Origin of the sequence: Mycobacterium sp. URHB0044, assembly GCF_000620625.1 — a bacterium.
GTDB lineage: Bacteria > Actinomycetota > Actinomycetes > Mycobacteriales > Mycobacteriaceae > Mycobacterium.
On sequence record NZ_JIAW01000006.1, the window covers coordinates 111,588 to 223,671 of the forward strand.

112 protein-coding genes (1 of these 112 running past the window's edge) are annotated in these 112,084 nt (G+C 66.5%); 51 read left to right on the forward strand and 61 right to left on the reverse strand.

Annotated features, from left to right (window positions below; genetic code table 11):
* Positions 1-5: 5 nt before the first annotated feature.
* The 3 genes from N536_RS0114435 to mca are packed head-to-tail and all read right to left on the reverse strand — an operon-like array spanning position 6 to position 3,128.
* Positions 6-1,994 carry a thioredoxin domain-containing protein gene (locus N536_RS0114435; protein ID WP_029114255.1) on the reverse strand — a complete coding sequence of 663 codons (1,989 nt, stop codon included), beginning with the start codon at positions 1,992-1,994 and terminating at the stop codon, positions 6-8.
* Positions 1,978-2,265, reverse strand: a complete 288-nt coding sequence (locus N536_RS0114440) for a hypothetical protein (RefSeq protein ID WP_029114256.1) — start codon at positions 2,263-2,265, stop codon at positions 1,978-1,980. The genes N536_RS0114435 and N536_RS0114440 overlap by 17 nt, the downstream gene beginning before the upstream one ends.
* A complete protein-coding gene (gene mca, locus N536_RS0114445) occupies positions 2,262-3,128 on the reverse strand; it encodes a mycothiol conjugate amidase Mca (RefSeq protein WP_029114257.1) in 867 nt (288 codons plus the stop codon). Before mca ends, N536_RS0114440 begins: the two co-directional genes overlap by 4 nt.
* A gap of 127 nt (positions 3,129-3,255) precedes the next feature.
* Here mca and N536_RS0114450 point away from each other — a divergent pair, with 127 nt between their 5' ends.
* From N536_RS0114450 to N536_RS0114460, 3 genes are all read left to right on the forward strand, one after another.
* Complete coding sequence (locus N536_RS0114450; RefSeq protein WP_029114258.1) at positions 3,256-3,678, forward strand: DUF4307 domain-containing protein; 423 nt, start codon at positions 3,256-3,258, stop codon at positions 3,676-3,678.
* A gap of 211 nt (positions 3,679-3,889) precedes the next feature.
* The gene (gene greA, locus N536_RS0114455) at positions 3,890-4,378 is read left to right on the forward strand and encodes a transcription elongation factor GreA (RefSeq protein WP_029114259.1); all 489 of its coding nucleotides are present in this window, start codon (positions 3,890-3,892) and stop codon (positions 4,376-4,378) included.
* A gap of 38 nt (positions 4,379-4,416) precedes the next feature.
* A complete protein-coding gene (locus N536_RS0114460) occupies positions 4,417-5,079 on the forward strand; it encodes a GPP34 family phosphoprotein (protein WP_029114260.1) in 663 nt (220 codons plus the stop codon).
* Here N536_RS0114460 and N536_RS0114465 read toward each other — a convergent pair.
* Positions 5,065-6,243, reverse strand: coding sequence for a cystathionine gamma-synthase (locus N536_RS0114465; RefSeq protein ID WP_029114261.1), 1,179 nt, complete (start codon positions 6,241-6,243; stop codon positions 5,065-5,067). The genes N536_RS0114460 and N536_RS0114465 overlap by 15 nt on opposite strands.
* Before the next feature lie 55 nt (positions 6,244-6,298).
* On the opposite strand from N536_RS0114465, the gene N536_RS0114470 reads away from it, so the two are divergent.
* Positions 6,299-7,471: an acyl-CoA dehydrogenase family protein gene (locus tag N536_RS0114470; RefSeq protein WP_029114262.1), complete on the forward strand. Its 1,173-nt coding sequence runs from the start codon at positions 6,299-6,301 to the stop codon at positions 7,469-7,471.
* Here N536_RS0114470 and N536_RS0114475 read toward each other — a convergent pair.
* The 5 genes from N536_RS0114475 to N536_RS0114495 all read right to left on the reverse strand — a co-directional run bounded on the left by N536_RS0114475 (position 7,455) and on the right by N536_RS0114495 (position 12,061).
* Positions 7,455-7,940 carry an RDD family protein gene (locus N536_RS0114475; protein ID WP_081809205.1) on the reverse strand — a complete coding sequence of 162 codons (486 nt, stop codon included), beginning with the start codon at positions 7,938-7,940 and terminating at the stop codon, positions 7,455-7,457. The two genes, N536_RS0114470 and N536_RS0114475, sit on opposite strands and share 17 nt — an antisense overlap.
* Entirely contained in the window at positions 7,937-8,680 is a 744-nt protein-coding gene (locus N536_RS0114480; RefSeq protein ID WP_029114264.1) for an RDD family protein, read from the reverse strand. The genes N536_RS0114475 and N536_RS0114480 overlap by 4 nt, the downstream gene beginning before the upstream one ends.
* A gap of 85 nt (positions 8,681-8,765) precedes the next feature.
* A complete protein-coding gene (locus N536_RS0114485; RefSeq protein ID WP_029114265.1) occupies positions 8,766-9,392 on the reverse strand; it encodes an RDD family protein in 627 nt (208 codons plus the stop codon).
* A 179-nt stretch (positions 9,393-9,571) separates the two neighbouring features.
* Positions 9,572-10,966: a cystathionine beta-synthase gene (locus N536_RS0114490; RefSeq protein WP_029114266.1), complete on the reverse strand. Its 1,395-nt coding sequence runs from the start codon at positions 10,964-10,966 to the stop codon at positions 9,572-9,574.
* A gap of 42 nt (positions 10,967-11,008) precedes the next feature.
* Positions 11,009-12,061, reverse strand: coding sequence for an alpha/beta hydrolase fold domain-containing protein (locus tag N536_RS0114495; RefSeq protein WP_029114267.1), 1,053 nt, complete (start codon positions 12,059-12,061; stop codon positions 11,009-11,011).
* 193 nt (positions 12,062-12,254) lie between these two features.
* On the opposite strand from N536_RS0114495, the gene N536_RS0114500 reads away from it, so the two are divergent.
* Together N536_RS0114500 and N536_RS0114505 are read left to right on the forward strand one after the other, a co-directional pair.
* Entirely contained in the window at positions 12,255-13,226 is a 972-nt protein-coding gene (locus N536_RS0114500) for an SGNH/GDSL hydrolase family protein (RefSeq protein WP_029114268.1), read from the forward strand.
* Positions 13,227-13,271: 45 nt separating this feature from the next.
* The gene (locus N536_RS0114505; RefSeq protein WP_029114269.1) at positions 13,272-14,489 is read left to right on the forward strand and encodes an acetyl-CoA C-acetyltransferase; all 1,218 of its coding nucleotides are present in this window, start codon (positions 13,272-13,274) and stop codon (positions 14,487-14,489) included.
* Between the two features lie 58 nt (positions 14,490-14,547).
* Here the strand turns inward: N536_RS0114505 and N536_RS0114510 are convergent, their stop codons facing one another.
* Positions 14,548-15,405, reverse strand: coding sequence for an endonuclease domain-containing protein (locus tag N536_RS0114510; RefSeq protein ID WP_029114270.1), 858 nt, complete (start codon positions 15,403-15,405; stop codon positions 14,548-14,550).
* Between the two features lie 237 nt (positions 15,406-15,642).
* Entirely contained in the window at positions 15,643-16,497 is an 855-nt protein-coding gene (locus N536_RS0114515) for a Bax inhibitor-1/YccA family protein (protein ID WP_029114271.1), read from the reverse strand.
* A 163-nt stretch (positions 16,498-16,660) separates the two neighbouring features.
* Between N536_RS0114515 and N536_RS0114520 the strand changes: the two genes are divergently transcribed.
* Genes N536_RS0114520 through N536_RS0114530 form a run of 3 tightly spaced genes read left to right on the forward strand, consistent with a single transcriptional unit; the run spans position 16,661 to position 20,201 of the window.
* Positions 16,661-17,698: an enoyl-CoA hydratase/isomerase family protein gene (locus tag N536_RS0114520; RefSeq protein ID WP_029114272.1), complete on the forward strand. Its 1,038-nt coding sequence runs from the start codon at positions 16,661-16,663 to the stop codon at positions 17,696-17,698.
* Between the two features lie 10 nt (positions 17,699-17,708).
* Positions 17,709-18,482, forward strand: a complete 774-nt coding sequence (locus N536_RS0114525) for an enoyl-CoA hydratase (RefSeq protein ID WP_029114273.1) — start codon at positions 17,709-17,711, stop codon at positions 18,480-18,482.
* Positions 18,483-18,509: 27 nt separating this feature from the next.
* Entirely contained in the window at positions 18,510-20,201 is a 1,692-nt protein-coding gene (locus tag N536_RS0114530; protein ID WP_197040146.1) for an alpha/beta-hydrolase family protein, read from the forward strand.
* Here N536_RS0114530 and N536_RS0114535 read toward each other — a convergent pair.
* Together N536_RS0114535 and N536_RS0114540 are read right to left on the reverse strand one after the other, a co-directional pair.
* Positions 20,198-20,581 carry a rhodanese-like domain-containing protein gene (locus N536_RS0114535; RefSeq protein ID WP_029114275.1) on the reverse strand — a complete coding sequence of 128 codons (384 nt, stop codon included), beginning with the start codon at positions 20,579-20,581 and terminating at the stop codon, positions 20,198-20,200. The genes N536_RS0114530 and N536_RS0114535 overlap by 4 nt on opposite strands.
* Positions 20,581-21,132, reverse strand: a complete 552-nt coding sequence (locus N536_RS0114540) for a cysteine dioxygenase (protein ID WP_036436415.1) — start codon at positions 21,130-21,132, stop codon at positions 20,581-20,583. The genes N536_RS0114535 and N536_RS0114540 overlap by 1 nt, the downstream gene beginning before the upstream one ends.
* 114 nt (positions 21,133-21,246) lie before the next feature.
* Here N536_RS0114540 and N536_RS0114545 point away from each other — a divergent pair, with 114 nt between their 5' ends.
* Both N536_RS0114545 and N536_RS38430 read left to right on the forward strand, forming a co-directional pair.
* Complete coding sequence (locus tag N536_RS0114545; RefSeq protein ID WP_029114277.1) at positions 21,247-21,702, forward strand: lipoprotein LpqV; 456 nt, start codon at positions 21,247-21,249, stop codon at positions 21,700-21,702.
* A 139-nt stretch (positions 21,703-21,841) separates the two neighbouring features.
* Positions 21,842-22,066: a hypothetical protein gene (locus N536_RS38430; protein WP_036436417.1), complete on the forward strand. Its 225-nt coding sequence runs from the start codon at positions 21,842-21,844 to the stop codon at positions 22,064-22,066.
* Between the two features lie 4 nt (positions 22,067-22,070).
* Here the strand turns inward: N536_RS38430 and N536_RS0114555 are convergent, their stop codons facing one another.
* On the reverse strand, positions 22,071-22,433 hold the full coding sequence (locus tag N536_RS0114555; protein WP_029114278.1) for a VOC family protein: 363 nt from the start codon (positions 22,431-22,433) through the stop codon (positions 22,071-22,073).
* A gap of 103 nt (positions 22,434-22,536) precedes the next feature.
* Here N536_RS0114555 and N536_RS38435 point away from each other — a divergent pair, with 103 nt between their 5' ends.
* A complete protein-coding gene (locus N536_RS38435) occupies positions 22,537-23,544 on the forward strand; it encodes a patatin-like phospholipase family protein (protein ID WP_155948596.1) in 1,008 nt (335 codons plus the stop codon).
* On the opposite strand, the gene N536_RS0114565 is transcribed toward N536_RS38435, so the two are convergent.
* Complete coding sequence (locus N536_RS0114565) at positions 23,533-24,429, reverse strand: patatin-like phospholipase family protein (RefSeq protein ID WP_051574492.1); 897 nt, start codon at positions 24,427-24,429, stop codon at positions 23,533-23,535. The two genes, N536_RS38435 and N536_RS0114565, sit on opposite strands and share 12 nt — an antisense overlap.
* On the opposite strand from N536_RS0114565, the gene N536_RS0114570 reads away from it, so the two are divergent.
* Genes N536_RS0114570 through N536_RS0114580 form a run of 3 tightly spaced genes read left to right on the forward strand, consistent with a single transcriptional unit; the run spans position 24,428 to position 26,980 of the window.
* Positions 24,428-25,189: an HAD family acid phosphatase gene (locus N536_RS0114570; RefSeq protein WP_231514526.1), complete on the forward strand. Its 762-nt coding sequence runs from the start codon at positions 24,428-24,430 to the stop codon at positions 25,187-25,189. The two genes, N536_RS0114565 and N536_RS0114570, sit on opposite strands and share 2 nt — an antisense overlap.
* Before the next feature lie 19 nt (positions 25,190-25,208).
* Positions 25,209-26,252: a zinc-binding dehydrogenase gene (locus N536_RS0114575; protein WP_029114281.1), complete on the forward strand. Its 1,044-nt coding sequence runs from the start codon at positions 25,209-25,211 to the stop codon at positions 26,250-26,252.
* Positions 26,249-26,980 (forward strand): SDR family NAD(P)-dependent oxidoreductase, encoded by a 732-nt coding sequence (locus N536_RS0114580; protein ID WP_029114282.1) that lies wholly within the window; start codon positions 26,249-26,251, stop codon positions 26,978-26,980. Before N536_RS0114575 ends, N536_RS0114580 begins: the two co-directional genes overlap by 4 nt.
* Here N536_RS0114580 and N536_RS0114585 read toward each other — a convergent pair whose 3' ends face one another.
* Entirely contained in the window at positions 26,981-28,036 is a 1,056-nt protein-coding gene (locus N536_RS0114585; RefSeq protein WP_029114283.1) for a dihydrodipicolinate reductase, read from the reverse strand. It abuts the gene before it with no gap.
* 88 nt (positions 28,037-28,124) lie between these two features.
* Here N536_RS0114585 and N536_RS0114590 point away from each other — a divergent pair, with 88 nt between their 5' ends.
* The 3 genes from N536_RS0114590 (at position 28,125) to N536_RS0114600 (ending at position 32,402) form a co-directional block, all read left to right on the forward strand.
* Positions 28,125-29,270, forward strand: coding sequence for a BTAD domain-containing putative transcriptional regulator (locus N536_RS0114590; RefSeq protein ID WP_036436421.1), 1,146 nt, complete (start codon positions 28,125-28,127; stop codon positions 29,268-29,270).
* A 97-nt stretch (positions 29,271-29,367) separates the two neighbouring features.
* The gene (locus N536_RS0114595) at positions 29,368-31,134 is read left to right on the forward strand and encodes a serine/threonine-protein kinase (protein WP_029114285.1); all 1,767 of its coding nucleotides are present in this window, start codon (positions 29,368-29,370) and stop codon (positions 31,132-31,134) included.
* 68 nt (positions 31,135-31,202) lie between these two features.
* Complete coding sequence (locus N536_RS0114600) at positions 31,203-32,402, forward strand: lipid-transfer protein (protein WP_029114286.1); 1,200 nt, start codon at positions 31,203-31,205, stop codon at positions 32,400-32,402.
* Positions 32,403-32,486: 84 nt separating this feature from the next.
* On the opposite strand, the gene N536_RS0114605 is transcribed toward N536_RS0114600, so the two are convergent.
* The gene (locus N536_RS0114605; protein WP_029114287.1) at positions 32,487-34,121 is read right to left on the reverse strand and encodes a fatty acid--CoA ligase; all 1,635 of its coding nucleotides are present in this window, start codon (positions 34,119-34,121) and stop codon (positions 32,487-32,489) included.
* 190 nt (positions 34,122-34,311) lie between these two features.
* Between N536_RS0114605 and N536_RS0114610 the strand changes: the two genes are divergently transcribed.
* Both N536_RS0114610 and N536_RS0114615 read left to right on the forward strand, forming a co-directional pair.
* Positions 34,312-34,617 carry a hypothetical protein gene (locus N536_RS0114610; protein ID WP_231514527.1) on the forward strand — a complete coding sequence of 102 codons (306 nt, stop codon included), beginning with the start codon at positions 34,312-34,314 and terminating at the stop codon, positions 34,615-34,617.
* An 88-nt stretch (positions 34,618-34,705) separates the two neighbouring features.
* Positions 34,706-35,020, forward strand: a complete 315-nt coding sequence (locus N536_RS0114615; RefSeq protein ID WP_029114289.1) for a hypothetical protein — start codon at positions 34,706-34,708, stop codon at positions 35,018-35,020.
* Between the two features lie 106 nt (positions 35,021-35,126).
* Here N536_RS0114615 and N536_RS0114620 read toward each other — a convergent pair whose 3' ends face one another.
* Positions 35,127-36,497 (reverse strand): cation:dicarboxylate symporter family transporter, encoded by a 1,371-nt coding sequence (locus tag N536_RS0114620; RefSeq protein WP_029114290.1) that lies wholly within the window; start codon positions 36,495-36,497, stop codon positions 35,127-35,129.
* A gap of 110 nt (positions 36,498-36,607) precedes the next feature.
* Between N536_RS0114620 and N536_RS0114625 the strand changes: the two genes are divergently transcribed.
* Both N536_RS0114625 and N536_RS0114630 read left to right on the forward strand, forming a co-directional pair.
* Complete coding sequence (locus N536_RS0114625; RefSeq protein ID WP_029114291.1) at positions 36,608-38,176, forward strand: sensor histidine kinase; 1,569 nt, start codon at positions 36,608-36,610, stop codon at positions 38,174-38,176.
* The gene (locus tag N536_RS0114630; RefSeq protein WP_029114292.1) at positions 38,173-38,871 is read left to right on the forward strand and encodes a response regulator; all 699 of its coding nucleotides are present in this window, start codon (positions 38,173-38,175) and stop codon (positions 38,869-38,871) included. Before N536_RS0114625 ends, N536_RS0114630 begins: the two co-directional genes overlap by 4 nt.
* Positions 38,872-38,929: 58 nt before the next feature.
* On the opposite strand, the gene N536_RS0114635 is transcribed toward N536_RS0114630, so the two are convergent.
* The 3 genes from N536_RS0114635 to N536_RS38440 all read right to left on the reverse strand — a co-directional run bounded on the left by N536_RS0114635 (position 38,930) and on the right by N536_RS38440 (position 41,964).
* Positions 38,930-39,430, reverse strand: a complete 501-nt coding sequence (locus N536_RS0114635; protein WP_155948597.1) for a hypothetical protein — start codon at positions 39,428-39,430, stop codon at positions 38,930-38,932.
* 723 nt (positions 39,431-40,153) lie between these two features.
* Complete coding sequence (locus tag N536_RS0114640) at positions 40,154-41,179, reverse strand: YncE family protein (protein WP_231514528.1); 1,026 nt, start codon at positions 41,177-41,179, stop codon at positions 40,154-40,156.
* Positions 41,180-41,616: 437 nt separating this feature from the next.
* On the reverse strand, positions 41,617-41,964 hold the full coding sequence (locus N536_RS38440) for a hypothetical protein (protein ID WP_036436424.1): 348 nt from the start codon (positions 41,962-41,964) through the stop codon (positions 41,617-41,619).
* A gap of 204 nt (positions 41,965-42,168) precedes the next feature.
* On the opposite strand from N536_RS38440, the gene N536_RS0114650 reads away from it, so the two are divergent.
* The 4 genes from N536_RS0114650 (at position 42,169) to N536_RS0114665 (ending at position 46,324) form a co-directional block, all read left to right on the forward strand.
* Positions 42,169-42,810: a rhomboid-like protein gene (locus N536_RS0114650; protein WP_029114295.1), complete on the forward strand. Its 642-nt coding sequence runs from the start codon at positions 42,169-42,171 to the stop codon at positions 42,808-42,810.
* Between the two features lie 164 nt (positions 42,811-42,974).
* Positions 42,975-44,291 carry a DUF1800 domain-containing protein gene (locus tag N536_RS0114655; protein WP_029114296.1) on the forward strand — a complete coding sequence of 439 codons (1,317 nt, stop codon included), beginning with the start codon at positions 42,975-42,977 and terminating at the stop codon, positions 44,289-44,291.
* A 10-nt stretch (positions 44,292-44,301) separates the two neighbouring features.
* Positions 44,302-45,513 (forward strand): DUF1501 domain-containing protein, encoded by a 1,212-nt coding sequence (locus tag N536_RS0114660; protein WP_029114297.1) that lies wholly within the window; start codon positions 44,302-44,304, stop codon positions 45,511-45,513.
* A 70-nt stretch (positions 45,514-45,583) separates the two neighbouring features.
* Complete coding sequence (locus N536_RS0114665) at positions 45,584-46,324, forward strand: DUF3060 domain-containing protein (RefSeq protein WP_081809227.1); 741 nt, start codon at positions 45,584-45,586, stop codon at positions 46,322-46,324.
* On the opposite strand, the gene N536_RS0114670 is transcribed toward N536_RS0114665, so the two are convergent.
* Positions 46,284-47,243, reverse strand: coding sequence for a DMT family transporter (locus N536_RS0114670; RefSeq protein ID WP_029114299.1), 960 nt, complete (start codon positions 47,241-47,243; stop codon positions 46,284-46,286). The genes N536_RS0114665 and N536_RS0114670 overlap by 41 nt on opposite strands.
* Positions 47,233-48,291 (reverse strand): aminotransferase class I/II-fold pyridoxal phosphate-dependent enzyme, encoded by a 1,059-nt coding sequence (locus N536_RS40745; protein WP_197040140.1) that lies wholly within the window; start codon positions 48,289-48,291, stop codon positions 47,233-47,235. The genes N536_RS0114670 and N536_RS40745 overlap by 11 nt, the downstream gene beginning before the upstream one ends.
* Before the next feature lie 214 nt (positions 48,292-48,505).
* Here N536_RS40745 and N536_RS0114680 point away from each other — a divergent pair, with 214 nt between their 5' ends.
* Positions 48,506-48,844, forward strand: coding sequence for a hypothetical protein (locus N536_RS0114680; protein ID WP_029114301.1), 339 nt, complete (start codon positions 48,506-48,508; stop codon positions 48,842-48,844).
* A gap of 96 nt (positions 48,845-48,940) precedes the next feature.
* Positions 48,941-49,213: a hypothetical protein gene (locus tag N536_RS38450; RefSeq protein ID WP_051574493.1), complete on the forward strand. Its 273-nt coding sequence runs from the start codon at positions 48,941-48,943 to the stop codon at positions 49,211-49,213.
* Positions 49,214-49,220: 7 nt separating this feature from the next.
* Here the strand turns inward: N536_RS38450 and N536_RS0114690 are convergent, their stop codons facing one another.
* Positions 49,221-50,099 carry an N-acetylmuramoyl-L-alanine amidase gene (locus tag N536_RS0114690; protein ID WP_029114302.1) on the reverse strand — a complete coding sequence of 293 codons (879 nt, stop codon included), beginning with the start codon at positions 50,097-50,099 and terminating at the stop codon, positions 49,221-49,223.
* A gap of 267 nt (positions 50,100-50,366) precedes the next feature.
* Here N536_RS0114690 and N536_RS0114695 point away from each other — a divergent pair, with 267 nt between their 5' ends.
* Positions 50,367-50,732 carry a hypothetical protein gene (locus N536_RS0114695; RefSeq protein WP_029114303.1) on the forward strand — a complete coding sequence of 122 codons (366 nt, stop codon included), beginning with the start codon at positions 50,367-50,369 and terminating at the stop codon, positions 50,730-50,732.
* A 26-nt stretch (positions 50,733-50,758) separates the two neighbouring features.
* Here the strand turns inward: N536_RS0114695 and N536_RS0114700 are convergent, their stop codons facing one another.
* Positions 50,759-52,090 (reverse strand): alpha/beta hydrolase-fold protein, encoded by a 1,332-nt coding sequence (locus N536_RS0114700; RefSeq protein WP_029114304.1) that lies wholly within the window; start codon positions 52,088-52,090, stop codon positions 50,759-50,761.
* 278 nt (positions 52,091-52,368) lie between these two features.
* On the opposite strand from N536_RS0114700, the gene N536_RS0114705 reads away from it, so the two are divergent.
* The 6 genes from N536_RS0114705 to N536_RS38460 all read left to right on the forward strand — a co-directional run bounded on the left by N536_RS0114705 (position 52,369) and on the right by N536_RS38460 (position 59,150).
* Positions 52,369-54,270 (forward strand): serine/threonine-protein kinase, encoded by a 1,902-nt coding sequence (locus N536_RS0114705; RefSeq protein WP_029114305.1) that lies wholly within the window; start codon positions 52,369-52,371, stop codon positions 54,268-54,270.
* Between the two features lie 101 nt (positions 54,271-54,371).
* Positions 54,372-56,288 (forward strand): serine/threonine-protein kinase, encoded by a 1,917-nt coding sequence (locus N536_RS0114710; protein WP_029114306.1) that lies wholly within the window; start codon positions 54,372-54,374, stop codon positions 56,286-56,288.
* Positions 56,289-56,402: 114 nt separating this feature from the next.
* Complete coding sequence (locus N536_RS0114715) at positions 56,403-56,627, forward strand: hypothetical protein (protein ID WP_155948598.1); 225 nt, start codon at positions 56,403-56,405, stop codon at positions 56,625-56,627.
* 64 nt (positions 56,628-56,691) lie between these two features.
* Positions 56,692-57,672 (forward strand): alpha/beta hydrolase family protein, encoded by a 981-nt coding sequence (locus N536_RS0114720; protein WP_051574494.1) that lies wholly within the window; start codon positions 56,692-56,694, stop codon positions 57,670-57,672.
* Positions 57,673-57,777: 105 nt separating this feature from the next.
* Complete coding sequence (locus N536_RS38455; RefSeq protein ID WP_231514529.1) at positions 57,778-58,518, forward strand: CDP-alcohol phosphatidyltransferase family protein; 741 nt, start codon at positions 57,778-57,780, stop codon at positions 58,516-58,518.
* On the forward strand, positions 58,515-59,150 hold the full coding sequence (locus tag N536_RS38460; RefSeq protein ID WP_036436428.1) for a 1-acyl-sn-glycerol-3-phosphate acyltransferase: 636 nt from the start codon (positions 58,515-58,517) through the stop codon (positions 59,148-59,150). The genes N536_RS38455 and N536_RS38460 overlap by 4 nt, the downstream gene beginning before the upstream one ends.
* Here N536_RS38460 and N536_RS0114735 read toward each other — a convergent pair.
* The 5 genes from N536_RS0114735 to N536_RS0114755 all read right to left on the reverse strand — a co-directional run bounded on the left by N536_RS0114735 (position 59,147) and on the right by N536_RS0114755 (position 64,445).
* Positions 59,147-61,465: an ATP-binding cassette domain-containing protein gene (locus N536_RS0114735; RefSeq protein WP_029114309.1), complete on the reverse strand. Its 2,319-nt coding sequence runs from the start codon at positions 61,463-61,465 to the stop codon at positions 59,147-59,149. The genes N536_RS38460 and N536_RS0114735 overlap by 4 nt on opposite strands.
* Positions 61,466-61,489: 24 nt before the next feature.
* On the reverse strand, positions 61,490-62,095 hold the full coding sequence (locus N536_RS38465) for a hypothetical protein (protein WP_051574495.1): 606 nt from the start codon (positions 62,093-62,095) through the stop codon (positions 61,490-61,492).
* Positions 62,092-62,997: a phosphatidate cytidylyltransferase gene (locus tag N536_RS0114745; protein WP_036436430.1), complete on the reverse strand. Its 906-nt coding sequence runs from the start codon at positions 62,995-62,997 to the stop codon at positions 62,092-62,094. The genes N536_RS38465 and N536_RS0114745 overlap by 4 nt, the downstream gene beginning before the upstream one ends.
* Before the next feature lie 159 nt (positions 62,998-63,156).
* Positions 63,157-63,525: a DUF732 domain-containing protein gene (locus N536_RS0114750; RefSeq protein WP_029114311.1), complete on the reverse strand. Its 369-nt coding sequence runs from the start codon at positions 63,523-63,525 to the stop codon at positions 63,157-63,159.
* Between the two features lie 113 nt (positions 63,526-63,638).
* Positions 63,639-64,445 (reverse strand): alpha/beta fold hydrolase, encoded by an 807-nt coding sequence (locus N536_RS0114755; RefSeq protein ID WP_036436432.1) that lies wholly within the window; start codon positions 64,443-64,445, stop codon positions 63,639-63,641.
* Between the two features lie 114 nt (positions 64,446-64,559).
* Between N536_RS0114755 and N536_RS0114760 the strand changes: the two genes are divergently transcribed.
* Both N536_RS0114760 and N536_RS38470 read left to right on the forward strand, forming a co-directional pair.
* On the forward strand, positions 64,560-65,135 hold the full coding sequence (locus N536_RS0114760; RefSeq protein WP_029114313.1) for a TetR/AcrR family transcriptional regulator: 576 nt from the start codon (positions 64,560-64,562) through the stop codon (positions 65,133-65,135).
* Positions 65,136-65,259: 124 nt separating this feature from the next.
* Positions 65,260-65,412 (forward strand): hypothetical protein, encoded by a 153-nt coding sequence (locus N536_RS38470; protein WP_155948599.1) that lies wholly within the window; start codon positions 65,260-65,262, stop codon positions 65,410-65,412.
* Positions 65,413-65,417: 5 nt separating this feature from the next.
* On the opposite strand, the gene N536_RS38475 is transcribed toward N536_RS38470, so the two are convergent.
* On the reverse strand, positions 65,418-67,781 hold the full coding sequence (locus N536_RS38475; protein WP_081809208.1) for a molybdopterin-dependent oxidoreductase: 2,364 nt from the start codon (positions 67,779-67,781) through the stop codon (positions 65,418-65,420).
* A gap of 275 nt (positions 67,782-68,056) precedes the next feature.
* Here N536_RS38475 and N536_RS0114775 point away from each other — a divergent pair, with 275 nt between their 5' ends.
* Genes N536_RS0114775 through N536_RS0114785 form a run of 3 tightly spaced genes read left to right on the forward strand, consistent with a single transcriptional unit; the run spans position 68,057 to position 69,915 of the window.
* Positions 68,057-68,686 carry a TetR/AcrR family transcriptional regulator gene (locus tag N536_RS0114775; RefSeq protein ID WP_029114314.1) on the forward strand — a complete coding sequence of 210 codons (630 nt, stop codon included), beginning with the start codon at positions 68,057-68,059 and terminating at the stop codon, positions 68,684-68,686.
* A gap of 39 nt (positions 68,687-68,725) precedes the next feature.
* A complete protein-coding gene (locus tag N536_RS0114780) occupies positions 68,726-69,382 on the forward strand; it encodes an enoyl-CoA hydratase-related protein (protein ID WP_029114315.1) in 657 nt (218 codons plus the stop codon).
* Positions 69,379-69,915 carry a hotdog fold domain-containing protein gene (locus tag N536_RS0114785; RefSeq protein WP_081809209.1) on the forward strand — a complete coding sequence of 179 codons (537 nt, stop codon included), beginning with the start codon at positions 69,379-69,381 and terminating at the stop codon, positions 69,913-69,915. Before N536_RS0114780 ends, N536_RS0114785 begins: the two co-directional genes overlap by 4 nt.
* 38 nt (positions 69,916-69,953) lie before the next feature.
* On the opposite strand, the gene N536_RS38480 is transcribed toward N536_RS0114785, so the two are convergent.
* Positions 69,954-70,880, reverse strand: coding sequence for an AraC family transcriptional regulator (locus N536_RS38480; protein WP_051574497.1), 927 nt, complete (start codon positions 70,878-70,880; stop codon positions 69,954-69,956).
* A 167-nt stretch (positions 70,881-71,047) separates the two neighbouring features.
* On the opposite strand from N536_RS38480, the gene N536_RS0114795 reads away from it, so the two are divergent.
* Together N536_RS0114795 and N536_RS40750 are read left to right on the forward strand one after the other, a co-directional pair.
* On the forward strand, positions 71,048-71,986 hold the full coding sequence (locus N536_RS0114795; RefSeq protein WP_029114317.1) for an NADP-dependent oxidoreductase: 939 nt from the start codon (positions 71,048-71,050) through the stop codon (positions 71,984-71,986).
* A complete protein-coding gene (locus tag N536_RS40750; RefSeq protein ID WP_051574498.1) occupies positions 71,983-72,381 on the forward strand; it encodes an ester cyclase in 399 nt (132 codons plus the stop codon). Before N536_RS0114795 ends, N536_RS40750 begins: the two co-directional genes overlap by 4 nt.
* A 78-nt stretch (positions 72,382-72,459) precedes the next feature.
* On the opposite strand, the gene N536_RS0114805 is transcribed toward N536_RS40750, so the two are convergent.
* The 9 genes from N536_RS0114805 to N536_RS42205 form a co-directional block, all read right to left on the reverse strand.
* A complete protein-coding gene (locus N536_RS0114805; RefSeq protein ID WP_369798423.1) occupies positions 72,460-73,863 on the reverse strand; it encodes an MCE family protein in 1,404 nt (467 codons plus the stop codon).
* Between the two features lie 31 nt (positions 73,864-73,894).
* A complete protein-coding gene (locus tag N536_RS0114810; protein WP_051574499.1) occupies positions 73,895-74,986 on the reverse strand; it encodes a virulence factor Mce family protein in 1,092 nt (363 codons plus the stop codon).
* Positions 74,987-75,030: 44 nt separating this feature from the next.
* Positions 75,031-76,356, reverse strand: a complete 1,326-nt coding sequence (locus tag N536_RS0114815) for an MCE family protein (protein ID WP_036436434.1) — start codon at positions 76,354-76,356, stop codon at positions 75,031-75,033.
* A complete protein-coding gene (locus N536_RS0114820; protein ID WP_029114321.1) occupies positions 76,353-77,690 on the reverse strand; it encodes an MCE family protein in 1,338 nt (445 codons plus the stop codon). The genes N536_RS0114815 and N536_RS0114820 overlap by 4 nt, the downstream gene beginning before the upstream one ends.
* Before the next feature lie 23 nt (positions 77,691-77,713).
* The gene (locus N536_RS0114825) at positions 77,714-78,742 is read right to left on the reverse strand and encodes an MCE family protein (RefSeq protein ID WP_029114322.1); all 1,029 of its coding nucleotides are present in this window, start codon (positions 78,740-78,742) and stop codon (positions 77,714-77,716) included.
* Between the two features lie 43 nt (positions 78,743-78,785).
* A complete protein-coding gene (locus N536_RS38490; RefSeq protein ID WP_051574500.1) occupies positions 78,786-80,249 on the reverse strand; it encodes an MCE family protein in 1,464 nt (487 codons plus the stop codon).
* A gap of 2 nt (positions 80,250-80,251) precedes the next feature.
* Entirely contained in the window at positions 80,252-81,109 is an 858-nt protein-coding gene (locus N536_RS0114835) for an ABC transporter permease (protein ID WP_029114323.1), read from the reverse strand.
* On the reverse strand, positions 81,106-81,816 hold the full coding sequence (locus N536_RS0114840) for an MlaE family ABC transporter permease (protein ID WP_369798426.1): 711 nt from the start codon (positions 81,814-81,816) through the stop codon (positions 81,106-81,108). The genes N536_RS0114835 and N536_RS0114840 overlap by 4 nt, the downstream gene beginning before the upstream one ends.
* Before the next feature lie 588 nt (positions 81,817-82,404).
* On the reverse strand, positions 82,405-82,581 hold the full coding sequence (locus N536_RS42205; RefSeq protein ID WP_155948600.1) for a type II toxin-antitoxin system Phd/YefM family antitoxin: 177 nt from the start codon (positions 82,579-82,581) through the stop codon (positions 82,405-82,407).
* Positions 82,582-82,958: 377 nt separating this feature from the next.
* Here N536_RS42205 and N536_RS0114845 point away from each other — a divergent pair, with 377 nt between their 5' ends.
* Positions 82,959-83,624: a TetR/AcrR family transcriptional regulator gene (locus N536_RS0114845; protein ID WP_036436436.1), complete on the forward strand. Its 666-nt coding sequence runs from the start codon at positions 82,959-82,961 to the stop codon at positions 83,622-83,624.
* A gap of 78 nt (positions 83,625-83,702) precedes the next feature.
* The gene (locus tag N536_RS0114850) at positions 83,703-84,860 is read left to right on the forward strand and encodes an acyl-CoA dehydrogenase family protein (protein ID WP_029114326.1); all 1,158 of its coding nucleotides are present in this window, start codon (positions 83,703-83,705) and stop codon (positions 84,858-84,860) included.
* A gap of 22 nt (positions 84,861-84,882) precedes the next feature.
* On the opposite strand, the gene N536_RS0114855 is transcribed toward N536_RS0114850, so the two are convergent.
* The 3 genes from N536_RS0114855 to N536_RS0114865 are packed head-to-tail and all read right to left on the reverse strand — an operon-like array spanning position 84,883 to position 87,105.
* On the reverse strand, positions 84,883-85,650 hold the full coding sequence (locus N536_RS0114855) for an alpha/beta fold hydrolase (RefSeq protein WP_029114327.1): 768 nt from the start codon (positions 85,648-85,650) through the stop codon (positions 84,883-84,885).
* Positions 85,643-86,887, reverse strand: a complete 1,245-nt coding sequence (locus N536_RS0114860; RefSeq protein WP_029114328.1) for an NAD(P)/FAD-dependent oxidoreductase — start codon at positions 86,885-86,887, stop codon at positions 85,643-85,645. The genes N536_RS0114855 and N536_RS0114860 overlap by 8 nt, the downstream gene beginning before the upstream one ends.
* 26 nt (positions 86,888-86,913) lie before the next feature.
* The gene (locus tag N536_RS0114865) at positions 86,914-87,105 is read right to left on the reverse strand and encodes a ferredoxin (RefSeq protein WP_029114329.1); all 192 of its coding nucleotides are present in this window, start codon (positions 87,103-87,105) and stop codon (positions 86,914-86,916) included.
* A gap of 198 nt (positions 87,106-87,303) precedes the next feature.
* On the opposite strand from N536_RS0114865, the gene N536_RS0114870 reads away from it, so the two are divergent.
* From N536_RS0114870 to N536_RS0114885, 4 genes are all read left to right on the forward strand, one after another.
* On the forward strand, positions 87,304-88,101 hold the full coding sequence (locus N536_RS0114870; RefSeq protein WP_029114330.1) for an SDR family NAD(P)-dependent oxidoreductase: 798 nt from the start codon (positions 87,304-87,306) through the stop codon (positions 88,099-88,101).
* A 22-nt stretch (positions 88,102-88,123) separates the two neighbouring features.
* Complete coding sequence (locus N536_RS38495; protein ID WP_231514530.1) at positions 88,124-88,777, forward strand: TetR/AcrR family transcriptional regulator; 654 nt, start codon at positions 88,124-88,126, stop codon at positions 88,775-88,777.
* A 64-nt stretch (positions 88,778-88,841) separates the two neighbouring features.
* Positions 88,842-89,993 (forward strand): acetyl-CoA C-acetyltransferase, encoded by a 1,152-nt coding sequence (locus N536_RS0114880; protein ID WP_029114331.1) that lies wholly within the window; start codon positions 88,842-88,844, stop codon positions 89,991-89,993.
* Between the two features lie 3 nt (positions 89,994-89,996).
* Positions 89,997-91,151, forward strand: coding sequence for an acyl-CoA dehydrogenase family protein (locus N536_RS0114885; RefSeq protein ID WP_029114332.1), 1,155 nt, complete (start codon positions 89,997-89,999; stop codon positions 91,149-91,151).
* Between the two features lie 10 nt (positions 91,152-91,161).
* Here the strand turns inward: N536_RS0114885 and N536_RS0114890 are convergent, their stop codons facing one another.
* From N536_RS0114890 to N536_RS38500, 15 genes are all read right to left on the reverse strand, one after another.
* Complete coding sequence (locus tag N536_RS0114890) at positions 91,162-91,422, reverse strand: cytochrome C oxidase subunit IV family protein (protein WP_029114333.1); 261 nt, start codon at positions 91,420-91,422, stop codon at positions 91,162-91,164.
* 8 nt (positions 91,423-91,430) lie between these two features.
* The gene (locus N536_RS0114895; RefSeq protein ID WP_051574502.1) at positions 91,431-92,069 is read right to left on the reverse strand and encodes a cytochrome c oxidase subunit 3; all 639 of its coding nucleotides are present in this window, start codon (positions 92,067-92,069) and stop codon (positions 91,431-91,433) included.
* Positions 92,070-92,086: 17 nt separating this feature from the next.
* The gene (locus N536_RS0114900) at positions 92,087-92,797 is read right to left on the reverse strand and encodes a hypothetical protein (RefSeq protein WP_029114335.1); all 711 of its coding nucleotides are present in this window, start codon (positions 92,795-92,797) and stop codon (positions 92,087-92,089) included.
* A gap of 10 nt (positions 92,798-92,807) precedes the next feature.
* A complete protein-coding gene (locus tag N536_RS0114905) occupies positions 92,808-93,671 on the reverse strand; it encodes an SDR family oxidoreductase (RefSeq protein WP_029114336.1) in 864 nt (287 codons plus the stop codon).
* A gap of 54 nt (positions 93,672-93,725) precedes the next feature.
* Positions 93,726-95,063 (reverse strand): aldehyde dehydrogenase family protein, encoded by a 1,338-nt coding sequence (locus tag N536_RS0114910; protein WP_197040147.1) that lies wholly within the window; start codon positions 95,061-95,063, stop codon positions 93,726-93,728.
* Positions 95,064-95,125: 62 nt separating this feature from the next.
* Positions 95,126-95,917 carry a coniferyl-alcohol dehydrogenase gene (locus tag N536_RS0114915; RefSeq protein WP_029114338.1) on the reverse strand — a complete coding sequence of 264 codons (792 nt, stop codon included), beginning with the start codon at positions 95,915-95,917 and terminating at the stop codon, positions 95,126-95,128.
* 8 nt (positions 95,918-95,925) lie between these two features.
* Positions 95,926-97,185, reverse strand: coding sequence for a cytochrome P450 (locus N536_RS0114920; RefSeq protein ID WP_029114339.1), 1,260 nt, complete (start codon positions 97,183-97,185; stop codon positions 95,926-95,928).
* Positions 97,182-98,720, reverse strand: a complete 1,539-nt coding sequence (locus tag N536_RS0114925) for an acyl-CoA synthetase (protein ID WP_029114340.1) — start codon at positions 98,718-98,720, stop codon at positions 97,182-97,184. The genes N536_RS0114920 and N536_RS0114925 overlap by 4 nt, the downstream gene beginning before the upstream one ends.
* 8 nt (positions 98,721-98,728) lie before the next feature.
* On the reverse strand, positions 98,729-99,133 hold the full coding sequence (locus tag N536_RS0114930; protein ID WP_029114341.1) for an SCP2 sterol-binding domain-containing protein: 405 nt from the start codon (positions 99,131-99,133) through the stop codon (positions 98,729-98,731).
* 107 nt (positions 99,134-99,240) lie between these two features.
* Positions 99,241-100,557 (reverse strand): NAD(P)/FAD-dependent oxidoreductase, encoded by a 1,317-nt coding sequence (locus tag N536_RS0114935; RefSeq protein WP_029114342.1) that lies wholly within the window; start codon positions 100,555-100,557, stop codon positions 99,241-99,243.
* Between the two features lie 27 nt (positions 100,558-100,584).
* A complete protein-coding gene (locus N536_RS0114940) occupies positions 100,585-101,745 on the reverse strand; it encodes an acyl-CoA dehydrogenase family protein (RefSeq protein ID WP_029114343.1) in 1,161 nt (386 codons plus the stop codon).
* A 3-nt stretch (positions 101,746-101,748) separates the two neighbouring features.
* Positions 101,749-102,957: an enoyl-CoA hydratase-related protein gene (locus N536_RS0114945; RefSeq protein WP_029114344.1), complete on the reverse strand. Its 1,209-nt coding sequence runs from the start codon at positions 102,955-102,957 to the stop codon at positions 101,749-101,751.
* 1 nt (position 102,958) lies between these two features.
* Complete coding sequence (locus tag N536_RS0114950; protein WP_029114345.1) at positions 102,959-103,411, reverse strand: MaoC/PaaZ C-terminal domain-containing protein; 453 nt, start codon at positions 103,409-103,411, stop codon at positions 102,959-102,961.
* A gap of 37 nt (positions 103,412-103,448) precedes the next feature.
* Positions 103,449-104,426: a hypothetical protein gene (locus N536_RS0114955; RefSeq protein WP_029114346.1), complete on the reverse strand. Its 978-nt coding sequence runs from the start codon at positions 104,424-104,426 to the stop codon at positions 103,449-103,451.
* Positions 104,423-105,484 carry a phosphotransferase family protein gene (locus N536_RS38500; protein WP_036436439.1) on the reverse strand — a complete coding sequence of 354 codons (1,062 nt, stop codon included), beginning with the start codon at positions 105,482-105,484 and terminating at the stop codon, positions 104,423-104,425. Before N536_RS38500 ends, N536_RS0114955 begins: the two co-directional genes overlap by 4 nt.
* 161 nt (positions 105,485-105,645) lie before the next feature.
* Here N536_RS38500 and N536_RS0114965 point away from each other — a divergent pair, with 161 nt between their 5' ends.
* Positions 105,646-106,698, forward strand: a complete 1,053-nt coding sequence (locus tag N536_RS0114965) for an LLM class F420-dependent oxidoreductase (protein WP_029114347.1) — start codon at positions 105,646-105,648, stop codon at positions 106,696-106,698.
* Between the two features lie 9 nt (positions 106,699-106,707).
* Here the strand turns inward: N536_RS0114965 and N536_RS0114970 are convergent, their stop codons facing one another.
* Positions 106,708-108,417, reverse strand: coding sequence for an AMP-binding protein (locus N536_RS0114970; protein ID WP_029114348.1), 1,710 nt, complete (start codon positions 108,415-108,417; stop codon positions 106,708-106,710).
* Positions 108,418-108,421: 4 nt separating this feature from the next.
* On the reverse strand, positions 108,422-110,053 hold the full coding sequence (locus N536_RS0114975; RefSeq protein ID WP_036436440.1) for a class I adenylate-forming enzyme family protein: 1,632 nt from the start codon (positions 110,051-110,053) through the stop codon (positions 108,422-108,424).
* Between the two features lie 210 nt (positions 110,054-110,263).
* On the opposite strand from N536_RS0114975, the gene N536_RS0114980 reads away from it, so the two are divergent.
* Both N536_RS0114980 and N536_RS0114985 read left to right on the forward strand, forming a co-directional pair.
* Positions 110,264-111,340: an oxidoreductase family protein gene (locus N536_RS0114980; RefSeq protein ID WP_029114350.1), complete on the forward strand. Its 1,077-nt coding sequence runs from the start codon at positions 110,264-110,266 to the stop codon at positions 111,338-111,340.
* A 166-nt stretch (positions 111,341-111,506) separates the two neighbouring features.
* A protein-coding gene (locus N536_RS0114985; RefSeq protein ID WP_231514531.1) for an HNH endonuclease signature motif containing protein crosses the window boundary here: on the forward strand, positions 111,507-112,084 show its start. Its footprint extends 1,051 nt past the window's final position; 578 of the gene's 1,629 nt are visible here — the first part of the coding sequence; it begins with the start codon at positions 111,507-111,509; its stop codon lies off the right edge, out of view.

Genomic DNA, 112,084 nt, shown 5'->3' on the forward strand with positions numbered 1-112,084 from the left:
GCACGTTACACGGCAGCACCCAACGCGGATGCGAGTTCCTCCGCGGTCGTGACCGGTAGGTCACACACCCGTCCGCGGCAGACGTAGGCCGCGTCCCTGCCGCCGATTCGGTCCCGTCCCAGCAGCAGCGCCGAGGAGTCGACGGCGCCGCCGACCACCACCGCGCCGCCGGGCGCCAAAGTCCTGGCAGCCGACAACAACTCCGAATCTCCCGCGTCGCAGGCGACGGCGATCTGGATCGGTCCGCGTACGGCCGCTTCGGCGACCGCCAGCCAGTGCCCACCAGACCGCGGCGCCTTGGCGAGGATCGGCGTGGCTGCCGACAATGCCGCGGCAGCGGCCGCCGCGTACCGGTCCGCGAGCGGCGCCGGGGCCAGATGCGCGGCGAGCTGGAGCGCCTCGGTGATCAGCGCCGCCCCGGACGGTGTCGCGCCGTCGATGGGATCGGCCGGACGCACCATCAGCTGCTCGGCGTCGTCGGCGGTATCGAACCACCGGCCGTCGGCGTCGGCGAAGTGCTCCAACGCAACGTTCAGCAGCGCGCTCGCGGTGTCCAGCCACTGCCCGTCTCCGGTGAGCTGGAACAGCGTCAGAAGCGCAGTCGCCAGCGCCCCGTGATCTTCGAGAATGGCAGCGCTGTCACCGACCCGGCCACCAAGGCTAGCCCGTCGCAACCGCCCGTCCACGACGTGCAGGTCGACGACCGCGCGGGCGCACGCCGTTGCGGCGGTGAGCAATTCGGGCTCGTCCAGCGCTACGGAAGCCTCGGCCAACGCGGTGATCGCGAAGCCGTTCCACGCAGTGACCACCTTGTCGTCGCGCCCCGGCTGCGGCCGCGTCGCACGCGCCGCCGACAACGCCGCGCGGACGCGCGCCATCCGCTCGACATCAGCGGGGTCGTCGGGCAACTGCAGCACCGAGCTGCCGTGCTCGAACGTGCCCTCGTCGCTGACCGCGAAAACCGTTGCTGCCCAACGTCCGTCCTCCTCGCCGAGGACGTCGCGCAGCTGATCGGGCGTCCAGACGTACGTCAGGCCCTCCACTCCCGCGGTGTCGGCGTCCAGCGACGAGGTGAACATGCCGTCCGCGCCGAGGTCGTCGATGATGAAACGCGCCGTCTCACGGGTCACCCTGCGCGCCAACGGGTTTCCCGTTCGTCGCGCCCAGTGGGCGTAGACCCGCAGCAGCAATGCATTGTCGTAGAGCATCTTCTCGAAGTGCGGCACCACCCACGACGCGTCGACGCTGTATCTGGCGAAGCCACCGGCCAACTGGTCGTAGATGCCGCCACGCGCCATCGCCGTGCAGGTGCGCTCCACCGCGTCCAACGACGCGCCGGTCCGTTCGTGGTTGCGCAACAACGCCTCCAGAAGTGCCGACGGCGGAAACTTGGGCGCACCGCCGAAGCCGCCGCGGACGACGTCCTCGTCGGCCAGCACGGCCGCAACGGCGTGGTCGCACAGTTCGGGCACCAGGGCCGGGCCGCCGCCGGGCAAGCCGGAGGCCATCGACCGCAGCTCGCCCGCGATCGAGTCGGATGCCTGCTCCACCTCGGCACGGCGATTGCGCCACGTGTCGTCGACAGCGGCGAGCAGTTGCAGAAACCCGGCCTTCGGGTAGTACGTGCCGCAGAAGAACGGACGGCCGTCGGGAGTCAGGAAGCACGTCATGGGCCAGCCGCCCTGACCCGTCAGCGCGACGGTGGCGTTCATGTAGACCGCGTCGAGGTCGGGCCGCTCCTCGCGGTCGACCTTGATGCAGACGAAGGCGGCGTTCATCGCGGCGGCGACCTCGTCGTCTTCGAACGACTCGTGCGCCATGACGTGACACCAGTGGCACGCCGCGTACCCGATCGACAACAGGATCGGGACGTCACGCGACGCCGCCTCCGCGAGTGCGTCGGCGCTCCACTCCCGCCAGTGCACCGGGTTGTCGGCGTGCTGGCGAAGGTAGGGGCTGGTGGCCGCCCCGAGTGCGTTAGCTCCCTGGCTCACGCCGGGGATCTCCGTTGCCGGCCGCCGCGTCGCCGGGCAGGTCCACGGTCCCGTCGTCGACGGCCTGGTCGGGCTCGGGGTGTTCGGGGTCGAACGACTCCGGCAGCTTCTTGAGGTGCCGGTTCATCGACCAGACCAGTAGGAACGTGCAGATCAGCAGGATCACGACGATGACGAGGCCGAACGGACTGGCCTTGCCGAAGTCGGGTCCGGTGTCGCGGGGTGGCTCGTCGGCGAGCAACCCGGCGATGAGCACCAACGTGTCGGTCACGGTCTGATCCCGGCGAAGAGATCGTCCTCGGGCAGCTGGACGGGCACCCGGGAGCGGGCCAATTCGTACTCCTCGGTGGGCCACAGCCGCTGCTGCCATTCGATCGGCGCGGCGAAGAAGTCACCCTTCGGGTCGATCTGCGTGGCGTGCGCGCGCAGGGCGTCGTCGCGCTGCTCGAAGTACTTCGCGCATTCGATCCGCGTGGTGACGCGCTGGGCGAAGACGTCGAGCTCGGGATCCCAGCGCTCGAGCCACTTGTCGAAGGGTCCGTGCATGCCGTGCTTGGCGAATTCGTCCTGGATCAGCTGCATCCGCTTCCGCAGGAACCCGTGGTTGTAGTACAGCTTCGAGACGTTCCACGGTTCGCCCGCGTCGGGGAACAGCCGGTAGTCGCCCGCCGCCTCGTAGGCCGCCACCGACACCTCGTGGCAGCGGATGTGATCGGGATGCGGGTAGCCGCCGTTCTCGTCGTACGTGGTCATCACGTGTGGCTTGAACTCGCGGATCACCCGGACCAGGGCCTCCGTCGGCTGCTCCAGCGGCACCAACGCGAAGCAACCCTCCGGCAGCGGCGGCGGCGGATCCCCCTCGGGCAACCCCGAATCGATGAACCCCAGCCAGTGATGCTCGACGCCCAGGATCTCGGCGGCCTTGGCCATCTCGTCGCGGCGGATCTCGTGAATCCGGCCGTGCACCTCGGGCAGGTCCATCGCCGGATTGAGGATGTCGCCCCGTTCGCCGCCCGTCAGCGACACGACCATCACGCGCGCACCCTCGGCCGAATAGCGGGCCATGGTTGCCGCGCCCTTGCTGGACTCATCGTCCGGGTGGGCGTGCACCGCCATCAAGCGCAGTTCGCTCACTCGTGCCTACCTGCTCGCTTCGTCGTCGGGACTCGTACGGACACGTTCAACAGTTCCGGGTGGTCCTATAGTTCCAGTCCTAGTACTCCGATCCGAATCCAGACCCACCCCGGGGGCCCAACCTCGCATGATCGAGCGTCCCGCCGCCCGCTACGGGCGACAACGGCTGTCGCGGCCGTCCCGTCGTCGACTGGCGATCGGTCTCTTCCTCCTCGTCGTCGTGGTCGGTGTCGTGATCGCGTTCGTCGGTTATCAGCGGCTCGGCACCGGCGACGTCAAGGGCGAGCTGGGCGGCTACCGACTCATCGACGACCGCACCGCGGAGGTAACCATCACGGTTACCCGCAAGGACCCTTCCCGCCCGGTGGTGTGCATCGTGAGGGCCCGCTCCATCGACGGCAGTGAAACCGGTCGACGCGAGGTGCTGGTGCCGCCGTCGTCGCAGGCATCGGTGCAGGTGACGACGATCGTGAAGGCCAGTAAGCGGCCCGTGGTCGGTGACGTCTACGGGTGCGGAACCGACGTTCCTGCCTACCTCGTCAACCCCTGAGCAGCACGCTTTCGGCGTCCACCGGGCGAACACCGCGCAGCAAATAAGCAAAGTTCGGCTGACCTGGCGGTGGTAGCATGGTCGGATACACGGTTCCTGGATGGAGCCGTGTATTGCTGCTTTAACGCGCGGGTATGCGCTTGCGATCGCGGCAAAACGGGGCCTCTCTTAGACCAAGAGCGCGAGACGACGACGACAGGAGCGCGACGACATGACCGACACGCAGGTCACCTGGCTTACCCAGGAAGCACACGACCGGTTGAAGACCGAGCTCGACCAGCTGATCGCCAATCGGCCCATCATCGCCGCGGAGATCAACGACCGTCGCGAAGAGGGCGACCTCCGCGAGAACGGCGGCTACCACGCCGCGCGCGAGGAGCAGGGCCAGCAGGAAGCCCGCATCCGCCAGCTGCAGGAGCTGCTGAACAACGCCAAGGTCGGCGAGGCGCCCACGCAGTCCGGCGTCGCGCTGCCCGGCTCAGTGGTCACGGTCAAGTACGACGACGGCGAGACCGAGACGTTCCTCATCGCCACCCGCCAAGAGGGTGTCAGCGACGGCAAGCTCGAGGTCTTCTCACCGAACTCGCCGCTTGGCGGCGCGCTGATCGGCGCCAAGGAGAAGGAGACCCGCGAGTACACCGTGCCCAGCGGCAACACCGTCAAGGTGACGCTGGTCAAGGCGGAGCCGTACCACTCCTGATTCGCGAGACCCCCATCGGCTGATCTACGGTCCGTTCCATGGCGCAGATCGCCGAGGACCTCTTGCTGCTCCTTCTCGACAACGCGTCGGCGCAACCCGCCCTCGAGCGCGATCGTCGGGAACGGGTGCTTGCCGCCGCGGTACTGCTCGATCTGGCGTACGCATGCCGCATCCGGCCCGCCGTCCCCGGTGACCCCGCGGAAGCGGGCCTGCTGCTGGCACTCGCTGCCGGCGGTCCCACCGATCCCGTCGGCGAGCCGGCCCTTCAGCTGCTCCAGCGCCGCGCGCTGCGACCGGACGTCGCGGTGTCGAAGTTGCGCAAGGGCATCCAGGAGGGTCTGACGCTGCACCTGGAGCGGCAGGGTCAGATCCGTCGGGTTCGACTGCAGTCCAAGCGATTCAGCAAGCCGTACGCGTGGCCGCTGACCAACCGCGAGCGGGTGGGCCAGGCCAGGGCCCAGCTGCTGTCGGCGTTGTTCGATCGGCGGCCACCCACACCGTCGACGGCGGCCATCGTCTCGCTGCTGCACGCGTCGGACGGGCTCGGAGCGCTGCTCAGCCTCAACGACCGCGGCTGGCGCTGGGTGCACGCCAGGGCCACCGAAATCGCCAGCGGCAGCTGGGTGAACGAGTACCCGACCGCGTTGCCGGAGATGAATCTGGCCGTCACCGCGTCGGTCCTGCGGTCAGCCCTTTCGTAGCGCCTGTTCGAGGTCGGCCAGCAGGTCGCCGGATTCCTCGATGCCCACCGAGAGGCGCACCAGGTCGTCGGGCACCTCGAGTTGCGAACCGGCCGTGGAGGCGTGCGTCATCGCACCGGGATGCTCGATGAGCGACTCGACCCCGCCGAGCGACTCGGCGAGGATGAAGATCTCGGTGCGGGCACACAGTTGATGGGCGGCATCGCGACCGCCACGCAACCGCACCGACACCATGCCGCCGAAGCCCGACATCTGACGGGTGGCGACGTCGTGGTTCGGGTGGTTCGGCAGCCCCGGATACAGCACGGTCTCGACGGCGGGATGTCCGTCGAGGAAGTCGGCGACGAGGGCGGCATTCTCGCTGTGCCGCTGCATCCGCAGGACGAGCGTCTTGAGCCCACGCATCGTCAGGTAGGCGTCGAACGGGCCCGGCACCGCGCCGGCGCCGTTCTGCAGGAACGCGAACGCATCGTCGAGTTCTTCGTCGTTGGTCACCAGCGCGCCGCCCACCACGTCGGAGTGGCCGCCGATGTACTTCGTCGTCGAATGCAGCACGATGTCGGCGCCGAGCGCCAGCGGCTGCTGCAAGGCTGGCGAGGCAAAGGTGTTGTCCACCAAGACCTTCGCGCCCGCCGTCGAGGCGATCTGCACGATGCCCGCGATGTCGGCGATGGTCAGCAGCGGGTTGGTGGGGGTCTCGACCCAGATCAGCTTGGTCTTGGACGTCACCGCCGCACGCACGGCGTCGAGGTCGGACTGGGCGGCGGGCGTGTACTCGATACCCCACTTCGTGAAGACCTTGTCGATCAGCCGGAACGTACCGCCGTAGGCGTCGTTGGGAATGACGACGTGGTCGCCGGGCCGCAGCAGCGCCCGCAGGGCGCAGTCGGTCGCGGCCATCCCCGACGCGAACGCACGCCCGTAGTTGCCGCCCTCGACGGCAGCCAAGGACGCCTCGAGCGCGGACCGGGTGGGGTTGCCGGTGCGGGCGTACTCGAACCCGCTGCGCAGCCCGCCGACGCCGTCCTGCGCGAACGTCGAGCTGGCGTAGATCGGCGCGTTGACGGCGCCGGTCGCGGGATCCGGGCGGTAACCGGCGTGGATGGCCCTGGTCGCCGGACCGTACGCGCGGTACGCATCTGCCTTACTACGGTGCTCACTCATCGTCGATCAGGGTAACGGTGTCCGGAGTGGGCCACGCCCGGTGTAGACATTCACCATGGCCGCTTCCACGACGATCGAGAGCCTCCTCGACCTCGACTCGCTGCTGAACACCGAGGACATCGAGCTGCGCACCATGGTTCGGCAGTTCGGCGAACAACGGCTGCGGCCCTTCGTCGCAGAGTGGTTCGAATCCGGTCAGGTGCCGGTGCGCGAACTGGCGGTCGAGATCGGCAAGCTCGGACTGCTCGGCATGCACCTCACCGGCTACGGCTGCGGCGGGTCGACCGCCACCGCCTACGGGCTGGTGTGCCAGGAACTCGAGGCCGTCGACAGCGGCCTGCGCAGCCTGGTGTCCGTGCAGGGATCGCTCGCGATGTTCGCCATCCACCACTGGGGCAGCGAGGAGCAGCGCGAGCAGTGGCTGCCAGGGATGGCCGCGGGCGAGCTGATCGGCTGCTTCGGGCTGACCGAACCCGACTTCGGGTCCAACCCGGGTGGCATGCGGACGACGGCGCGCCGCGACGGCTCGGACTGGGTGCTCAACGGCTCGAAGATGTGGATCACCAACGCTTCGGTGGCCGACGTCGCGATCGTCTGGGCGCGCGCCGAGGAGGGCATCCTGGGGTTCGCGGTTCCGACGTCGACGCCCGGCTTCAGCGCCCGCGAAATGACGCACAAGCTGTCGCTGCGGGCGTCGGTCACCTCCGAGTTCAGCCTCGACGACGTCCGACTGCCCGACGACGCGAAACTGCCAGGCGCCCGCGGCCTGTCGGGCCCGTTGGCGTGTCTGTCGGAAGCCCGCTTCGGCATCGTGTTCGGCGCGGTCGGCGCCGCCCGTGATTGCCTGGAGACCACGCTGGACTACGTCGGCACCCGGCAGGTGTTCGACAAGACGTTGGCCGGCTACCAGCTAACCCAGGCCAAGATCGCCGACATGGCAGTCGAACTGGGCAAGGCCCAGCTCTTGGCGCTGCACCTCGGCAGGCTCAAGGACGAGGGACGGATCCGACCTGAGCAAGTCAGCGTCGGCAAGCTCAACAACGTGCGCGAAGCCATCAAGATCGCGCGGCAGTGCCGAACGCTACTGGGCGCCAACGGAATCACCCTGGAATACCCGGTGATCCGGCACGCCAACAACCTGGAGTCGGTGCTGACCTACGAGGGCACGTCGGAAGTGCACCAGATGGTCATCGGCGAGGCGCTGACGGGCGTCAGCGCGTTCCGCTGACCTCGGCGCGCATGCACACCGTCGAAGCCAGCTTGTCGGCGAACGTCTGATTCTTGGCGTCCCACAACGGCCACAGGTAACCGAGGCCGACGCTGAGCACGTCCGTGATGTGCGCCAGTTGCCGGATCACCGAGCGCCAGAACCCGATCGGCTCACCCGCCGCGACGTCGACCACCCGCAACCCCATGACGGCCTTGCCGACGCTCGATCCCGTCCTGCCCTGCCGGTAGCCGAGATTCCATACGCAGAAGCCGAGGATCGCCAACCACCCGGCGACGAAGGTGATCACGCCGAGTGGGCTGACCACCGAAGCACACTGTGCACCGAGATCGCGGGCCGAGGTGTCGCCGTCGCACATCCTGTTTCTAGTCAGGTACATCAGTGCGACGGCGAGCACCGCGAGCCCCACGATGGGGACCGCGTCGAGCAGCGATGCGGCCACTCGACGCGGCCATGTTGCGTAACTCAATTATTGGTGATCGGTACGCAGACCGTCGTCATGATCTTGTCCGCCAGCGTCTGCCGCTTGGCATCCCACAGCGGGAACAGGTAGCCGATGTAGCAGATGATCGCGTCCACGAAGTGGGCGATCTGCCGGACGATCGACATGCCGAAACCGATGGGCTGCCAGGTCTTCTCGCTGACGACCTTGAACTTCATGATGCCCTTGCCGATGCTCGACCCGGTGGTGCCCTGCTTGTAGCCGTAGTTCCACACCACGTAGGCGAGGGCGGCGATGCTGGCGAGGAACGAGGCGATCATGCCAATCGCCGACGGGCTGGAGGTGCAGTACGCACTGTAGCCGTAATCGGAACTGCCTGAGGTGCAATCGTTTTCGCCGGTGAGCGCGGCAATGAGCTGCCCGATGCCCACGACGACGAAGATCGGCACGGAGTCGATGAGCCACGCCAGCACCCTGGTGAACCACGGCGTATACGACTCGGTCGGCAACGCCGGACCCTGTCCCTGGGGCGGAGGTGGGTAGCCGCCACCCTGCGGAGGTGGCGGGTAGCCACCACCCTGGGGCGGCGGCGGGTAGCCACCGGGCGGAGGGTAGCCACCCGCAGGCGGGTAGCCGCCACCCTGTGGCGGAGGTGGATAGCCGCCGCCACCTTGCGGCGGTGGGTAATTCCCGCCAGGAGGCGGGTAGCCGCCACCTTGCGGAGGCGGCGGATAGTTCCCCGGCGGTGGGGGTGGTTGATCGGTCATTGCGCCTTCTCCTACTGATGTGGTGATTTGGAAAACACGCCGACCCGCGGCATGAAGCCACGGGCCGGCGCTTGGAGCTCGATGTCTACAGCGGCACGCAGACGGTGGTCATGATCTTGTCTGCGAGGGTCTGCCGCTTGGCGTCCCACAGCGGGAACAGGTACCCGATGTAGCAGATGATCGCGTCCACGATGTGGGCGATCTGCCGAACGACCGACATGCCGAAACCGATGGGCTGCCAAGTCTTTTCGCTGACGACTTTGAACTTCATGATCGACTTGCCGATGCTCGACCCGGTGGTGCCCTGGCGGTAGCCGTAGTTCCACACCAGGTAGGCAATACCGATCAGCGCGCAGACCGCGATCGCGGTCACGCCCAGCGTGGAGTTTCCAGTGGCGCAGAAGTCACCGAGGTCGTATTCGGATGTGTCGGTGACGCACACCGTTTCCTGGGTCGCGGCCTCGATGCCGTAGCCGATGCCGAGGACGATTGCGTACGGGATGTAGTCGATGATCCACGCCAACACGCGGGTCAACCACGGCGTGTAGGCCTCCTTGGGCAAGACCGCTCCGGGAGCGCCGGCGGGCGGCGGGTAGCCGCCCCCTTGCGGCGGCGGCGGTGGTGGATAGCCACCCCCTTGCGGCGGTGGCGGATAGCCGCCCGGAGGCGGCGGCGGATAGTTCCCGGGGGGAGGTGGCGGTTGATCGGTCATGGACGCCTTCCAAGGGTCTGCGTTAGCTGGGAACGAGCGGTGTAACCCTACCTGAGAAGTGGCTCCAAAAGACCTGGATAATGCGAAGTTCACCACCCGCGTCGCAGCGCCCGAAGACGCCGGAATCATCGCCGAAGCTGATGGTTTTTGGCGAACGGTCGCCGTGCTCGATGACCCGCTTACCGGCGCGGATTGCCGTCCGACAGGAATCCCAGCAAGTCGTGTCGCGTCAGGACACCTACCGGTTTGCCGTCTTCGACCACCATCACGGCGTCGCATTCGCGCAGCGTCTTGGCAGCCGCCGACACCAGTTCGCCCGCTCCGATCAATGGGAGTGCGGGGCTCATGTGCTGGGAAACGGCGTCGGCCAACTTTGCCCGTCCCTCGAACACGGCGGACAAGAGTTCACGTTCCGATACGCTGCCGGCCACTTCACCGGCCATCACCGGGGGCTCGGCGCCGACGACGGGCATCTGCGAGACGCCGTACTCGCGGAGGATGCCGATGGCGTCGCGCACCGTCTCCTGCGGATGGGTGTGGACCAGGTCGGGCAGCGCTCCGGACTTGCGCCGCAACACGTCTCCGACCGTCGACTGCTCGATCGACCCGTCGAGCCTGCCGCGCAGGAACCCGTACGACGACATCCACGCGTCGTTGAAAACCTTTGAGAGGTAACCACGTCCGCCGTCGGGCAGCAGTACCACCACCAGCGCGTCGGGTCCGGCGCGCTCGGCCACCTTGATCGCGGCGACCGCGGCCATTCCGCAGGACCCGCCGACCAACAGCGCTTCCTCTCGGGCCAGTCGTCTGGTCATGTCGAAGGAATCTGCGTCGGACACCGCGATGATCTCGTCGGGCACGCTCGGGTCGTAGGCCGACGGCCAGAAGTCCTCGCCGACGCCCTCGACCAGGTAGGGCCGCCCGGTTCCACCGGAATACACGGAACCTTCGGGGTCGACGCCGATGACGCGCACCGCCCCGCCGGAAACCTCCTTGAGGTAGCGGCCCGCACCGGTGATCGTCCCGCCGGTCCCCACGCCCGCGACGAAGTGCGTCACCTTGCCGTCGGTATCGGCCCAAATCTCGGGGCCGGTGGTCTCGTAGTGGCTGGCCGGTCCCATCGGATTGGAGTACTGATCGGGCTTCCACGCCCCGTCGATCTCGCTGACCAGCCGGTTGGAGACGCTGTAGTAGCTGTCCGGGTCGTCGGGCGCGACCGCCGTCGGGCAAACCACGACGTCGGCGCCGTACGCGCGCAACACGTTCCGCTTGTCCTCGCTGACCTTGTCGGGGCAGACGAAGATGCACTTGTATCCCCGCTGCTGCGCGACCAGGGCCAACCCGACGCCGGTGTTGCCGGAGGTCGGTTCGACGATGGTGCCGCCGGGTCGCAGCTCGCCGGACGCCTCGGCGGCGTCGATCATCTTGATCGCGATGCGGTCCTTGGCGCTGCCGCCGGGGTTGAGGTATTCGATCTTGGCTGCGACAAGGCCGGCCCCTTCGGGCACAACGGAGTTCAGCCGAACTAGGGGCGTGTTGCCAATGAGCTCACTGAGATGGCCTGCGATCCGCATGGGTCCATCGTGTCAGGCCCGCCGTCGAGGTACCAGGCTGGGCTACCAGGTGGCCTCTCGGATGTAGTCGCCGATCTGCCGCAGTGACCGCGTCGCCTCCTTGACCGCGTGCGCAGCCAGCTGAAACACGTGCATCTGACCGGGCCAGACCCGGACCTCGACCGGTACGCCGGCAGCCGCGAGCATGTGGGCGGCCTTGCGTGCGTCGTTGAGCAGCACCTCTGAGCCCGACACGTGGATGAGCGTGCGGGGCAGGCCGGGCTCGATGTGGTCGAGCGGCTCGTACACCTCCTCCGGCTCACCGTCGACGACGTGGCGCTTGGCGGCCTCTTCCACCAGGTCGACGAGCGCGTGGAACGCCTTCGCGGGGAACATCGCATCCGAATGAACGTTCGGGTGCTGGGCGCGGTGTTCGTTGTCGATCTCGAACAGCGGCGACATCGTCACCACCGCGGCCGGCAGCTCGTCCTCCATCTGCAGCCTCTCGGCCAGCGCGAGGGACAGATATCCGCCGGCCGAGTCGCCGGCCAGCACGATCTGATCGGGCTCATATCCCTTGAGCCGCAACCACTTGTAGGCATCCTGACAGTCGTCGACGGCCTGCCCGATCGAGTGCTTCGGGATCATCCGGTAGTTCACGACGAGCACGGGACTGTCGGCGAACTTCGACAGCGCGGTGACCAGCCTGCCGTGTGAATTGGCTCCGCAGGTGAGGAACGCACCGCCATGCATGTACAGGACGACGCGGCGCTGGCCGTCGGCGGGAAGGACGCCCGCAGCGCGCACCAGCTGGGCGGTGCAGTTCGGCAGCCCGATCGTGGCGCGCACGGCGCCAGGAGCGGGGCGCATGACCCGTGCGGCGAAGTCCACCAGACCCCATGGCCAGGGCAGCCGCGGTGCAAGACTGCCGATGGTGAGAGTTGGCTTGATTGTCAGCATCGCGCCCAGAGCAAACAACCTTCCGGCGACGCTCGGGCCGTCCTCCACCACCTCGACCGGTGCACCGTCACTAACCGGGAACCTACGTGGTTTATGCGTTCTAGCTGCGCTGACACCAGCGCGCGACGCTATCGATACCTTACTCGGTGCCGTCATCGCCACCACTCCTACGCCGTCGTAGTGCCCGGTTCACGTCGGCGCTCAGCCAACTCCGGTAACTTAGCTTGACACGCTACTTAGTTTTCAACAATCACGAATCTGATTTCATACCGGACTTGATACCTCAACGTGACCACCCATCGTTCGTCGCCACGCGGATAACCACGAATCGGCGCCTTAAACTGATCATGTGGGCATTCGGGCACCGCGTCGACGTTCGACGATCGCCTTGGCGGCTGCGGCCGGGCTCGCTTCGACGGGCACGGCCTACGTCGGGGCGCGCAACCTTCTGAGCATCCAGGCCGACCAGGCTCGCCAGGTGATCCCCAAGTCCTGGGAGGTTCCGCCGCGCGCCGACGGTGTCTACACACCAGGTGGCGGCCCGGTCGAAAAGTGGCACCGCGGCGTGCCATTCGACCTGCACCTGATGATCTTCGGCGACTCGACGGCCACCGGCTACGGCTGCGGCGCGGCCGACGAAGTGCCCGGCGTCCTCATCGCCCGCGGCCTGGCCGAGGAGTCCGGCAAACGGATCAGGCTGAGCACGAAGGCCATCGTCGGCGCCACCTCCAAGGGACTGTCGGGCCAGATCGACGCCATGTTCGTCGCCGGTCCCCCGCCGGACGCCGCGGTCGTGATGATCGGGGCCAATGACATCACTGCGGTGAACGGCATCGGGGCGTCCGCACGCCGGCTCGGGACCGCGGTGCGACGGTTGCGCGCCAGCGGCGCCGTCGTCGTCGTCGGGACGTGCCCTGACTTCGGCGTGATCACCGCCATTCCGCAGCCGCTGCGCTTGGTGACCCGCACGCTCGGGTTGCGTCTGGCGCGCGCCCAGGCAGGTGCCGTCCGTGCGGCAGGCGGGGTGCCGGTGCCGTTCTCGGATCTGCTGGCACCGGAGTTCTACAAGGCGCCCGAGGTGCTGTTCTCGTCGGACATGTTCCATCCGTCCGCGGCCGGTTATGCGCTTGCCGCCAAGCAACTCCTGCCCGCGCTGTGTAAGGCGTTGGGCGAGTTGACCAGTGATTCGGATGTGAGCCCTGCGCTGGAGCAGCGGGCATCCGACACCAGCAGTCTGGTAGCCAGGATCGGCGGGGTCAGCCGGCTGTGGCGGCGCACGACGGGAGTACCCGCGCCAATCGTCGCCCGCGCGACGGGCTAGTTTCTCCTTAGATTTCGTATCGCACCTCGACACCAGGGAGCCGTCATGCCCGAAGCCGTCATCGTCTCGACCGCCCGCTCGCCGATCGGCCGCGCCTTCAAGGGTTCGCTGGCATCCATCCGGCCCGACGACCTGGCCACCCAGATGGTGCGGGCGGCGCTGGACAAGGTGCCCTCCCTCGACCCGCATGACATCGACGACCTGATCATGGGCTGCGGCCAGCCGGCAGGCGAGTCGGGCTTCAACATCGGCCGCACCGTCGCCGTGCAGCTCGGCTACGACTTCCTGCCTGGCACGACGGTCAACCGGTACTGCTCGTCGTCGCTGCAGACCACCCGGATGGCGTTCCACGCGATCAAGGCCGGCGAGGGCGACGTGTTCATCTCCGCAGGCGTCGAGACGGTGTCCCGCTTCGGCAAGGGCAACGCCGACTCGTGGCCCGACACCAAGAATCCGCTGTACGACGAGGCAGGCAAGCGTTCGGAGGCAGCCTCGGCCGGCGCCGACGAATGGCACGACCCGCGCAACGACGGCAACATCCCCGACGTCTACATCGCGATGGGCCAGACCGCCGAGAACGTCGTGCTGAAGACCGGCATCAGCCGCGAGGACCAGGACCGCTGGGGCGTGCGGAGCCAGAACCGCGCCGAGGAGGCCATCAAGAACGGCTTCTTCGACCGCGAGATCGTGCCCGTGACGCTGCCCGACGGGACCGTCGTGTCCAAGGACGACGGCCCGCGTGCAGGCACCACCTACGAGGCGATCAGCCAGCTCAAGCCGGTGTTCCGGCCGAACGGCACGGTCACCGCGGGCAACGCGTGTCCGCTCAACGACGGCGCCGCGGCGCTGGTCATCATGAGCGACACCAAGGCCAAGGAGCTCGGCCTGACGCCGTTGGCGCGCATCGTGTCCACGGGTGTGTCGGGGCTGTCGCCGGAGATCATGGGTCTTGGGCCCATCGAGGCGATCAAGAAGGCGCTGGCGAAGGCGGGCAAGCAGATCTCCGACATCGACCTCGTCGAGATCAACGAGGCGTTCGCCGTTCAGGTGATCGGCTCGGCGCGCGAACTCGGCATCGACGAGGACAAGCTGAACGTGTCCGGTGGCGCGATCGCCTTGGGTCATCCGTTCGGCATGACGGGCGCCCGCATCACCGCGACGCTGCTGAACAACCTTGCCACGCATGACAAGACGTTCGGTGTCGAGTCGATGTGCGTCGGCGGCGGCCAGGGCATGGCGATGGTCATCGAGCGCCTGAGCTAGCTCCCTATTTGGCGTTGACTCTGCGTCCATGGCGCAAATTACCGAGTGCGGTGCGCCCTCAGCGCAGAGCCAACGGCGACGTGAGGCTGTCCCAGGCCCGGTGAACGCGGGCGAGGACGGCTGACGGGCGATGGCCGGCCGCGACCCTGATGGTCGTCCAGCCGACGCCCGCGATGTATTCGTTGCGCACGATGTCATAGCCGAGCTGGTCGGCGTGTTGAACGCCGTCGTATTCGACGGCCAACATGATGTCCTCCCAGCCCATGTCCAGGTAGTACAGGGGAAAGCCGTCGGGCCCAAGAACCGGGATCTGCGTCTGTGGGCGAGGGAAGCCATCGGCAATGAGCAACAGGCGCAGCCACGTTTCCTTCGGCGACTCGGCGCCGGAATCGTAGAGGTCGAGAGCAGCCTCGAGCTGGCGTAGTCCTCTGGCTCGCGAATGGTCGGGCACCAGCGCCAGAACGTCATCGGCCTTGAAGCCGGTCTTGTTTCCGAGCGCATCCAGCCGCGCGACTGCTGCGTGCAGTCGCCCCCGCCTGCCGACGTCGAACGCCGTTCGCTCCGGCGTCGTAGCCCTCAACCCCTCGAGCTGCTTCACTTCGGACTCGAGCAAGAGATCGGCGCGGGTGATCACTCCACGCGGCGATCTCGCGTTGCGCCAGATCAATTCGACGGGCGCGGCGTCGTCGACCCACTTCGTGCCGTGGAGTGCCGCCGCCGCGGAACCTGCCACCACCGCTTCGCGCCCTGACCACAGCCACGCGGCGTGCGTGCGCAAACGCAGCGTCGGTCGTAGTCGCTTGTCCAGGTAGACGTTCGGCATGATCGCTCGGTGGTAGCGGCGCAGCTCGTAGCGAGTCAGCTGCCCCGAAGCCAACGCTTCGGAGCCGACGAAGGGGCCGTTGCTCGTGTCCATGAAGCTACGGTCGTGCCGACCGCCGACGTTGAACGACCCACGGGGCGGCGACAGCAAGACGCTGGGGATGAAAGGCGGTCTGTGCACAACCACGCGTTCACTCTGCGATCTGGGCGGAGAAGTGCGAGTGGACGAAGCCGTGGGCGCAGAGTCGACGGCGGCGCGGCGGGGGTCGAACCGGCCCCAAACAAACGAAAGCCCGGCACGACGTGCCGGGCTTTCGGGGAGCAGCTGCTGCTAATCCCTTGAGAAATAACTCAGCAGCTGCAGGATTTCGATGTACAGCCAGACCAGCGTGACGGTCAGGCCAAGGGCAATGCCCCACGCCGCCTTCTCCGGTGCACCGGCGCGGATCATCTGGTCCGCGGAGTCGAAGTCGATCAGGAAGCTGAACGCCGCGATGCCGATGCAGACCAGCGAGAAGATGATCGCCAGCGGGCCGCCGCTGCGCAGGCCCATGCCCTCGCCGCCGCCGACACCGAACATGCCGAGCACCAGGTTGCCGAGCATCAGCACCAGCACGCCGAACATGGCCGCGACCAGCATCCGGGTGAACTTCGGGGTGACGCGGATGGCGCCGGTCTTGTAGACGACGAGCATGCCGACGAACACGCCGATGGTGCCCATGATCGCCTGGCTGATCAACGCGCCGGCGCTGGTGCCGGAGACGTAGAGGTTCGCGATCACGAACGAGAAGGCGCCGAGGAACAGGCCCTCCAGTGCGGCGTAGCTCAACACGATGGCCGGGTTGTCCTGCTTGCGCCCGAAGGTCGCGATCAGCACCAGGACCAGCCCGCCAAGAGCACCGATGAGGGTGAACGGCATCGCCAATGCGACGTTGCCGGACACCAGGAAGTAGGAAACGACGGCGACCGCGGACAGCACGGCCAGCGTGATTCCGGTCTTGGTGACGACGTCATCGATGGTCAGCGGCCGGGAAACCCCGGTCTGCCGCTGGTCGGGGTACTGCGTTACGTATGGGTCGGCTTGTACCTGCTGGGCACCGTAGCCAGCGGCTCCGGTACCAAACTGCGCGTATCCGCCCTGCCCCTTGGGCAGCGAACGGAATACCGGGTTGCTGCTCTCGCGCACCGTCGGATCCTCTCTGAGCTGTGCTTCGCCTGCTGGCGAATACTCCAACAACGATCAGCGTGGCAGACATGGTTCCCGCCGTCGACCGCGAAACTGTGAACTTTCTCAGCAAGACGCTACCTGCCGCGCGGCGCCGGACAGTGACGATCTAGATTGCTAAGCCGTGGCCGAAGAAAACGAGGACATCCTAGTAAGTGTCGAGAACGGCGTCGGCTTGCTGACGCTGAACCGGCCCAAGGCGATCAACTCGCTCACCCATGGCATGGTGACGCGTCTCGCGAAGACCCTGACGGACTGGGCGAGCGACGATTCGGTGCACACCGTGCTGCTGTCGGGCGCGGGCGAACGCGGCCTGTGTGCCGGCGGCGACGTCATCGCGCTCTATCACAGCGCCCGGGCGGATGGCGCCGAAGCGCGGGCGTTCTGGCACGACGAGTACGTCCTGAACGCCGAGATCGCGCGTTACCCCAAGACCTACGTGTCCCTCATGGACGGCATCGTGATGGGCGGCGGTGTGGGCGTCGGCGCGCATGCGAACACGCGCATCGTCACGGACACCACGAAGATGGGCATGCCCGAGGTCGGGATCGGCTTCATCCCCGACGTCGGCGGCACGTACCTCCTGTCCCGGGCGCCTGGCCGGCTCGGCCTGCATGCCGCGCTGACCGGGGCGCCGTTCTCCGGCGCCGACGCCATTGCCATGGGCTTCGCCGACCACTTCCTTCCCCACGACGCCATCGCCGCCTTCAAGAAGTCCTTGCTGACCGACGGCATCGACGCCGCGCTGAGCGCCCACGCGACGGCACCACCCCCCAGTCCCCTTCTCGCCCAACGCGAGTGGATCGACAAGTGTTACGCCGGCGAGACGGTCCCCGACATCCTTGCCGCACTGCGCGGGCATGACGCCGGGCCCGCCAACGACGCCGCCAACCTGATCGCGAGCCGCTCCCCCATCGCGCTGGCCGTCACGCTCGCCTCGGTCAGGCGCGCCGCGGATCTCGGCTCGTTGGAAGACGTTCTGCGGGAAGAGTTCCGGGTGTCGTGCGCCGCGCTTCGCTCGCATGACTTCGTGGAGGGCATCCGCGCGCTGCTGGTCGACAAGGACCGCAATCCCAAGTGGTCGCCACCGTCGTTGGCCGAAGTCACCGCGGCGGATGTCGAGGGATACTTTCAACCCGCCGATCCCGACCTGACGTTCTAGGAGTCTAGAAATGAGCTACGAAACCATCCTGGTCACCCGCGAGGACCGCGTCGCCATCATCACACTGAATCGGCCCAAGGCGCTCAATGCGTTGAACAGCCAGGTGATGGCCGAAGTCACCACGGCTGCAGCGGAATTGGATGCTGATGCGGGGGTTGGCGCCATCATCGTCACCGGCAACGAGAAGGCCTTCGCCGCGGGTGCGGACATCAAGGAGATGGCCGACCTGTCGTTCGCCGACGTGTTCGCCGCGGACTTCTTCGAGCCGTGGTCGCAGTTCGCCGCCACTCGCACGCCCACCATCGCCGCGGTCGCCGGCTACGCGCTCGGCGGCGGATGCGAACTCGCGATGATGTGCGACCTCCTGATCGCCGCCGACACCGCCAAGTTCGGCCAGCCCGAAATCAAGCTCGGCGTCCTGCCCGGGATGGGTGGTTCGCAGCGGCTCACCCGCGCCATCGGCAAGGCCAAGGCGATGGACTTGATCCTGACCGGGCGCACGATCGACGCCGAAGAGGCCGACCGCAGTGGCTTGGTGTCGCGGGTCGTGCCTGCCGACAAACTGCTCGACGAGGCCAAGGCCGTGGCCGCCACCATCGCGGGGATGTCGTTGTCGGCGTCGCGGATGGCCAAGGAAGCCGTCAACCGCGCCTTCGAATCGACCCTCACCGAAGGGCTGCTCTACGAGCGTCGACTCTTCCACTCCGCCTTCGCCACCGAGGACCAGACCGAAGGCATGGCAGCGTTCACCGAGAAGCGCCCGCCGAGGTTCACGCACCGCTAAAGTGCGTTCGTGACCGACACGGGCGCGTTGACGCAGGCCGAGGAGCCCGCTGCAACCAAAGCGGAAAAGGCACCCGCCAAGCCCGCCTGGTGGGTTCGGCACTACACGTTCTTCGGTACCGCGCTCGGGCTGGTGTTCATCTGGCTTTCGATGACGCCGTCGCTGTTGCCGCGCGAGCCGGTGTTCCAGGGGCTGGTGAGCGGTGCGGCAGGCGCAATCGGTTACGGCCTCGGCGTGTTCGGCGTCTGGCTGGTGCGCTACATGCGGTCCGCCGACAGCAGTCCCGCCGCGCCACGTCGAGCGTGGTTGGGCCTCATCGTGGTCGGCGTCATCGGCCAGGTGCTGGCCATCGTCTGGTTCCACGTGTGGCAGGACGACGTCCGCGACTACATGGGCGTGGCGCGCCTCGGCTTCTGGGATCATCCCCTGACCGCGGCGCTGTCCATCGTCGTGTTGTTCGCCTTCGTCGAAATCGGCCAATTGGTAGGCAGATTGGTGCGTTTCCTGGTCCGCCAGCTGGATCGCTTTGCGCCGCCGCGGGTTTCAGCCGTGGTGGTGGTCGGCCTTCTCATCGCGCTCACCATCGCGCTGCTCAACGGCATCGTGGTGCGCTTCGCAATGACGGCGCTCAACAACACCTTCGAGTCGGTCAACGACGAGACCGACCCCGACAATCCCGCGCCCACCACGCCGTTGCGGTCGGGCGGCCCGCAGTCCCTGGTCACCTGGGAGTCGTTGGGCCATCAGGGTCGCGTCTTCATGACCGGCGGACCGACGGTCGACGAGCTCTCTAACTTCAACGGCGCCAAGGCCATCGAGCCGATCCGCGCCTACGCCGGACTGAACTCCGCCGACGGCATCAAGGCCACCGCCGCGCTCGCCGCCCTCGAGCTGCAACGCACCGGCGGACTGAACCGCGCGGTCGTCGCCGTCGCCACCACCACGGGTACCGGCTGGATCAACGAAGCAGAGGCGTCCGCACTCGAGTACATGTACAACGGCGACACCGCGATCGTGTCCATGCAGTATTCGTTCCTACCGAGTTGGCTGTCGTTCCTGGTGGACAAGGAGAACGCGCGGCAGGCCGGGCAGGCGTTGTTCGAGGCCGTCGACGAGCTGATCCGCGCGATGCCCGAGAACCAGCGCCCGAAGTTGGTCGTGTTCGGCGAGAGCCTCGGCTCGTTCGGCGGGGAGGCGCCGTTCCTGGCGCTCAACAACCTCATCGCGCGGACCGACGGCGCGTTGTTCTCCGGCCCCACGTTCAACAACACCATCTGGACCGACCTGACCCGCACCCGCGACGCCGGCTCACCGGAGTGGCTGCCCATCTACGACAAGGGCGAGAACGCCCGCTTCGCGGCGAAGGCCGAAAACCTCGGCAGGCCCGCGGACACGTGGTGGACCCCGCGGGTGGTGTATCTGCAGCACGCGTCCGACCCCATCGCATGGTGGAACCCCGATCTGCTGTTCGCCAAGCCGGATTGGTTGCGCGAGCCGCGGGGCTACGACGTCTCGCCCCGGATGGAGTGGATTCCCATCGTGACGTTCCTGCAGGTGTCGGCGGACATGGCCGTCGCCGTCGACGTGCCGGACGGGCACGGGCACGTCTACGTGCGCGACGTTGCCAACGCATGGGCCGCGATCCTGCAGCCGCCGGGCTGGACGCCGGCCAAGACCGAGAAGCTGCGGGGGATGCTGCGCTCGGACGAGAACAGCTAGTTGAGCGCTGCCAGTACGCCTTCTGCCTTGAGCGCCTGGTAGCCGCCGATCACGTCGGTGGCCCGGTGCAGGCCGAGGTCGACCAGTGCCGCGGCCGCGAGGCTGGACGTATAGCCCTCGGAGCACAGCACGATCCACTCGACGTCGTCGCCGACCGCCTGCGGCAGCCTGGCGTCACTGGTGGGGTCGCAGCGCCACTCGAGCACGTTGCGTTCGATGACGAGCGCCGCCGCGACGTCACCTTCAAGCGCCCGTTGCGCTGCCGGCCGGATGTCGACGAGCAGCGCGCCGCGCTCCAATGCGCCCGGCACGTCGCGCGCCTCGATCCGCGACAACTTACTGCGCGCGGCCTCCAGTACGGCGTCGATGCGGCTGGCCACTAGTCACCCTCCGGCTTGTCGGTCAGCTCGGTGCGGTCGCGACGCAGCGTGTTCCGGTGGGTCACTTCGTAATACGACATCGCCGTCAGCGGCGGCGAGTATGCGTGCACGCTCAGGGTCGGAGCCGCTCGGCCGGCGACATCGGCTCCTGCCCCGACGACGTGCGTCGGCTCCGGCGCCCAGACCACGTCGTGCACCCAGCCGAGTGGGAATCCCGCCTGATCGCCCGCGACAAGGCGTCGGCGCCGTAGCCGGTCGCCATCCCAGCGTGTCTCGGCCAGCGAGCCGGACACCACGGTCAGCGCGCCGAGGGATCCGCCGTGGTCGTGCAGTTCGGTGGACCGGTCGGGCACCCAGCTGATCAGCCAGACGTCGAGTTCGTCGTCGCCGTGGAGACGGGTGAACCACCGCTCGTCGACGGGTGCACCCCCGGCAGGCAACAGATGGTCGTAGTGGCCGGACAGCACGTCGTCGGCGGCGCGGTCGGTGGTGTGCAGCAGATCGGCCAGTCGTAGGCGGGTGGGCGCGATCGACGGGGAGGCAAGTGCCATGGTGATTGGACTTCCAGGAGAGACAGACGGACAGGGGGCGGGCTTCAAGCCCGACAACACTCCTGTTGGGTGGTCCGCTCAATCACGTTGGCGAGTGTTGCATAGATTGGCCGCATGCGCAGCGACCCCCTCCGCGCCGTCATCGCCGCGGCGGCGACCTGTTCCGCGCTCCTCGCCGGGTGTTCGTCGGGGTCGGACGGCGGCAATTCGCCGCCGTCCAAGTCGGCCTCCGAGGCCTCGTCGGCGCCTGCCACGTCGACGTCGTTGCAGACTCACACCGCCGATCCGGGAGCCGTGGGCGTCTCTCCAGGTGGCGTCACTACGGCGGTCGGCGCACCCGCGGAGTCGACCGAGGACGAGTACTTCCAGGCCTGTCACGCGGCAAAGGTGTGGATGACGGAACAGGGCGGCGATCAGAAGGCGCTGTTCGAGCCGTACCTGGCGAGCTTGCAGAAGTCGGACACACCGGGACCGGGCACGTTCAACACGCCCTGGTCGCAGCTTCCGCCGAGCCGCCAGTCGGCCGTCATCGTCGCGGCAGAGGCCGCCGCCGACGACCTCTGCGGCTGACCGTTCGCCGGTTTAAATCACGTCGGCCGAAAAGCCCGGGCGGTCATGGGCCGCCAGGCATTTAGCGCATCTACACGTTGTGGCGCCCATCACAAAAATAGGTACAATGTGTTCCTTGTCACTGCTGAAGGGATGACCAATGCGCGGATCTCACGACGACCGGGTCGGGCAGCGCCAGCCGGCGCTTCCGCGCGCTGCCGGTGGATCGATCAACGGCCACCGGATGCTGCTGGGCATCGTCCTTCTGCTCATCGCCATCGCCTCGATCACCGGTGTCTTCGTGGCGCTTTCGAGCGGGCAATGGCAGGTGGCATTGATCATCGGCCTGCTGTCGGCCGCGTTCTTCGCCCGCGTCGGCTGCTAGCCGCTCACACGCCCCACACCAGACAAAAGGTGTGGCCCGCCGGGTCGCGGTACACCCGGAAGTGGTCTTCGCCGACGGCGTCCGTCACCCGGGTTGCACCCAGCGCCAACACCTTTCGCTCCGCTTCCTCGACGTCGTCGACCGCGACGTCGAGATGGAACTGCTGCGATCCGCGCGGATCGGGAAACTTCGGCGGTTCGTGCTCCGGGGAGGATTGGAAGGCCAGCCTTCTGCCATTCGGATCCACGAGAACCACCCAGGTCTCGTCCTCGGCCTCCGTGGTGCCACCCACCACCTGGGCGTAGAAGTCAGCGAGCTTGCCCGGATCCCGGCAATCGATCACCACCGAGCGAAGTGTTCCGATCATGTTCTTCGGGATTGCCCCGTCCGCGCGGATCTAAGCGCGAAGATCGAGACCGGCATCCACCACGTGCAGTCGACCTGAGGGCCTCCGGGGGACAATGCTTGCCATGCGGGTCGCATTGTCACTCGGTAGTGGAGGGGCTCGCGGGTACGCGCACATCGGCGTGATCAACGAGTTGCGCGACCGCGGCCACGAGATCGTGGGCATCGCCGGCTCGTCGATGGGCGCGTTGGTGGGCGGGTTGCAGGCCGCGGGCAAGCTCGACGAGTACGCCGTGTGGGCGAGCTCGCTGACTCAGCGCGCGGTGCTGCGGCTGCTCGACCCGTCGCTCACCTCGGCAGGGGTGTTGCGGGCCGAGAAGATCCTCGACGCCGTCCGCGAGATCCTCGGCGAGGCCGTCATCGAGGACCTGCCGATCCCCTACACGGCCGTGAGCACGGATCTCATTGCGGGCAAGTCGGTGTGGCTGCAGCGCGGACCGGTGGATGAGGCCATCCGTGCTTCCATCGCCATACCCGGGGTGATCAAGCCGCACGTGCTCGACGGCCGCCTGCTCGCCGACGGTGGCATCCTCGACCCACTGCCGATGGCGCCGATCGCCGCGGTGAACGCCGACCTGACGATCGCAGTGAGCCTCGGCGGCGCCGACCCCAACCGAACCGGACCGGAATCGCACCCCGACCCCGGGCCGACGGCCGAGTTGCTCAACCGGATGTGGCGCAGCACAACGGCTTTGCTCGACACGTCCACCGCACGAACGTTCCTCGACACGCCTGCCGCAAGGACGGTCCTGAGCCGGTTCACCAATGACGGTGTGGAGACCGACGACCACGACGACGACACCGAGTTGTCGGTGCCGAGGCTCGGCAGCTTCGAGGTGATGAACCGCACCATCGACATCGCGCAGGCAGCCCTGATGCGGCACACCCTCGCGGCGTATCCGCCCGACCTGCTCATCGAGGTGCCCCGCACTGCGTGCCGGAGCCTGGAGTTCCATCGCGCCGACGAGGTCATCGAAATCGGCCAGGAACTCGCCGCCACGGCGCTCGACGCGCTCGGCACGGTCTCGGCGTCGGATGCTGGCCCTGCCGAACTGTCGGGATCAGAGGCCTAGGAACGACGCAACGCGACGGGCCTCGCGGCGACCCTGTCGACGCCCGGCGTGCGCCGACGGAATTCGGCAGGCCGGGTCGAGTGGATTGCGGCCGAACGCGGCCAGTGCGTCGTCGTCGGCGAACAGCGCGAGCGTCTGCCCCGGAAATTCGGCGATCTCGGTCGCGGTGCCGCCACCGAACGGCGACGGCACGTTCTCGCCCGACGGCACCAGCACGACGACGGCGTCGCAGTCACCGGCCGCGACCATGTTCACCGAACTGCCGACGCCGCCATCGATGAAGCGGCGATCGCCGATCGTGACGGGAGGCCAGGCGCCGGGCACCGCGCAGCTGGCCGCCACCGCGTCGACGAGGTCCACGCCGGAGTCGCCGTCGAGGATCACCAGTTCGCCGCTAGTGGCGTCGATCGCCGTGATCCGCAGCGTCCGCGGCGGCCACTGGTGCGACGGCAGGCGGTGCGCGATCACGGCGTGGCGTACCGGCTCTGCGACGGTGTCGGCGGCCAGCGCGATTTCGCCGATGCGCTGCAGCTTCTCCTCCTTGGTGGTGCCGGGGGTCGTCATCGCGGTGACGAACAGCTCGGTGATGTCGTCGATGTCGACGCCCGAGTCGATCTCGTACGACTCCGCGGCGACCTGCCGGCCGAACAGCTCCTCGAGGTTCGTGCCGCTGCCGAGCTGAGCCGCCACCGTGGAACCCGCGGACGTGCCGAGATGTACGTCGGAGTCCAGCAGCGCCTGTGCCGCCTGCGGCACCTCGTCGGCGATGCCGCAGAGGATGCCGGTCTCCCAGGCGATGCCCGCCAACCCGCCACCGGCCAGGACCAGTCCACGTCTCGTCACGAAAGCCGAGTGTGCCAGGCGGCGCCGGTAGGGTGCAGCCATGCTCGGGCATCGGTTGCGCGGACGCATGTTCGACTGCCGCAGCGCGCTCGCGTCGGTGGCCGTCGCGGTCCTGCTCATCGCGGGCGCGCCTGCGGCTGCCGCGGAGCCGCCTGAGCCGCCGGCACCGATCGTCCCGGCGCCGGTCCAGCCGGCGAACATCGGCGACCTGAAGACCGAGGCCACCGGCTACTACGAGAGCGGCGCCTACCTGACCGACCTGCAACTGGCGACGGCGCCCGCGGTGTCGTGGATCGACGAGGAGGCACCGCGGGCGGAGCGCCCCGCGGTGGTTTTCGACATCGACGAGACCGCACTGTCCAACTGGGAAGCCATCCAGGCCAACGACTTCGGCCGGGTCATCGACGGACCGTGCGATCGACTGCCGCAGGGGCCGTGCGGCTGGCAATCGTGGGATCTGGCGGCGCGCTCCACCGTCATCGGGCCGACGTTGGACGTCTTCAACACGGCGCGGGACCGCGGCGCCGCGATCTTCTTCATCACCGGTCGACCGGAGTCGCAGCGCGCCGCCACCGAGCGCAACCTGGCCGCCGCCGGCTACTCCGGATATAGCCGGCTGATCATGGAACCCGTTGGGGCGCACTACGCTTCGGCCGCAGACTTCAAGGCGCCGCAGCGGGCGGCCATCGAGCAGCAGGGTTACACCATCATCGCCAACCTTGGCGATCAGCCGTCGGACCTCGACGGCGGCTTCGCCGAGCGCACGTACCTGCTGCCCAACCCGTTCTACCGAATCCCGTGACCGCGACCAAGGGAGCGACATGACCGACACGATGCGAGCGCAGCGGTTCTACGCAGACTCGAAAACCATTGCCGTTGAAGATGTCCCGATTCCGGTCCCCGGTCCAGGTGAAGTTCTGGTCAAGGTGGCGTTCTGCGGCATCTGCCACTCCGACCTGAGCCTGATCAACGGCACCTTCCCTGCCCAGTTGCCGGTGGTGACCCAGGGCCACGAGGCGTCGGGCACCATCGCCGAGCTCGGGCCCGGCGTGACCGGTTGGGCCAAGGGCGACCGGGTGGTGGTGGCCGCGGGCCGGCCTTGCATGGAGTGCGTCAACTGCCGCCGCGGCGACATGTCGAACTGCCTGCGCATCCGGCTGATGGCATTCGCCTACGACGGGGCGTGGGCGGAGTACACGGTGGCCCAGGCCTTCGGCCTGACCAGGGTTCCTGACGACGTGCCGTTGGAGCAGGCAGCCATCCTGGCCGATGCGGTGTCCACGCCGTTCGGTGCGGTGGTCCGCACCGCCGAGGTTGGCATCGGCGAGTCGGTGGGCGTGTGGGGCGTCGGCGGCGTCGGCACCCACATCGTGCAACTGGCCCGCCTCGTCGGCGCCGCCCCCATCATCGCCGTCGACATCAAGCCCGCGGTGCTCGACCGCGCCAAGGCTCTCGGCGCGGACTACGCGTTCGACGCGCGCGACGACACATTGCAAGACCAGATCAAGGAGATCACCGGCGGCCGCGGGCTCGACGTCGCGTTCGACGCCGTGGGGCTCAAGTCGACGTTCGAGCAGGCGCTGAACAACCTGACCGTCGGCGGGCGTCTCGTCGGCGTCGGCATGAGCGCCGACGCGCCCACCATCGGTCCCACCTCGATGTTCAACCTGTTCAAGCGTCAGGTGCTCGGGCACCTCGGGTATCAGAACGCGGACATCGCCACGTTGGCGCAGCTGGTCGCGCGTGGACGCCTCGACCTGTCCCGGTCCATCAGCGGCGTCGTGTCGCTCGAGGACGTCGCCCTCGGCATCGAGAGACTCGAGAAACAGGACGGCGATCCGATCCGGATCCTGGTGCAGCCGTGAGGGGTCGCGTCGCTTTGCTCACCGGCGCCTCCGGCGGCATCGGCAAGGCCATGGGCCGACGATTGGCCGACGAGGGCGTCGACGTGTGCCTGGCCTACGGTCGCCACGGCGACGACGCCGAGGAGGTGGCCGACTACGCCCGCGGGCTGGGCCGGCGAGCCGTCACCGTGGCATCCGACATGTCCGATCCGCAGGCTCCTGCCGACCTCGTCGCGCATGCCGCCCGTGAACTCGGTGATGTCGACGTGCTCGTCGCCAACGCGGGCACCGCCGACATAAGGGGTTGGGAGAACATCGATCTCGCGTCGTGGAACGCCACTCTGGCGGTGAATCTGACCGCACCGTTCCTGTTGGCTCAGCAGGTGCTTCCTGGAATGGTGCAGCGGAAGTTCGGCCGGATTCTGTTCATCTCGTCGGTAGCCGCGCTCAACGGCGGCGTGGTCGGCGCGCACTACGCCGCCAGCAAGGCGGGCCTGCACGGCCTGATGCATCACCTCGCGCCGCGAGTCGCGGCCGACGGCGTCACGGTCAACTCGCTGGCGCCGGCATTGGTCGGCGGCACCAAGATGTTTCCCGCCGACGTGGAGACCGGCACACCGCCGGTGCCCATCCCGGTGGGCCGGGTGGGACGACCCGACGAGATCGCGGACATGGCGATCACCATGCTGCGCAACGGTTATCTGACCAACAAGGTGATCACGGTCGACGGCGGCCTGGTGCCTCGCTAGTCAACGAAGGTGCGGCGCCGCCTTCCCGCTGATTAGCGGAAGATCGAGGTAGGTGACGATGCCGGGTGGTGCGGCACACACTGCGGGGATGGAGTTCACGCAGTGCGCGGCGGTGGCGACGATGCCATTGTTGGACTCCAGGCCTTCCTCCACGCTGTCGGGTTGGAAGCCCTTGATGGTGACGGTGAAGTCCGGGTTGCCCTTGACCTCCATCTCGTAGCGCTCGCCGGCGGGTCCGAAAGTCGGAGCGGGATCGAGGTTTTCCTGCCCCATGAACCAGTTCACGGTGATGCGTACGACGACGTCGCCGCCAACGAGGGCCTCCCAGTGGAACTTCCGGCCTGCCACCTGCCCGGGCTCGATGACGCCCATCGGCGTATCGATGGGCGCGGTGGCCACCGCGACCTCCTGGGTGGCCCGGATCTTGGGGTCGGCGTTGAACCCGATCTTGTCGACGCACATCTGAGCGGCCTGCATGAAACCGCCGTCGAGCAGCTTCTGCATCGGCCCGGTCAGTGCCTTCTCGGGGGTGTCGCCGAAGCCCATCACGTAGCGCAGCACGTCGGGGGCGTCGTAGGTGCGTAGGTCGGAGAACTCTTCTGCCCGAACGAATGTCACCCCGGTGGCCATGATGGAGAACAGCAGTGGAAACTTCTCGCTGATGCCGCCGGGGGCGATGCCGGTGCCGTGCAGTGTGACGTTGCCGTCCAGGGCGGCCGCCCGCAGCGGCGCGGCCTCCTTCTCCCGGGGATAGAACCAGCCGACGGGCGTCACCACGTTCTTGCCCGACCGCAGCAGCGCCGTCACCTCGTCCGGGTTGGGCAACAACGGCGCGTAGATCACGGCGTCGGCGTCCAACGCCAGGATCGCCTCCACGTCGTTGGTGGCGGTGACGCCAAGCGCGCCGGTCCCGATGAGGTCGCCGACGTCCTTGCCACTCTTGGCCTCCGAGTGCACCCAGCAGCCGGCCAGCTCGAGGTCGGGATGTTCGAGCACGCCCTTGATCGCGGCGATGCCGACCCCGCCCGTCGCCCACTGCACGACCCGCAGCGCCATCCCGTCTCCTCCCGAACAAGCGGAAAACTAGAACACGTTCTACTCAGATCTACACCACGCACCCCCCGAGGGCGGCACAATCACGGTGATGAGCCTCGACTTCGGCGTTCTCGGGCCGCTGCAGTGCACCGCCGACGGTGCACCGTTGCCGTTGGGCACGCCCAAGCAACGGGCGGTCCTGGCGATGCTGGTCATGAGCCGCAACCGTCCGGTGAGCAGCGAATCGCTGGTCAATGCGGCCTGGGAGGACTTCCCGCCACCGGAGCCCAAGGCCAGCCTGCATGCCTACATCTCGAACCTGCGCAAGCTGGTGGCCGGTGCCGGGCTCGACCCGAAGACGGTGCTGGCCAGTGCGCCGCCGGGCTACCGGCTGACGGTCGCCGACGCCGACTGCGACATCGGCCGCTTCGTCGCGCACAAGACCGCGGGCGTGCAAGCGGCAGCCGCGGGCCAGTTCGAGCAGGCCAGCACCCACCTGCAGGACGCGCTGGCACAGTGGCGCGGCCCCGTCCTCGACGACCTGCGCGACTTCCAGTTCGTCGACCCCTTCGCCACCGCGTTGGTCGAGGACAAGCTGGTGGCCCACACCGCCTACGCAGAGGCCGAGATCGCTTGCAACCGCGGCCATGCGGTCATCGGCGAGCTGGAGACACTGGTCGGCGAACATCCCTACCGCGAGCCACTGTGGACGCAACTCATGACCGCGTACTACCTGTCCGAGCGGCAATCCGACGCGCTGGACGCCTACCAGCGGCTCAAGTCGACGCTGGCCGACGACCTCGGCATCGACCCTGGACCGTCGGTACGGGCCCTGCACCAGCGGATCCTGCGGCAGGAACCGCTGAACGCCAAGAAGGCCGCCCAGACCACGGCCGTGCACAAGAGCAGCATCATCGACCTGCGCACCGCGGTGGGCACCCAGACCGCGACGGCCACGCTGCGCGCCGTACGCGGGCCGTTCCAGGGAAGCAACCATCCGTTGCTCGGCGCCGCGACCAGAATCGGTCGGCTCTCCGACAACGAGGTCGTGCTGGACGACGGCAGTGTCAGCCGCCACCACGCGGTGATCATCGATACCGGCACCAGTTACGTGATCTCGGACCTCCGCTCGGCCAACGGCGTCCACGTGGGCGGCCAGCGAATTCGCGGCACCGCGACGCTGGCCGACGGTGACCTGGTCCGCATCTGCGACCACGAGTTCGTGTTCGAGATCCGCAGGCCTCCCCCGCCGTGACGGCACGTTTTGCTCATTGCCGCTCAGCCACGCATTAGGGTGCTAGCTGGCACGCCAGGCAGGTGCCGATTCGCGGTGGTTCGAGGAGAGACGGCACATGAGCGAGCCAACGTCGCGCGAAGGCACCCAGTTCGGGCCCTACCGCCTGCTGCGGCTGATCGGCAAGGGCGGGATGGGCGAGGTCTACGAGGCCCAGGACACCGTCAAGGATCGCATCGTCGCGCTGAAACTGCTGCCGGAAGGCGTGTCTCACGATCCGGTCTTCCGCAAGCGGCTGCAACGCGAGGCCCATTCAGCGGGGCGGCTGCAGGAACCGCACGTCGTCCCGATCCACGACTACGGCGAGATCGACGGTGTGCTCTACGTCGACATGCGCATGATCAACGGTTCCGATCTGCGCAAGATCCTGAAGAACTTCGGGCCGATGACGCCGGCGCGCGCAGTGGCCATCGTCCGCCAGATCGCCTCTGCGCTCGACGCCGCGCACGAGGGCGGCGTCATGCACCGCGACGTCAAGCCGGAGAACATTCTGGTCAACCGTGACGACTTCGCGTACTTGGTGGACTTCGGCATCGCGAACGCCGCCAGTGACGAGAAGTTGACCGAATTGGGCACGGCCGTAGGCACTTACGCCTACATGGCTCCGGAGCGGTTCTCGGGCGATGCGGTGACCTACCGTGCCGACATCTACGCGCTGGCATGCGTGCTGCACGAGTGCCTGACGGGATCGCAGCCCTACTCCGGCGACAGCGTCAGCGTGGTCATCACCGCACACTTGATGCAGCCGATCCCCCGGCCGAGCGTCGAGCGCCCCGGCATTCCGGCCGCGTTCGACGAGGTGATCGCCAGGGGTATGGCGAAGAAACCGGAGGAGCGCTACGCCTCCGCCGGCGACCTGGCCATGGCCGCCACCGAGGCGCTGACCGCACGCGACCAGGATCAAGCGGAAACCATCCTGCAGCGGGGCGAGGCGGCAACCATGCCGGGCGTGCCAATGAACTCGGCGGCGACCATGGCGGCACCACAACCCCTAGGCGCCACCCCAACCCCACCGCCGATGCCCTACGGCGCCACCCCGCCTCCCGGTGGCACGCCGCCACCGGTTCCCTACGGGGCGACCCCACCGCCGTACGGCGCCGCCCCGCCGCAGCAGTACGGGTTCACCGGGCCTCCTGCGCCGCCGACCGGACCTACGGGCGGCTCGTCGTGGCCGCCACCGCCGGGCGCGAAGCCGCCAGGCAACAAGGGACCGTTGATCGCCATTGCGGCGGTGGGCGGCGTGATCCTGCTGGTGCTCGCGTCCATCGGCATCTATCTGGTCGTCAAACCCGGCGAGAACAAAGCGGGCCCGACGATGCCCACCGCGTCCACCACCAAGTCCACGGAGCGTTCGTCGACGTCGCGCACCAGAGCGCCGACCACGACGCGGGCGGACAACCCGGATTCGTTCGACGCCAAGCTGATGGCCCTGATCCCACCCGGATACCCGACCAGCGTGTGCGAGCCTGCCAGCCCACCGTCGACGGGCGCGCTGGCCACCATCGACTGCGCCAAGTCCGCGCAGCCGGGTGGGCCTGAGGCAGCGCGGTACTCGTTGTTCGCCGACAAGGACCAGCTGACGCTGCACTTCACCGAGTCGATCAACGAGAACGATGAGCTGTTCCGCTGCCCTGGCGCGGACTTCGATTCGCCGACCGACTGGAACTACAAGGCGGCGCCCGACGCGGTCGCCGGGCAGGTCGCGTGCGGCACGTACGAAGGCAACGCCGACGTCATGTGGACTCAGTACGACGAGCTTCTGCTGGCCGACGTACAGAGCACCAACATCGACGAGCTGCACGCCTGGTGGTTGAACTACAGCTGACCGCCCTGTGCGAAAGATCAGGGTCGCGCTATGTTCGATGAAACCGCAACGCAGCGAGGGGATCGGCCATGTCCACCGCAAAGAACAGAGTCTTCGTCGTCGGGGTCGGAATGACCAAGTTCGAGAAGCCGGGCAGCCGCGAGGGTTGGGACTATCCCGACATGGCGCGGGAGTCGGGCACCAAGGCGCTCGAGGACGCGGGCATCGCCTACACCGAGGTGCAGCAGGGTTACGTCGGCTTCTGCTCCGGCGATTCGACGTCCGGCCAGCGCGCGCTGTACGAGCTTGGCATGACCGGCATTCCGATCGTCAACGTCAACAACAACTGCTCCACCGGGTCGACGGCGCTGTATCTGGCCGCGCAGTCCATCCGCGGCGGACTGGCCGACTGCGTCATCGCGCTGGGCTTCGAGAAGATGCAGCCGGGCTCGCTGGGCGGTGGAGCAGATGACCGCGAGTCGCCGCTGGGCCGCCACGTCAAGGCGCTCGCCGAGATCGACGAGTTCGGCTTCCCTGTGGCGCCGTGGATGTTCGGCGCCGCCGGTCGCGAGCACATGAAGAAGTACGGGACGACGGCCGAGCATTTCGCGAAGATCGGTTTCAAGAACCACAAACACTCGGTGAACAACCCGTACGCGCAGTTCCAGGACGAGTACAGCCTCGACGACATCCTGGCCTCCCGGATGATCTCCGATCCGCTGACCAAGCTGCAGTGCTCGCCCACCTCGGACGGATCGGGTGCGGCGATCGTGGTCAGCGAGGAGTACGTGGACCGGCACGGATTGGCCGGGCAGGCCGTCGAGATCGTCGGCCAATCGATGACCACCGACTTCGCCAGCACCTTCGACGGCAGCGCCGCCAACATCATCGGCTTTGACATGAACGTCCAAGCCGCGCAACAAGTTTACGACCAGTCGGGTCTCGGGCCGGAGGACTTCCAGGTCATCGAACTGCACGACTGCTTCTCGGCCAACGAGTTGCTGCTCTACGAAGCCCTCGGCCTGTGCGGCGAGGGCGAGGCGCCCAAGTTGATCGACAACGGTGACACCACCTACGGCGGTCGCTGGGTGGTCAACCCGTCCGGTGGCCTGATCTCCAAGGGACATCCCTTGGGCGCCACCGGGTTGGCGCAGTGCGCCGAGCTCACGTGGCAGCTGCGCGGGACCGCCGACAAGCGTCAAGTCGACGGTGTGACTGCCGCCCTGCAGCACAACATCGGCCTCGGCGGCGCGGCCGTCGTGACGGCATACCAGCGCGCCGAGCGCTAACGTCACCTCCCACCGCCTCGAAACTGCTGTCAGATCGCGAATTTTCGTGAAATCGCGATCTCACAGCAGTCTCGGCGAAGGTGTTCAGTCGCGGTATTCGATGACCTCGTAGGCGCCGTCGGCGTGCCGCGCGCGGATGGTCTTCTTGTCGTACTTGCCGACGCTCGTCCGAGGTACCGCTTCGACGAACGTCCACCGCTCGGGCAGCCACCAACGAACCACCTTGTCCGCCAAGAACTCCCGCAGTTCTTGAGCGGTGGCCTCGGCACCCTCCTCGAGGACGACGGCCGCAAGGGGGCGTTCCTGCCAGCGCTCGTCGGGTACGGCGACGACGGCAGCCTCCAGCACCGCGGGGTGGGCGATGAGGTGGTTCTCCAGTTCGACTGAGGAGATCCATTCGCCGCCCGACTTGATCACGTCCTTCGCACGGTCGGTCAGCGTCACGTAGCCGAGCGGGTCGACGCGGCCGACGTCGCCGGTGCGAAGCCAGCCGTTGTCGAACTTCGACTGATCGTGCCCGCGGTAGTACGCGCCGGTGATCCACGGGCCGCGCACCTCGATTTCGCCGACGGCCTTGCCGTCGCACGGCAGCGGATCGCCGTCCTCGCCGACGATGCGGAGGTCGACGCCGCAGACCACCTTGCCCTGGGTGATGCGCTGCGCCCAGTGCTCGTCCTCCGAGACGCCCGTCCGCGGCCACGCCAAGGTGGCCAACGGCGACGTCTCGGTCATCCCCCAGCCCTGAATGATCTTCACGCCGAAGTCCTTCTGGAACTTCTGCATCATCGACAGCGGCACTGCCGAACCGCCGCAGGTGACCAGGCGCAGGGACGAGATGTCGCGACCCGGCGCCTTGTCCAGACAGTGCATCACGTCGTTCCAGATGGTCGGAACGGCACACGACACGGTCGGGCGCTGCGTCTCGATGAGGTCGATCAACGACGGGGCGTCCATGTAGCGGTCCGGCAGCACGAGGTCGGCACCGGCCATCAGCGCCGCGTACGGCATCCCCCACGCGTTGGCATGGAACATCGGCACGATCGCCAACGCGGTGTCGTTGATGCCGAGGCCCATTCCGTTGGCCGAGCACACCATGGTCGAATGCAGATAACTCGAACGATGGCTGTAGACAACGCCTTTCGGATTCCCGGTGGTACCGCTGGTGTAGCACATCGCGGCCCCGGACGTCTCGTCGAGTTCGGGCCAGTCGAACTCCGGGGATTGCTCGGCCAGCAGCTCGTCATAGCGCAGCACCGTCTTGCCGGAGGCCGTCAGCGCACCGAGGTCGCCCTCGCCGACGACGATGACTGTCTGCACCGTCTCCAATAGCGGCAACACCGGGGCGAGCTGCGCGCTCAGCGACACGTCGGCGATCACCACCTGGTCCTCGGCCTCGTTGGCGATGTAGGCGATCTGCTCGGGTGAGAGCCGGATGTTCAAGGTGTGCAGCACCGCCCCCATCGATGGCGCGGCGAGGTACGCCGCAAGGTGTTCGGCGTTGTTCCACATGAACGTGCCGACCCGCTGGTCGCCGGTGATGCCGAGCCCCCGCAGCGCGTTGGCCAGCCGGGCCACCTGCTCGCCGAGTTCGCGGTAGGTGATGGTGCGATAGCGGCCACCGCCCATCGCGGTGGTGACGGTGCGATCGCCGTTCACGCGCACCGCGTGACGCAGGATCGTGGTGATCGTCAACGGGACGTCTTGCATCGTGCTGCGCATGTCGAATCGCCTCTGCTTCGCCGTTGCTGTCGTTGGCGCGATGCTAGCGCCGGGCGACGGTGATATCGGCGATTCGCTCCAAGCGGCGAGCGCTGCAACGAATCGACCACCTGCGGCGATGTAGTAGGGGAAGCATCAAACCTTGACAGACAGGGGGCGCATCGTGCGTCCATCATTGATTTTTGCCACATTGGCCACTTCCGTCGCAGCCGCATGCGCGGTGGTGGTCGCGCCCGCCGGCATCGCCAGTGCCGAGCAGAGCGCACGCGAGACCATCGGCCAACTGGAAGCCGAGGGCTACGACGTCAACGTCGACCGCGTCGGCAGCGGCACCCTTGACCAGTGCGTGGTGACCAGCGTGCGGAACCCTCAGACCCAGACCCGCACCATCCGGGACTACTACGGCCCGCGGGACGAGAACGGCAACCGCAAGTACCGCATCATCGAGATCGTCACCGGCCGGACAATCTCGGTATCGCTGGACTGCAGTCGCTGACTGTCCGACCTACCGCGCGGAAGCAATCGAGTTCCCTCGGCGATGTAACTAGGGAATGATCGACTGCAACAGGACAGGAGGTGCGATCGTGCGTACCAAGTGGGCATACCCCGCAGCGATCGGTGGCGCATGCGTGGCCATGATCGCCTCGGCCGCATCGGCATCCGCGGAGACGGCGCAGGAAGTGATCAACGACCTTCAGTCCAAGGGATATACGGTCACGATCGACAAGATCGGGACCGCGCCGATCTCGGACTGCACCGTCACCAGCGTGCGCAACCCGCAGAACGTGACACAGCTGGTCCCCTACGTCGGCCCCGGGCTCGGCGGCAGCGACAACCGGCTCTTGGTGCCTGCGACCGTCAGCCAGACCATTTCGGTGTCGCTGAACTGCTCGCCCTAACGTTCTGGCGGACAACGCCTTTCGGCTCACCAGCTCGATGAGCTAGGTCGGCACGAAGAAGGGCCCGGCCGGTGGGGACTCCGGCCGGGCCCTTCGATTTCGCACCCTATGCCGGCGCAGGGATCTTCCCCTGCGCAGGCTCTTCGGCGCGTGGCTCGTCGTCCGCGTCCAGCATGGTCAGCTCGTCGAACGGATCGTTACCGCTCAACACCGCGTCGACCTTGGTGCGGTCCATGGTGTGGGTCCACGATCCGACCAGCATCGTCGCGACGGCGTTGCCGGAGAAGTTGGTCACCGCACGGGCTTCCGACATGAACCGGTCGATGCCGACGATGATGCCGACGCCGTCGAGCAGGTCGGGACGGTGGGCCTGCAGCCCGCCCGCCAGGGTGGCCAGTCCGGCACCGCTGACGCCCGCCGCCCCCTTGGACGCGACGATCATGAAGATCAGCAGCGAGATCTGCTCGCCGATCGCCAGTGGCTTGCCCATCGCGTCGGCGACGAACAGCGACGCCATGGTCAGGTAGATCGCCGTGCCATCCAGGTTGAACGAGTAGCCGGTCGGGACCACCACGCCCACGGTCGTCTTCTCGACACCGAGATGCTCCATCTTGGCGATCAGCCGGGGCAGTGCCGACTCGGACGACGAGGTCGCGAAGATCAGCAGGTACTCGCGGGCCAGGTAGCGGACGAGGCGGAAGATCGAAACCCCGGCCACCGCCCGCAGCAGGACGCCCAAGACCCCGAAGACGAACAGGATGCAGGTGACGTAGAAGCCGAGCATCAGCGTCAGCAGTTGGGTGACCGCGCTCCAGCCGGTCTGCCCGACGACGTTGGCGATCGCGCCGAACGCGCCGATCGGCGCCAGCCACAGGATCATGGCGAGCACCTTGAACACCAGCTTCTGCAGGTGCTCGATGCCGCGCAGGACCGGCTCGGCGGAACTGCCGAGCGTCTGGACGGCGAATCCGACGAGCAGCGCGATGAACAGCGCTTGCAGCACGTTGCCCTCGGTCAGCGACGAGAAGAACGACGTCGGAATGATGCCTTCGATGAAGTCCATCAATCCGCCGGCCTCGTGCGCCTTCTCGGCAAGGGCGCTGCCCTTGTCGGACGTCGCGGCCAGGTTGAGTCCGGTTCCCGGGCTCAGCAGGTTGCCGACGACGAGGCCGATCGCGAGGGCGACGGTCGACATCACCAGGAAGTAGACGAACGCCAGTCCGCCGACCTTTCCGACGGTGGCGGCCTTCCGTACCTTGCCGATGCCGAGCACGATGGTGCAGAAGATGACCGGGACGATCATCATCTTGATCAGGCTGACGAACATGGTGCCCAGGACGCCGACGCTCTTGCCGACCTCCGGGGCGAGCAGTCCGACGACGACGCCGGCGACGACGGCGACGATGACTGCGAGGTATAGCCAATGGGTACGGTCACGCTTGGTGGGCGGGGCCGGTGGGTCCGGTTGGGTGGTCATGGCTGCTTCCTTCGGCTCGGCACGAAAAGTGGTCTGCAAGGATGGTGTTCCCCCAAGTGATCCAGGTCACGCTTTAGTTCATTACGTTCACGAGGTCGTCCGGAGGTGCGATGCGCAGCTGGACGCCGCCATGGCCGCGCTCGCTGGCCGGACAGGCCATCGCCCTGCAGATCGTGGTCATCGCGGTGGTGGTCATGGCGGGCAGCGCGCTGGCCCTCGTCGATGCCCGGCGGGACGGTGAAGCGGCCGCGCGTCAACAGGTGGTGAGCATCGCGACGGCGCTGGCCGATGCGCCATCGACCGCGTCGGCCATCGAATCGGGCCGGGCCACCGAGATATTGCAACCGATGACCGAGGCGGTGCGCACCAACACCAACATCGCGTTCATCACGATCATGTCGCCCGACGGGATCCGCTTCACCCACACCGATCCGCGCCAGATCGGTGGCCACTACCTCGGCACCATCGCGCCTGCACTGCGCGGCGAGACGTTCACCGAGGTGTACACCGGCACGCTTGGTCCCTCGGTGCGGGCGATCGCTCCGGTGCACAACGCGTCCGGGCGGGTGGTGGGGTTGGTGTCGGCGGGCATCACGCAGCAGACGCTGGCGCAGCGTTGGCGGGACCAGTGGCGCATCATCGCGGTGGTAAGCCTTGCGGCACTGGTGGTTTCGCTCGTCGGGGTGTGGGCGATCCGTCGTCGCTTGCTCCGTCAGACGCACGGGCTGCGCCCCGACGAGTTGCGCGTGATGTACGAACACCACGACGCGATCCTGCATTCGGTGTCCGAGGGGCTCGTCGTGCTGGATCGTGGCCGCGTCGTGCTCGTCAACGACGAGGCCCGTCGACTGCTCGCACTGCCGCCCGGCGAGGTGACCGAGGCGGACCTGCCCGGCTTCCTGCGTACGTACGACCCCGGGGTGCGCGACGAAGTACACGTCACCGCCGACCGTGTGTTGGTGGTGAACCGCTCGCGGGTGCTGGATTCCCCCCACTCGGAGGTCGTGACGATCCGTGACCGCACCGAACTGCAAGGGGCCCTCGGCGAACTCAGCTCGCTGCAGGTGCTCACCGATTCGCTGCGCTCGCAGGCCCACGAGGCAGCCAACAAGCTGCACACCGTCATCACGATGGTCGAGATGGGCCGCTCGGAGGACGCCGTGAAGTTCGCGACCGACGAGTTGGCCCTGTCGCAACGACTCGTGGACCGGTTGTCCGACGACGTCGCCGAACCGGCGCTGGTGGCGCTGCTGCTCGGCAAGACCGCCCAGGCCGACGAACGCGGCATCGCGTTGACCATCACCGAGGACACGCACCTGGCCGCGGACACCAAGAACGTTCCCCTGACGGCCCAGGAGATGGTCACGGTGCTCGGCAATCTGGTGGACAACGCGATGGACGCGTGCGACCGCGAGGATCCGTGGATCGAGGTGACCGTCAGCCAGGACGACCGGGAACTGTTGATCCGGGTGGCCGACAGCGGAGTGGGGATGGACGCCGAGACGTTCGAGAAGTCGATGCAGCGGGGCTATTCCACCAAGTCAACTGGTGACGGCGAGCAGCACGGGCTTGGCCTGGCGTTGGTGGCGCAGGTGGTCAAGCGGCACGAGGGCACGCTGACCGCCGACGTCACCTACGGCTCCGTGGTCACCGTGACGGTCCCCGGGGCGGCGCGGTGAGCCCGCCGATCTCCGTGCTCATCGTCGAGGACGACGTGTTGATCGCCGAGGCGCACCGCACGTATTTGGAACGGCTGGAAGGCTTTTCGGCTTCAGCGGTGGCGCACACCGCCCGCGACGCCATGCATGCCGCGTCGGCGGCGGCCGCGTCGGGAACACCGATCCAGCTGGTGCTCCTCGACCTCGGGTTGCCCGATGCAAGCGGCATCAGCCTCGCCTCGGCGCTGGCCGGGCTACGGCCGGCTCCGGACATCATCGCGATCACTTCGGAGCGGGATCTGGAGATGGTGCGCGCCGCCGTCGCCCACGGTGCCCTGGCTTATCTGCTGAAGCCGTTCACGTTCGCGGCGTTCCAGGATCGGTTGGAACGCTATCGGCGGTACCGCGTGGCCCTGCCCGCCGGCGTCGACGCGGCCAGTCAGGCGGAGGTCGACCGCGCGCTCGCCGAGTTGCGCTCGGCCGCCGACAAGTCCGTTGCGCCCAAGGGTGCTGCGCCGCAGACCAACGACGACATCGCCCGCGCGGTGCGCGACAACGCCGACGGGTTGACCGCCGACGAGGTGGCCAAGCAGGTGGGCGTCTCCCGGGTCACGGCGTGGCGCTATCTGGAACGGCTCGCCGACGACGGCACGGTCACCCGACGGACCGACTACGGCAAGGCCGGCAGGCCCAAGACCCGCTACCAGTGGCGCTGACAACGAAACGGCGGCTGCGCAGATACCCGCGCAGCCGCCGTTTTCGTAGGTGTGGCGTCTAGCCCCTGTTGAACAGGTTGCCGATGCCGTTGAGCAGGCCGAAGCCAGCGGTGCCCAGCTGACCCAACGCGTTGTTGCCCGCGGTGCCCAACTGGACCTGGCCGTTCTGAATCGCCGTACCGGTCTGCGAAATCGCGTTGGTTCCGGCGGTGCCGACCTGGACCTGGCCGTTCTGGATCGCGGTGCCGGTCTGCGAGATCGCGTTGGTTCCGGCGGTGCCGACCTGGACCTGCGCGTTCTGAATGGCGGTGCCGACCTGGGTGAGGAAGTTGGTTCCGGCATCGCCGACCGATGACTGAGCGGCTCCGACCCTCGCTGTGGTCGTGGCGGACTTCGGGGTCGCCTTGTTACCGGTCTGGGTGACGACGTTGTGTTGATTTTCGGCCGCAGCCGTACCCGCACTGGCGAGGGCCATACCGCTTGCGATAGCTGCGGCACCGCCAACCATTCCCACCGTGGTGACGAGCTTGCGTACTGCGGATTGGTTCTGTGTGCTCACGGGGCTGTCTCCTTCAGCAACGAAACTAACGACCGCATTTAAGTTACCGCTGGGGGTTCTAGTCAAACCTTTCCGAGAAAACATTCCCTTGGTCTTTTATCGGCTCTCCGCCGGCGCGACTTTGCAGCTACGCGGCGTTGGCAATTCGGTCAACTACTGAATCGGCAGAGCCCGAGCGGCCGGCGGTGTGGCCGTGAGGCTGCCAGGAGACATACGGCCACCACACAGGGTTTCGTCAACGTCAATTACGCTGGCATGGCGGCTCATCCACCTCTCACCAGGCGGTATGGGCAGAGGGCTGCACAGGGGTCGGTCACGTCCCCGTGCGGGGATGCGGATCGCCAACGCAGGGCCGGCTTCCGTGCCATGGTCCGAGGCCCAACAATTTTGCTGGTCGGGCCCTGTGCTCGAACCATTCCACGCCTCGGGACGCAACCGCACTCACGCCAATCAAGATTGCTGGCACGAGCAACTAGCAAATGGCTGGCGCGCACTTCTTCATGATCGGCGCAGACGCCGTCGGGGCGCGCGCCATTGGCTACTGCGGTGAATGCCTCGCCGAATGTCCGGAAAACCGAAGTTGCTGGCGCCACCCAACGCACAGCGACATGCGATCGCCGCTACGTGGAGTTCCTTTGCGAGTGCAAGTTCAGCCCTCGGACAGGCGTCCAGAACGGCGTGAACTCAACGAAGCGTCGCCAGACCACAAAAGGCCTGTAGCGCTTAGACGCCCGCGGGCTCGAGCTCGCGGATCTCGACGCTGGTGAGCGGGTTGGCGGCGACCATCGGCGCATACAACATCGCGGCGGGCGCGGGCACCGAGTACGCCGTGACGCCACCGGCGCAGTCGGCAACGTAGAGCCGGTCGACGCCCACGGCGACGCAGGACGGCCGGGCGCCCACCGAAATGGTGTCGATGACGGCCAACGTCTCGGTGCTCAGGACCACGACCTGGTCGTAGTCGACGACGTACGCGCGCATGCCGTCCACGGAGAGCGCCAGTTGCATCGGCGCGGTGGCGACCGCCGCACTGGCCATGATCCGGTTCGCCACCAGGTCGACGACGTGCAGCACGCCGCGGTCGTTGATGTCGGAGGTCAGCACGTAGGCGGTGCTGTCCATGCCGATCTGGAGTCCTCGGATGGAGGCACCCAACTCCAGTGAGCGGCGCACCCGCCCGGTCTCGAGGTCGACGACGATGAGTCGGCTGCTTCGCGCATCCGACACCCCCGCGTAGAGCCGGCGACCGGAGGGGTCGACGCTGAGGGCGTCGATGTTCGCGTCCTCGCCCTTGGCGAGGTAGATGGTGCCGACCCGTTCCGCGGTGGTATCGATCACGGAGACGTCGACGCCGCCGTCGCCCGCGCGACCGGCGTAGATGCGCTTGCCGTCGGGGCTGGCTGCCATCGCGCTGACGTTGAAGGACAGTGGGTACGACGCGACGACGGCGCTGGTGCGCACGTCGATGACGGCGACCGCGTCGTAGTTGGCCGAGGCCACGCCGACATGGGCACGGCCAACCGCAGCGACGACGGCAGACGGCTCGCGGGCGGGAACCACGCCGGTCACGGCCAGGTTCCTGGCGTTGAGCATGACGACGTTGTGGTCGCCGTAGGTGGTGACCACCAGCGTGTCGCCATCGGCTGAGATGTCGGCGATGGGGCCGCGACCTACCGTCGCAGCACCCAGCAGGGTGGCGTTCGCGTTTTCCACCGTCACGCTGCGTGCGCGCGCGAATGTATTAGCCATGTTCCTGGGCACCTCCACCGGGGCAATGGCCCGGCACTAGTTCGATGTGTTCGGCGCCCGATGGGGCGCAGTCCCGGTCGAGTCTAGCGACGGAAAATCGGCTCCGAGGGTGGCTTGGAGACGGTTTCCGTTGGGACTGCGGCAACCTCTCAGACACCGCTTATAAAACTCTTCGTTATGCATCCGTTATCTTCGCTGAGCAACGCTAGAATCGCGTTGCACCAGCACTTTCATCGCGAAGGCAAGCGCGATCAGTTATCCGAAACGCACCCCGCAAAGGGTCCGCCCTTACCTTTCCATTCGAAAGTGAGTGCTAAATCACAGGGCGACACGACAGCAAACTTCAAGCTCCTTGCGTCGAAATTGACGCTAGTGACTGCTGTGGCTCCCGTGGCCGCTGTGGCCTGACGCCGCAACCGCGGTCGCGGCCATCGACTTCAGGCGTTGGGCCCTCGGTCACCCGAGGCCGCCGGCTCTGCGGCGAGCAACCCCGTCGGCAGGCCGAGGCGCACCCGTCCACGCACCCGCTCCGCTGCCCGGCCGAACGGAGCCAGCCAAGACGCGCGTCGCTGGTTCTGCGACGTGGGTAGTGGCGGCAATGGGGCAAGGGCCCGCTCGGTGGGCCCGGGGGGAGCCAGCGAGTTCACCTCCGAATACACCTCCCCGCAGGCGTGGCAATGCACCTCGTAGCGCACCACGTCGAGTTCGCCCTCGATGAACGCGTACTTCGCGACCGCGACACAACGAGGACACCGGGCTGAGCCACGCTCCACCACCACGCCCATGCGACCAACTCTCTCTTTCGTTCCGGCGTCATGGATCGACCCGCCGGCCCTTGAGTACCCAATCGCGGCCCGGTAAACATCCTCACCGACCACGAGGTCAATGGTGGAACCAGTGCGGCCGTTCACGCGGCGAACGAAGTATCCCGATATCCGATCGGGGCCGAATCGACACCAGGCAGGGCGCAGAACGGGAATCCTCGCGGCATGAATCGTCTGCGAGTGACGGCTGTGCGCGCGGTGCGTGACGCGCCGCTGACCACGCTCTGGCTGATCGTTCTCTTCGCCACCACGCGGATCCAACGGTCGGCGTCGGCGCGGCAGCGGCGCCGGCTGCTGCACAGGCACTCGACGAACCTGCGTCACCTCGACAGCGAGCCCGCGCGGGTGTTGACGTCGAGCCTGCTGTGGCTGGATGGCCGCCGGTGGTGGCCGTACGTGCCTGCGTACCGGGCGGTCCTGGCATCGGCGGAACGGCGGTTGGGTTCGTGGCGGTGGCTGTTGGTCGGGCTCGCCGCTCACGCCGTCGGGACGTACGTCGGTCAGGCCCATCTTCGGCGCGCCATCAAGTCGGCCAGCGCACCGCGTCGACTCGTCGATGCGCGTGACGTCGGCGTGAGTTACTTCCTGCTCGGCATCCTCGGCACGTTGTCGGGTTACGTCGTGCGCCCATGGCGATCCCGCTTCCAGGCAGCCCTCGTCGCCGGATTGGCGGGCAATGCGCTGGTCAGGCCGACTCACACCGAGGTGGGTCACCTGACCGCCCTTCTCGTCGGGCTGTCGTGTGCGCCCTTCGTGCCGAACCGCGACGAAGCGCCATGGCCCGGTTGGCCCGACGGCACCGGCTAGAGCCAGCAGCTATCGGCCGTAAAGCGCACGACGAGTTGCCGAGGGTGCTGACCAGTGCCTCGCCTGTCGTCAACGTGCGGGAGGCCGGGCGCTAGGCTTAGGTCCGGAATGGCGCTGTCTGGGGGGACACGCCTACGCGTGGGGAAAGGGTGGATTGACGGCCCGTGTCTGGACAATCGCCGCGGTGGCAGGCCACCGCCCGTCTGCTTCGGCGGACCGGTTTCGGCGCCACGGGCCCCCAGATCGACGCGGTCGCCAACCAGGACTGGTCGGCGTACCTCGACACCGTCCTGGCGCTGGATCCCGACCGCGATCCGGGCGCACTCGCAACCCCACGGCCAACTCCGGTGACACCCCCGATGCCGTCCAGCAACCTCCGCGCCGCCCAAATCGAAGCGATCACCCACGAACTCGCCCAACAGATGCACGAGATGACGGCATGGTGGGTGCGACGGATGGCGGCCGTCCAGGAACCCATCCATGAGAAGCTAACCCTGTTGTGGCACAACCACTTCGCAACGTCGGCGCAGAAGGTCCCCGTCGCCGAGTGGATGGGGCTGCAGAACCAGCGGCTCCGCACGCTCAAACTCGGCGACTTCCGGACCCTCGCCCTGACGATGCTCAGCGACGCCGCAATGCTGTATTGGCTCGACGGGGTCAGCAACAGTGCGAAGAGCGCCAACGAGAACCTGTCGCGCGAATTCATGGAGCTCTTCACACTCGGCCACGCCAACGGCTACTCCGAACTCGACGTGCGTGAGGGCGCGAGGGCCCTCACCGGCTGGGGCATCGGACGCGGCGGTCAAACGGCGATGGCGTGGGACCAGCACGACTCGAACGTGAAGACGGTCCTCGGCGTCACGGGCAACCTCGACCACACCGCCTTCTGCGACGCCGTGCTGAGTCAGCCCCAATCCGCGGCGTTCGTTGCTGGAAAGCTGTGGCGGCAACTTGCGTCCGACGAGCCGCCGTCCGCGGCGGCGCTGGGCCGGTTCACCGCTGCGTACGGTCCGGGCAGGGACCTGAAGGCGCTGACGAAGGCCATCCTGCTGGATCCCGAGTTCACCGCGCGTGCCGGCACCGTCGTGTGCGCCCCCATCGAGTGGACGGTCGGCGTCATCCGGGCCCTCAAAGTGCCGCTCGACGACCAACACCTGGTCGACGCGATCCTGGTGGCGCTGACCGTGATGCGGCAGCGACCCTTCTATCCGCCCGACGTCGACGGTTGGCCATACGGGCGGGCGTGGCTCTCCACGACCAGCACCACCGCCCGCGTGTGGGCGGCCGACAAGTTCTCGACGTTGGGTGACCTGTCGACCGTCGCGGACGCCGCCAAGGGTGACCGCATCGACGCCACCGGCTATCTCATCGGCATCGGCGCGTGGACCGACCGCACCGCGGCCGCGCTCAAGGAATTGGTCGACGACCCACAACGACTCGTCGCAGCCGCCGTCAACTCCCCCGAATACCTGACGGTGTAGGGGATTCGACATGGCAGAGTTCAACCGCCGCAAGTTCCTGATCGCCGGAGCCGGCGTCGGGGCGGCCGGATTGCTGTCCGGCGTCGTCGCGGTCACCCTGCCCGACATGCTGGACGCGGCGCGTGACCGGCCATTGCCGGAAGACGCCGGCATCCTCGTCATCGTCACGCTCTACGGCGGCAACGACGGCATCAACACCGTCATCCCCTACACCAACAACGCCTACCACGACTCCCGGCCGGACCTGGCCTACGCGGAACACGAGGTCCTGCCGCTCGACGGGCAACTCGCGCTGAACCCCGCACTCAAGGGGCTGGCCGGGATGTGGAAGAACCGTCGGCTGGCCATCGTGCGGGGAGTCGGTTACCCGAAGCCCGATCGCAGCCACTTCCGTTCGATGGACATCTGGCAGACCGCCTCCCCGAAGGATCCGGTGTCGACCGGTTGGATCGGCCGGTGGCTGGACGCCGGCGGTGACGATCCGTTGCGCGCACTGAACATCGGTGCGGTACTGCCACTCATGTCGATCGGCGAAAAGCAGGTCGCCTCAGCGCTTTCCGAGAACATCCCGCGCATTCCCGGCGGGGTTGCGACGACACTTGCCGCGTTGAGCGAAGACGATCCGCATGACACGGCCGCCATGTCCGCGGTCCGCGACACGTATCGCGCGGGCATGATCACCGAGCCGGAATTCGGCAGGGTGGTCAAGGGCATCGACCCCACCGCGGCGTCGAGCGGTCCCGACGAGGATTCCCTGCAGGCGCAGCTCGATCTGGTGGCCCGCTGCGTGCGGGCCGGGGTGCCGACGCGCGTGTACATGGTGTCGCTTGGCGGATTCGACACGCACGCCGACGAGCGCGGTACCCAGGAGGAGCTGCTCAGGGAGCTCGACGAAGCCCTCACCCCGTTCCTCCGCCAGATGCGCACCAACACCCATGGCCGCAACCTCGTCGTGATGGCGTACTCGGAGTTCGGGCGACGCGTCGCGGCCAATGCGTCGCAAGGCACCGACCACGGCGCCGCCGGCCCCGTCTTCATCGCAGGCGGGCCCGTCAAGGGTGGCTTCTACGGCGACGAGCCGAGCCTGACCGACCTGAACGACGGCGACCTGAAGGTCACCACCGACTTCCGCGACATCTATCACGAACTCCTCAGCCACACCCTCGACTCGGATCCCACGCCCTCAATCGGTCCCGGACGTCGCGACCTCGGATTCCTCTGAGCCACGCGGCCGATCGATTCGCGTCGCCCAAGAGATTCCGTGGGCAGCCGCGGTGTGGGAGCATCTGCGCATGAACCCGCAGGACGACCCCGAGGCGCGCATCCGAGATCTCGAGCGTCCACTCACCGACATGGCCCGCACGTCCGAGTTGGGGGCGGGCCAGTACGGCGGTGACTACGTCAACACATCACCGACACCGCCGCCTCCGCCGGGGTATTACGGGCCGCCCACCCAGTTCCAAACCGCCCCATATCAAGCCGCGCCCTATCAAGGCGCGCCGCGGTCATCGGGCGGCTTCGCGTGGTGGTGGTTGGTGGTGGCGGCATTGGCCATCGGCGGAGTGGTCATCGGTGTCGGCATGGTGGTGCTCGACGCGAGCGTCTTCTCCACCGGCGACTCGACGTCGAGCAGTGCACGTGACCGTCCGAAGGTCTCCGGCGGTGGCGGAACGCTGACGAACGCCCCGTCCAGCCGACCCGACGTGCCCATCGTCGTGCCCACCGTCGAGGTGCCCACCGACGAGCCCTCGGTGACCGTGCTGGCACCCGGTGAACCCCTCAACATCGGCGGCATGGGTGAGCACAAGACGGTCGCCTGCAACGAGAGCCTCGTCAGCGTCAGCGGCCTGCAGAACGTCATCACGATCACCGGACACTGCACGAGCCTCTCCGTGTCCGGCATGAACAACGAAGTCGTCATCGACGGCGCCGACGCCATCGCGGCCTCCGGTTTCGACAACCGGATCACCTACCACTCGGGTGACCCCGAAGTCACGACGTCCGGCGGAGGGAACGTCGTCGAACAAGGTTGACCGCCGACGAAAGTGACTCGCCAGCAGGCCTTCTCGCGTCCGATTCTGCTGCGCGCGACCACGCGATCACCATTGCGGCGCCCACGATCGCAAGTCCGCCGCAGGCCTGCCCCAGCGAGACGGGCTCGCCGAGGACGACGGCGGCGAGCACGACGGTGGACACCGCTTCGAGCGTCATGACGACTGCGGTCTGGCTGGCGCCGATGCGTCCCAGTGCGGCGAAGGTCAGACTGAAGGCCACCGCCGTCGCCACACCGTATGCGGCGATCTGCAGGAGATGGCCGGACGGAAACTCGAGGCTGCGCATGACGGTGCCACGCATCCCCGACGAACCGGCGGCGCCGACCGCCACCCAACACGCGGCCGTCATCGGATCGCTTCGCCTGCTGAATTCCTTGCCGACGACGAGATACAGCCCGTACGCGGCGGCGGCCGCCAATGCCAGCACCACTCCCAACGTGGAGATGGACACGTCGCCGCCGGCGACGATCACCAACGCGGTGCCGACCGTTGACAGGACGAGGGCCTGGACCAACGAGCCGGTCAGCCGAATCCTCTTGCGGGACAACTCGATCAGCACGACGATCGCGGGGTAGGCATAGAACAGCATGATGCAGGCACCGGCCGTGCCGTGCTGCATCGACAAGTAGAACAGCGTCGACTCGGCCGCGTATCCGACGGCCCCGAGAAGAACGATGGGCAGCAGTTCTCCCGGCAGCGGCCGGACCGCCACCCCGCGGATCCACAGTCCGGCTGCCAGGACGACGGCGGCGACGGCGAAGCGGGTGGCCAGCGCGGTGGCCGAGTCGACGCCGGCGCCGGCCAGCGCGCGCCCGATCACCGTTGCCACGCCGTAGGCGACCGCACCGGCAGCGGCCAGTCCGACGCCGATGACGCCGGTTCGCGTGTCAGCAGACATCGAACACGTCATCCACCGCGGCGGCGAACCGCATCCGTTCGTCGCCCCGCGGCGCGACGATCCGAATCGCGTCGGGCTCGACACCGTGTGCCGCACCGAGCACCCGAATCCCGATCCCCCTGCGACACAACGCGTCCGCGATCTCACTCGAGCGCTCGCAGAATGCGTACTGGAAGTGCACGTTGGCATTGGCGTGCAGATCCACGCCGTCGATGCCCGCCAGCAGTTCGGCGAGCCAGGCGCTGTCGTCGAGCATCCGGCGGCGGGAGTCGTCGGCCCAGTCCACGTCGCGCATAGCCGCGCAGGCGACCCGCGCGTCGACGCCGGACAGCCCCCAGTTCTCCTGCACGCCGAACAGTCGCTGCAGAAGCCGGGCGTTCGGAGCCCACGCGATTCCGGTCCGCGTCGCGGCGATGCCGTAGAACTTCGTGGTCGACTGCAGCACGACGATGTTCGGCGCATCACAACCGATGACCGAGCGGGCAACGGGATTCGGCGTGAAACCGACGTACGACTCGTCGACCACCAGAACCGAATCCGGGTGCGCGGCCGCGACCGCCACCAGATCGTTCGGATCCAGATGCGTGCCGGTCGGATTGTGCGGATTGGAGATGATCACCACGCCCCCGTCGGCAAGCGCGGCGTCGATCTGCTCGACCGAGGGAATCTGCTCCCCCGCGACGCTGAAGCCCCGCCCCGGGAACGCCTTCAGGTAGTCGGTGTACGCGGGAACCGGAACCCGCACCGTGCGGTGGTCCAGCTCGCGGCCCATCGCCCAAATGAATTCGCTTGCACCGCGTCCGGCGATCATCGCGCCGTACCGAACGCCGGTGGCCCAGCGGTAGACGTCGATCATTTGATCCGCCGCGTCATAGGGATGCAGCACGATGTCCGGCGGCTGAATCGCCCGCAGGGCCGCAACGGCGGCAGGCGCAGGACCGTAGCGGTTGACGCAGGTGCTCAGGTCCATGTCGACCCCGCGGCTGGGGTCGCCGCCCTGGGCTCCGAAGTCGGTCGTGGGTGCGGGTTCGGCAATCAGCGTGGTCATCGGCATTCCTCGGCAGTCGGGGGTGCTTGCATGCCGAGTCAAGACCGATGATCACGTCGCCTCACGCGTAGTTCGCTACCCGCATTTCACTTTCGCGTTACGCAGTCCCCGCCCATGGGACGCCAAATATTCACTTCGCGCCCGCCCGCGATCTCCAGCTGATCTCCACACAACCTCCATGCAACGAGACCCCTGTGAGCTGCACGATTCATGCATGTCAAGAACACCTTCGAAAGCAGCGGCCAGGCGTGCCGCATCGTTCACCCCCGTTGCGGCAGCCGCCGCCACCATCGGACTGCTGGTTCTGCCTGCCGCGCCGGCCAGTGCAGAGTCGGCCATCGTCACCATCGGTCAGCTCGAGGCCTCTGGCTTCGACGTGAAGCTCGACCGCATCGGTAGCGCGCCGCTGAACCAATGCGTGGTCACGAACGTTCGCAACCCCCAGGAGCGCACGGAACTCGTCCGGGTGGACGGCCGCGGCGACCGCGACCGCGTGATCCCGGTCGTCGTCAGCCGGACCATCACGGTCTCTCTGGATTGCTCCCACCGCTAGCGGCAAAGCATCTGTTTCCCCCGGTCGCTTCGCTCGCCCCCCACGGATCGAGACCCCCGTCGCGCGAACATTAAGGATTGATGAGACGATCCAGACATGGATGACGACGCGGGGGCGGCTCAGGCGCGAGCGCTGCTTCGAGAGTTGTACGACCACGTTGCTGCCATCTCCGACAAGCTCGAGGCCGCGGAGCGCGGTGACCATCGCACCTCGGTGCGTGGCGCGGCTCGCGACCGTCGCCATCGGCTGGGGCTGCGCCGGGAACTCTACGAGGCACACCGACTCATCGACGGCCTCCATCGCCGATACCCCGAAACCGTTCCCAGCGGCCGTGGGGTCCGCGGCCGCCCGGTGTTGTCAGCCCGCTGACGGCCGCTTAGTCCGTTTCGGCCAGCGCCAGGGCATCGGGCACGACCCTCAACCGCAGCGCCGCCGCGGTGGCTGGTCCCACGACGCCGTCGACCTTCAGTCCGCGGGTGCGTCGCTGGAATTCCCTGACCGCGGCTTCGGTTGCCGGTCCGAACTGTCCGTCGATCACCAAGTCGCCGGCGTATTGCGGGTACACCGTCTTGAGCTGCCGTTGGAGTTCGGCGACCTGCGGCCCCTGGGAGCCGCGGTACAGCAGGATGCCGGCGTACTGGCCGATCGGGACCGGCGGTCTCGGTGTCGGCGCCGGGTCGGGGACGGTGCCGATGCGGGCCTGGATGTCGCGGCGCAGGACGTCCATGTCGATGGCGCCCGGATCCCACTTCCCTTGGGCGCGGCCGCTGTATTCCTTGTGACCGATCGTGCGGGCGGAGCTTTGTGCGAGGCGACGGTTGATCGCGGCGCAGCAGCGAACGAGCGCGTCGTACTGGGCGTCGGGCCAATTCGTTCGGTGTGGCGCATTCGGGCTGGTGCCGCTGTTGGCGCACTCGATGCCGATCATGTGCCAGTTGCCCATGTTGGTCGGCAGCCACGGATACATGCCGACGCCGGCGTGCCAGGCGACTCCAAGTGCCACGACGGTCACGGTGCCGTCGCGCGCGATGTGCAGCTGCGCCAACGGGCCTGCGAGGTCGGGGCGGCCGGTGGCGATCGAGGCGGCGCTGGCGTTGTCGGATCCGGTGTGATGCACCATCACTCCTCGGATGTCCTTGAAATCCCCGTGACCACGTTCGCGCCAGCCCGGATATTCGACGAGATGAACGCCCTCGGCACGCAGAACGTCCGCCAGCCACACCGGGTCGCCGGTCCATGGTCCGGTCTGCGGCACTTCGACGCTCCTATCGAGTGAGTATGACTTCGAGTGTAGTGCGCCGCTCCGACATTCATCTCCTGCCAGGAGGGCCGTCGTCGCGGTGAGATCATCTGCCTCACACCATGTTTGCTTGCATTCCGGATTTTCGGAAGGTGTGCAGGTGCGCGTGTGTTCGCGCGAGCTGCTTTCGGTCGCCGAAAAAGTGCGGGAATCTGGGCGGCTGGTCACTCCTAGCACGTGAACGTAGCCCATCGGAGGCCGCGACACCCAGAGGAGATACCCATGACCACCAACGACGTCCTGCCCCGGTCCACCCGCTGGCGCCAACTCGTCGGCGCCGGGCTGTTGGCCGCCACGGCCGCCGGCGGACTTGCGGTCGGAACCGCGGCGATCACCAACGCCGACACCAAGACTCAGACCGAGGCGTACCGGGACTGCGTTACGCGTGCCACCCCCGACACCCAGATCGTGTGTTGCATCGCGTCGGGCGGACAGGTCAGCACCTGGCCCGACGGTAGCTACATGGGTTGCGTGACGCGAAACGTCGAATCGAACCCTCCCCCGCGGTCGAACCCATCCGGTTCCACCCCGAAGCCAGGAACGGTGGTCAACCGCGCACCAACCGGCGCGTCTCTGGCCTCGCCGTAACCCGTTGCGGGTGCCCGGTGTTCGGGCTAGCTGTGCCGTAGCCGGGCGATGATGCCGTCGAGGTCGCGCACGAACATGTTGGGCCGGAAGATGTGGCCGCCGGGCTCCTCGTGCGCCTCGTGTGGGATGCCTGCGGTGGTGAGGCGTTGGCGAAACTCCCGCTGGCCGGCAAGCACCTGGGTCTCCTGCACACTGTCGAACCAGTTGACCGGGTCCGGACTGGTGCCTGCCACCAGGAAGATCCGCTTGTTCCGGTAGCTCTCGATGCGCTCGACGGGGTTGTCGGAACTGACCCTGAACTCATCCCACGGCACGCCGTAGACCGTGGCGCCGCCCAATTCCACGACGGCCGAACTCAAGTTCGCCCAATGCACGACGAGGCCGCCGTCGCGTCGCAGACTTGCCGGACCGGAATGGCTGCTCACCGACGCGAAGTGGCCGTAGTACTTCGCCGCGTACTTCAGCGCGCCGAACCCGCCCATCGAAAACCCGGACACCGCACGGCCGTCGTACTCGGCGAACGTCCGGAAGTTCGCCTCGATCCAGGGGATCAGCTGGGCGATGTGGAAGGTCTCCCAATTCCGCGGGCCGACGAACGATCCGACGGGATTGGAGTACCAGCCCGCCTGACCACCATCTGGCATGACGACGATGATCGGCTTGCCGGCGGTCAGTTGTCGGATGCCGAGAAAGTCGAACTGGCGGAAGTCCGCGGCACCGCCGTGCAACATGTAGAGGACGGGATAGGTGCGTCCGCTGGTGCGGTAGTCGTCGGGAAGCAGGACGTTGACGCCGGGGTTCCAGCCGATGGCGCTGGTCTGAAATCGGTAGTACCACAGGCGAGGATCGTTCTCGTTGCGGTCGACGATGGTCAGCCCGAACCCGTCGCTGCGACCGAGGTATGCGACGAGTTCTTGCCCGGGGTTGATGGCGGCGGGATCCGTGATGCCGTTGACGGCGGCGAGCTGTGGATAGAGCGAGGCGTCGCCATAGAAGCGCGACGCCACCGCCGACAGCGTGTCTCCCGCGACGACGGTGTATCGGGTGGCGTCCGGAATGATCAGACGCTGGCCCGCATGGATGGTGTTGGGATCGGAAATTCCATTGGCCGCGGCGATCAGGCGATCGAGTTCGGCGCCGCCCTGGAAGCGCAATGCCAACGCAGACAGCGTGTCCCCCGCGGCAACCGTGTATCGGGTGAAGTCGGGAAGTATCAACCGTTGACCGACGTCGATGTCCCCCGGATCGGCGATGCCGCTGGCCGTGGCGATCAGCCGATACAGTTCCGCATCACCGTAGAAGCGCAATGCCAATTGCCACAGCGTTTCCCCCGCGACGACCGTATGTGTTCTGACCATTCGTTCACCCCTTCGGTTGCGATTGCCCGATCTCCATCTTGCGCGCAGACGCGTGAGTGGTGGCGGGCTGCCACTGAACCGGACGGTCAGGTAGAGATGGCCGGAAGTCGTTGCCATCCTTGGCAGATCGCGGAGCCTCACTGAAGCACCGGTGTGCTCGTCGGCGTGGAATCGAGCGTAGTACTCGGCCCCGACTTCGTGGGTGGGGTCCGATCAACTCCCAGGCGGATGCCCAGTTTGTCCACCTACGCGACGGCTGGCTGGTCTATGGTGAGCCGGTGGACGGGACGCCGTTCGGTCGTTACCAGCTGATCGACCTGCTTGGCCGCGGCGGGATGGGCGAGGTGTGGCGCGCCCACGACACCACCATCGATCGCGTAGTGGCGCTGAAGATGCTGCTGCCCCATTACGCACGGGACCCCGACTTCGAGAAGCGGTTCCGCCGCGAAGCCCGCGCCGCGGCAGGGCTGAGCGACCCCCATGTCGTACCGATCTATGACGTCGGCGAAATCGAGGGTCGCCTCTTCGTCACCATGCGCCTGATCAACGGCGTCGACCTTCAAACGCTGTTGAACAATGGCCCACTCGAACCGCACCGCGCGGTGCGCATCATCGAGCAGATCGCGGGGGCGCTGCACAACGCCCACCAGGCGGGTCTGGTGCACCGCGACGTCAAACCGTCCAACATCCTGCTCACCCCCGACGACTTCGCCTACCTCATCGACTTCGGCATCGCCCGCGCCGCAGGCGACACCGCGTTGACGTCGGCCAACACCACCATCGGAACGTGGGCCTACATGGCCCCCGAACGCTTCAGCACCGGGGAGGTCCAACCCAGCTCCGACGTCTACGCCCTGGCGTGCGTGCTCTACCAGTGCCTGACCGGCCATCCCCCGTTTCCCGGTGAGGCACTGGAGCAGGTCGCGGTGGGCCACATGGTCACCCCACCGCCCAAACCATCCGACGAACACGACACGGTCCCCACCGCGATGGACGACGTGATCGCCACCGGCCTTGCCAAGAAACCCAACGAGCGCTACCCGAACGCCATCGAGATGGCCGCCGCCGCACGACGGGCCATCACCGGCCAAACGAGCGAGATCCCGCCGGCCGCACCGGTTCCGCCGTACCCGGCATACGCCCAACCATGGGAATCCAGCGGCGAGTCGCCCACTGCACCCGCACGCTTTGGTGCGCCGCCACCCGCGGGAAGCCGCCGTCGCCGCGTACTTTTTGGGGCGCTGGCCGGCGTCGTGCTGCTGATCGCAGGTGGCGTCGTCGCCGCCGTGACGCTCACCCGGGACGACGATCCCGCCGTTGCCGAGCCACCTAGTGCATTGCCCACGACGCGCAATCCCGGTCCTCCGCCGAACACCGGGCCCTTCACCGGGGTCTATCGGGCCAACTTCGGCCCGATCACCCACCTCAACGACGTTCCAGGCCCGGATACGACGAAGCCAACCGACACGTACGCCGTCCGCTCGGCGTGCCGGCCCACGGGCTGTGTGGCGACCGCGTCACGCCTCAGCGGTTCGACCGCATTTGCCTCGCCGATGGTGTTCGACGAGATCGGTGGGAGCTGGTTGGTGGTGGGTATCGGCTCCGTTGAGTGCCAGAGCGATCCGGCCGCCGAAAGCTGGCAGGTGCTCACGCTTCAGCCGCGTCCCGACGGCACCCTCAGCGGTGCGTACACCGCCACCACCAGCAACGACTGCGTGAGCAAACGCACCGTAACCTTCACCCGCACGGGAGACGTCGACGTCGAGAGCCTGCCCGACCCGGTCGCCCTGCCACCACGCGTGGTGTCGCCGGCCGAGGCGCTGCACGGCAGCTACCACCAGACGCGAACCTTCCCCACGATGGGGCAACGACAGCAGACGGACTTTCAAGTGCGGACGGACTGTCTGCGTACCGGCGACCGGTGCATGAGCTTCTTTCACGGTGCTGCGGGTGAGGTGGAACCGCTGGTCTTCGGGGACGGTATCTGGACCACGAATACCGAGCACGACAATGCGTGCCGGGGCGGCACGATGCACGTGAAGAAGAGCGGGCAGTATCCGCTGCCTCAGCCACTGCAGAATCCGATCACGCTGCTCACCGGACACGGCCGACAGGATCAGACGCAACCATGTGCGACGTCGGTCGAGTTCGACGAAACATTCACGCGCACCGGAGATTAGCGCTCAACAAGGGAGGGAGCGCAGCCGACACTGGACAGGTTGAACTGCGGCAACAACCCCATCACGCCCACAGACGGTGCCGTGGTCGTTATCGTGAGCCGGTGGAGGGGACGCCTTTTGGCCGCTACCAGCTGATCGAGCTGCTGGGTCGCGGTGGTATGGGCGAGGTGTGGCGTGCCCATGACACGTCCATCGGCCGGACCGTCGCGCTGAAGATGCTGCTTCCACACTTCTCCCAGGACCCCGAGTTCGAGCAGCGGTTCCGCCGCGAAGCCCGCGCCGCGGCACGCCTCGACGATCCCCACGTCGTGCCGATCTATGACGTCGGGGAGATCGACGGCCGCCTGTTCGTCACCATGCAGCTGATCGACGGCCAGGAACTGCAAACCGTGTTGGACGCCGGGGCGTTGGACGTCGAGCGCGCGGTGCACGTCATCGAGCAGATCGCGTCGGCGTTGCACAGCGCCCATCGGGTGGGCCTGGTGCACCGCGACGTCAAACCGTCCAACATCCTGCTCGCCGCCAACGACTTCGCTTACCTCATCGACTTCGGCATCGCCCGCGCCGCCGGTGACACCGCGTTGACGTCGGCCAGCACCACCATCGGAACGTGGGCCTACATGGCGCCCGAGCGCTTCAACGCCGGGGAGATTCAGCCGAGTTCGGACGTCTACGCGTTGGCCTGTGTGCTGTATCAGTGCCTGACTGGCGAACTGCCGTTCCCGGGCAGCACGTTCGAACAGGTCGCGGTTGGACACATGGTCACCCCACCGCCGAAACCGTCCGAGGAGAACGCCGCGGTCCCCACCGCGATGGACGAGGTGATCGCCACCGGACTTGCCAAGAAACCCAGTGAGCGCTATCCCAGCACCGTCGAGTTGGCCGCCGCCGCACGACGCGCCGTCACCGAGCCCAGCCGCCAAATGCCTTCGCCATCAACCGATCCCGCCCACACCCAGCCGTGGCATTCCAGCAGCGAGTCACCCACCGCGCCCGCGCGCCTTGGCGCGATCCCACCGCCGCAGGCAAGGAAGCCGCCGGGACGGCGTCGCGGTGTCGTGCTCGGCGCCCTAGTGGGTGTCGTCCTGTTGATCGCCGCCGGCGTCGTTGCGGCCGTTACTCTCGGGGGCGACGACGAGCGGGGCGCTGCCGCGCCGTCCGCTGTTGCGCCGCCCACTAGCGCTGGCCCGGAACCCAATACGGGCCCCTTCACCGGTGTCTATCGCGCCGACTTCGGCGCAGCCACCGCACTCAACGGCGCGCAGGTGCCCGGTACGTCACCGTCGACCGGCACGTACGCGGTGCGCTCGGTGTGCGACTCCGGCGGGTGCGTGGCGACCGCGTCGAAGATGAAGGGCGAAGAGGCCTTCGCAGCGACGATGGTGTTCGACGAGGTGGGCGAACAATGGTTGTCCGTCGTCGTCGCTCCCGGACAGTGCAAGGGCGCGCAGACCGAGACCTGGCAGGTGTTCAGGGTGCAACCGCGTCCCGACGGCGGTCTGACCGGTGAATACACCAGGACCACCGGCGACCAGTGCGCGGAGAAGCGGACCGTGACTTTCACCCGCACCGGCGATCTCGACCTCGACGCCGATTTCTACACCCCGGCGGATCCGGCCGGCCTCCCACCGCGGGTGGTGTCGCCCGCCGAAGCGCTGCGCGGCCGCTATCACGTCACGCGAACGTTCACGATGAAGGGCCTCCCGGTACTGCAGGCGGACGCACCCGTCGTCACCGACTGCTTGCGCACCGGAGATCGGTGCATGAGCTACTTCGCCATCTCGGCGGGCGACCTCCCCCTGGTATTCGACGGCGGGAAGTGGGCGTGGACCGACCGCACGGAAGGCCCATGCCCGAACGGCGATCTGTCGACGCTGAAGGCCGACGCCCAATTCCCGCTGCCGCAGCCCCCGCAGAATCCGATCGCGCAGCTCAGCGGGCGCGGCACGTGGGTGCAGACCGGGAGCTGCGCGATCGACTTGCAGTTCGACGAAACCTTTACGCGCACGGGCGATTAACGCGCGATGCCTGGTTTGCGCAAACCGGCCACCCGTGTTCGCCAAGAATGTGCCAAGAAGTTCGCTGCAACCTTCCCGTGAGCGGCCGCTACGGCTGCAATGGAAGGAAGCGAAATGACCACGAGCATGAAGCTGACAGGCAAGACCCTCCTTGCGGGCGGATTCGCGCTGGCCGCATTGGGCTTGGCGTCGGGCACCGCCCAAGCCTTCAATCCGCAGCCGGAACCACCCACCAAGCCGAGCTCGGTCATCGGCAACCCGGTGCAGGAGCGATCGATCATCGCCGTCCATCCGCAGCAGGAGCGGCCTCCCCAGATCTCGATTCAAGGTGGCCCATGACGACACGCGCGCCGAACGAGCCGTAGAGGTTGCCGGAAAGTGATCTTGAACCCATAATCAGCCGGTGATCCGATCGGCGCGTGGCGCGCGCGTTCTCGTCGTTGCCCTCGTGACCGCCCTTCCGTTGCTGTCGATCCCGGTCGCGGTCGCGGACCCGCCGCAAGGCGCGCACATCACCGGCATCGAGCACGTCAACGACCGGTGGGACAAGGTCTCGGTGTACTCCCCGGCGATGGACAAGGTCGTTGTCAACGACGTCCTCAAGGCGCCCAAGTCCGGTGCGCCGGTGTTCTACCTGTTGCCCGGAATCGACGGTGGCGACAACCTCGACCCGGGCGGGGACTTCGCACCGGGCACCAAGAGCTGGTTCGGGTTCACCGATCTGCAGGGCTTCTTCGGGAACAAGAACGTCAACGTCGTCTCACCACTCGGTGGCCAGTTCAGCTGGTACACCGACTGGGTCAACGACCGCAGCAAGCAGTACCAGACCTACATGACGCGGGAGCTGCCGCCGCTGATCAACGCGCAGTACAAGACCAATGGCCGCAACGCCGTCGCCGGGCTGTCCAGCACGGGCGGCACCGCCGTCGACTACGCCATTCAGGCGCCGGGTCTGTACAAGGCCGTCGGCTCCTACAGCGGGTTCCTGACCCCGGCCTCGGGCGCGCAGAACATCTCGCTCACCCTCGGCAGCGGTGGCGCAAACGCAGCCGACATGTGGGGTCCGCCAGGCGACCCGTTGTGGGCGGCGCACGATCCGACGCTGAACGTCGCAAGACTCAAGGGCGTCGCCGTCTACGCCGCAGCCTCGGGCGGTGGGCAGGGCGCCGTGGACAAGCTGCCGCCCGGCGCGAACAACTTCACCGGCGGGTTCATCGAGGGCATCGTCGCCGACAGTACGAGGCAGTTCGCCGATGCGGCGGCGGCCGCCGGGGTGCCGGTCACCTACGTCGTCCGACCCGAGGGCTCGCACTCGTGGGGCCTGTTCGAGTCGGAGATGCAGGAGTCCTGGAACACCACCATCGGGCGCGCGCTCGGCGTGTAGCCGACGGGGCCTGAGCACCCCGAGTTCTCCCAAGAATCCGCCAAGCGGTTCGGCGCAATCTTTCGTCACCGGCCAATCAGGGCCGCAGAGCGAAAGGAGCCGATCATGAAAACGAACGTCGCGATTCGCGAGTCTTCACTTCCGACAACGCAGGCGCGGGCGCGGCAGATGACCGGCCTCTACGCCCTGAAGCCGTGGTTCACCGGCCGGTTGACGCCGATCGTCGACGCCGCCGTGGCACACCGGATCTCGCCCGACGTGTTCACCGCCGCCGGAGTCGTGGCAGCAGCCGCGGCCGGTGTCGCCATCGCGTTCGGGTACTGGCCGCTGGCGATTCTCTTCCTCGTCCTGCGACTGGCCGGCGCCAACCTCGACGGCGCGGTTGCCCGTGCCCGCGGCGTGAGCCGGCCGTGGGGGTTCGTCGTCAACGAGATCGGTGACCGCTCCTCGGACCTGCTGGCCTTCGCCGGTCTGGCCGTGTGGGCGGCCAAGCAGAGCGGCCCGGGACTGCACTGGCTGTCCTGGCCCGTGCTGCAAGTCCTGCTGGCCGCGCTCGCCGCGACGCTGCCCACGTTCGCATCGCTGGCCGCCGCGGCGGCCGGTGCGACGCGACGCAACGGTGGCCCGCTCGGCAAGACCGAACGTTGCCTCTTCGTCGCGCTGGCGACCGCAATTCCGGTCATCATGCCGCTGCTGTTGATGCAGATCGTCAACGGCTCGCTGATCACCACCGTGCTGCGCCTCCGTGCCGCCCGGCGCGAGTTGGCCGCCCATCAGGAGCCGCAACCCGACGCGACGGTCGTGCAGTTGGCCGACACCCTGCCCTTGCGGGCGGTGGCGGCATGATCACCAACCGAATCTCGAGCGTGCTGCGGCACTGGATGTGGCGGATCGTCTCCGCCGTGTCGGGCGGGCTCACCGTGACCGGACAGTGGAACGTCAAGGGCGGCTGCATCGTCGTGGCCAACCACTCCTCCCACGCCGACACCGCGGTGCTACTGGCCGCACTTCCGCCGGCGGCCAAGCCCGTGTTCGTCGCGGCCGCCGACTACTGGTTCGACGTGCCGGTGCGCCGCTTCATCGCCAGCTCGCTGGCCGGCGTACTGCCGGTGCGACGGACCGGCGGCGGCAACTTCGAAGCGATGCTCGCCGCGGCCCGTCCCGCGCTGGAGGCCGGACGCACCGTCGTCATCTACCCGGAAGGGACCCGCTCGACCGACGGCAACCTCGCGGAATTCCGTTCCGGCGCCCTGCGGTTGGCCCGGGAATGCGGTGTGCCGGTCGTCCCGATCGCGTTGACCGGAACAGCCGACGTGCTGCCCAAGGGCGGTCGCTGGTCTCCCGCCCCGATGCAGGTCCGCATCGGCGCACCCATCGACGCGAACGACGTCTCGGCGCCGCAGCTGCGGGAGCAGGTCGTGGCTCTGAAGGAAGGCCTCCGCCGGGCCGCCGTCGACCGGTACGCGCTCGCGGCTTAGTGACTTTGGATGCGGAGCTTCCACCGCACGAAGCCGGCGTAGAACACCGAGAGGACGGCGAGCATGACGATGTCGAAGAGCCACGCCGAGGAGGTGTGCCGCCAATGCGAATCCTTGGCGATCACCCGGACCGTATTGGTCAGATCGGCGGTCGACGCCGTGGCCGCCAAGCCCCACCGCGCCGGGGTGAGCCAGGAGATCGGGTCGAGAGCCCGGTCGGTCACGGGAATCATGCCGCCGGCGAGCACGATTTGCACCACGAGCGCCACCACCGTCAGCGGAAGGACTTGATTGCCGTTGTGCGCCAACGCCGATAGCAAGAGGCCGACGACGGCAGACGCCACACACGTCGCCGCGATGCCAATGAACAGTTCGACGGTCGGGCTGCCCAGCGTCGTCGCGCCGCCCGGCGCACCCTTGCCGATCGTCACGATGCCGACCAGGACGGCCGACTGCACCACCGCGATCGCGCCGAACACCGCGATCTTGGCCGCGAGGTACGCCGAGGCCGACAGCCCCACTGCTTGCTCGCGACGGAAGATGGCGCGCTCGTTCACCAAGGCACGAACGGTCAGCGCGGTCCCCATGAAGAACGCACCGAAGTTCATCAAGACCAGGATCTGCTTCGCCTCGTTCGGCGCCGGACCATCGAAGACGGTCTTTCCGAAACCGGCGTCGCCGGCAACGGTGAGCGGCAGGAGGCCGACGAGGAACGGCAACACGATCAGGAACCAAAAGTAACCGCGGTCGGCGACGAGCAGCCGCAGCTGTCGACGCGCAAGGGTCGAGAACTGGCGCCAAAGGTTGGCCCGCACAGCGGTTTCCGATGTGGCGAGCTGCTCGGGGATGCGCTCGGTCGGCGGCTCGTCGACGCGGCCCGCGCGCTCGAGGAATCGCCGCCGGGCCGCATCGGGATCCGCGGTGACGTCGGTGAAGATGTCGGCCCAGTCGGCGGTGCCCATCGCCGGTGCGAGCTCGCCGGGCGGTCCGCAGAAGGCGGTCTTGCCGCCCGGGCCGAGCAACAGCACCTGGTCGCAGACGTCCAGATAGGCCAGCGAATGGGTCACGACCACCACGACGCGGCCCGCGTCGGCGAGCTGGCGCAGCATCCTCATCACCAACTGGTCCAGCGCCGGGTCCAGTCCGGTCGTTGGCTCGTCGAGCACCAGAAGCGAAGGACCGGTCAACAACTCCAGCGCGACCGACGCCCGCTTGCGCTGCCCACCGGACAACTTGTCGATGCGGGTGTCGGCGTGCGGCGTCAACTCGAGTTCCTCGAGTGCCTGCGCGACGGCGCGCCGCCGGTCGTCCTCGGTGGTGTCTGGCGGCATTCGCAGTTCCGCCGCGTAGCCCAGTGCCTGGTTGGTCGTCAGCTGACGGTGCACGACGTCGTCCTGGGGAACCATGCCGATTCGCGTGCGCATCGACGCGTATTCGGCGTGGACGTCGTGCGCTTCGAACAGCACCGCGCCGCTGTCCGGCCGCGTGCCGCCCGTGAGCACCTTCACCAAGGTGGACTTGCCCGAACCCGACGGTCCGATCACCGCGGTCAGCGTGGCCGGTTTGGCGGAGAACGAAACACGGTCCAGCAGAGTGCGATTGCCGTCGATGGTCAGGCTGACGTCGCACACGTCGAGCCCGCCGGCCTTGTCGGCAGATTCGACGCGACGGACGAGATTGCCGTCTTCGAAGACGAAGTCGACGTTGCCGATCGTCACGACGTCGTCCGCCTTCAGCGCCGCGTCCTTGACCCGGTGGCCGTTGACGAAGGTGCCGTTGGCGCTGTCGGCGTCCAGGATTCGCATCCCTTCCGGCGTCGGCGTCAACGTCGCGTGGTGGCCCGAGGCCAGCACGTCGGGGATGACGACGTCGTTGTCGGATGCGCGGCCGATGGAGGTCGATCCCGGCGGCACTAGCCAGGAGGCGCGCCGCACCGTCGTGGCGACAGTCGACGGGTCAGTCGGGCTATCGGTCTCCTTCATCCGCGTCGTCGGCTGATCGTCCGGTGCCTGGGCGAGTTCGAATGTCAGCCGCGGCCCGTCGGGGTCGCCGACGTGGATGGTCACCTCGTCGCGAATGTCCACGGACTGCACCCGCCGCTGTCCGACGAACATCCCATTGAAGCTTTGATTGTCGATCGCCACCCAACCCCCGTCGAGGCAACGCAACAGCACGTGGGCCCGGGACACCCCGGGATGTGCGAGACGCACGTCGGCTCGGACGTCGCGCCCGATCACCACGTCGCGACCCGGCGCGAATGCGCGCTGCCAACTACCGGAGTGAACGGTGATCGTGGGCGGCAGTGGCCGGCTCATCTGGACAACCTCTCTGCGTCTCTGCTACGACCACGCGGCAATCACCGCAGAGATCCCGATGGTGAAGACGACGGCCGCGACGATGAGGTAGATGCCGTAGAGCCGTCGTAGCCAGCGATGCAACAGCTTTGACAGCACCCAGACCACCAGCCCGACCATCGAGATCCGCAGTCCACGCTCCAGCAGCGTCCACCCGGCCAGGTGCCACAGGTCGATGCCGTGTTCACCGGCGGCGCGCGCGTACACCTTGACGGGGATCCCCGACAGCGCTTGATGCATGATCGCGCTCGGTCCGGCGGCCAGTTGGTCGAAGGCGGTAGCCGCCATCCGCGTAGTCGTCAGCGGCGCGGGCAACAGAACGTCGCGGGATGCCAGCCACGCGTTGGTGAGCACGCCGAGCACGGAGCCGGCGATCACCGCTGCGGTCCATGGCATCACCCTGCGCGGGAAGGCGGCGGCGAAGAGTATCAACGCCATCTCGGCGACGATGAACCAGCTCAGCGCCTCTGCGTAACCCCATGCGAACGCGAGCGCCAGGCCCCACGGACTGGCGACCAGTCGGGCGATCGCCGACCAGACCCGCAGATTGATTGTCTCAGAACCGGATTCGAGCGCCGTTTGGTCCGTCATCCGAGGAGGTACGCCAGCGGAAGGACGAGCAGCAGCGAGTCGATTCGGTCGAGCAGACCGCCGAACCCGGGCAACCAGTCGCCGGCGTCCTTGACTTGGGCTTGCCGTTTCACCATCGACTCGACCAGGTCGCCGAACACACCGCCGAACGCGACCGCGACGAGCAGGCCGATGGAGATCGTGCCGAGCACCGTGAGGACGAGGAACGCACCGATGAAGGCGCCGACCAACCCGCCGACGGTCTTGTTCGGGCTCAACGGCGACAGCGGGCGGCGCGCAAACCCGAAGCGGCGCAACCCCTTTCCACCGCACCAGGCGGCGACGTCGGTCGCAGCGGCGGCGAAACACACCAGATAGGCGTTCTCCCACAACATCACCAGGTGCGCCAAGGCCCAGCAGATCCACACCGAACCGAATGCGGTGAACGTGGTGCGCCTGCCACCGTGTTCGACGTCGCCGCCGAACACCGCGGGTAGCGCACAGGCCAGCACGACGATCGGCGCGAGGGCCAACAACGACGGGTGCCGCCAGGCCGCGAGCGGATAGAGCACGGCCAGCGCGAGCAGCAGACCGGTATCGACTTTGGTGAGTTTGACCAGCCGCGCGTACTCCATGACCGCGACGATGGCCAGGACCGCGGCCAACACCGCGGTCGGGCCGCGGCCTATCCAGATCGGGACGCCGACGACCGGCGCGATCATCAGCCAGGTGGTCCACTTGCTGATCAGCTCGCGCTTGCGCGACACGAGCACCGCGATCCCGCCGATGACCAGAATCGCCACGGTGACCCACATGTAGAACACGGCCCGGGTGTACAGGTGCACGTGCAGCGGACCCAGGTCGAAGTTGAGCCCCATCCGGCGATCGAGGTGCAGGAACCACAGGTACTGGTCGACGAGCATCAACGTGCGAACCGCACTTCACGGACGCCAGCCGGTACCTCGGTCAAGCGGCAGCGGCCCACCGGCGACCCGTCCACACAACCTCCCGGCAGACTGCGACTCAGCACACGATAAACGGTGCCGGCAAATTCAGGAGCCGAAAGCGAAGGTCGAGCTGGGTTAGCCCACCGGTGGCTGGTATCCCCCAGCGGAGCTTCGCAGTTGAGCGATCTGGGCGGGACAGAGGATGCCGACCGCATAGGAGACGACGTAGTTCGCCGCCTGCTCGTCATTGGGGAAGACGTCGTTCTTCACGTCGCCCATGACCTGGGCATAGTTCTCACCTGCGCCGACCTTGTCGCAGATCCCGAAGCCGTAGCCGATCGCGTCGTTGTTCGGGAAGTCGAAGTGCCGACGCACCATCACGTTGTAGGTGTACTCGATTTCGGGGCCAGGAACGGCGGACGCGGGTGGCGCCAACGTCGACGCGACTGCACCCAAGGCGCAGGCGATGGCCGTCCCGGCGGTGGCTGACTTCCAGCGCTTCATGGCAACAGGCCCTTTCTCCGGGCGATGCACGCGTCCGCCACCGATGGTTCGGGCAATCCTGTGCCTCCAGCACTGCAGGTGTCAAGGGAGGTGCAGGCCGAGCCGCCGTGCAATCATTGCAACCTTTCGCTGGCGGCGGCCAAGAACGGCGTCGCGATCGCGAGGAATCCGTCGGGGTCCGAGGCAAACGGCACGTGGCCCGTTGGCAGCACTTCCAGCCGTGAGCCTGGGATCGCGGACGCGGTGGCGTGTCCCAATCGCATGGGGATCGCGGTGTCCTTCGAGCCCCAGACAATTAAGCACGGCGCGGTGATGCGATCGGCCCGGGGACGAAGGTTGTGTTCCGGCGAGGCGAAACTGCGCCACATGGCCGCGGTGAGGACGACACCGTCGCGGGTCTTCGCACGGGCCACCGCGCGATCCTGAACGAGGTGGTCGGCGTCGCTGATCGCCTTCATGTAGCTACGGATGAACCGCGGCAGCACTCGTTTCATCAACCACGGCATGCCCATTGCGCGGGCGTAGAGGTTGCTGACCGGGCTGGCGATGAAACCACCCGAGTTGACCAACACCAGCCGAGAAACCCTGTGGGGGTCGGTGATCGCCAACCGTGCCGCCGCGAAGCCGCCGACGGAGTTGCCGATGAATGCCGCGGGGGGCAGATCGAGTCCGGCGACCACGTCGACGAGAACGTCGGCGAAGGAGGCCGCCGTCGGCCGATAGTCCGGCGTCGGGGCCGGCGAGTCACCGTGGCCGGGCCAGTCGACTGCGATCACCCGGTGGTCGCGAGCAAGGCTCGGCGCTATCGCGTCGAAGTCGTGGCGGTCGTGCAGCGTCGCATGGAGCAGGACCACGACGGGCCCCTCTCCGGTATCGCTGTAGGCAACCTTCCCCACCCGCGTCTGCACCATGGCGACCATCGAACACCCCTTCATTGACTGACCAGTCGGTCGACGATAGCATCGAGGCGCCCCCACCTCAAGGAGTCCGATGACGTCCGAAGCAGGACGCACCGCCGCCGCTAGAGTCGCGCCATGACCTCGACGCCGCCCGCCACCCCGACCACGGGTCGGCGCAAGGAAGCCAAGGCCAAGACGCGAGAAGCGATCATCGACGCCGGCATGCAGCTCGCCGAACGCACCGGCCTCACCGGGTTGAGCGTTGATCTCATCGTCAAACAGGCCGGCGTGGCAAAGGGCACGTTCTTCCACCACTTCGGCGACCGCGCCTCGTATCTCCTTGCGCTGCACCGGGAATTCCATGAACGTCTGGCCACCCAGATGCAGGCCGCCACCGTCGACATGCCGCCTGGCCGCAACAGGCTAATCGTCGGCGCGAACGCTTGCCTCGATGGTTGCCTGCGCGACCGCGGTGTGCGCGCGCTGCTGCTGGAAGCGCGCGCGGAACCGGCGGTCACCGACGAAATCAGACATCGGAACCATGCCAACGCCGAGCTGTGCCGTCCCGACTTCGCCGCTCTCCCCCGCCCCCACCCCTACGAGAGCGCGCAGTTGTGGGTCGGCATGGTCGCCGAAGCCGCGCTCATCGAACACCAGGCGGCGACGGCACTTCCCGGGATCCGGAAAGCCCTCGAGCAGTTCGTGAATTGACCTGCAGCGCAGGTAAACGAGGTCTGCGCCGGACTCCAAGATCGACTTCTTTGCGCCGGCCGCCGGCGACGGCACGCTCTACCTGGAGTGGATGTGGAGCGGATCCTTCGAAGGCGCCCTGCGTTTGCCTGACGGTGCCCTCATTCCATCCAATGGCCAACGCTTCGAGGTCCCTGGCGTCGCATCCTGCCGCCACGACGCCGACGGCAAGCTGATGAGTCATCGGGACTTCTGGGACGCCGGGCAGATGATCGCCCAACTGCGCGCGACCGTTTAACTTCGTCAGAGACCGGTCCAAGTGGGGCGCTCCGCTTGCATACGTGCTCGGACCTCTGATCCGTTGTACGAGGACGAGGGGTGGGCTTCGCCGTCACCCGTGGAGACATTGATCGGTTCGATGCGTGCTGGGACGTTCTTGTGCCAGGGGGTGGCGGCGACGGGGTCTCGGCGGCGGGCGTCGGTGAGCTGGTTGAGCGCTACGCCGTTGATGGGTGAACCGTCACCGGCCACGTCGAGTCCGAACCCGTTGGGAAGCGCAGCATGACCGGTTTGCATACGGTCGTCGATCTCGACCGCGGCTAGTGAACTGCCACGATTGGTAGTCACCCTGGTCATCGATCCGTCTGTCAGACCCATGGTTTCGGCATCAGCCCGGCTGATCCGTAGTGCACCGCTTTTGTCCTTCAGGCGCCAGGCGTCGTCGTGGAAGATGGTGTTGGCGGTGAAGAGGCGCCGCTGCCCCGCGACGAGGATGAACGGGAACTCTGCGCTGGTCTGCACCGCCGATGCGGGGTCGAGTGCGGTGAGAATGTCGATCAGTTCGGGGATGATCAGCGGAAACCTGTTGTCGTCGTGGGTCACATAGCCCCAGGCGTCGTCGTAGGAGTCTTCGGTGAACACGACCCCGGACTTCCCGTCGAGGATGGCGTCGAAGAGCGCGTCGCCGTTGGCGTGTCCGGCGCGTTTGATGGCCTCGGGGTAGCTGCGGGCGGTGCGTTGGGCCAATGCCCACAACACGGCGGCTGCGCGGGCGTCGCCAGGCAGCGTCGCGCCCAGTGTCTCGTAGAGCAGGTAGGGCGCCATCGCCAGCGTGGCGGCGCCGTTGATGGCGGCCATCGCGGAGAAGGTCCATCGGAACGGTGTGCGGCCGAGTTTGGCCGCGGCACGCAGGACTTTCACCTTGGCGCGGCTCACGGCCCCGAGTTCGCGGACCAGACGTGCGTAGATCTCGGGTTCGGGAAGCGTGCCGGGCAGCGGCTTCAGGACCGGGGCGCGCAGGTGGAAGGTGTTGTGCGGGAAGTGGAAGTTGAAGAAGGTGGCTTCGTACTTCTCGTACTGGGATGCCGCGGGCAGCACGTAATCGGCCAGTCGCCCGGTCTCGGTCAGGGTGACGTCGATGACCACGACGAACTCGAGCTTAGCCAGAGCTTTGCGGAAGGCCTTGGAGTCGGCCAGGGAGTGTGCCGGATTCGATGAGTCGATCAGCATCGCCCGGAACCGGTCGGGATGGTCGGTAAGGATCTCTTCGGCGATGACGTTGCACGGCACCAGCCCGGCAGGCATGCGCGCCTTGGTGACTGGGGTGGTGCGCATCCGGGTCGAGTAATGCCCCAAGGGGAACATCCACGAATGGGGCTGCATCGCACCTGGTTTGGCGAAATTTCCGGTGAGAATCCAGATCAGCTTGTTGAGGTAGGAGATCAGGGTGCTGTTGGGGCCTTGCTGCACCCCGAGGTCCTCATAGGTTGAGACGCTCGACGCGGCCGCGATCCGGCGCGTGACCTCCCGGATCAGGTCTTCGGAGACGTTGCACACCGCGGCGTGTTCGGTGACGTCGACGCGGTGCAGGTGAGCGCGCAGGGCGTCGTAGCCGCTGGTGTGTTCGGCGATGAATGCGTGATCGACTAGATCTTCTTGGACCAGGACCCCCAGGATCGCGGAGAGGCACCATGCGTCGGTCCCGGGTCGCACCTGCAGGTGGTAGTCAGCGAGGTCGGCGGTTTCGGTGCGGATCGGGTCGATGACGACCATGCTGCGCCCGGGATCCTTGCTGATGTCCTTGAGCACGGTGCGGGCGCGGGCCACGCCGTGGCTTTGGAAGGGGTTCTTGCCGATGAACACGGACACTTCGGCGTCTTCGAAGTCGCCCTGGGTGTGGCCGCCGGTGAAGTGCGCGTCCACCCAGGCTTCCCCCGTCTTCTCCTGGGCCAGCGGACTGGAGCGGTAGCGTGACCCAAGCGCGCGCAGCAGCGGCCCGCTGTGGGCGCCGCCGAGGTGGTTGCCCTGCCCGCCGCCGCCGTAGAAGAAGATCTTGTCCCCACCATGGTTGTCGCGGATTGCGGCGAAGCGAGCGGCGATGTCGGTGATCGCGGTGTCCCAGTCCACCGGGGTCAGCGTGCCGTCGGGTTCGCACCGCAGCGGACTGGTCAGCCGTTGGCTGCCGTTCTGGTAGTGGTCGAGCCGTAACGCCTTGTTGCAGGTGTATCCGTGAGTGGAGACGTGGTCCTTGTCGCCGCGGATCTTGAGGAAGCGTCGGTCGTCGTCGGTGGTGAGGATCTGCACGCCGCAGTTGTTCTCGCACAGGATGCAGGCACTCTTGTGCCATGTCCCAGAGTCTGTAGCGGGACCGGTGTCGGCTGCGACCATGATCGTGTCTCCTCGCGGGTTTGAGCTGCTGTTTGGCGTGCTGCCGTGTATCGAGGTCACTCAGGGCTGCGCCCTCAACGCGAGAGCGCGAAATGTCTCTGCCGTGGGTGGCCGCCCGGCCGTGCCGAACATATCAGAGCGAATGCTCCAGAACAAATATGGAGCAACCGCTCCGAAACCGGCAACTTTCATTCGCCGTTGCCTAGCTGATTATTTCGTGGAATCCATACGCATCCCTGTTTGTTATAGAGCGATCGCTCTGCTATTCTCTGGTCATGCCTCGCCCTCGTGTGCACGACCTCGATCGGGCGCTCGACGCCGCCGAAGAACTGGCGGTCGGCGCCGGGTCTGCCGCGGTGACGATTCGCGCTCTCTCGGATGCGACGTCGATGTCCAATGGCGCGCTCTATCACGCGTTCGGGTCACGGGCTGGCCTGCTAGGCCGCGCATGGGTCCGCGCCGCAGAACGCTTCTTGCAGCTGCAACGCGATGCCGTCGACTACGCCCTGGAGAGTGGCAACCATGCCGTCGACGAAGCCACGGCCGTGGAGGCCGTCGTCGCAGCAGCCTTGTGCCCAGCCGTCTTTCACGATCAGAGCCCGACCTCGGCGCAATTCCTGCTTACCGTCTCGCGGGCAGAGTTGCTGCGCTCGGGAGAGGTGCCCGAGGACGTCGCCAAGGACCTTCGCCACCTCGACAAGGCACTTGCCTCAATCTTCGTGCAGCTCTCGCGCAGCCTGTGGGACCGCAAGGACAAAGCGGCCGTCGCGGTCATCCGCGACTGCGTCGTTGGGCTTCCCACTGCACTGCTGCTGCGCGGCAACCGCACCGCCGACCCTGCCGCACGCGAACGGCTGGCCGCAGCCGTACGGGCCGTCCTGTCCATCCCGCCGGCCGGCAACTAAACCCCCGCACCATCAAACACGACCCGAAAGGACCGATCGATGCCCTCCACACTGGAGTACCGGGACAAGATCGCCGTACTGACCCTCGGCGACGACGAGAACCGCTTCTCACCAGAGCAGTTGGACACCCTCGACGCGCAACTCGACGACGTCACCAGCAACGCTCACGCTCTGATCACCACTGGGCTGGGCAAGTTCTACTCCAACGGGTTGGACCTGGACTGGCTTGGGGCTAACAGCGACCGCCTCGGCTGGTACGTCGACCGCGTGCAGAGCTTGCTCAATCGGGTCCTGACCTTCCCACTGCCCACGGTGGCCGCGGTCAACGGGCACGCGTTCGGCGCGGGCTCGATGCTCGCGATCGCCCACGACTACCGCATCATGCGCGATGACCGCGGCTACTTCTGCTTCCCCGAAGTCGACATCCACATCCCCTTCACCCCCGGGATGGCCGCACTCATCCAAGCCAAACTGCCCCCGCAGACCGCCGTCAAGGCGATGACCACCGGGCACCGCTACACCGGCCCCGAGGCCCTCACCGCGGCCCTGGTCGACGACACCGCCCCCGAGTCGGGCGTCGTCGACGCCGCGGTGGCCCGGCTCGAACCCATCCTCGGCAAGGACCCCGGCACCCTCGGTGCGATCAAGACCACCATGTACGCCGCCGTCACCGAAGCATTGACGATCCCCCGATGACGACCCAAGCACTCGACCAGAACGCAGGTCCGACCATCACCGATAAACCGACCCGCAGCGCCAACCTGCGACTATGGGACACGCTGCAGCGCTTACCCTTCGGGGATCGGCTCTTCAGCCAGGCCCTGTGCTGGAAGGCACCGTACTTCCGTAGCGTCCACCCACGGATCGTGCAACTGCAGCCGGGGTTATGCCGCGTGGAGGCGCCCAACCGGCGCAGTGTGCACAACCATCTGGGCAGCTTCCACGCCATCGCCTCCTGCAACATGGCCGAACTGGCCGCCGGCATGATGACCGACGCCACCATCCCGCCCACCCACCGCTGGATACCGGTCGGGATGACCGTGGAATACAAGGCCAAGGCCACCACAGCGGTAACCTCGACCGCACGGCTGGACCCACTCCCCGAATTCGGCGACGCACCAGCAGAACTCGTCGTCCCGGTCGACGTGTGCGACGCTTCCGGCGAGGTGTTCGTCACCGCACGCATCACCATGCACGTCTCACCCAAACCGGTGCGCAAGACCGACTGACCCCGCGCTCTCGGACGAGGGCGCGCGAATGTGAAGAGCTACGCGGCTCTCGAGCCGTTGACTTGCCGTCGGCGCCACACTCCCGGTGCAACCTGCTCGGTCCTGCGGAAGGCGCGACTCAGCGCGGTGTCGCTCTCGTATCCGACCGCGAGGGCGACTTCGAGAATCGACATGCCGGAGTCGCGTAGCAGCGTCTTTGCGCGGTACACACGCCACCGAGTGAGGTAGGCCAATGGGCTGTCACCCGTGACTGACTTGAACAAGGCGGCGAAGCTCGACCTCGACATCAGTGACAACCGTGCGAGTTCGGCAACCGTCCACGGATGCGCGAGGTCCTGATGCATGGCAGTCAGCGCCGACGTCAGCTGCGGAACCCGCAGCGCCGCAATCCAACCCACATGGATCTCGGAACTCGACTCGCACCACGCTCGAAGGACCTGGAGGAACAGAATGTCGGCCAATCGCCCCCGCATTGCCCCGCCACCCAATGAGTTGGCGGACTCGAGCGACAGGATCTGGAGCGTCGCTCGAATCGAAGACCCGGCCTGCTCGTCGAGCCCGATCCGCATGACCGGCGGCAACAACCCCATCAACAGCTCGGAGGCGTCGACGTCCAAGCCGAATCGACCGGTGTGCATCTCCGTTACTGCGCCACCACCGCTCAACGACGCTTGTTGCCGGTCGTCGAACGACAATCCGTTGCAGTCGACGGGCTCGGTCGAGAGATCGTCTTGAAGCACCACGTCGACGCCGGCCTGCACGATGACGCAGTCACCGGCGACCAGCGTCATGGGCTCGGGCAAGGCGTCCGACGTGAAGACACACTCACCGCTGGTCACCACGATCAACCGGGGCGACGGGGTCGCGGCGGAGGAGAACGCCCACGGGCTGGTACCTCGAATGCTCGCGTACCACGATTCCTCGATCGTCATCCGCCCGAGCATCTCGTCCAACACTTCCGCCATGGTGCGACCAACTATTTTAACGCCCGTTCTATTCCGGCCCGCCGTTTGGACGATCGGCGCGATTTCTCGGACGACGGGCGTTGGCATGCACTTCCTGCGGCTCCTAGCTTCGAGTCGTGGGCACGTCTCGAACCCACTCCACCAACGACAAAGGAGCACGAAAACCCATGCGCGCAGCCATCTATCGATCCGTCGGTGGACCAGAAGTCATAGAAGTAGTCGACCTGGACATCCCCGAACCAGGCCTGGACGAGGTGCGCATCAAGGTGCACGCCTCGGCGATGAGTCTCGCCGACGTCGGCGCGTGGAGCGGCGTCTTCCCGGCTCCTGCCGCCGGCTCCCACTACGGAATCGGCTGGGACATCGCAGGAGTGATCGACGCCCGAGGTGGCGGAGGGACTCCCAATCTCTGGACCGTGGGCGACCCGATCATCGCCATCACTCAGGGAGCCGTCGGCCGTGCGCGAGCGCACGGTGAGTACGCCATCGTCCCCACCAACGCGTTGGCGCCCGCGCCCGTAGGCGTCGACCCAGTCCTGGCATCGACGATCCCGCTGAACGGCTTGACTGCAGCACAATCTGTGGAACTGGCTGCGGTACGTCCCGGGCAGACCGTGGTGGTCGCCGGCGCTGCGGGTGGCGTCGGATCCATTGTGACGAAGCTGGCGAAGCTTCGGGGCGCGCATGTCATCGGGCTCGACCGCGGCGGGCACGAGGACTACGTGCTCGGCACTGCCGGCGCCGACGCATTCATCGCGGCCAGCGACAGCCCCGCCGCAGCCATCAGGGCCCGTTATGCCGATGGTGTGGATACGCTGATCAACCTGACGCCCCAGGGCCCAGACATGATCGCCGCGATCAAGGACGGCGGAAAGTTCGTCACGACGCGCTGGGACATGCTGCCAACGGTTGAACGCCAGATCAGCGTTCGCGCAACCCTCATCGCCCCAGACGCCGCGATGCTGACCACACTCTCGGACCTCGCCGCCGCAGGCGAGCTGCCGCTGCGGGTAGGAGCAACCTTCCCGCTAGAGCAAGCAGCGCAGGCGTACACGGAGTTCATCACCAACCCCGTCCTCGGGCGCTACGTTCTGACGACCCGATGAACGCCAAAACGGTCATCCAGGATTTCTGGGCCAGTTACAGCACGGGCGCCATCGAAGAAACGTGGTCGCGTTACATCGCTGACGAGGTCGTCCTGCATCCGCCCGCCGGGGTCGAACTCACCCGTGAATCGTGGAAGGCATTCGAGCGGGACTTCGTAGCATCCTTCGACAGCGTGGTCGTCGAGGTGCACGACCAGGTCAGCGAGGGCTCCAAAGTCGCGTCGCGCTGGACCCTTACGGCCGTCAACCAGAAAGCCGAGTTCATGGGTGTCCCGCCAACGGGAAGGTCCGCCACGACGACTGCGATGACCATCGACGTCGTCGATGGCAGCAAGATCGTCGAGCATTGGTCAGAGGTCGCCCTCGCGGCATTTCTCGGTCAGCTATCGGCGTGAAGGTACCCTGCGGGCCACGCGGTGACGTGCTCCTTGACTCGCGGCTCAAGGCAGTGGATCCGTTCCCCGGTCGCTGGATTAGCCTCCCCGCGGTGGCAGCAGCATGTCCTGCCACGTCCCGTGAGCTCCGTGGGCCAGATTGGATTGCGTATACATCCGCCCATCGGGACCGACGTAATCGCCCGTGGCGGGGTCGTATTCGGCTACCGCAATCGGAGGCGGCGCAACAGGCGGCGTGCCGGGCGGCAACTGCGGGATGGCCTGCCCCGACAGTGTGGCGTTGGGGTCGCCCTTCCAGTTGTAGCCGTCGTTGAGCGGCACGTAGTTCTCGTCGCTCTCGCACATCGCCGCCGTGGGGGCACGCTTGCCCGGTTTGGTTTCACACGGGATGTTGCGGGCACCGCGGACGTTGAACGGCGAGTCCTGCGGAACGCGGCAGTACAGGTTGCCCGCTGGTCGCGGTGGGTAGTCGACGTCCGTGGGTACCCGCTGTTGTTGCGGCGGTAGGAATCCGGTGAGGCATGCGGGCGGCAGGTTCAAGTTGAGGTTGAACGACAGGTAGCCGCCCTTGTACGCCTGTTTGGTGTTTCTGTTGGCGAGGCCGGCGCCCTGCAGGATCGACATGCCCTGCGGTAAGAGCACGAGGATCTGCTCCAGGTCGTTGTTGTAGGTGATGCCGACGTCATCGAGGCCCACCAGATTGTGCAACAGGATCGGCAGCGACGGTTGGAGGCGATCGAGCAAGGCACGGGTGGCGTCGGCGGCGCCGGGGCCGTCGGTCAACACCTTCGACACGGCGGGATCTTGGTGCTGCAATTGTCCGGTGACCGTGGCGATGTTGGCCGCCCACGCGGCGATGGAGCCCGAGGTATTGGTTTGGGAGTCCAGCACCGGTTGGGATTGATCGGTCAGGGTGATCAACGAGTCCAGGTTCTTGCGTGCGTCGATGGCCAATGCGGTTGTGCCCTTGACCAATCGGGCCAGCTCCGGTCCGAGTCCGCCGACGGCGGTATACCCCTCGTCGATGACGGTCTTGAGGTTGTCGTGCGGAATCGCCTGCAGGCCCCGGTTGGTGGCGTCGAGCAGCGAGTTGATGTCAGGCGGAATGGATGCTCGATCGACGGAGATGACATCGCCGTCCTTGAGTACCGGGCCATTTCCGCTTCGGGGCCGCAACGCGACGAACTGTTCCCCGACCGCGGTTTGGCTGTGCACTTCGGCGTCGAGGTCGGCGGGAATGGCCACACCGGATTTCAGCGACAGGACCGCGTCGACGCCAGTGTCGGTCAATGCGACGCTTTCGATGCGGCCGACTTCGGTTCCCCGGTAGGTCACGTTGCCGCTGGAGTACAGACCTCCGGCTGCAGGCAGGTGCAGCGTGACCCGGTAATGCCCAACTCCGAATAGATAATTGGGCAGCCCCATGTAGTGGAAGGCCATCACGGAGACGGCGATCAGAGTACCGGCGGTGAAGACCGCCATCTGTGCAACGACGCGCCTGGGCAGATACACGTCAGGGCCCCTGATCGACTTTGTAGGGAACGACCAACGGGTTCACCGCGGTGTAGGGACTGGGTAGCTGCCCGATGGTGCGGCCCCACTGCAATTCCAGCTCGGTGAGATCCCCTTCGAACCGGGTGCCGGTGAAGAACGACGAATCCAACCGACTCAACGTCAAGTCGATGACCGCGGTGAGGTTGGCGTAGTCACCGCGGATCCATTTCGTCAGCGTCTCCTTCGGGAACGGGTACGTGGGCAGCACGCTCAGCGCGCGGGTCAACGCCGGCCCGGCGTCGGCCAACGACTTCAGCACCGGCGCGACGTCGGTGAGTTCGGTTACCAGTGCACTCTTGGTCTGGTTGATCGAGTCAGCGGCCAGCGCTGAGAACTGACCGAGTTGGGTCACGGCGTCGGCGATGGTGTCGCGTTGGTCGTTGAGCACCGCGAGCGCATCGGGGATGGTCTTGAGCGCCTTGTCGACGACGGGTTTCTGCTCGGCGATTTGGCCGACGAGGCTGTTGAGACTCTCGGCGGCGGCGATGATGTCGCCCTTTTGATCGTTGAGGTACCCGACGTAGGTGTCGAGTTGTCCGATGAGGCTGCGCAAGTCGTCGGCGCGGCCGGCGAACGCCGTACTGAAGGCTTCGGTGATGTCCTGGATCTGGCCCACTCCCCCACCGTTGAGGACGAGGGAGATCGCCGCCAGCGTCTGTTCGGTGCTCGGGAAGACTCCCGCGTTGGACAGCGGAATCAGTGATCCGTCGTGCAATTTGCCTTCCGGAGGGGCATCCGTCGGGGGTGCGAGTTCGACGTGCAGGGAACCGAACAGGCTGGTCTGTCCAAGTTTTACCGTCGCGTTGGCCGGCAGGTCGACGTCACCGTCGAGCGACATGGTCAGCAGCGCGTGCCACCCCTGCATGTCGACCTTCGTCACGTTGCCAATGGTGACGTCACCCACGCGGACGCGCGAATTGGGTTGCAAGTTGGTGACATTGGGCAACTCGGCCTGGACGGTGAACGAGCCCGGACCGCCACCCGCGGTCCCCGGTAGCGGCAATGAGTTCAATCCGTGCCAGTCGCAGCCTGACGATCCCGCCAGTGCCATCGTGATGGCGATACCAGCGACTGTCCTGCCTAGTAGCTGAATCCTCACTGGCCACCTCCGGACGGCACCATCAACCCGGTCAAGCCGGCGGACGGATCCGTCGGCGCGGATTGCGTAGGTGCCTCCGCGGCCAGCGGCGCATCGGTTGGTGTTTGTGCCTCGGCCACCGGAGGGGTCGCGGGGTTCGGCGGTTGCGGCGGAACGTAGTCCGGGCGCATCCAGTCCTCGCTGTAGGTGAGTTCGTTCGGCCGCGCGTTGGGCCCGACGATCGGGTTGAGCCCAAGCGGCAAGAAGTTGTACTGACGATTCTTCACGATCGGTGCGAGATACTGCGCGCACAACTTGGCCGACTGTTCACCACCCAGCCTCGAAGCCGCCTGAATTGCCCCGCACAGGAACGTGATCGGGTTCTGGAAGTTGTTGACCGACAACGCGCCCGTCAGCGTGCCTTGGGCGGGTTGATAGATGTTGAGGAAGTTCTGCAGCGTGTTCGGCGCGACGTGCAGCGCGTCCTTGATGACGGGGATGCTGTCGTGCAGTGCCTGCGATACCGAGCTGAGTTTGTCCGCCGTGATGCCCAGGGATTCGCGGTTGTCGTTGACGAAGCCGGACAGTTCACCGGCCAGAGCACCCAGGTCGTGCACGGCGTTGCCGACCTCGTTGGGGTCGTTGGCGACCAGGTTGGTGACGGTGGCGAGGTTCTGGTTCAGCTCGGCGAGCAGATCGCTGGAGCCTTGCAGGGCCGACACCAGCAGGGACAGGTTCTTCAGCGTGGTGAACAGGTCGTCGCTATGATCGCCGAGAGCTGAGATCGCTTGGGAGAGTTTGATGATGGTGTCACGAATGGTGGGGCCTTGGCCGCGCAGGTTGTCGGCGGTGGTGTTGACTAGCGCGCCCAGCGGGCTGACGCCACCCGGCCGGGTCGGCTGCAGGGCCTCGTTGAGTTTCTGCAGCTGTTGACGGAAGTCGTCGAACTCCACGGGCACTGCGGTGCGGTCGCGACCGATCACGGTGTGGTCGGCCATGACCGGTCCCGTGGTGTAGGCGGGGGTGAGCTGAATGGCACGTGAGGTGACCAGCGACGGTGACAGGATCACCGCCTTGGCGTCGGCGGGCACCTGGTATTGGTCGTCGAGCCAGAAGCTGATCTTGACCTGCTCCGGCTGCGGTTCGATCTTGTCGATCTCACCGACCGGCACGCCGACGATGCGCACCTCGTCACCGACGAAGATTCCGTTGCTGTTGTCGAAGTAGGCGACCAGATGGGTGCGGCCGGCGGTGCCGTAATCCCCTAGTGCCACGACTATTCCGGCAACCAATGCCACGACCAGTACGGCGGCCAACCCGATTCGGCCGTTGCGTGTTCTCATTGGCCTCCCTCCGAAGGCATCGGAGCCGGCTCACCTGGCGCCGGTTCGAACACCGCGCTCGGTGTCGGCGCGGGAGGCACGACGGCGGGCGGGCCGGGCGGCGGTCCTCCCGGTGGCGGCGCGGGCGGCGGCTCGCGGTAGGGGTAGCAGCCGGTGGGACCGGGCAGCGGCAAACCTGGTGGGCCGCACCCAGGGTCGCCTGGGTTGCCGGTGATCGCGTCGGGCAGGGTCAGCCGCGGGTCGCCGGCCTCTCCGGTCCGCGGGTACGGCACGGGCAGAGGCGGAGTGCCTGGCTGCCCGACCTGTGGGTCGACGCGCTGCGATGGCAGCAGGGTGTTGGGATCCAGACCGAGGTCGGAGAACGCTGCGTCGACGAATGGTTGCACGAACTGGCCGGGCAGCAGGTTGGAGAGGTAGGCCTTGAAGAACGGGCCCGAGCCCACCGACTCGCCAAGCGAGGTCGCATAGTCGCGCAGGCCCGCGAGCGCTTCCTGCACCATGACCTTGCGGTTGTCGACGATGGTGAGCACACCGTTGAGCCGGTCCAGCGCGGGTTTCAGCGTGGTCCGGTTGTCGGCGATCAGCCCGCTCATTTGCCGGCTGAGCGCCGAGAAGTTGTTGGAGAGCTGATCCAGTGCGCTGCTTTGACTTTCCAGCTGAACCAACAACGCGTTGGTGTTGGCGACCAGGCTGACGATCTCGTCGCTGCGTTGGGCCAGGATGCCGGTGGCCTTGTTGGCGTTGCCGAGCAGCGAGCGCAGTTGTGCGTCGCGTTCGTCGAGGGTCTGGGAGAACCGCGCGACTCCGTCCAACGCTGACCGTAGTTGGGGCGGGGTGTCGGCGAAGGTCTGCGACAGCACGGTCAGCGAGCTGGACAGCTGGTCGGTGTTCAGGCCGCTGATGGTCGCCGAGAGATCGCCGATGGCGTCGGGAAGCTGATAGGGCGAGGTGGTGCGTTCCAGCGAGATGGTGCCGCTCTGTGAGCCGTCGCCGCGCGGTGTCACCTCCAAAACCTTGGAGCCCAGCAGCGCCTTGGTCTTGATGGCGGCCTCGGAACGATCGCCGACGCGGATGTCGTCGTCGATGTCGAAGGTGACCAGGGCGTGCGAATCCTTGAGACTGATGGCTTTGACTTCGCCGACCTTGAAACCCGCCACCTGCACTGCCGCACCGGTCTTCAGGCCACCCGCGTCGGCGAAGTACGCCGTGTAGGTGTGTCCCCGGGTGAAGGACATCAGGTCCCTGAACTGGAGTGCGCCGATCACCAGCGCGGCGAGCACTACCGCACCGATGACGCCGAGCACGACGGGGTTGCGTTCGGCGAAGGGTTTCATCGGTTGGCGCTTCTGGAAGGGTTTCATCGCGGCGTGCACCTACCCGAATCCTGGCCGGCCAGTTTGACGTACACCGGCTGTCCGCCCTTTCCGTTCATCTTCAGCACGAGGTCACAGAGGTAGAAGCTGAAGTAGTCACCGGTCAGGGCCTGGCGGCCGACAATCTTGTAGGCGTCGGGCAGGGTGTTGAGGAAGTCGTCGAAGAAGTCCTTGTCGTTGAGCACCTGGGTGGCGACCCGGTCGGTCTGGGTCACCGTGTCCTTCAGCGGCGGGCGCGCTTGGGCGAGCAGGTCGGCGATTGACCCTGCTACCGCGTTGGCGTAGGCCAGCCCGTTGCTGAGATCTCGTTTGCGAGCGGCCAGCCCGGATATCAGCGACGACAGCGAGTCGACTGCCTTGGCGAATTGGTCGCCTTGGTCGGCCAGTGAACCGAGCACGGTGTTCAGGTTGACCACGACCTGTCCGATCAACTGATCACGATCGGCCAGCGTGCTCGTCAGCGCCGCAGTCTGGGTGAGGAACGATCCAATCGAGGCACCTTGGCCTTGGAACGCCGAGATCAGTTCTCCGGAAAGGGCATTGACCTGATCGGGGTCCAACGCACGGAACAGTGGCCGGAAGCCGCCGATCAGTGCGTCGAGGTCGAGAGCGGGAGCGGTGTGGTCCAAGCCGATGGTCGCACCGGGATTGAGCCTCCGCGTTCCACCGGTGCCCTCCATCAACTCGAGGTACCGTCCGCCGATCAGATTGTCGTAGCGGATCGCCGCGCGACTGCCCTCGGTCAAGATGACGGCGTCGTTGGCGCTGAACTGGACGGAGGCGGTGTTGTCGTCATTGACCGAGATGTGGGTGACCTTGCCGACCTCGACGCCGGCCACGCGCACGAAGTTTCCTCCCGTCAGCCCACTGACGTTGTTGAAGACGGCCGTGTAGGTCTTGCCCTCTTGGAACCGGAACTGCGCGTAGATCGCCAGCAGGGCAAAGGTTCCCAGGAGACACACCACGACGAAGACGACGAGCCGCGCAACGGCGCCGGACAAGTTGTCCTTCACGGCGTCCCTCCTTGGCCTGAGTTGACGGGAAAACGGGGCGTGTTCACGGCGATGGTGCCGCCGGTACCGGCAGCGGTGTCGCCGGCGGGTTGGGTTGCATTTCGGCCGGGTGGGGCACCACGAACGGCTCCGATCCAGGAGGCGGCGGACCGGGATCGGGCGGCGACATGGGCGCCGGCGCCGGCGGTTCGCCTGGGTAGAGCGGCGTGCCGTCCGGGGCGTACATCGGTGCACCGTATGGCGGAGCGCCCGGGTACGGAATCGGGCCGGGTGCAGCGCCTCGGTCTTGGCCCCGCAGCGTTGGGGGCTTAGGAATCCCTCGGGTGACCGGGAACAGATCGGTGTAGAACGGGCGCCCGATTCCGGGGTTGGGTCGGATGTCGACCCCGGTGCCCCATCCGGTGTTGGTGACCAGATCGCGGACCGGGAAGTTCTTCGCCACGTCGGGTAGCGAACCGCAGCCGGGCTTCCCGCCCGGACCTCCCTTGGCGCCGACGATGGGGAGGTTGTCGGGGTAGCGATACTGATCGTCGCCGAATAGCAGTGCCGCGTCGACGATCAACGACTTGCTATTGTCTCCGCCGGTGATGCCGTAGTAACCGGTGTCGAGCAGCGTCTTCGCGCCCACCAGCAGGCAGGTGTATTCCGGGTTGTACTTCGCCAGCAAGGCCGTGGTCGACTGCAGGTCGTTGATGCTCCGAATGAAGTTGTCCCGGTTGGGTGCGAGCAGGTTTACGCCGCTGTTGGCGAAGCCGATGACGTTGAGCAGCAAGGAATCCAGTTGTTTCGCCTGCCGGGTGACGGTGGTGCTCGTGGTGCTGGCCGCGTCCAGGGTGGTCAGGATGTCCTGCGCCGCCGCGCTGTAGGTGTCGGCGAAGCCCTTGAGCGAGCGCCAGTCGGCGCGGATGGTCTCGGAACGCGGATTCAACTCGAGCAGAACTTGATTGAGTCCTGTGGTGGCCTCGCCGATCCGCTCCCCCTGGCCCCGCACGCCCTGCGCCAGGGCGGAGAGGATGGCGTTGAGCTTCGCGGGGTCGACCTGGTTCAGCAGGCCCACCAGGTTCTCGAACACCGTGTTGACCTCGGTGCTGACGTTCTCGGATTGCAGCACCGCGCCGGCCGCGAGCCGCTTCGGGCTGGGGTCGGTCGGATAGATCAACTCCACGTATTTCGCACCGAAGATGGTCGTCGCCCGGACGCGTGCCGCCACGTTGGCCGGAATGAACTTGAGCTGATCGGGAAACAGGTTGAGCCTCAGACTGACTGGCGTCGTACCGCCGGTGATCGTCTCGACCTCGCCTACCTGCACGCCCCGCAGCTTGACCTTGGCGCCGACGTCCATGACCAGTCCGCTCCGGTCGGACACCAGAGTCACCGGGACGAAGGAGGTGAAGGTCTGTCGGAAAGCGCCCATGGTCGCGTAGACGAACACGACGATCACGGCGAACAGTGCCAGCGCCGACCATAGCCGGGTAGCGCGGGTTTCGCCCCACCCCGTCGCCGCCATGCTCAACCCGCCAAGTTGAAGTGGCCGGTCTGACCGTAAATGGCCAGGGAGACGAACAGTACGACGACTGACGCGGTGATCATCGAGGTGCGTACGGCGCGTCCCACGGCCTCGCCGACGCCGGCCGGTCCGCCGAATGCGGTGTAGCCGTAGTAGGTGTGCACCAGCATGATCACCACCGCCATCACGAGCGCTAGCACGAAGGACGACAGCAGATCCGTCGTGGACAGGAACGTGTAGAAGTAGTGGTCGTACACACCGGTCGACTGTCCGTAGTACACGGTGGTGCCGAAGCGAGCGGCGAAGAACGCCGTCATCACCGCCACGCAGTAGACCGGGATGACGACCACGACGCCCGCGGCCACCCGAGTGGACGCCAGATAGGCCACCGAGCGGATACCCATCACTTCCAGCGCGTCGATCTCCTCGCTGATTCGCATCGCACCGATCTGCGCCGTCGCACCAGCGCCGATGGTCGCGGCCATGGCGATTCCGGCGGTGAGCGGCGCGATGAGGCGCACGTTGAAGAACGCGGAGGCGAAACCGATCAGCGCCTCCACGCCCACCTGGGAGAACTGGTTGTACCCCTGCACCGCGACCAGCGCGCCGGTTGACAGTGTCAGGAATCCCACGATGGCGGTGGTGCCACCGATCATCACGAGCGCGCCCGTGCCCAGGCTCATTTGGGCTACCAGCCGGATCAGCTCCGCGGTGTAGCGGGTTACCGCATCACCGATCGACATCACGGTCTTGGCGTAGAACACCGCCTGCCCGCCAATCCGATCGACACCGTCGGCAACACCTCGAGCCGCTCGAGTGACACGTGGAAGCCGCAGCGCCACAAGCGTTGCCGCACTCATGGCGTCACCTGGAAGCCCACCGCGGTGACGATCACGTTGATCACGAACAAGGCGACGAAGGAGAACACCACCGTCTCGTTGACTGCGTTGCCGACACCGGCGGGACCGCCGCCCACCGACGTGCCCATGTAGCAGGCGATCAACCCGGCGGTCAGCCCGAATAGCGTCGCCTTGATCAAGGCGACGACGACGTCGGTCAGCCCGGTGATAAGCGTCATTCCCGCGACGAAGGCGCCCGGGGTGACGTGCTGGAAGTACACCGAGAAGAAGAAGCCTCCGGCCAACCCCACCAGGATCACGAGCGACGACAGCAACAGCGCGACGGTCGTCGCCGCGAGCACGCGCGGCACCACGAGTGACTGAATCGGGTTGATCCCCATGACCCGAAGGGCGTCGAGTTCTTCGCGAATCGTGCGGGCGCCCAGATCGGCGCACATCGAGGTGGCCCCGGCGCCGGCAACCACCAGCACCGTCACGATGGGACCGGTCTGGTTGACGGTGCCCAGCGAGGCGCCGGTCCCCGAGAAGTCCGCCGCCCCGAACTCCACGAGCAGGATGTTGAAGGTGAACACGGTCAAGACGGTGAAGGGGACCGACAACATCAACGTCGGCACCAACGACACCCGCGCCACGAACCAGGTCTGCAACAAGTACTCACGCCACGCGAACGGACGCCGGAACATGCACACGAAGGTGTCCAACGCCATGGCGAAGAAGCCACCGAGCCCCCGGAACGGCTTCGCGGCCAATCCGATCGACGTCACCTACCGGCCCCATCTGTGGTGCTAGTCATCGGACGTTCCTTTTCCTTGGCGATGGCCTCGATCTGAAGCCTGCCGAGACGGTGACACTCGGGTGACACGGGACTTCTGCCACTTTGCCCCGCCGTTTCCGGATAGTGATGTCCAGATTCTGGACACTTCGCGTCCCTCTCAGGTCTTGACCTCACTGCGACCGCAGTCTGGTGATCCGGCTCACTGTTCGAATCGAAAGTAAACTAAAAACTGGCCGAGAACGCAAGCATGACCGGCTGCGGTGGGGCCGCCGGTCGTAGCAGCCCTGGCAAACCGTCGACTGACGCCACCGTCAGTCGAGGCGCAAGCGATCGGCGCTTCGCGCACCAACGCGAGCCGGATGTGAGGCTTCTCGAACACTTCTCGGCATCGGTGCGGATGACCGGCAGCGGCGCGGCGCCCGAAAGGGCATGCCACCGATGGAACCGCACCGTTTCGGCGGGCGATGCTGGGGACCCGCCGAGGTCGCCCGCTGCGAAACCTTCTGATAGCCAGGGACTCTCATGGTCCGGTAACGTCCACATCACCAGAGCCGCGGAACGCCGGGTCCGAAACGGGAACTATCTGCGCGACCATCCGACCGCGGCGGACCACGTCGAACGATTCGCCTGCCACCACCCGGTCGAAGTAGTACGCAGCGCTATTGCGGAGCTGCCCTAGACCGATTCGCTGACTCATCCGTTCGCCTTGTTCACCAGAGTCCCCCTTCTGCCGCGTCAAACCCGTTCAGCGCTCACCCAGCCATGTCGCCAGCCATCGAGCGCACTCGCCTGGCTCTGTCGGCGAATAATTTAACATCAGCTAAAATAAGTGAGGGTCAAACGGAAGAACAGGTGCATACTCCCCCGCCGCGGATGTTCGACTCTCGGTCATGCCGCTGATTGTGGCGACTCGACGTTGCGGGCAGAACCCCGCAAACCGGGGGTCTTCGAGCCCCCCGCGAATGGACGGCTGGCGCGAGGTGGATCCGCAGCCGTTCACGAGCACTCACCAATGAGGAACAGCCGTGGGAGTGCCTGCCAGCCGTCTGGCCCCCCGCTGGGTAACATCGCCATATGGCGCGGGCGAAGGGTACGACCGGTGTAGCCGTTCTGCCGACTGGCGACGGCGAACCGGACTCTAAGTCTGCGCTCACTCGACGGCGGATCCTCGACGCGGCGGCGCACGTTCTCAGCGTCAAGGGCTACGGCGGCCTGCGCCTGACCGACGTCGCTGCCGAAGCCGAGATCCAGGCGCCGGCGATCTACTACTACTTTCCCGGTCGGGAAGATCTCATCGAAGAGGTGATGTGGGCGGGCATCGCCGAGATGCGCGAGCACGTCATCGGCATCCTCGATGCCCTGCCGGCCAAGGCGTCCGCGCTGGATCGGATGTTGGCCGCCGTCGAGGCCCACCTGCGTCACGCGCTGGAGATCTCGGACTACACGACGGCATCGATCCGCAATTCCGGCCAGGTGCCACAAGCGATTCGACAGCGCCAGATATTGGAAGAGGAACGCTACGGCGAGGTTTGGCGCATGTTGGTCAACGATCTCGCACGCTCGGGAACGCTACGTCCCGAGCTGGACTTGTACATCGCGCAGATGCTGGTCCTTGGGGCGCTGAACTGGACCGTGGAGTGGTGGGATTCCCGCCGCGGGTCCGTCGATGCGGTGGTCGCCAACGCGCAGACCCTGGTCCGGCACGGACTCACCAATGCCCGCGCCAGCAAGCGCAAATAGCGGTCGACCTCACCCATGCGGCAGGGCCGCGCGTCAGACTGCGATTGATCGCTAGTTTAATCTGTGTTAAAAATAGGCATGACCACCGCTCTCGACGTGGAAGAATCCCTGCTGGTCACCACGGTGCGCGAATTCGTCGACCGGGACGTGAAGCCGACGGTTCGCGACGTCGAGCATGCGAACGAATACCCCGAAGCGTGGATCGAACAGATGAAGCGCATCGGGATCTACGGGCTGGCCATCCCAGAGGAATACGGCGGCGCACCGGTGTCGATGCCGTGCTACGTCGATGTCACCCAGGAGTTGGCCCGCGGCTGGATGAGCCTGGCCGGCGCCATGGGCGGACACACGGTGGTCGCCAAGCTGATTGCGCTGTTCGGCACCGAAGATCAGAAGCGCGCATATCTCCCCTCGATGGCGACCGGCGACCTGCGGGCGACCATGGCGCTGACCGAACCGGGTGGCGGTTCAGACCTGCAGAACATCGCGACGCTCGCCCGCACCGACGGCAATGACCTCGTGATCAACGGAGCCAAGACGTGGATCAGCAATGCCCGCCGGTCGGGCCTGATTGCGTTGCTGTGCAAGACCGATCCGGCCGCGGCGCCCAAGCACAAGGGCATCTCCGTGGTTCTCGTGGAACAGGGAACGCCCGGACTTTCGGTGTCCAGGGACCTCCCCAAGCTGGGCTACAAGGGAGTGGAGAGCTGCGAATTGGCGTTCGACGACTGTCGCGTCGCGAGCTCGGCCATTCTGGGTGGCGTGCCGGGCAAGGGTTTCTCCCAAATGATGAAAGGGCTTGAGACCGGGCGCATTCAAGTGGCCGCAAGGGCACTCGGCGTGGCGACGGCAGCGCTGGAGGATGCCTTGGCCTACGCACAGCAGCGGGAAAGCTTCGGTCAGCCCATTTGGAAGCATCAGGCCATCGGCCACTACCTGGCCGACATGGCCACCAAGCTCACCGCGGCGCGTCAGCTCACCCACCACGCGGCAGAACGCTACGACAGCGGCGAGCGCTGCGACATGGAAGCCGGCATGGCCAAGCTGTTCGCCTCCGAGACCGCGATGGAGATCGCGCTGAACGCCGTCCGAATCCACGGCGGCTACGGCTATTCGACCGAATACGACGTCGAACGCTACTTCCGCGACGCGCCGCTGATGATCGTCGGCGAGGGCACCAATGAGATTCAGCGCAACGTCATCGCCAGCCAGCTCGTCGCACGCGGCGGGATCTGACGGTTCGTCGCGCCTGCCGGTTCTAGACGGCCGCGTCGTCGACGAAGCGCAGAATTGCGGTCGCAACTGCTGCTGGGTCGTCGATCATCGGGACGTGACCCACGTCGGCCATCATCTGAACCTCCGCGCCGGCAACCGCGGCGACGAGAGGTCGCCCGTAGCGGGCAAAGGGCAACGTCCTGTCACGAGTTCCCCAGGCAATGCGCACCGGGCAGTTGGCCGACAGCGCCTTGATGGGGCCGTTCGCCCGCGCTCCTGCGATCAGCACGGCCAGCGCGTCACACCCTGCCATGTCCTCGAACACCGCTGCGGCCTGACTCGCCGTCAGCCGGTCGGCGTGTTCTGCCATGGCACGCAATAGGATCCGCCGTGACCGCGGACCGGCACCGACGCTCGGCAAGACCTTGCTGCGCCGCAGCACCGCACCGATTCGGAAGATCAGCAGCATTCGCTGTAGGTCGACGGCGCTGGTCCAGCCTCCCGCCGGCGAGAACGCGAGAACCGACCGGGCGCGCTCCCGGCGCGCCAGTTCCAAGGCGATCCAGCCGCCGAGCGAGTTGCCGACGAGATGCGCCGAGCCCACCCCCGCCGCGTCGAGTTGCTCGCACATGTCCTCGGCGATGCGCTCCACGACGCTGCCGGCGCCAAGCCGCAACGGCGGTCCCCCGAGGTGCCCGGCCAGCGTCGGTGTCAGCACCGTGTGCCGGTCACCGAGGGCCGCCACCACCGGCTGCCAGATACGAGGCGAGGACGTTGCGCCATGCAGTAGGACGATCGGCGTGTCATCCATCGTGCGCTGCAGCCTTGGCCAAGGCGGATGCCCGTCGCTTCTCGGCGAACTCCAAGGCGTCATCCCAGGATGCCTTCTGCGCAATCATCCTGCGGTACTTCATGATCACGGTCTGCCCGTTCAACGTCAACGCGCCGACGAGACGATCACCCTGCCGATACAGTGCCGTCCAACGGTCGTCGTCGACGACGTCCCCGTCCACCAGGAGCACTTCTTCGGAATCGGGCACCCCGACGAACTGGATCCTGGACCCGTACCAGTCCGACCAGAAGTAGGGCACCGTCTCGTACGGTTTGGCGTTGCCTGGGTCCAACGCGTTGCGGGCGGCTGCTGCGCCCTGCTCAGCGGCGGCGGTCCAGTTCTCCATGCGCTGGCGCACGCCGAACATCGGGTTCAGCCAGTTCGCGACGTCGCCTGCGGCGTAGACGCCGGGCGACCCGGTCCACAGCGTCTCGTCGCAGACGATTCCGTTGTCGAGTGTCAGACCAGAGCCTTCCAGCCAACTCGTACAAGGAGATACGCCGATCCCGACTACCACCAGGTCAGCCGCTAGGACGGTGCCGTCGTCGAGCACGACGCGTTGCACGTGGCCGTCGCCCTCGAGTGCCTTCACCCCCGTACCGCACAGCAGCGTGGTGCCGTTGCGGTCGTGCAGCGAGGCGATGGCCGCGCCCATGACGGTGCCCGTCGCACGCACCAGAGGCGTTGGCAGCGCCTCGACGACCGTGACGTCGACACCCCGCTTCTGCGCACTCGAGGCGACTTCGGAGCCGATGAATCCGGCGCCGATGACGACGGTTCGCGCGCCGGCGTCCAACGCCGAACGGATGGCGAGCGAGTCATCGAGCGTGCGGAGACCGTGGACGCCGTCGAGGTGGTCGGAACCAGGCAGCGTGCGAAGCTGCGACCCCGTCGCGATCACCAGGGCGTCGTAGCCGATCTCCCGGTCGCCCACGAACACGAGCCTGCGCGTGACGTCCAGACCCGTTGCCGGAGCACCGAGGACCAACTCGACCTTGAGCTCGTCGGCGAAGACGTCGTCGCCGCGGAAGAAGGGAATCGGCGCGTCGGCACCGACGTCGAGGAATTCCTTGGACAACGGCGGGCGGTCGTACGGCAGGTGCCGCTCGGCGCCGATCAGGGTGATGGACCCTTCGAAACCCGCCTTGCGTGCGGCTTCGACGGCGCGCAGCCCCGCCAGCGAGGCACCGACGACGACCAGTCGTCGGACGGTCATCAACTCTTCCGGCCCTGGCGTCGCATTCAACGCACGATTCTCAGGGCTTCGGTCGGGCATCCCGCAACCGCTTCTTCGACGGACTGCAGTTCGTCGTCGGCGACGTCGTCCTTCAGGAGCACGAGCTTGCCGTCGTCGTCGACCTCGAAGATGTTCGGGGCCATCGACTCACAGATGCCCAGTCCAGTGCACTTGGTGAAGTCAACCGTGACCTTCATGGTCCTCCTTGCCTCAGCTTGGCCAACCGGATCAATGGCCACCGCATGCGATAGCACCGATTTCTAATGGATATTAAAATATGGACACTGCCATGTCAAGAAGGCCGCCTGGGGACCAAACGGCGACGATCGCTAACCATAGTTTCTAATGTGCGTTAAACTGGTCGCGTTGCCTGCGCCACGAGATGGGAGAGATCGATGGATCTGGGACTGGCTAACGCCCGCGTCGTCGTCACTGGCGGCGCCTCTAACATCGGGCGGGGCATCGTCCACCAATTCGCCGCAGAGGGCGCCCGCATCGTCATCAGCGACATCGACGCGCCCCAAGCCGAGAAGGTGCGGGCGGAAGCACTCGAACGTGGCGCTACGGCAGTGGAACTGGCGATCGCGGACCTCACCACCTCCGACGGCGCGGACAAGGCCATCGGCGCGGCCGTGAATTCATGGGATGGAATCGACGTACTGGTCAACAACGCCGGGTGGTCGGTGCCCGGGTTCATTGCCACCGACACCGACCGGGACAAGTGGCAGCGAACCATCGAGATCAACTTCTTCACGGCGGTCGCAGCCACCCAGTGTGCGATCGGTCCGATGAAGGATGCGGGCGGGGGGTCAATCGTCTTCATCGCGAGCGATGCGGCGTTCGGCCAGATCCGGCAGGGTATCTACGGCGCGTCGAAGGCCGCCATGGTGGCTCTGGCGCGCACGACGGCCCGCGAGCACGGTCGTCACGGCATCCGGTCGAACGTGGTGTGCCCGGGACTGGTCATACCCGATGGGCCAGATGCCGTTGGCGAATCCAGCCTCTGGGCCGTTGGGGAAGAGGAAGTGTTCAATCCCAAGCAGATCGACTTCATGCTCAAGGACACCCCGATGCGACGGCTCACGACCGCTGATGACGTCGGGCGTGCCGTGCTCTGGTTCGCTTCGCCATTCGCCGCCCGTCAGGTGACCGGCCAGATGATTTCGGTCAGCGGTGGATACACCATGCCATGATCGGCAATCGTCGGGCGCCGTCGTGAACCCAGATGCCCTGCGTCCGTCGACAGTCGGCGCAGACCCACCCAGTGGCACGAAGTACGCCCGCACGCGCACTCGAATACTCGACGCTGCGGCATACGTTCTGAGCCACCAAGGTTACGCCGGCACACGGCTGTCGGACGTTGCCGCGCGCGCGAACGTTCGAACACCAGCGATCTACTACTATTTCGCGTCTCGCGACGAACTCATCGAAGAGGTGATGACCGGCGGCCTCGCCGCCATGAGGGAACATCTCAAGTCGACGTTGGCCGCGCTGCCGCCCGGCACGTCCGCCATCGACAAGATCTTGGTCGCAGCGGAAACACACCTTCGCCACGAGCTGGAGATCTCCGACTACACAACGGCTTCCATCCGCAACCAAGGTCAGATTCCACTCCACCTGCGCGACCATGCTGATCGAGTCGGCGATAGCTACGGCGCGTTGTGGCGGCAGCTGTTCGACGAAGCCATCCGCACGGGCGAGTTACGACACGACGCCGATCCGCGGATCACCCAGATGCTCGTGCTCGGAGCCCTCAGCTGGACGGTGGAGTGGTGGGATCCGCGCCGCACCTCCCTCGATGCAGTCGTTTCGGCAGCGCGAACGCTCATCCGTGGAGCGCTGGAAGACGAAGTCGCACCCAACATCTGAGTCAGCAATCGCGAGCCCAGCCGAGCTCATGGCGACGGTTTTTATTTTGTGTTAGATTCTCTGCATGCCTGAAGCCTTCATCGTCGACGCAGTCCGCACCGCAGTCGGCAAGAGAAACGGCGGATTCGCCGCCGAACATCCCGCCGACATGGCCGCACACGTCATCAAGACCGTCGTCGGTCGACACGACGTGGACCCCGCCGCGATCGATGACGTCATACTCGGCTGTCTCGACAACATCGGTTCGCAAGCGGGTGACATCGCGCGCACTGCCGCGCTCGTAGCGGGCCTTCCGGAGTCGGTCCCCGGTGTCACGATCGACCGCCAATGCGGCTCTGCGCAGCAGGCCGTGCATTTCGCCGCCCAGGCCGTCATGAGCGGCACGTCGGACCTCATAGTCGCCGGCGGCGTCCAGAAGATGAGCCAATTCCCGATCTTGAGTGCCTTTGCCGCCGGGGAGCCCTATGGCAGCACCGATCCGTGGACCGGATGCCGCGGGTGGCGGGAGCGCTTCGGCGACCAGGAGATCTCGCAGTTCCGCGGCGCCGAGATGATTGCCAGCCAGTGGAAGCTGAGCCGCGAGGACAACGAGCGCTTCGCGCTGGAGAGCCACCGTCGCGCGCTCGCGGCCATCGAGAATGGCTACTTCGAGCGCGAAATCTCCCCCTACTCCGGCATTTCGACGGATGAAGGTCCGCGCGCCAACACCTCGTTGGAGAAGATGGCGACACTGCCGACCCTCACCGAGGGTGGGGTTCTCACCGCGGCCGTCGCCAGCCAGATCTCCGATGGGGCTGCCGCACTGCTGATCGCGTCACAGGACGCGGTCGATCGCTTCGGCCTAACCCCACGAGCGCGGATCCATCACATGTCGGTCCGCGGTGCCGATCCGGTGATGATGCTGTCCGCGCCCATACCGGCGACCCAGCACGCGCTGAAGCGCGCCGGCATGTCCATCGACGACATCGACGCGGTCGAGATCAACGAGGCATTCGCTCCGGTGGTCCTCGCGTGGCTCGCCGAGCTGGGAGCCGATCCCAAGCGGGTCAACCCCAACGGCGGGGCAATCGCCCTCGGCCACCCGATCGGCTGCACCGGGGCGCGCCTGATGACGTCACTGCTGCACGAACTAGAACGCACCGGCGGTCGGTACGGCCTGCAGACCATGTGTGAGGGCGGCGGGCAGGCCAACGTCACCATCATCGAGCGGCTCTGACCCATGAAGCGGGCGCTCTATGGGGCCGATCACGAGGCCTACCGGGAAACGGTGCGCGAGTTCTTGGCCCGGGAAGTCGTCCCGCACCAGGATGATTGGGACCGCGAGCACTGGATCGATCGCGAGGTGTTCGCCCGGGCGGCCAAGGCGGGCATCTATGCGTTGCAGGTCGGTGAGGAGTACGGCGGAGCCGGCGAGCCCGACTACCGCTACCGGATGGTGGTCAGCGAGGAGATCGCACGCATCAACGCACTGTCCTTCGGGCTCACGATCAGCCTGCAGGACGATCTGGTGCTGCACTATCTGCTCGATCTGACCAACGACGAGCAGAAGCGGCGCTGGCTGCCGGGTTTCGCCACGGGCGAGATCATCGGAGCGCTGGCCATGACCGAACCCGGTGCGGGCAGCGATCTGAAGGGCATCCGGACCACCGCCCGCAAGGACGGCGACCGTTGGCTTCTCAACGGCCAGAAGACCTTCATCTCCAGCGGAATCATGGCCGACCTCGTCGTGGTGGCCGCACGGACCAACGCCGACGGCGGGTCTGGCGCCTTCAGCCTGTTCGTCGTCGAACGCGGCACACCGGGCTTCGAGCGGGGCCGTCAGCTGGAGAAGATCGGCCTGCCCGGGCAGGACACCTCCGAGCTGTTCTTCAACGACGCGATCGTTCCCGAAGCCAACCTGCTCGGTGAAGAAGGGCGTGGACTCCCCTACCTGATGAGCCACCTGCCCCGCGAGCGGCTCGGAGTGTCGGCCAAGGCGATGGCCACCACCAGGGCGATTTTCGAACTCACCTGTGACTACTGCCGGGACCGGACCGCATTCGGCAAGCCGCTCACCGCCAATCAGCACGTCCGTTTCGAGCTCGCCGAGATGGCCACCGAGATCGACGTCGCCGAAGCATACGTCGACAAGTCCGTAATAGCCTACAACGCAGGCGAACTCACCGACATCGACGCCGCAAAGGGTAAGTGGTTCGTCAGCGAGCTGCAGAAGCGCGTCGTCGACCGCTGTCTGCAGCTGCACGGCGGCTACGGCTACATGGCCGAGTACCCGGTCGCCCGCGCATTCGTCGACACCCGCGTGCAGACGATCTACGGTGGCACCACCGAGATCATGAAGGAGATCATCGGCCGCGCAATCGCCTCGCGCGGCTGACGCCCCATCGTCAGACGACCACCAACGCAGCAGCCGCAGCGGCGACTACGCCCACCCATAGGGTGAACACGATGCGCAGAGCCAGCGGAGCGTCTCGCAACTCCATGAAGTCGCGACCGATGAAGTAGATCTTGGCGAAGGCGATCAGGATCGTCAGCGTTGCGGCCACGCCGAGCGCGCCACCCGTCAGCGACGACACGCTGCCCAGCCACCAGGTGACGCACGTGGCGACGACAAGGATTGCGAATACCACCGTCACCCTCGTGGGCATGGCGCCGTTCACTCGGCACTCACCAGGTACACCAGGGCGAAGATCGCCACCCACAGCAGGTCGACCATGTGCCAATAGGAGGCGATGCCCTCGACGAACCGCTGCTTGCCGTCCCATGCCTGCCGGCGTTTGCACATCAGCTGCCATGTCACGAGAAGCGCGGTTCCGACGATGACGTGCAACAGATGCAGACCGGTGAGGATGAAGTAGAAGTTGAAGAACCGCCCTGCTACCGGGGTGTGGCCTGCGGAGATCTCCAGGGAGTACTCGATGGCCTTGAGGCCGGCGAACACGGCCGCGCAGCCGATGGCGCCCGCGATCAACCTTCGCGCGTCGAGGTACCGGGCGGCGCGGTGCGCGAACAGAGCTCGCACCACCAGGTATGAGCTCAGCAGCAGCACGAGGGTGTTGACTGCGCCGATCGGTTGGATCAGTTGGTGTGCCGCGTCTTTGAAGCCCGCGAGGTCTGACCGGCGGTTCCACAGGAAGGCGAGCATGATGGCCGCAAACAGCGTCATGTCCCCGAGCAGGAAGATCCACAGCCCGGCCTCACCGGGGATGTGGCCGGGGCGCTCCTTGCGTTGACGCGCCGGCACGCCCACGCGAACCTCCGTGCCACCGAGGAACTCTGGCAGCTCAGGGTCCACGCCTAGACTCAGGTGCGTCATGCCGCGGCGACTGCCACCGGCACCGGATCCAGGTCGGTCGAATCCTTGATGGCCTTGCGCAGGGTCAGTCCCATCACGACGAGGAAGACGCTGTAGGTGGTCAGCGCCAGCCAGAAGATGAAGATGCCCCGCCACGCGAAGGGTCCGCTGTGGAAGAAGAACGCGAGCGGGTCGGGGACGAACGAGAACGCAATCCAGAAGTTCACATACGCCACCCAGCGCGGCAGTGTTTGGCGTTTGTCGTTCAGGATGGCCAGGCCGATCGCCACGTTCTGAATCATGAAGGGAGCGATCGGAGTGATGAACAACAGCCACGCGATGTCGTTGAGCATGACGGTCAATTCCGGATTGCGGTCGGGGCGAAAGGCGATGGTGGTCATCAGAAGCAGCGGCAACAACAAGCAGACCCCGGTGGCCGCGCCGGTGATCAGTTGCAGGAACGTCAGGATCGGCGTTCGGCCCTCCATCTTCACCATGTGTACGCCGATGACGGCGATCAGCGGGAAGACGAAGCAGACGCCAAGAGTCGAAATTGCCAGTCCGGCAATGACCCTGGTGTCGTGGCCGTAGAAGTTGACAACCTGCTCGACCGAGCTCTCCGACCCCAGCGGGATCGGCAATACACCGGCGATGAGCCAGCCGATCAGTGTGATCACCAGGGTGGCAGGACCACCCCAGGCGCACACGGTGAGTACTCGCTTGGTCATCGAATATCCTTCACCCGAGCGGATTGACGCCGAGTTCGACGTTCGACAGATCGGAGATCTCCGACCACCGCGAGGTGATCTCGTCGACGGTGGGCGGCTCCGAGAACGACACGCCCTTGTTCTGAAACTGCGCTACGCGCTGGATGTTTCCACCACCAACGACGTACACGCTGCCGGTGTCGGTGCATTGTTCACTCAGCAGATAGCCGACGACTGGCGCCACCTGGTTCGCCGGGAGCTTGTCGAGCAGTTCTGGCGGGGCGACGTCCGTGGTCATCCGCGTGGCTGCCATCGGCGCGACCGCATTCGCCAGAATTCCGTACTTCGCGCCTTCGATCGCCAGCGTGTTGATCAAGCCGACCAATCCGAGTTTGGCGGCGCCGTAGTTGGCCTGCCCGAAGTTACCGAACAGCCCGCTTGTCGACGTGGCCATGACGATCCGGCCAAACTTCTTCTCCCGCAGGTGGGGCCACGCTGCGCGCGTGACGTGGAACCCCCCGTAGAGGTGAACCTTGAGCACCGCATCCCAATTCTCGGCACTCATCTTGTGGAAGGCGCCGTCGCGCAGGATGCCCGCGTTGTTGACCACGCCGTCCAGCGTTCCGAACTCCTGCACCGCAGCGTCGACGAGTGACTGGGCACCGTCCGGGGTGGCGATGTTGTCGTAGTTGGCCAGCGCCGTACCACCGAGCTGGCGGATCTCGTCGACGACCGTGTCCGCCATGGCCTGCCCGAAGCCCGATCCGTCGCGCGCGCCTCCGAGGTCGTTGACCACGACGCGCGCGCCTTCGTCGGCGAGCAGCAGCGCGTACTCGCGGCCCAGCCCTCCGCCCGCACCCGTGATGATCACGACCCTGCCGTCGAGTCCCGCCATGTTCTAGTTACTTCCCTTCGTGTGTTCATTCGTGAAACGTGGATAGTCCGGCCCTCAGAACAGCTTTCGCATGACCTTCAGTGCACGTTCGGTGTACGGCGGATAGACGAGCATCGGATCCGGCTTCGTCGACTTCGACAACACTGCTCTGCGATGGCTCATCGTTTCGAAACCCCACCGTCCGTGGTAGGCGCCCATGCCGCTGGCTCCCACTCCGCCGAACGGCAGTTGTGGGACGAGGCAGTGCATCGCCACGTGGTTCACCACGGCGCCGCCCGAGGGGATCTCGTCGACGAGGCTTCGAGCCAGCTGGCGTGAGGCGGTGAAGACATACAGCGCCAAGGGCTTTGGCCTGCGGTTGACGAACTCGATGGCAGCTGCGGTCGATTCGATGGCGATCACCGGCAATATGGGGCCGAAGATCTCGTCACCCATGACCGCATCGTCCGGAGACGGATCCAGGATCACAGTCGGTTCGATCGTCAGGCTCGAGCGCTCGAATCCACCCCCTGCCACCACGGACCCCGTGGTGGATTCGATGAGCGCTGCCAGCCGGTCGAACTGGCGCGCGTTGACTATTCGCATCCCACGGCCGTCATCGTGAGCACTAAAAGCCTTGATGTTGGCGACGATCTTGTTCGTCAGCTCGTTGGCGATCGATCGATGCGCCAGCACGTAGTCGGGCGCGATGCAGGTCTGCCCGGAGTTCATCAGCTTGACCCACGCGATGCGTCGGGCGGCGACGTCCAGATCCGCGTCGGCAGCCACGATGACCGGACTCTTGCCGCCCAGTTCCAAGGTCACCGGGGTGAGCGTGGGTGCGGCGGCGGCCATGATCTTCTTGCCGATCTCGGTACCACCGGTGAAGAGGGCGTGGTCGAAGCCCTGCGCCAGCAGATCCTGCGTGGTCTGACCGTCGCCCTCGACGACGCGCACGGCGTCAGCGTCCAAGTACAGCGGGACCAACCTTGCCAGCATCGCGGACGTGGCAGGCGCAAGCTCCGAGGGCTTCAGCACGGCGCAGTTTCCGGCCGCTACGGCGGCGACGAGTGGTCCCAAGCTCAGATAGACCGGGTAGTTCCATGGCCCGATGATGAGCACGGTGCCGAGCGGGTCGTACTGCACCCAACTGCGTCCCGGCAACTGGGCGAGTGGCAAGGGTTGTCGTTGGCGGCGCATCCACTTCTTCAGATGCTTGCGGGCATAGGCCGCCTCACCCTTGGTCGAGGCAATGTCGCCGAGCCACGCTTCGACCGCTGGCCGGCCGAGGTCGGCGTGCAGGGCGGCGACGATGTCCGCTTCTCGCTCGTCACATAACCGCTCGATCGCTTCGAGCTGGCTCAGCCGCCACTGCAGACTTCGGGTCAGGCCGGTGGCGAACACGCGCCGCATCTCCGACAGGTCGAAGGTGGATGCACTGGGTTCGGTAGGCGCCTGTATGGACACGTCGCCGCTCAGATCTCTGGCGCCGGAACGACTCCGGTGATTACGGCACCGGTGATTCCGCCATCGACCACCAGCGCGTGGCCATTGACCCACCGTGCCTCGTCCGAGGCCAGGAACAGCACCGCTGAGGCGATGTCGTCGGGATCGGCGTGCCTGCCGAGGAGCTCCTTGACACCGTCGAGGTTGTCCTTCCCCATCGACTCCTCGAAGTCCACCAGGATGGGGGTTTCGACCGGACCGGGCAGAACCGCGTTGATGCGAAGGCCCATTTGCGCCACGGCCAATCCCATCGTCATGGTGTAGACGGTGGTGGCCTCCTTGGAGAAGTTGTAGGCGTTGCCCTGCTGCGGGTTGGCCTTGAACCAGTCAGCGCCGTCCTCGAAGGTGTCGGTGGCCAGCAGGTCTCGGATGACGTCGAGACGGGCCGGCCAGCCGAAGCCGGCGGTCGAGGACACGATCGTCACGGAACCGCCTGGAACCAAACGTTCGAAGAACGCCTCGGTCAGGTGCCGGACCGCGAGAGTGTTGACCGCGAGCACCAGGTCCGCGGGCGCCGTGCCCGGAATCCCGGCGACGTTCATGAGACCGTCGAACTGACCGTCGAGCTGCTCGACGGCGGCGTCGATGCTGCGGGGGTTCGCCAGATCCACCTCGACGTGGCCGTGCACGGCGGCCGTGGGCGTATTCCGGTCCAGCGAAACGACTTCCGCGCCCGCGGCGAGGAGGCGTTCGGCCACGGCGTTGCCGATGCCGGACGCAGCGCCCGTAACGACGAAGCGCTTACCCGTGAAAGCAGTCATCGGTCCTCCTAGTCGAGGGTGTAGGGCAGGGACTTGACGGCGCGCACGAAGTTGCCGACGAGGAACTCCGGCTCGCCCACGCGCAGATTGGGCGCGCGGAAGATCAGCTCGCGGAAGCAGGCCTCCAGCTGCATCTTGGCCAGGAAGCTGCCCATGCAGAAGTGCGGCCCGCCGCCACCGAATCCGACGTGGTTGTTGGGCTTTCGCTGAATGTCGAACGTGCCCGGATCGGTGAAGACCCGGTCGTCGCGGTTACCCGAGGAGTACATCAACATGACCCAGTCGCCCTCCTTGATCTCCTGATCGCGGAGGACGGTGTCCTGGGTAGCCGTTCTCCGGAACGTCATCACTGGACTGGCCCACCGCACGAACTCCTCCATCGCCGGCTTGATCAGTCCGTCGTAGTCCCGCTCCAGCAGTGCCCGCTGGTCGGGAAATTCCTGAAGTGCCATCGCGGTCAAGGTGATGGTGTTACGCGTGGTGTCGTTGCCTGCCACCGACAGCAACACGAAGAAGGCGCCGAGCTCGTCGTCGGTGAGCTTGCGGCCGTCGATCTCGGCTTGCACCAGTTGTGACATCAGATCCGAGGTGGGATGCGAACGTCGCTGTTCGGCGAGTTCGAGGCCCGCCGTCAGCAGCCCGACCAGCGAATCGCTGAGCACTTCGCCCGATTCTCGACCGGCCGCGACGTCCTCATCGGCCCAGGACACCATGCCGTCGGCGTTGTGCGCAGCTTCCTCCCGCAATTCTGGTGGTAGACCCATCATTTCGTAGATGGCCCACATGGGAAGACGCTTGGACACCTGCTCGACGAAGTCGCCCTCCTTGGTCAGGAGCAGCTCGTCGACGATCTGAGTCGCCTGGGCCTCGATTTGATCCTGGATCTTGGACACCTGTCTGGGGGTGAACACCGAGCTCACCAGCCGACGCAGCGTGGAGTGCTTGGCACCGTCCATGCCCAGGAAGGACTGTGCGGCGTCGAGGATGTCTTCCGGAACGGCCTCGATCTGCACACCCTGACTCGAGCAGAACAGCTCCGGGTTCTTGCTCACGTAGCTGATGTCTTCGTGCCGCGTGACTGCCCACACGCCGTCGATCTCGGGAACCATCAGCGCCCCGTCGATGGGTCGGTGCCAGCTGACCGGGCGTTCGTCGCGCAGGATCTTGAACGACTTCTCCCGACCTTCGGCTGTGTCGGCCCAGAAGCTCAGCGGCGAGATGCTGACGGGGTCGTACGTGCGGGCGGGCTGACCTGTCGCGACACTCATCTTCCTACCTCCACATAGCGATCCAGCAGTTTGCGTTTGACGAGCTTTCCGGTAGCCGACCTTGGGAGTTCGTCGATGAAGTCGACCGAACGCGGTGCCTTGAAGCGCGCCAGCCGTTCGCGGACGTAATCGATGATCTCCGCGGCCAATTCGTCGGACTCCGCAACGCCGCCGCGTAGTTGCACGACGGCCTTCACTTCCTGACCCATCTCGGGATGGGGAACTCCGATGACGGCGACGTCGAAGATCGCCGGGTGCAGCGCGAGTACGTTCTCTACTTCTTGCGGATAGATGTTCACTCCACCCGAGATGATCATGAAGGCCTTGCGGTCGGTGAGAAAGAGGTAGCCGTCCTCGTCGAGGTAGCCGACATCACCGACGGTCGCCCAGTTGTCGTGGCCGGGATGCCTTGACTCGTCGGTCTTCTCGGGATCGTTGTGGTAGACGAACGCAGGCGCGTCGCGCTCGAAGTAGATGACACCAGGCTGGCCGGTCGGTTGTTCGACGCCGTCGTCGTCACAGATGTGGACGACCCCGAGCGCGGCCTTGCCGACCGATCCACGCTTCGTGCGCCACTCGTCGGTGTTGATCAGCGTGATGCCGTGACCTTCGGTCGCGCCGTAGTACTCGGCGAGGATCGGTCCCCACCAGGCGATCATCGCGTCCTTGACGTCGGGCGGGCACGGAGCGGCGGCGTGCACGGCCAGCCGCAACGAACTCGTGTCGTATTTGGCGCGCGTCTGCTCGGGCAGATGCAGCATGCGCACGAACATGGTTGGGACCATCTGCGTCGTGGTGACACCGAACCGTTCGATCGCGACGAGCGACGCCTCGGCGTCGAACCGCTCCAGCACCACGACCGTGCCGCCCAGGGCCTGAACGGCACCGCACCACTTCAACGGAGCCGCGTGATAGAGCGGGGCGGGCGAGAGGTAGACGTCGGCGTCCGTGAAACCGAATCCGTGTGCCAGCAGCGCGGTGATGGCGTCGCCGGGTTCGTCGACCTGGATCGGCATAAGGCTTGGCTTGATGCCCTTCGGCCGTCCCGTCGTACCCGATGAGTAGAGCATCTCCGCCCCGCGGGGTTGATCCGTGAGCCTCGGGCCGGCGTCCCGCAACAACGCTGAGTACGACCCGTACCCGTCGATCGAGCCGCCGAACGAGTATCGGTGGTCCACCTCCGGCACCAGGCCCGCGACCTGGGCGGCCAATTCTGCGACGGCCCCGGAGGCGATGAGAACCCGCGCACCACTGTCCCGAACGATGTAGGCCGCCTCGTCACTCGACAGATGCCAGTTGACCATGGTGATGTAGAGGCCAGAACGGACTGCCGCCCAGTAGATCTCAAACGTCTCGGGAGCATTGTCGGTGAGTACCGCGATGACGTCACCGGTCCGTAGGCCCAGCTCGTGCAGCGCCGACGCCAGCCGGGCGGAGTTCTCGTCGAGCTCGGCGTAGGTCACCGTCGCGTTCGATGCCGCCATGATGACGGCGGGGCGGTCGGGCGCCGTTGCCGCGTGGGTTCCTGGGTACATGTCGGCCCTTAGACGATCAGGTCTTCGCGGCCGTCGTCCTTGAGTCGCTGGATGTAGCCGGCGTACAGCTTCTTGCCCAGCGGCGCCAGTTTGAGGAGGCTCGCGACGTTGCCGTCGACCTTGACCTTCCGCTTGGCCATTGCCATCGGCAGGTTGACCTTGCCCTGCCAGTAGGCATTGCCGATGTCGGCCGTCATGGTCATGGTGGCCGAAGGCTCCGGCGTGCCCGCTCCCCCAGCGGTGACGACCTTGTTCGGCATGTCGACCACGACGAGGGCCTCGGGATCGCTGAAGTCGAAGGCGACGACGAGGCCGGTTTCGGTCAACTTCGGTCCGATCTCGGGATCCCCGAATGCGTTTTCGAAGATCCCACCGATGTACTTGGTGACCTCGTCAGAACTGTTGAACCCCATCGTCGCCTCTCCCAGGTCGGGCTATGCCACAAAACTTATTCTGGATTAAAAAATGATAGTAGTTATGATCGGCGCCACAGTCAACAGCCGGTCGTGGCGCGTGACACCTAACTACTGGTGGTCAACGCGTACGTCGCAACGATCTCGTCGACGACGAGTTGCGCGGTCTCGGCGCAGGCCGTGGTGCCACCGTTGGCGTACTCCTTGACGGCATCGCCGACGTTCCACAAGCCCTCGAACGGGGTGTCGCGCGGAAGGTCGTACCCGGCGACGGCGCGCTGGGGCGGCCAGCCGTCGCGCGTCACCGCGACGTTGAGAATTCGCGCGCGGTCGTCGAAGCCGGTGATCGCATCGCGCAGATCCTCCAGCAGCAGGTCGGTCTCGGCCTGCTCGTCGAAGTCCCCCACGGACGGTTTGGGCACGGCGGTGCCCACGTAGAGATGCCATCCTTCGGGCGCCATCTCCGGACAGACGTCGGTGAAGTTCGCGACGTAGGCCAGGCGCCGGGACTTGGCGAAGCTCAGCATGCCCGGCACGTCGACGAGTCGCTCCTGGCTTGCGAAGTTCACCGAGATCATCGCGGTGGGGCGGTCCCCCCGTTTCACCAGTTCCCTGTAGTCGTCGGGAACGTCGTCCGCACCGATCAAGCCCACCGTCGCCGCGGGCCCGACATCGCTCACCACGATCGAGGACGCGACTTCCGTTGTCACACCGTCACGTTCGATGACTACGCCGGTCACCTTGGTACCGTCCACGACGATCTTGGCGACCTCGGTCGACAACCAGATCTCGCCGCCGTGCGAGGTCACCACGTTGGCGAGGGCCCGCCACAGCCCGATCGTGCCCTCCGGATGGAAGCCGAAGCGCTTGAACGCACTCTTGCGGGTGAAGTAGGTGAGGAACACGCGAGCGGGAAGGTCCTCGGAACCGACGGCGAACACCGAGGCGCACATGTTGCGGAAGATCCCGTGCACCCCTTCGTTCTTGGTGTACTTCGAAACCCATTCGGCGGTGGTGATCTCGTCCTCCGGCAGGCCGGAGTCCGACCGCGCGGCGCCGATGCCCTTGACCAGCTTGGCGCCCTGGCGCGTCAGCTTGCCGAGCAGGAACCCCCAGCCGCCGCCAGTGACGTCGACGTCCTTGCCGCCGATCCGGTACAGAATCGGTGGGCTGGGCTCACGGATGTCGAAGGGCGCGCCGACCTCGTCGCAGGTCTGTTGGGTGATGCCGCCGACCTCGATGACGATGGCACCGTTGTTCACCTTGAACCCGTCGATGTCATCCGTCGAGGCGCGACCGCCCACCTTGTCGAGACGCTCGACCACCAGGGTGCGGTAACCCCGGTGCGCGAGACGGGCGGCCGTGAACAGGCCTCCGGCACCCGCTCCGATGACGATGGCGTCGAATGATTGCTTCTCGGACACGGTGTTCCCCTTCGTGTTTCAGAGCTACTAGTAAGACTTGGGCAGGCCGAGCGACGTCTGCGCGATGAAGTTGAGCACCATTTCCCTGCTGACCGGTGCGGTACGCATCAGGCGGGTGATGAACCACAACTCCGAGAGGCCGTACTCGTGCGACAACCCGTTGCCGCCGTGGGTCTGGATGGCCTGGTCGAGCGCCTGCAGCGCGGCCTCGGATGCGGCGAACTTCGCGATGTTGGCTGCCTCAGCGGCCGACTGGCCGGCATCGAAGAGTTCGGCGCTGCGGATGGTGGCCAGCCGACCGAGTTCCACGGCGATGTGCGCCTCGGCCAGCGGATGAGCGATGCCCTGGTGCGCCCCGATCGGGGTCGACCACACCTGGCGCTGTTTGGCGTAATCCGCTGCCTTACCGATGGCATACCGCCCCACCCCGCTGCAGATGGCGCCAACCAGGATCCGCTCGGGGTTGAGGCCGGCGAACACCTGCCGCAGTCCATTGCCTGCGGTGCCGATCAACGCGTCGTCACCGACCTCGACGTCGTCGAGGAACACGGTGAATTGGCTGTCCGGGGAGACGATCGACGTCTCGATCTTCTGGAATTGCAGCCCGGGACTATCGGTGGGGATCACGAACAGCGACAGGGCACTCTTCTCCGGCGTGGAGTGTTCGGCGTCCTTGGCCACCACGAGGAGGGCGTCGGCCTGATCGACGGCCGAGATGTAGTACTTCGACCCGGAGATCTTCCAGCCCGCGGCGGTGCGCCGTGCGGTGGTCGCGACGTTGTGACTGTTTGAGCCGGCGTCGGGTTCGGTAAGCCCGAAGGCCATCTTTCGGGACCCGTCGGCGATGTCGGGCAACCATTCCCGCTTCATCTCTTCGGAGCCATGATGGACGAGGATGTTGCCGCAAATCGCCGGGGAGATGACCCAGATCAGCATGGGCATCCCGTTGGCGGCCAGTTCCTCGACGACGACGACGGCTTCGGCCATGCCGCCACCCCCGCCGCCGTACTCCTCCGGCAGGTGGACGCCGAGCAGTCCCGCGGCGCCCAGGTCCTTCCACAGCTCTTCGATGCCCTGGCCGCTGCGGCCACGTTCCAGGAAGTACTCGGGGCCATACCGTCCGACGATGCCCGAGACACTCTCCCGAATTGCCTTGTGTTCAGCCGAATCCTCGACGAGTCCTGACATCTTCTACCTTCCTTCGAACTGGGGGCGGCGCTTCGCGGCGAAGCTGGCGATGGCGTTGGCGGCGTCGACGGTGGCGCCGGTGGCCTTGACGCCCTCGGTCTCGGCCAACAATTGCCGAGATAGATCGTTGTCCCAGGTGTCGCGCAGCAGTGTCCGCATACGGCCGAATGCGCGAGTGGGACCCTGCGCCAGGGAACCGGCCAACGCCGCAGCGCGCTGTCGGAGCTCCGCGGCGGGCACGATCTCGCTGACCATGCCCCAGTCAAGCGCCTGTTCGGCGGTGATGGGCAGGTTCTGCAGGTACGCCCGCGCGGCACGGGCCGGTCCGATGAGGCGAGGCAGGTGCCAGGTGCCGCCGCCGTCGCCCGAGAGCCCGATGCCTGCGAAGGCGGTGACGAACTGGGTACCTTCGGCGGCCAACACGATGTCGGCGGCGTACACGTACCCCAGTCCCCCGCCGGCCACCGATCCGTGGGCGGCGGTGACGATGGGTGCATCGATGCGGCTGAAGATCCGGAAGGCCTCGTGGAACGGTGTCGTCATGCGAGAGAAGAGGTTTCCGAACTCTTCTGGCGGAGACTCCCGGAAGTAGCCGATGTCACCGCCGACGGTCAGGCTCGGCCCGTTGCCGCGGATCAGGACTGCTCGCACGGACGGGTCGTCGGCGATCCTGCGTGCGGCGACCAGTGTCTCTTGCGCCATTCGCATGTCGATGGCGTTGCGTACCTCCGGCCTGTCGAGGCAGATGGTCGCGACGCCGTCGGTCACCGAGTAGTCGATGGTCTCGAAAGGGGCGTCGTCGCCAAGTGCGTCGATCCAGGCGGAGGTGTCGGTGAGCTGGCGCAACGAGGTGATGCGCCCGTCCCGATCGAACCGCAGCACGTGGGTGAATTCCGCGTCGAGTGTCCGTCCCGAACGGCGGGCAACTCCTCGGTAGTGCCCCGTCACCAGGAGGTCGCCGTCGTCGAGGACCCGCAGCTCATCGGGTTGTGCCTCCACCTTGAAGTGCTTGCCGATCTTCCACCACAGGTTGCGCTGCATGGCCTCGGCACCTCGGTGCTCACCGCCCATGCCCAACGGAAGGCCTTCGGCGGCATGGCCGATGAAGTCCTCGCTCAGCAGCGCGTTGATCGCATCCCGATCGCCTCGTGCCAGTGCGCGGTAGAGCGCCTGGGCGGTGGTGACTGTGCTAGTGCCGGTTTCGATGCTCATGTCAGGCCACGTACCTGACGATCGACTCGACGACGGCTGCCGGCTTGGTCGACCCCTCGACTTCGATGGTCGTCGTCAGCGTCGCCTGTACTCCCCCGCTGACGTCTGCCACGGAGGTGAGCTTCGACGCGGCGCGCACGCGCGAGCCCGTCGGCACCGGCGTGATGAACCGAACCTTGTTGAAGCCGTAGTTGATTGCCATCGCGACGCCGTCAACGCGATAGAGGTCGTGCAGGAAGCGTGGCAGCAACGACAGCGTCAGCAATCCGTGCGCGATCGTGCCCCCGTACGGGCCGCTCGCCGCGCGCTCCGGGTCCACGTGAATCCACTGGTAGTCGTCCGTCGCCTCGGCGAACTGGTCGACGCGCGCCTGGTCGACCACCAGCCAGTCGGTGGGACCGAGCTCCGCGCCCTCGGCGGCGGTGAGCTCGGCCAGTCCTGCGAACACCGTCACCTGCTCGTTGTCACTCTGGGTAGTCATCGTCTTCTCCTCACACCCTCATCCCGACCAGTTGGCCGTCGTGAACTTGATCCAGGTACTCCGACATGCCGTGCAGGGTGGTGCCGTCCTCGGCGGTCCACTCCGTCGCTGCCTCCGCGATCCTTGTTGCGTTGAGCCCGCCGTCGTCGTCGGCACGACGGTGGCGCAGCGGAACGACGGCGTCCACGTCGCCGCGGAACACCCATCGGCGCCTTGCAGCGGTGAGCACCACGGTCACCGACCGTGGTTGGGATTCGTCATCCCGCTCGGTCGAGACCTCGACGTCGTCGCAGACGTGTAAATCCGTTCCGTCCCAGACGAATCCACCCGAGCGGTCGGCGCCGTCTGCCGCACCGAAATACGCCCCCATGAATCCGAGTCCGTGGGCGGAGCCGTGCACCCATCGATAGAAGTGCGGTGCCTGCCAGGATCGGGGACCCCAGGAGTGGTCGCGCAGGCCGAAGCCCGTGAGGTCATTCGTCGTGTCGCCAAGGGTTAGTGAGCCGTTGACCGTCATCAGTTGTTCGTAGTGATTCGGCGCGAAGGACTCGCCGTCGCCGTCGAAGGTTTCGGCGTACGGGGGCGCGGCGGCGCGGAGATCGAGGCTGACGGTGCATCCGGTGCGTGGCGTGCTCGCCAACGCCGCCTTGGGGTCTCGAAGCGCCGCCGGGTCGGACAGCAGGTTGACGGTGCCAGCGAAGGTCACGCGCACGTGTTGGAACGGTTCGACCACTTCGACCGTCAGCCCGGCACCATAAAAAGAGTCGTCGGCGTCGACGTCCGGCCGCGCGAACCCGAACGCGACGGAGCCGTCGGGAAGATACAGGCACACGGTGCGTTCGCCACGTCCTTCGTTGGGGCGCTTCGCGAGCCGCAGGAACCCGCCAAGACCCGCTTTTGCGTCGTGGAAGTGGAAGTACATGGACTCGTTGAAGTTCGGTTCGGGACCGACGGGATGGACGTAATCGTCTGTTGCCGAGAGGTTCACGTCGCCGCCTGGAGATCTGCTGCAGCGGTGGCCAATAACGTCGCGATCGAGAGGTCGAGACGATCCAGATCCAACTGTCCGTGCACGCCCAGCGCGCCTGACCGGCGCCGAGCGGCCACGCCCTGCAGGAGGGTCGCCGCTCGCCATTGCGAGAACCCACGGTAGTAGGTGATCCGATCTACGTTGAATCCCGTTATGCGGCAGTACTCGTCGATCATTTGCTGCCTGTCGGGGAAGCCGCCGGCGCGTGTCGGGCTCGGCATCGAGATCGCGTCCTCCTCCGGCTGCCGCCAGTCGTCGAGCAGCCAGGCGAGGTCGGCGAGGGGGTCACCCAGCGCGCACAGTTCCCAGTCGAGGACGGCCGAAATGCGCGCCTCGTGCACCAGCAGGTTCGAGAGCCGGAAGTCGCCGTGCATGATGACCGGCGGCGGGGACACCGGCAGAGCCGCGCCAAGGCGAGCCCGCACGTCGTGCCAGATGAGGTCGTGATCGGTGCCCAGACCGACCCCGTCCCAGGTAGTCGACAGCCGTCGGATCTGGCGCTCCAGATAGGGAACACGCGACGGTCGGCCGAGATCGGCGAGACCCACGGACTCGGGGTCGAGCGCATGCAGATGGGCGAGGGTGCGGATGACTTGCACGCCCAGCTCGTGCCGCTGAGCCGGAGTCAGCGCAGCGGCATCGAGCTCGCTTTCCATGGCCGAGCCGGGCATCCGCTCCATCACGAAGAACCCTGCACCCGAGGGAGCCGTACCGGTACCGATGACCCGCGGAACCGGAACGCCACTGTCGGCAAGTCGCGACACGATGTGCGCCTCGCGCGTCACGTCGTGGGCGGACTGCGAGTGGTTTCCCGGTGGCGGCTCGCGCAGCACCCACTCTCGGCCATCGGAGCCGCTGACGATCGTGGTGATGTTGGACTGCCCGAAGCCCACACGGGCAATGGTGAGGTCACCTGTCACCGGCTCACCGTGGGCCTGCAGCCAGGCCGATACCGCGCTCGGGTCATCGCACATCAAGCCCGATGGTCCCGCATCCTGCGGACTCTTGACCGACACTGCTCACCTCCAACGAACTCCAGCGTGGAACGCGGTATTTAATCTAGATTAGACTATCGGGACCAGCCGTCAAAGCGCCGGCGGACGCAACGGAGTAGATTTTTTCTATCACCTGTTAAATTCGCGGCCATAAGGCTTCATTCCGCACACCGGAGCGTCACATGAAACTCGGCATGCCGATCACCTACGCCGGCGACTTCCGTGAGACGATCGCCAACCTGCGAGACTTCGAGGCAGTCGGACTCGACCGCGTCATGGTCCCCGAGGCCTATGGATTCGATGCCGTGACACAACTCGGCTATGCCGCCGCGGTGACCGAACGCGTCGAACTGGCATTCGGCATCCTGCCGATGTACTCGCGCACTCCCACGAACTTGGCGATGACCGCCGCAGGCCTCGACTACATCAGCGGAGGACGCTGCGTCCTCGGCCTCGGCGCGTCGGGCCCCCAGGTGATCGAGGGCTTCCATGGGGTGAAGTACGACGCTCCACTGCAGCGCGCCCGCGAGCACGTGGAGATCTGTCGAACGATCTGGCGCCGCGACAAGAGCGAGTTCCACGGCAAGCACTACCAACTCCCGCTATCGGAGGAAGCCGGAGGCGGCGGTCTTGGCAAGCCGCTGCGGATCATGAACAAGCCACTCCGGGAGCGAATCCCGATGCTGCTCGCAGCGACCGGACCGAAGAACGTCGCGTTGGCCGCCGAGGTTTTCGACGAATGGCAGCCGTTTCTGTTCCACCCCGAACTGGCGGCATCCGCCTTCGGCCCAGCGCTAGCCGCAGGACGGGCCAACCGCGACCCGGCCCTTGGCGCGCTTGGCATTGCCGTGCAGACGTTTCTGTTGGTCACCGACCATCCCGACACCGAGGCCGCAGCACTCGATCACGTGCGCAATCACGTCGCCCTCTATGTCGGTGGGATGGGCGCCAAGGGTAGGAACTTCTACAACTCGCTGTTCGCCCGCTACGGCTACGCGCACGAGGCGGAGTCCATCCAACAGCTGTACCTCACCGGAAAGAAGCAGGAGGCTGCTGCCGTCGTCCCCGACGACTTCGTTCGGTCCATTGCCCTCATCGGTTCGATCGAACGCATCGGGGAGCGGGTACATGCCTACCGGTCGGCTGGAGTCAGCTGCCTGGTTGCGGAACCTCTGGCACCGTCGCACGCCGAACGGGTGAAGCACGTCGCCCAACTCAAGGCGCTTACCGGGTGACGGAGCGACTCAGAGAGCTAAAGCCGAGGCGAGCTTGAACTTCTGCACCTTGCCCGTCGGTGTCTTCGGCAGATCGTCGGCGTCGACGAACACCACCCGCTTGGGCACCTTGAACTTGGCCAAGTTCTCCCGGCAGATCGTCAACACCTGTTCTTCGGTCATGACGGCATCGGGCGCGAGAACGATGATGACACAGCCGATCTCGCCCCAGCGATCGTCGACCAGCCCGACGGCGAACACCTGGCTGATGTCGTCGTGACGGGCGAGTAGGTCTTCGATCTCCTTGGGCATCACCAGCTCGCCGCCGCTCTTGTAGAGCTCCTTGCTGCGCCCGGTCACCTGCAGGTAGCCGTCCGAACGCACGACACCCAGATCTCCGGAATGTAGCCAGCCACCGCGCAGCGCCGCCGCGGTCTGCTCGGGTTGGTTCCAGAAGCCCTGCATGAGGGTCGGACCGGACGACACCAGCTCCCCTTCCCGGTCCGCGCCGACGTCTGCGCCGGTGCTGGGATCGACGCTCTTGTAGAGGACGAGCTCATCGGTACCCGGAACCGAAGCGGCAGCTGCCATTTTCGGCCTGCCCACCGTTTCGGTGGTCAGGTGCAGCGGATCCTCGGGCCGAGTCAGTGTCATCGCGCCGCCACACTCGGTCATGCCGTACCCGGTGACGATCTCGTGCACACCGAAGTCTTCCGCGACCTGCGTCCAGAGCCAGATGGGCGCCGGGGCGGAGCCGCACAGTATCGCCTTCAGGGAGCTGAGGTCGTATTTCAATCGAACCGGGCTTTCCACCATCGCGACCGCCATGGTGGGGACGCAGAGGATGTCCGAAGCGTGGTGGCGTTCGATGCCCGCGAAGTATCGGTCGGCTTTGAACCCGGTGATCGGGACGATTGCGCCGCCCACGTACAACACCGACAGCAGCCCTTCGACGTAGCCGAACATGTGGTAACTGGGCAGCGAGAACAAGATTCGGCGACCGTCCTCGAACGCACGGGTCAACGCGGACGCGTAGGCGGTCCGCAGCACGGCGTCGTGGGAGGTGGTGACGCCCTTCGGCGTTCCGGTTGTTCCGCTGGTGTAGAGGATGTCGGCGGGCGCATGGGGGTCGACGACGATGTCACTGAAGTCAATGCCGGATCCCAACTCGAGGAGACTTCGGACCGAGTGGACCCCGGGGCGGCATGGGCCGTTTGTCTCCAGGAGGACCACGTGCCGCAGCGCGGGCAGCGGGTCCTCGAGGGTCTGCCGGTCTGCGTATCCGGCGGCATCCCATCCGGGAGCGATGACGTCGAGCATCGACGGATAGTCCAGGCCGGCGAATCCGGTCATCATCACCAAGACGCGGCAGCCGGAATCGGCCAAGACGTAGGCGAGTTCGTCCTGTTTGTAGAGGAAGTTGAAGGGTACGGCGATGGCCCCGACTCGCGAAATGGCGAACTTGATCGGCACCCACTCCGGGTAGTTGGCCATCACCACACCCACCCGGTCGCCGGGACGCACGCCGAGCTCGACCAATCCGGCTGCCAGACAGCGGGATTGCTCGACGACGTCGTCGTAGGTGAGCGTCACGTCGTCGCAGAGGACCAACGGCCGGCTGCCGAAGCTTGCTGCTGATTCGTCTAGTCGTCCGTGCAGTGTGGTCGGCGTCCATGTCGGGAAGGCGGCCCGCAGCGCGGCACGCCTGGCGTCGATGTCCGGCATTGCGGTCGTCGTCATCGGTTCAGAGCTCCCTCAGTTGCCCGCGGATGATGGCGTCGCGCAGCTCGAACCTGCGCACCTTGCCCGTTGGCGTGACGGGCATTTCATCGGCGACGAACCATCGCGCCGGAAGCTTGAAGGGAGCGAGCCGGGTCGCAGCGTAGTCGCTGATCGCGGTCTTGGTTAGATCGGCGCTGCCATCGGCCAGGCGGATGACCGCACCCACGATCTCGCCCCACCGCTCATCGGGTAGCCCGACGACTGCCGCCTCCGCGACGGCATCGTGACCGAGGAGCACGCCTTCGATTTCGACTGGGGAGATGTTCTCGCCACCCCTGATGATCAGTTCCTTCAACCGACCGGTGACGCTGAGATAGCCGCGGGCGTCCAGCATCCCGAGATCCCCGCTGTGCACGAATCCATCGGCGTCCACCGCCCTGGCCGTCGCCTCGGGATCGTTCAGATAGCCGAGGAACTGCTGGTATCCGCGCGCGCAGATCTCACCGGGCTCGCCAACGGCCAACGTCTCGTTCGTATTGGGGTCGACGACCTTGCACTCGACTCGCGGTAGAGGCCGTCCGACGGTCGTCAGCTGATCCTCGCGCGAGTCGGACGGCCTGGTCGCAGAGAGCACTGGCCCGAGTTCGGTCTGCCCGAAGAGGTTGATCACCGACGCTCCGAACACCGCTTCGGCCGCCTCGATCATGCTGGCCGGCACGTTGGAGGCGCCGCCCATGATGACCTTCAACGTCGGCGCCGGCGTGGACGCGGCGTGCTGACACTTCAGCAGCGCACCGAGGATCGCGGGGACGTAGAACAGCACGGACACATGCTCGCGGCGTAGCGCCTCGAGCACCGGCACGGGCCGGAACCGTTGCACCAGAACAACAGTCCCGCCGATCCACAGCGGGCCCAGTGTGGCGATCACGCAGCCCGCGGTGTGAAACATCGGCAGCGGGTTGAGACATACCGAGCCGTCCTCGACCTCGACTGCCTCCAACGTTAGCTTTGCCACGTTGACCAGGGACCGGTGCTTGAGCAGCACGCCCTTGGGCCTGCCCGTGGTTCCGGAGGTGTATTGGAGCATGACCGCTTCGTCGGGGTCGGTGGGTGCGGCTCGCAGAACGGTGGGGCTCGCGTCGGCGGCCTGCCAGTGCGTCCGGTCGGAAAGGGATATGTACCTCAGGTGTGGAAGCCGTGGCCTCAGCGCCTCGACGACCGATGCCAGCTGGTAGTCCCTGCTGACATCCGCATGGATGAGAACTGTTGCGCCCGAATGAGTCAGCGCGTACTTGAGCTCTTCCTCCCGCAACGCGGGATTGAGGGCTACCAGCACCATCCCCGCCAACGCCGCGCCGTACTGAATGATCGGCCACTCCACCACGTTCGGCGCCCAAATGGCGACGTAGCTGCCCCGTGCGGCGAGGGCGCAGAGCGCCGTGGCGACGCGGGCGGCCTCGTCGTGGAGCTGTGCATAGGTCAGGCGTGCCGCCGTACCGTCGTGCCGAACGCCGACGATCGCGGGTCGCTCGGCATGGGTGTCGGCCCGTCGCGCCAGTAATGCCCCGACGGTGAGGTCGACGAGTTCCGCGCTGTCGTCGGAAGGTCGGTGGGCACGCCTGAGGATGGATGCACTAGCCGGCGCCGTTGTCATCGCGTTCTCCTCCCCTGCCGGTTTCGAAGGGACATTGCGTCCAGCATAGTCGAATGCAGATTAAAAACTAGTGTCACGCGCCCCGGTAGTTGGCTTGTAGGCTTGATCTAATGGCCTACACCGAAGTGAATGGATAGTAGAAACGATCACACTCGGCGTTGACGGTCGTCGGTGGCTGCTGCTACGGTCGCCCAACCTAGGAGGACGCCCGTGCTGCTCACCGCCTACACCGCAGAGTCCATCACCGCGCAAAGCGTCACGTCGATGCTGCAGGCCTCGGGCCGCTTCCCGGAAGCCATCGTTGAGGACCTGACGATCTCCCCGATCGGCACCGGCCAAATGGCCGCCAGTTACCGTCTCGAACTCCGCTACGCCACTCCCTCCGGCGATGCCCCGGACACCGTCGTCGCGAAGGTCGCCAGCACCGACGAGGCGAGTCGTCAAATGGCGGCCGCCACAGCTGCGTATCGGCGGGAGGTGTCGTTCTATCAGCGGCTGGCCGATCGCGTCGCTACGCGCACCCCGGACTGCTTCTACGCCGACATCGCTGAAGACGGCGTGAGTTTCGTTGTCGTGCTGGAGGACTTGGGCCCGGCTACGACACTCGAGCAGCTCGGCGGCTGCAGCCCGGACGAGGCGGCACTGGCCCTCGCGGAGGCTGCGGCGCTACACGGCAGTTCCTGGCATCAGCGCTACCTCGCGGAGGACTGGCTGCCGGCCGAACCGGTCTGGGGCATGCTCGGCGCAGCCATCCCCGAAGTCACAGCACCGTGGTTGGACCGGTTCGGCGGATATCTCGACGCCGGGCACGTCTCCGCGGTAACCCGCCTGGCCGCCGACGTCGGTACGTGGCTGGAGACGCTGCGCAACCATCGGACGTTGTGGCATGGGGACTTCAGGCTCGACAATCTGCTCTTCGACGCGTGCGGAGGTGCGGTTCCGGTGGCCGTGGTCGACTGGCAGAGTGTGGCCACGGCTCCCGGTGTCATCGACGTGTCGTACTTCCTGGGCAACTCCATGACCGAAGCCGATCGAGCCGTCCACGAACGTGACCTCGTCACCGAGTACCACGACAGACTGCTCTCGTACGGTGTGCAGAACTATTCGTTCGAGGACTGTTGGCGCGAGTACCGGGCACATGCCTTGTTTGGCTTGGTATTGACGATTCCGGTGTCGATGAGTGTGCAGACCACCGAGCGCGGCGATGCCATGTTCGGCGCGATGGCACGCCGTGCCGCAGAGCAGATCATCGCCAACGACAGCTACGAGGCACTGCGCTCGCTGTAACGCCGGCGGACTCCTAGCATGGGGGACCGACAGTTTCGTGGCGTCTGAACGCTCTCCGGGCGGGTTGTCCACAGTCGCGAATTCATCCACAGCGCTCGGCTACTGGCCCGACTGTTGTCTGGTTCCGGGAGCATGAATGTCTGGGTTCCTCAGCACGATTGGAAGCGTGTTGGAGGAACTGCCCCGGGGCGATGACCTATCGCACGTCGGCGACGCGGCGTTGGTCGATACCATCACCGGCTGGACCCGCGCCGCGGCCACCGTGGCCCATCACCGGATGGCCGCCATCGCCGAACTCACCGCGCGGCGCTGCGCCTCCGAGCAAGCCGTGGAGCGCGAGTTGTGGGCGTGTGATGGCTGGGACAGCGCGGCCGCCGAAATCGCCGCGGCAAGCGGAATCAGTCAGCGCACCGCCTCCACCCACATGCTCCAGGCCCACGCCCTACGCCACCGGCTGCCGATGGTCGCCAAACTCCTCGCCGACGGCGCCCTCGCCGAGAAACTAGCCCACACCATCAGCTGGCGCACCCGACTGATCGAGGACCCCGACATCATGGCGGCGGTGGATGCCGACCTCGCCGCCACCGCAGCATCGTTCGGCCCGCTATCGGTGACCAAACTCGAGAACGCGATCGACGCCGCCATCCTCGTCCACGACCCCGCCGCGGTCCTGCGATTCCACACCGCCGCCAAGAGCTGCGACGTGAAGTTCGGCGACGTCGATGACACCACCGGCACCACCTC

What these genes read in the sequence shown, in the direction of transcription:
- N536_RS0114450 (WP_029114258.1), top strand. Translation starts at nt 3,256, where the DNA reads ATGATCGAGCGTCCCGCCGCCCGCTACGGGCGACAACGGCTGTCGCGG.
- greA (WP_029114259.1), top strand. Translation starts at nt 3,890, where the DNA reads ATGACCGACACGCAGGTCACCTGGCTTACCCAGGAAGCACACGACCGG.
- N536_RS0114460 (WP_029114260.1), top strand. Translation starts at nt 4,417, where the DNA reads ATGGCGCAGATCGCCGAGGACCTCTTGCTGCTCCTTCTCGACAACGCG.
- N536_RS0114465 (WP_029114261.1), bottom strand. Translation starts at nt 6,243, where the DNA reads ATGAGTGAGCACCGTAGTAAGGCAGATGCGTACCGCGCGTACGGTCCG.
- N536_RS0114470 (WP_029114262.1), top strand. Translation starts at nt 6,299, where the DNA reads ATGGCCGCTTCCACGACGATCGAGAGCCTCCTCGACCTCGACTCGCTG.
- N536_RS0114480 (WP_029114264.1), bottom strand. Translation starts at nt 8,680, where the DNA reads ATGACCGATCAACCACCCCCACCGCCGGGGAACTATCCGCCGCCTCCG.
- N536_RS0114485 (WP_029114265.1), bottom strand. Translation starts at nt 9,392, where the DNA reads ATGACCGATCAACCGCCACCTCCCCCCGGGAACTATCCGCCGCCGCCT.
- N536_RS0114490 (WP_029114266.1), bottom strand. Translation starts at nt 10,966, where the DNA reads ATGCGGATCGCAGGCCATCTCAGTGAGCTCATTGGCAACACGCCCCTA.
- N536_RS0114495 (WP_029114267.1), bottom strand. Translation starts at nt 12,061, where the DNA reads ATGACGGCACCGAGTAAGGTATCGATAGCGTCGCGCGCTGGTGTCAGC.
- N536_RS0114505 (WP_029114269.1), top strand. Translation starts at nt 13,272, where the DNA reads ATGCCCGAAGCCGTCATCGTCTCGACCGCCCGCTCGCCGATCGGCCGC.
- N536_RS0114510 (WP_029114270.1), bottom strand. Translation starts at nt 15,405, where the DNA reads ATGGACACGAGCAACGGCCCCTTCGTCGGCTCCGAAGCGTTGGCTTCG.
- N536_RS0114525 (WP_029114273.1), top strand. Translation starts at nt 17,709, where the DNA reads ATGAGCTACGAAACCATCCTGGTCACCCGCGAGGACCGCGTCGCCATC.
- N536_RS0114540 (WP_036436415.1), bottom strand. Translation starts at nt 21,132, where the DNA reads ATGGCACTTGCCTCCCCGTCGATCGCGCCCACCCGCCTACGACTGGCC.
- N536_RS0114545 (WP_029114277.1), top strand. Translation starts at nt 21,247, where the DNA reads ATGCGCAGCGACCCCCTCCGCGCCGTCATCGCCGCGGCGGCGACCTGT.
- N536_RS38430 (WP_036436417.1), top strand. Translation starts at nt 21,842, where the DNA reads ATGCGCGGATCTCACGACGACCGGGTCGGGCAGCGCCAGCCGGCGCTT.
- N536_RS0114555 (WP_029114278.1), bottom strand. Translation starts at nt 22,433, where the DNA reads ATGATCGGAACACTTCGCTCGGTGGTGATCGATTGCCGGGATCCGGGC.
- N536_RS38435 (WP_155948596.1), top strand. Translation starts at nt 22,537, where the DNA reads ATGCGGGTCGCATTGTCACTCGGTAGTGGAGGGGCTCGCGGGTACGCG.
- N536_RS0114570 (WP_231514526.1), top strand. Translation starts at nt 24,428, where the DNA reads ATGCTCGGGCATCGGTTGCGCGGACGCATGTTCGACTGCCGCAGCGCG.
- N536_RS0114565 (WP_051574492.1), bottom strand. Translation starts at nt 24,429, where the DNA reads ATGGCTGCACCCTACCGGCGCCGCCTGGCACACTCGGCTTTCGTGACG.
- N536_RS0114575 (WP_029114281.1), top strand. Translation starts at nt 25,209, where the DNA reads ATGACCGACACGATGCGAGCGCAGCGGTTCTACGCAGACTCGAAAACC.
- N536_RS0114585 (WP_029114283.1), bottom strand. Translation starts at nt 28,036, where the DNA reads ATGGCGCTGCGGGTCGTGCAGTGGGCGACGGGCGGGGTCGGCATCGCC.
- N536_RS0114590 (WP_036436421.1), top strand. Translation starts at nt 28,125, where the DNA reads ATGAGCCTCGACTTCGGCGTTCTCGGGCCGCTGCAGTGCACCGCCGAC.
- N536_RS0114595 (WP_029114285.1), top strand. Translation starts at nt 29,368, where the DNA reads ATGAGCGAGCCAACGTCGCGCGAAGGCACCCAGTTCGGGCCCTACCGC.
- N536_RS0114600 (WP_029114286.1), top strand. Translation starts at nt 31,203, where the DNA reads ATGTCCACCGCAAAGAACAGAGTCTTCGTCGTCGGGGTCGGAATGACC.
- N536_RS0114605 (WP_029114287.1), bottom strand. Translation starts at nt 34,121, where the DNA reads ATGCGCAGCACGATGCAAGACGTCCCGTTGACGATCACCACGATCCTG.
- N536_RS0114620 (WP_029114290.1), bottom strand. Translation starts at nt 36,497, where the DNA reads ATGACCACCCAACCGGACCCACCGGCCCCGCCCACCAAGCGTGACCGT.
- N536_RS0114625 (WP_029114291.1), top strand. Translation starts at nt 36,608, where the DNA reads ATGCGCAGCTGGACGCCGCCATGGCCGCGCTCGCTGGCCGGACAGGCC.
- N536_RS0114640 (WP_231514528.1), bottom strand. Translation starts at nt 41,179, where the DNA reads ATGGCTAATACATTCGCGCGCGCACGCAGCGTGACGGTGGAAAACGCG.
- N536_RS38440 (WP_036436424.1), bottom strand. Translation starts at nt 41,964, where the DNA reads ATGGGCGTGGTGGTGGAGCGTGGCTCAGCCCGGTGTCCTCGTTGTGTC.
- N536_RS0114650 (WP_029114295.1), top strand. Translation starts at nt 42,169, where the DNA reads ATGAATCGTCTGCGAGTGACGGCTGTGCGCGCGGTGCGTGACGCGCCG.
- N536_RS0114660 (WP_029114297.1), top strand. Translation starts at nt 44,302, where the DNA reads ATGGCAGAGTTCAACCGCCGCAAGTTCCTGATCGCCGGAGCCGGCGTC.
- N536_RS0114665 (WP_081809227.1), top strand. Translation starts at nt 45,584, where the DNA reads ATGAACCCGCAGGACGACCCCGAGGCGCGCATCCGAGATCTCGAGCGT.
- N536_RS0114670 (WP_029114299.1), bottom strand. Translation starts at nt 47,243, where the DNA reads ATGTCTGCTGACACGCGAACCGGCGTCATCGGCGTCGGACTGGCCGCT.
- N536_RS40745 (WP_197040140.1), bottom strand. Translation starts at nt 48,291, where the DNA reads ATGACCACGCTGATTGCCGAACCCGCACCCACGACCGACTTCGGAGCC.
- N536_RS0114680 (WP_029114301.1), top strand. Translation starts at nt 48,506, where the DNA reads ATGTCAAGAACACCTTCGAAAGCAGCGGCCAGGCGTGCCGCATCGTTC.
- N536_RS38450 (WP_051574493.1), top strand. Translation starts at nt 48,941, where the DNA reads ATGGATGACGACGCGGGGGCGGCTCAGGCGCGAGCGCTGCTTCGAGAG.
- N536_RS0114695 (WP_029114303.1), top strand. Translation starts at nt 50,367, where the DNA reads ATGACCACCAACGACGTCCTGCCCCGGTCCACCCGCTGGCGCCAACTC.
- N536_RS0114700 (WP_029114304.1), bottom strand. Translation starts at nt 52,090, where the DNA reads ATGGTCAGAACACATACGGTCGTCGCGGGGGAAACGCTGTGGCAATTG.
- N536_RS0114715 (WP_155948598.1), top strand. Translation starts at nt 56,403, where the DNA reads ATGACCACGAGCATGAAGCTGACAGGCAAGACCCTCCTTGCGGGCGGA.
- N536_RS38455 (WP_231514529.1), top strand. Translation starts at nt 57,778, where the DNA reads ATGAAAACGAACGTCGCGATTCGCGAGTCTTCACTTCCGACAACGCAG.
- N536_RS38460 (WP_036436428.1), top strand. Translation starts at nt 58,515, where the DNA reads ATGATCACCAACCGAATCTCGAGCGTGCTGCGGCACTGGATGTGGCGG.
- N536_RS0114735 (WP_029114309.1), bottom strand. Translation starts at nt 61,465, where the DNA reads ATGAGCCGGCCACTGCCGCCCACGATCACCGTTCACTCCGGTAGTTGG.
- N536_RS38465 (WP_051574495.1), bottom strand. Translation starts at nt 62,095, where the DNA reads ATGACGGACCAAACGGCGCTCGAATCCGGTTCTGAGACAATCAATCTG.
- N536_RS0114745 (WP_036436430.1), bottom strand. Translation starts at nt 62,997, where the DNA reads ATGCTCGTCGACCAGTACCTGTGGTTCCTGCACCTCGATCGCCGGATG.
- N536_RS0114750 (WP_029114311.1), bottom strand. Translation starts at nt 63,525, where the DNA reads ATGAAGCGCTGGAAGTCAGCCACCGCCGGGACGGCCATCGCCTGCGCC.
- N536_RS0114755 (WP_036436432.1), bottom strand. Translation starts at nt 64,445, where the DNA reads ATGGTCGCCATGGTGCAGACGCGGGTGGGGAAGGTTGCCTACAGCGAT.
- N536_RS0114760 (WP_029114313.1), top strand. Translation starts at nt 64,560, where the DNA reads ATGACCTCGACGCCGCCCGCCACCCCGACCACGGGTCGGCGCAAGGAA.
- N536_RS38475 (WP_081809208.1), bottom strand. Translation starts at nt 67,781, where the DNA reads ATGGTCGCAGCCGACACCGGTCCCGCTACAGACTCTGGGACATGGCAC.
- N536_RS0114775 (WP_029114314.1), top strand. Translation starts at nt 68,057, where the DNA reads ATGCCTCGCCCTCGTGTGCACGACCTCGATCGGGCGCTCGACGCCGCC.
- N536_RS0114780 (WP_029114315.1), top strand. Translation starts at nt 68,726, where the DNA reads ATGCCCTCCACACTGGAGTACCGGGACAAGATCGCCGTACTGACCCTC.
- N536_RS0114785 (WP_081809209.1), top strand. Translation starts at nt 69,379, where the DNA reads ATGACGACCCAAGCACTCGACCAGAACGCAGGTCCGACCATCACCGAT.
- N536_RS38480 (WP_051574497.1), bottom strand. Translation starts at nt 70,880, where the DNA reads ATGGCGGAAGTGTTGGACGAGATGCTCGGGCGGATGACGATCGAGGAA.
- N536_RS0114795 (WP_029114317.1), top strand. Translation starts at nt 71,048, where the DNA reads ATGCGCGCAGCCATCTATCGATCCGTCGGTGGACCAGAAGTCATAGAA.
- N536_RS40750 (WP_051574498.1), top strand. Translation starts at nt 71,983, where the DNA reads ATGAACGCCAAAACGGTCATCCAGGATTTCTGGGCCAGTTACAGCACG.
- N536_RS0114805 (WP_369798423.1), bottom strand. Translation starts at nt 73,863, where the DNA reads ATGGCGGTCTTCACCGCCGGTACTCTGATCGCCGTCTCCGTGATGGCC.
- N536_RS0114810 (WP_051574499.1), bottom strand. Translation starts at nt 74,986, where the DNA reads ATGGCACTGGCGGGATCGTCAGGCTGCGACTGGCACGGATTGAACTCA.
- N536_RS0114815 (WP_036436434.1), bottom strand. Translation starts at nt 76,356, where the DNA reads ATGAGAACACGCAACGGCCGAATCGGGTTGGCCGCCGTACTGGTCGTG.
- N536_RS0114820 (WP_029114321.1), bottom strand. Translation starts at nt 77,690, where the DNA reads ATGAAACCCTTCGCCGAACGCAACCCCGTCGTGCTCGGCGTCATCGGT.
- N536_RS38490 (WP_051574500.1), bottom strand. Translation starts at nt 80,249, where the DNA reads ATGGCGGCGACGGGGTGGGGCGAAACCCGCGCTACCCGGCTATGGTCG.
- N536_RS0114835 (WP_029114323.1), bottom strand. Translation starts at nt 81,109, where the DNA reads ATGAGTGCGGCAACGCTTGTGGCGCTGCGGCTTCCACGTGTCACTCGA.
- N536_RS0114840 (WP_369798426.1), bottom strand. Translation starts at nt 81,816, where the DNA reads ATGGCGTTGGACACCTTCGTGTGCATGTTCCGGCGTCCGTTCGCGTGG.
- N536_RS42205 (WP_155948600.1), bottom strand. Translation starts at nt 82,581, where the DNA reads ATGAGTCAGCGAATCGGTCTAGGGCAGCTCCGCAATAGCGCTGCGTAC.
- N536_RS0114845 (WP_036436436.1), top strand. Translation starts at nt 82,959, where the DNA reads ATGGCGCGGGCGAAGGGTACGACCGGTGTAGCCGTTCTGCCGACTGGC.
- N536_RS0114850 (WP_029114326.1), top strand. Translation starts at nt 83,703, where the DNA reads ATGACCACCGCTCTCGACGTGGAAGAATCCCTGCTGGTCACCACGGTG.
- N536_RS0114855 (WP_029114327.1), bottom strand. Translation starts at nt 85,650, where the DNA reads ATGGATGACACGCCGATCGTCCTACTGCATGGCGCAACGTCCTCGCCT.
- N536_RS0114860 (WP_029114328.1), bottom strand. Translation starts at nt 86,887, where the DNA reads ATGACCGTCCGACGACTGGTCGTCGTCGGTGCCTCGCTGGCGGGGCTG.
- N536_RS0114865 (WP_029114329.1), bottom strand. Translation starts at nt 87,105, where the DNA reads ATGAAGGTCACGGTTGACTTCACCAAGTGCACTGGACTGGGCATCTGT.
- N536_RS0114870 (WP_029114330.1), top strand. Translation starts at nt 87,304, where the DNA reads ATGGATCTGGGACTGGCTAACGCCCGCGTCGTCGTCACTGGCGGCGCC.
- N536_RS0114880 (WP_029114331.1), top strand. Translation starts at nt 88,842, where the DNA reads ATGCCTGAAGCCTTCATCGTCGACGCAGTCCGCACCGCAGTCGGCAAG.
- N536_RS0114885 (WP_029114332.1), top strand. Translation starts at nt 89,997, where the DNA reads ATGAAGCGGGCGCTCTATGGGGCCGATCACGAGGCCTACCGGGAAACG.
- N536_RS0114890 (WP_029114333.1), bottom strand. Translation starts at nt 91,422, where the DNA reads ATGCCCACGAGGGTGACGGTGGTATTCGCAATCCTTGTCGTCGCCACG.
- N536_RS0114900 (WP_029114335.1), bottom strand. Translation starts at nt 92,797, where the DNA reads ATGACCAAGCGAGTACTCACCGTGTGCGCCTGGGGTGGTCCTGCCACC.
- N536_RS0114905 (WP_029114336.1), bottom strand. Translation starts at nt 93,671, where the DNA reads ATGGCGGGACTCGACGGCAGGGTCGTGATCATCACGGGTGCGGGCGGA.
- N536_RS0114910 (WP_197040147.1), bottom strand. Translation starts at nt 95,063, where the DNA reads ATGCGGCGCGTGTTCGCCACCGGCCTGACCCGAAGTCTGCAGTGGCGG.
- N536_RS0114915 (WP_029114338.1), bottom strand. Translation starts at nt 95,917, where the DNA reads ATGACTGCTTTCACGGGTAAGCGCTTCGTCGTTACGGGCGCTGCGTCC.
- N536_RS0114920 (WP_029114339.1), bottom strand. Translation starts at nt 97,185, where the DNA reads ATGAGTGTCGCGACAGGTCAGCCCGCCCGCACGTACGACCCCGTCAGC.
- N536_RS0114925 (WP_029114340.1), bottom strand. Translation starts at nt 98,720, where the DNA reads ATGTACCCAGGAACCCACGCGGCAACGGCGCCCGACCGCCCCGCCGTC.
- N536_RS0114930 (WP_029114341.1), bottom strand. Translation starts at nt 99,133, where the DNA reads ATGGGGTTCAACAGTTCTGACGAGGTCACCAAGTACATCGGTGGGATC.
- N536_RS0114940 (WP_029114343.1), bottom strand. Translation starts at nt 101,745, where the DNA reads ATGTCAGGACTCGTCGAGGATTCGGCTGAACACAAGGCAATTCGGGAG.
- N536_RS0114945 (WP_029114344.1), bottom strand. Translation starts at nt 102,957, where the DNA reads ATGAGCATCGAAACCGGCACTAGCACAGTCACCACCGCCCAGGCGCTC.
- N536_RS0114965 (WP_029114347.1), top strand. Translation starts at nt 105,646, where the DNA reads ATGAAACTCGGCATGCCGATCACCTACGCCGGCGACTTCCGTGAGACG.
- N536_RS0114970 (WP_029114348.1), bottom strand. Translation starts at nt 108,417, where the DNA reads ATGACGACGACCGCAATGCCGGACATCGACGCCAGGCGTGCCGCGCTG.
- N536_RS0114975 (WP_036436440.1), bottom strand. Translation starts at nt 110,053, where the DNA reads ATGACAACGGCGCCGGCTAGTGCATCCATCCTCAGGCGTGCCCACCGA.